General features: G+C 45.9%; 105 protein-coding genes and 1 riboswitch (1 of these 106 only partly in view). Of the genes, 11 read left to right on the top strand and 94 right to left on the bottom strand.

Features of this window, described 5'->3' with window-relative positions; all coding sequences use genetic code 11:
- The 27 genes from ACFSVM_RS18760 to ACFSVM_RS18630 all read right to left on the bottom strand — a co-directional run.
- On the bottom strand, nucleotides 1–1364 hold a 1364-nt coding region (locus ACFSVM_RS18760), incomplete at its 3' end, for a collagen-like repeat preface domain-containing protein (RefSeq protein ID WP_379263834.1).
- Between the two features lie 197 nt (nucleotides 1365–1561).
- Entirely contained in the window at nucleotides 1562–3019 is a 1458-nt protein-coding gene (locus tag ACFSVM_RS18755) for an ATP-binding protein (RefSeq protein WP_090723951.1), read from the bottom strand.
- The gene (locus ACFSVM_RS18750; protein ID WP_076312917.1) at nucleotides 3020–3736 is read right to left on the bottom strand and encodes a response regulator transcription factor; all 717 of its coding nucleotides are present in this window, start codon (nucleotides 3734–3736) and stop codon (nucleotides 3020–3022) included.
- A gap of 86 nt (nucleotides 3737–3822) precedes the next feature.
- The gene (gene ccsA, locus ACFSVM_RS18745) at nucleotides 3823–5091 is read right to left on the bottom strand and encodes a cytochrome c biogenesis protein CcsA (RefSeq protein WP_076312918.1); all 1269 of its coding nucleotides are present in this window, start codon (nucleotides 5089–5091) and stop codon (nucleotides 3823–3825) included.
- Nucleotides 5088–6764, bottom strand: a complete 1677-nt coding sequence (resB, locus tag ACFSVM_RS18740) for a cytochrome c biogenesis protein ResB (RefSeq protein ID WP_076312919.1) — start codon at nucleotides 6762–6764, stop codon at nucleotides 5088–5090. Before resB ends, ccsA begins: the two co-directional genes overlap by 4 nt.
- 24 nt (nucleotides 6765–6788) lie before the next feature.
- A complete protein-coding gene (locus ACFSVM_RS18735) occupies nucleotides 6789–7316 on the bottom strand; it encodes a redoxin domain-containing protein (RefSeq protein WP_047911104.1) in 528 nt (175 codons plus the stop codon).
- A 210-nt stretch (nucleotides 7317–7526) separates the two neighbouring features.
- On the bottom strand, nucleotides 7527–8276 hold the full coding sequence (locus tag ACFSVM_RS18730; protein WP_076312920.1) for a pseudouridine synthase: 750 nt from the start codon (nucleotides 8274–8276) through the stop codon (nucleotides 7527–7529).
- A gap of 134 nt (nucleotides 8277–8410) precedes the next feature.
- Nucleotides 8411–8944, bottom strand: coding sequence for a spore maturation protein (locus ACFSVM_RS18725; protein ID WP_076312921.1), 534 nt, complete (start codon nucleotides 8942–8944; stop codon nucleotides 8411–8413).
- 6 nt (nucleotides 8945–8950) lie between these two features.
- A complete protein-coding gene (locus ACFSVM_RS18720; RefSeq protein ID WP_076312922.1) occupies nucleotides 8951–9598 on the bottom strand; it encodes a nucleoside recognition domain-containing protein in 648 nt (215 codons plus the stop codon).
- A 34-nt stretch (nucleotides 9599–9632) separates the two neighbouring features.
- The gene (locus tag ACFSVM_RS18715; RefSeq protein ID WP_083655869.1) at nucleotides 9633–10826 is read right to left on the bottom strand and encodes a D-alanyl-D-alanine carboxypeptidase family protein; all 1194 of its coding nucleotides are present in this window, start codon (nucleotides 10824–10826) and stop codon (nucleotides 9633–9635) included.
- A gap of 118 nt (nucleotides 10827–10944) precedes the next feature.
- On the bottom strand, nucleotides 10945–11403 hold the full coding sequence (ytfJ, locus tag ACFSVM_RS18710) for a GerW family sporulation protein (protein ID WP_379263828.1): 459 nt from the start codon (nucleotides 11401–11403) through the stop codon (nucleotides 10945–10947).
- 103 nt (nucleotides 11404–11506) lie between these two features.
- The gene (locus tag ACFSVM_RS18705) at nucleotides 11507–12205 is read right to left on the bottom strand and encodes a DUF2953 domain-containing protein (RefSeq protein WP_090723942.1); all 699 of its coding nucleotides are present in this window, start codon (nucleotides 12203–12205) and stop codon (nucleotides 11507–11509) included.
- A gap of 123 nt (nucleotides 12206–12328) precedes the next feature.
- Nucleotides 12329–12964 carry an SMC-Scp complex subunit ScpB gene (gene scpB, locus ACFSVM_RS18700; RefSeq protein WP_090723940.1) on the bottom strand — a complete coding sequence of 212 codons (636 nt, stop codon included), beginning with the start codon at nucleotides 12962–12964 and terminating at the stop codon, nucleotides 12329–12331.
- Nucleotides 12933–13739, bottom strand: coding sequence for a segregation and condensation protein A (locus tag ACFSVM_RS18695; protein ID WP_090723939.1), 807 nt, complete (start codon nucleotides 13737–13739; stop codon nucleotides 12933–12935). The genes scpB and ACFSVM_RS18695 overlap by 32 nt, the downstream gene beginning before the upstream one ends.
- Nucleotides 13740–13821: 82 nt before the next feature.
- Nucleotides 13822–14289 (bottom strand): 6,7-dimethyl-8-ribityllumazine synthase, encoded by a 468-nt coding sequence (gene ribH / locus ACFSVM_RS18690; RefSeq protein WP_047911095.1) that lies wholly within the window; start codon nucleotides 14287–14289, stop codon nucleotides 13822–13824.
- A gap of 40 nt (nucleotides 14290–14329) precedes the next feature.
- The gene (locus ACFSVM_RS18685) at nucleotides 14330–15574 is read right to left on the bottom strand and encodes a bifunctional 3,4-dihydroxy-2-butanone-4-phosphate synthase/GTP cyclohydrolase II (protein WP_090723937.1); all 1245 of its coding nucleotides are present in this window, start codon (nucleotides 15572–15574) and stop codon (nucleotides 14330–14332) included.
- A 32-nt stretch (nucleotides 15575–15606) separates the two neighbouring features.
- Nucleotides 15607–16278 (bottom strand): riboflavin synthase, encoded by a 672-nt coding sequence (gene ribE, locus ACFSVM_RS18680; RefSeq protein WP_090723935.1) that lies wholly within the window; start codon nucleotides 16276–16278, stop codon nucleotides 15607–15609.
- A 21-nt stretch (nucleotides 16279–16299) separates the two neighbouring features.
- The gene (ribD, locus tag ACFSVM_RS18675; RefSeq protein ID WP_076313061.1) at nucleotides 16300–17400 is read right to left on the bottom strand and encodes a bifunctional diaminohydroxyphosphoribosylaminopyrimidine deaminase/5-amino-6-(5-phosphoribosylamino)uracil reductase RibD; all 1101 of its coding nucleotides are present in this window, start codon (nucleotides 17398–17400) and stop codon (nucleotides 16300–16302) included.
- 238 nt (nucleotides 17401–17638) lie between these two features.
- Nucleotides 17639–17784: riboswitch (FMN riboswitch) on the bottom strand.
- A 233-nt stretch (nucleotides 17785–18017) separates the two neighbouring features.
- Nucleotides 18018–18452, bottom strand: coding sequence for a peptidylprolyl isomerase (locus ACFSVM_RS18670; protein WP_076313062.1), 435 nt, complete (start codon nucleotides 18450–18452; stop codon nucleotides 18018–18020).
- A 218-nt stretch (nucleotides 18453–18670) separates the two neighbouring features.
- Entirely contained in the window at nucleotides 18671–20002 is a 1332-nt protein-coding gene (gene lysA, locus ACFSVM_RS18665; RefSeq protein WP_090723933.1) for a diaminopimelate decarboxylase, read from the bottom strand.
- Between the two features lie 150 nt (nucleotides 20003–20152).
- Nucleotides 20153–21712 carry a spore germination protein gene (locus tag ACFSVM_RS18660; RefSeq protein WP_256209646.1) on the bottom strand — a complete coding sequence of 520 codons (1560 nt, stop codon included), beginning with the start codon at nucleotides 21710–21712 and terminating at the stop codon, nucleotides 20153–20155.
- Nucleotides 21713–21752: 40 nt separating this feature from the next.
- Nucleotides 21753–22175 (bottom strand): stage V sporulation protein AB, encoded by a 423-nt coding sequence (locus tag ACFSVM_RS18655; protein WP_076313065.1) that lies wholly within the window; start codon nucleotides 22173–22175, stop codon nucleotides 21753–21755.
- 2 nt (nucleotides 22176–22177) lie between these two features.
- Nucleotides 22178–22822: a stage V sporulation protein AA gene (locus ACFSVM_RS18650; RefSeq protein WP_090723930.1), complete on the bottom strand. Its 645-nt coding sequence runs from the start codon at nucleotides 22820–22822 to the stop codon at nucleotides 22178–22180.
- Between the two features lie 166 nt (nucleotides 22823–22988).
- On the bottom strand, nucleotides 22989–23744 hold the full coding sequence (sigF, locus tag ACFSVM_RS18645; protein ID WP_047911088.1) for an RNA polymerase sporulation sigma factor SigF: 756 nt from the start codon (nucleotides 23742–23744) through the stop codon (nucleotides 22989–22991).
- Between the two features lie 11 nt (nucleotides 23745–23755).
- Nucleotides 23756–24211 (bottom strand): anti-sigma F factor, encoded by a 456-nt coding sequence (spoIIAB, locus tag ACFSVM_RS18640; protein ID WP_379263821.1) that lies wholly within the window; start codon nucleotides 24209–24211, stop codon nucleotides 23756–23758.
- The gene (gene spoIIAA / locus ACFSVM_RS18635) at nucleotides 24208–24561 is read right to left on the bottom strand and encodes an anti-sigma F factor antagonist (RefSeq protein WP_047911086.1); all 354 of its coding nucleotides are present in this window, start codon (nucleotides 24559–24561) and stop codon (nucleotides 24208–24210) included. Before spoIIAA ends, spoIIAB begins: the two co-directional genes overlap by 4 nt.
- Before the next feature lie 113 nt (nucleotides 24562–24674).
- Nucleotides 24675–25862, bottom strand: a complete 1188-nt coding sequence (locus ACFSVM_RS18630) for a D-alanyl-D-alanine carboxypeptidase family protein (protein WP_379263818.1) — start codon at nucleotides 25860–25862, stop codon at nucleotides 24675–24677.
- A 387-nt stretch (nucleotides 25863–26249) separates the two neighbouring features.
- On the opposite strand from ACFSVM_RS18630, the gene ACFSVM_RS18625 reads away from it, so the two are divergent.
- Entirely contained in the window at nucleotides 26250–27263 is a 1014-nt protein-coding gene (locus tag ACFSVM_RS18625; protein ID WP_379263816.1) for a cation diffusion facilitator family transporter, read from the top strand.
- Between the two features lie 118 nt (nucleotides 27264–27381).
- On the opposite strand, the gene ACFSVM_RS18620 is transcribed toward ACFSVM_RS18625, so the two are convergent.
- From ACFSVM_RS18620 to ACFSVM_RS18575, 10 genes are all read right to left on the bottom strand, one after another.
- Nucleotides 27382–28716, bottom strand: coding sequence for a pyrimidine-nucleoside phosphorylase (locus ACFSVM_RS18620; RefSeq protein ID WP_090723929.1), 1335 nt, complete (start codon nucleotides 28714–28716; stop codon nucleotides 27382–27384).
- 49 nt (nucleotides 28717–28765) lie between these two features.
- Complete coding sequence (locus ACFSVM_RS18615; RefSeq protein ID WP_256209644.1) at nucleotides 28766–29623, bottom strand: purine-nucleoside phosphorylase; 858 nt, start codon at nucleotides 29621–29623, stop codon at nucleotides 28766–28768.
- Nucleotides 29624–29647: 24 nt separating this feature from the next.
- Entirely contained in the window at nucleotides 29648–30475 is an 828-nt protein-coding gene (locus ACFSVM_RS18610) for a purine-nucleoside phosphorylase (protein ID WP_379263813.1), read from the bottom strand.
- A 39-nt stretch (nucleotides 30476–30514) separates the two neighbouring features.
- The gene (gene deoB / locus ACFSVM_RS18605) at nucleotides 30515–31708 is read right to left on the bottom strand and encodes a phosphopentomutase (RefSeq protein ID WP_090723927.1); all 1194 of its coding nucleotides are present in this window, start codon (nucleotides 31706–31708) and stop codon (nucleotides 30515–30517) included.
- 55 nt (nucleotides 31709–31763) lie between these two features.
- Nucleotides 31764–32657, bottom strand: coding sequence for a site-specific tyrosine recombinase XerD (xerD, locus tag ACFSVM_RS18600; protein WP_076313072.1), 894 nt, complete (start codon nucleotides 32655–32657; stop codon nucleotides 31764–31766).
- Between the two features lie 54 nt (nucleotides 32658–32711).
- Nucleotides 32712–32954: a DUF4227 family protein gene (locus tag ACFSVM_RS18595; RefSeq protein ID WP_076313073.1), complete on the bottom strand. Its 243-nt coding sequence runs from the start codon at nucleotides 32952–32954 to the stop codon at nucleotides 32712–32714.
- A 288-nt stretch (nucleotides 32955–33242) separates the two neighbouring features.
- Complete coding sequence (gene fur, locus ACFSVM_RS18590; protein ID WP_047911079.1) at nucleotides 33243–33704, bottom strand: ferric iron uptake transcriptional regulator; 462 nt, start codon at nucleotides 33702–33704, stop codon at nucleotides 33243–33245.
- Nucleotides 33705–33830: 126 nt separating this feature from the next.
- Nucleotides 33831–34448, bottom strand: coding sequence for a stage II sporulation protein M (gene spoIIM / locus ACFSVM_RS18585; protein WP_076313074.1), 618 nt, complete (start codon nucleotides 34446–34448; stop codon nucleotides 33831–33833).
- A 78-nt stretch (nucleotides 34449–34526) separates the two neighbouring features.
- Nucleotides 34527–35732 (bottom strand): endonuclease Q family protein, encoded by a 1206-nt coding sequence (locus tag ACFSVM_RS18580; protein WP_090723925.1) that lies wholly within the window; start codon nucleotides 35730–35732, stop codon nucleotides 34527–34529.
- A gap of 3 nt (nucleotides 35733–35735) precedes the next feature.
- Entirely contained in the window at nucleotides 35736–36317 is a 582-nt protein-coding gene (locus ACFSVM_RS18575; protein ID WP_177178668.1) for an NUDIX domain-containing protein, read from the bottom strand.
- A 97-nt stretch (nucleotides 36318–36414) separates the two neighbouring features.
- Between ACFSVM_RS18575 and ACFSVM_RS18570 the strand changes: the two genes are divergently transcribed.
- On the top strand, nucleotides 36415–36582 hold the full coding sequence (locus tag ACFSVM_RS18570; RefSeq protein ID WP_143042077.1) for a Z-ring formation inhibitor MciZ: 168 nt from the start codon (nucleotides 36415–36417) through the stop codon (nucleotides 36580–36582).
- A 96-nt stretch (nucleotides 36583–36678) separates the two neighbouring features.
- On the opposite strand, the gene ACFSVM_RS18565 is transcribed toward ACFSVM_RS18570, so the two are convergent.
- Nucleotides 36679–37806 carry a M20/M25/M40 family metallo-hydrolase gene (locus ACFSVM_RS18565; RefSeq protein WP_090723923.1) on the bottom strand — a complete coding sequence of 376 codons (1128 nt, stop codon included), beginning with the start codon at nucleotides 37804–37806 and terminating at the stop codon, nucleotides 36679–36681.
- Nucleotides 37807–37945: 139 nt separating this feature from the next.
- Between ACFSVM_RS18565 and prli42 the strand changes: the two genes are divergently transcribed.
- The gene (gene prli42 / locus ACFSVM_RS18560; RefSeq protein WP_090723921.1) at nucleotides 37946–38047 is read left to right on the top strand and encodes a stressosome-associated protein Prli42; all 102 of its coding nucleotides are present in this window, start codon (nucleotides 37946–37948) and stop codon (nucleotides 38045–38047) included.
- A gap of 114 nt (nucleotides 38048–38161) precedes the next feature.
- Here prli42 and lipB read toward each other — a convergent pair whose 3' ends face one another.
- The 5 genes from lipB to lpdA all read right to left on the bottom strand — a co-directional run bounded on the left by lipB (nucleotide 38162) and on the right by lpdA (nucleotide 43978).
- Nucleotides 38162–38860 (bottom strand): lipoyl(octanoyl) transferase LipB, encoded by a 699-nt coding sequence (gene lipB / locus ACFSVM_RS18555; protein WP_090723920.1) that lies wholly within the window; start codon nucleotides 38858–38860, stop codon nucleotides 38162–38164.
- Between the two features lie 68 nt (nucleotides 38861–38928).
- Nucleotides 38929–40299: a dihydrolipoamide acetyltransferase family protein gene (locus ACFSVM_RS18550; protein WP_090723918.1), complete on the bottom strand. Its 1371-nt coding sequence runs from the start codon at nucleotides 40297–40299 to the stop codon at nucleotides 38929–38931.
- A gap of 74 nt (nucleotides 40300–40373) precedes the next feature.
- Nucleotides 40374–41360: an alpha-ketoacid dehydrogenase subunit beta gene (locus ACFSVM_RS18545; RefSeq protein ID WP_047911072.1), complete on the bottom strand. Its 987-nt coding sequence runs from the start codon at nucleotides 41358–41360 to the stop codon at nucleotides 40374–40376.
- Between the two features lies 1 nt (nucleotide 41361).
- Nucleotides 41362–42390, bottom strand: a complete 1029-nt coding sequence (locus tag ACFSVM_RS18540; RefSeq protein ID WP_076313081.1) for a thiamine pyrophosphate-dependent dehydrogenase E1 component subunit alpha — start codon at nucleotides 42388–42390, stop codon at nucleotides 41362–41364.
- A gap of 166 nt (nucleotides 42391–42556) precedes the next feature.
- On the bottom strand, nucleotides 42557–43978 hold the full coding sequence (gene lpdA, locus ACFSVM_RS18535) for a dihydrolipoyl dehydrogenase (RefSeq protein ID WP_090723917.1): 1422 nt from the start codon (nucleotides 43976–43978) through the stop codon (nucleotides 42557–42559).
- Between the two features lie 155 nt (nucleotides 43979–44133).
- Here lpdA and ACFSVM_RS18530 point away from each other — a divergent pair, with 155 nt between their 5' ends.
- Nucleotides 44134–44424 carry a DUF2627 domain-containing protein gene (locus tag ACFSVM_RS18530; protein ID WP_090723915.1) on the top strand — a complete coding sequence of 97 codons (291 nt, stop codon included), beginning with the start codon at nucleotides 44134–44136 and terminating at the stop codon, nucleotides 44422–44424.
- An 81-nt stretch (nucleotides 44425–44505) separates the two neighbouring features.
- Nucleotides 44506–44880 (top strand): potassium channel family protein, encoded by a 375-nt coding sequence (locus tag ACFSVM_RS18525; protein WP_090723914.1) that lies wholly within the window; start codon nucleotides 44506–44508, stop codon nucleotides 44878–44880.
- 50 nt (nucleotides 44881–44930) lie between these two features.
- Here the strand turns inward: ACFSVM_RS18525 and ACFSVM_RS18520 are convergent, their stop codons facing one another.
- A complete protein-coding gene (locus ACFSVM_RS18520) occupies nucleotides 44931–45149 on the bottom strand; it encodes a hypothetical protein (RefSeq protein WP_379263805.1) in 219 nt (72 codons plus the stop codon).
- Nucleotides 45150–45353: 204 nt separating this feature from the next.
- Here ACFSVM_RS18520 and ACFSVM_RS18515 point away from each other — a divergent pair, with 204 nt between their 5' ends.
- Nucleotides 45354–45947: a thymidine kinase gene (locus tag ACFSVM_RS18515; RefSeq protein ID WP_090723910.1), complete on the top strand. Its 594-nt coding sequence runs from the start codon at nucleotides 45354–45356 to the stop codon at nucleotides 45945–45947.
- Nucleotides 45948–46108: 161 nt separating this feature from the next.
- Here ACFSVM_RS18515 and ACFSVM_RS18510 read toward each other — a convergent pair whose 3' ends face one another.
- The 26 genes from ACFSVM_RS18510 to spoIIIAA all read right to left on the bottom strand — a co-directional run bounded on the left by ACFSVM_RS18510 (nucleotide 46109) and on the right by spoIIIAA (nucleotide 68586).
- Nucleotides 46109–46582: a hypothetical protein gene (locus tag ACFSVM_RS18510; protein ID WP_047911066.1), complete on the bottom strand. Its 474-nt coding sequence runs from the start codon at nucleotides 46580–46582 to the stop codon at nucleotides 46109–46111.
- 523 nt (nucleotides 46583–47105) lie between these two features.
- Complete coding sequence (spo0A, locus tag ACFSVM_RS18505) at nucleotides 47106–47915, bottom strand: sporulation transcription factor Spo0A (RefSeq protein WP_047911064.1); 810 nt, start codon at nucleotides 47913–47915, stop codon at nucleotides 47106–47108.
- A gap of 190 nt (nucleotides 47916–48105) precedes the next feature.
- On the bottom strand, nucleotides 48106–49446 hold the full coding sequence (gene spoIVB, locus ACFSVM_RS18500; RefSeq protein WP_047911063.1) for a SpoIVB peptidase: 1341 nt from the start codon (nucleotides 49444–49446) through the stop codon (nucleotides 48106–48108).
- Nucleotides 49447–49565: 119 nt separating this feature from the next.
- Nucleotides 49566–51287: a DNA repair protein RecN gene (gene recN / locus ACFSVM_RS18495; RefSeq protein WP_047911062.1), complete on the bottom strand. Its 1722-nt coding sequence runs from the start codon at nucleotides 51285–51287 to the stop codon at nucleotides 49566–49568.
- A gap of 141 nt (nucleotides 51288–51428) precedes the next feature.
- The gene (gene ahrC / locus ACFSVM_RS18490; protein WP_047911061.1) at nucleotides 51429–51878 is read right to left on the bottom strand and encodes a transcriptional regulator AhrC/ArgR; all 450 of its coding nucleotides are present in this window, start codon (nucleotides 51876–51878) and stop codon (nucleotides 51429–51431) included.
- Between the two features lie 28 nt (nucleotides 51879–51906).
- Nucleotides 51907–52392 (bottom strand): hypothetical protein, encoded by a 486-nt coding sequence (locus ACFSVM_RS18485; protein ID WP_047911060.1) that lies wholly within the window; start codon nucleotides 52390–52392, stop codon nucleotides 51907–51909.
- 118 nt (nucleotides 52393–52510) lie between these two features.
- Entirely contained in the window at nucleotides 52511–53335 is an 825-nt protein-coding gene (locus ACFSVM_RS18480) for a TlyA family RNA methyltransferase (RefSeq protein ID WP_090723905.1), read from the bottom strand.
- Between the two features lie 135 nt (nucleotides 53336–53470).
- Nucleotides 53471–55378 carry a 1-deoxy-D-xylulose-5-phosphate synthase gene (gene dxs, locus ACFSVM_RS18475; RefSeq protein WP_379263801.1) on the bottom strand — a complete coding sequence of 636 codons (1908 nt, stop codon included), beginning with the start codon at nucleotides 55376–55378 and terminating at the stop codon, nucleotides 53471–53473.
- A 133-nt stretch (nucleotides 55379–55511) separates the two neighbouring features.
- Nucleotides 55512–56414, bottom strand: a complete 903-nt coding sequence (locus ACFSVM_RS18470) for a polyprenyl synthetase family protein (protein ID WP_379263799.1) — start codon at nucleotides 56412–56414, stop codon at nucleotides 55512–55514.
- The gene (xseB, locus tag ACFSVM_RS18465) at nucleotides 56411–56665 is read right to left on the bottom strand and encodes an exodeoxyribonuclease VII small subunit (RefSeq protein ID WP_047911056.1); all 255 of its coding nucleotides are present in this window, start codon (nucleotides 56663–56665) and stop codon (nucleotides 56411–56413) included. Before xseB ends, ACFSVM_RS18470 begins: the two co-directional genes overlap by 4 nt.
- Nucleotides 56655–58016, bottom strand: a complete 1362-nt coding sequence (xseA, locus tag ACFSVM_RS18460) for an exodeoxyribonuclease VII large subunit (RefSeq protein WP_379263849.1) — start codon at nucleotides 58014–58016, stop codon at nucleotides 56655–56657. Before xseA ends, xseB begins: the two co-directional genes overlap by 11 nt.
- Before the next feature lie 15 nt (nucleotides 58017–58031).
- On the bottom strand, nucleotides 58032–58889 hold the full coding sequence (gene folD / locus ACFSVM_RS18455) for a bifunctional methylenetetrahydrofolate dehydrogenase/methenyltetrahydrofolate cyclohydrolase FolD (protein WP_076313089.1): 858 nt from the start codon (nucleotides 58887–58889) through the stop codon (nucleotides 58032–58034).
- Nucleotides 58890–58955: 66 nt separating this feature from the next.
- Nucleotides 58956–59408 carry a transcription antitermination factor NusB gene (gene nusB / locus ACFSVM_RS18450; protein WP_076313090.1) on the bottom strand — a complete coding sequence of 151 codons (453 nt, stop codon included), beginning with the start codon at nucleotides 59406–59408 and terminating at the stop codon, nucleotides 58956–58958.
- Between the two features lie 146 nt (nucleotides 59409–59554).
- The gene (locus ACFSVM_RS18445) at nucleotides 59555–59788 is read right to left on the bottom strand and encodes a DUF2273 domain-containing protein (RefSeq protein ID WP_047911053.1); all 234 of its coding nucleotides are present in this window, start codon (nucleotides 59786–59788) and stop codon (nucleotides 59555–59557) included.
- Nucleotides 59789–59801: 13 nt separating this feature from the next.
- The gene (gene amaP / locus ACFSVM_RS18440) at nucleotides 59802–60344 is read right to left on the bottom strand and encodes an alkaline shock response membrane anchor protein AmaP (RefSeq protein ID WP_047911052.1); all 543 of its coding nucleotides are present in this window, start codon (nucleotides 60342–60344) and stop codon (nucleotides 59802–59804) included.
- 96 nt (nucleotides 60345–60440) lie between these two features.
- Nucleotides 60441–60854 (bottom strand): Asp23/Gls24 family envelope stress response protein, encoded by a 414-nt coding sequence (locus tag ACFSVM_RS18435; protein WP_047911245.1) that lies wholly within the window; start codon nucleotides 60852–60854, stop codon nucleotides 60441–60443.
- Between the two features lie 113 nt (nucleotides 60855–60967).
- The gene (gene accC / locus ACFSVM_RS18430) at nucleotides 60968–62311 is read right to left on the bottom strand and encodes an acetyl-CoA carboxylase biotin carboxylase subunit (RefSeq protein WP_047911051.1); all 1344 of its coding nucleotides are present in this window, start codon (nucleotides 62309–62311) and stop codon (nucleotides 60968–60970) included.
- Nucleotides 62312–62383: 72 nt separating this feature from the next.
- On the bottom strand, nucleotides 62384–62866 hold the full coding sequence (accB, locus tag ACFSVM_RS18425; protein ID WP_076313091.1) for an acetyl-CoA carboxylase biotin carboxyl carrier protein: 483 nt from the start codon (nucleotides 62864–62866) through the stop codon (nucleotides 62384–62386).
- Between the two features lie 140 nt (nucleotides 62867–63006).
- A complete protein-coding gene (locus ACFSVM_RS18420) occupies nucleotides 63007–63753 on the bottom strand; it encodes a SpoIIIAH-like family protein (RefSeq protein WP_379263794.1) in 747 nt (248 codons plus the stop codon).
- A gap of 55 nt (nucleotides 63754–63808) precedes the next feature.
- The gene (gene spoIIIAG / locus ACFSVM_RS18415) at nucleotides 63809–64450 is read right to left on the bottom strand and encodes a stage III sporulation protein AG (protein WP_090723898.1); all 642 of its coding nucleotides are present in this window, start codon (nucleotides 64448–64450) and stop codon (nucleotides 63809–63811) included.
- Nucleotides 64451–64482: 32 nt separating this feature from the next.
- A complete protein-coding gene (spoIIIAF, locus tag ACFSVM_RS18410) occupies nucleotides 64483–65223 on the bottom strand; it encodes a stage III sporulation protein AF (protein WP_076313094.1) in 741 nt (246 codons plus the stop codon).
- A gap of 4 nt (nucleotides 65224–65227) precedes the next feature.
- Nucleotides 65228–66349 (bottom strand): stage III sporulation protein AE, encoded by a 1122-nt coding sequence (gene spoIIIAE / locus ACFSVM_RS18405; RefSeq protein ID WP_238546327.1) that lies wholly within the window; start codon nucleotides 66347–66349, stop codon nucleotides 65228–65230.
- A 94-nt stretch (nucleotides 66350–66443) separates the two neighbouring features.
- Nucleotides 66444–66833 (bottom strand): stage III sporulation protein AD, encoded by a 390-nt coding sequence (gene spoIIIAD, locus ACFSVM_RS18400; RefSeq protein ID WP_047911046.1) that lies wholly within the window; start codon nucleotides 66831–66833, stop codon nucleotides 66444–66446.
- A gap of 34 nt (nucleotides 66834–66867) precedes the next feature.
- Nucleotides 66868–67071, bottom strand: a complete 204-nt coding sequence (spoIIIAC, locus tag ACFSVM_RS18395) for a stage III sporulation protein AC (protein ID WP_047911045.1) — start codon at nucleotides 67069–67071, stop codon at nucleotides 66868–66870.
- A 17-nt stretch (nucleotides 67072–67088) separates the two neighbouring features.
- Complete coding sequence (gene spoIIIAB, locus ACFSVM_RS18390; RefSeq protein ID WP_047911044.1) at nucleotides 67089–67607, bottom strand: stage III sporulation protein SpoIIIAB; 519 nt, start codon at nucleotides 67605–67607, stop codon at nucleotides 67089–67091.
- The gene (spoIIIAA, locus tag ACFSVM_RS18385) at nucleotides 67600–68586 is read right to left on the bottom strand and encodes a stage III sporulation protein AA (protein WP_076313095.1); all 987 of its coding nucleotides are present in this window, start codon (nucleotides 68584–68586) and stop codon (nucleotides 67600–67602) included. The genes spoIIIAB and spoIIIAA overlap by 8 nt, the downstream gene beginning before the upstream one ends.
- Nucleotides 68587–68864: 278 nt before the next feature.
- On the opposite strand from spoIIIAA, the gene ACFSVM_RS18380 reads away from it, so the two are divergent.
- Nucleotides 68865–69602, top strand: coding sequence for a 2-phosphosulfolactate phosphatase (locus tag ACFSVM_RS18380; protein WP_379263790.1), 738 nt, complete (start codon nucleotides 68865–68867; stop codon nucleotides 69600–69602).
- Nucleotides 69603–69688: 86 nt separating this feature from the next.
- On the opposite strand, the gene ACFSVM_RS18375 is transcribed toward ACFSVM_RS18380, so the two are convergent.
- The 5 genes from ACFSVM_RS18375 to ACFSVM_RS18355 all read right to left on the bottom strand — a co-directional run bounded on the left by ACFSVM_RS18375 (nucleotide 69689) and on the right by ACFSVM_RS18355 (nucleotide 73973).
- Entirely contained in the window at nucleotides 69689–70942 is a 1254-nt protein-coding gene (locus tag ACFSVM_RS18375) for an aspartate kinase (protein WP_047911041.1), read from the bottom strand.
- A 270-nt stretch (nucleotides 70943–71212) separates the two neighbouring features.
- Complete coding sequence (gene efp / locus ACFSVM_RS18370) at nucleotides 71213–71770, bottom strand: elongation factor P (protein WP_047911040.1); 558 nt, start codon at nucleotides 71768–71770, stop codon at nucleotides 71213–71215.
- A 23-nt stretch (nucleotides 71771–71793) separates the two neighbouring features.
- Nucleotides 71794–72864 carry a M24 family metallopeptidase gene (locus tag ACFSVM_RS18365; protein WP_090723893.1) on the bottom strand — a complete coding sequence of 357 codons (1071 nt, stop codon included), beginning with the start codon at nucleotides 72862–72864 and terminating at the stop codon, nucleotides 71794–71796.
- Between the two features lie 31 nt (nucleotides 72865–72895).
- Nucleotides 72896–73351 carry a type II 3-dehydroquinate dehydratase gene (gene aroQ / locus ACFSVM_RS18360; RefSeq protein WP_047911038.1) on the bottom strand — a complete coding sequence of 152 codons (456 nt, stop codon included), beginning with the start codon at nucleotides 73349–73351 and terminating at the stop codon, nucleotides 72896–72898.
- A 133-nt stretch (nucleotides 73352–73484) separates the two neighbouring features.
- A complete protein-coding gene (locus tag ACFSVM_RS18355) occupies nucleotides 73485–73973 on the bottom strand; it encodes a YqhR family membrane protein (protein WP_379263786.1) in 489 nt (162 codons plus the stop codon).
- 287 nt (nucleotides 73974–74260) lie between these two features.
- Between ACFSVM_RS18355 and ACFSVM_RS18350 the strand changes: the two genes are divergently transcribed.
- Both ACFSVM_RS18350 and ACFSVM_RS18345 read left to right on the top strand, forming a co-directional pair.
- Nucleotides 74261–75265: a DUF1385 domain-containing protein gene (locus tag ACFSVM_RS18350; RefSeq protein WP_047911036.1), complete on the top strand. Its 1005-nt coding sequence runs from the start codon at nucleotides 74261–74263 to the stop codon at nucleotides 75263–75265.
- 9 nt (nucleotides 75266–75274) lie between these two features.
- Nucleotides 75275–75604, top strand: coding sequence for a hypothetical protein (locus tag ACFSVM_RS18345; protein WP_076313099.1), 330 nt, complete (start codon nucleotides 75275–75277; stop codon nucleotides 75602–75604).
- Nucleotides 75605–75702: 98 nt separating this feature from the next.
- On the opposite strand, the gene ACFSVM_RS18340 is transcribed toward ACFSVM_RS18345, so the two are convergent.
- Nucleotides 75703–77289, bottom strand: coding sequence for a family 10 glycosylhydrolase (locus ACFSVM_RS18340; RefSeq protein ID WP_379263783.1), 1587 nt, complete (start codon nucleotides 77287–77289; stop codon nucleotides 75703–75705).
- Between the two features lie 136 nt (nucleotides 77290–77425).
- Nucleotides 77426–77851 carry a transcriptional regulator MntR gene (mntR, locus tag ACFSVM_RS18335; RefSeq protein ID WP_047911033.1) on the bottom strand — a complete coding sequence of 142 codons (426 nt, stop codon included), beginning with the start codon at nucleotides 77849–77851 and terminating at the stop codon, nucleotides 77426–77428.
- A gap of 204 nt (nucleotides 77852–78055) precedes the next feature.
- On the opposite strand from mntR, the gene splB reads away from it, so the two are divergent.
- Nucleotides 78056–79126 carry a spore photoproduct lyase gene (gene splB / locus ACFSVM_RS18330; protein WP_047911032.1) on the top strand — a complete coding sequence of 357 codons (1071 nt, stop codon included), beginning with the start codon at nucleotides 78056–78058 and terminating at the stop codon, nucleotides 79124–79126.
- 93 nt (nucleotides 79127–79219) lie between these two features.
- Here the strand turns inward: splB and ACFSVM_RS18325 are convergent, their stop codons facing one another.
- The 16 genes from ACFSVM_RS18325 to adhE form a co-directional block, all read right to left on the bottom strand.
- Nucleotides 79220–79933 carry a cytochrome c biogenesis CcdA family protein gene (locus ACFSVM_RS18325; RefSeq protein WP_379263780.1) on the bottom strand — a complete coding sequence of 238 codons (714 nt, stop codon included), beginning with the start codon at nucleotides 79931–79933 and terminating at the stop codon, nucleotides 79220–79222.
- 53 nt (nucleotides 79934–79986) lie between these two features.
- Nucleotides 79987–80790 carry a metal ABC transporter permease gene (locus ACFSVM_RS18320; RefSeq protein WP_379263778.1) on the bottom strand — a complete coding sequence of 268 codons (804 nt, stop codon included), beginning with the start codon at nucleotides 80788–80790 and terminating at the stop codon, nucleotides 79987–79989.
- A gap of 21 nt (nucleotides 80791–80811) precedes the next feature.
- The gene (locus tag ACFSVM_RS18315) at nucleotides 80812–81561 is read right to left on the bottom strand and encodes a metal ABC transporter ATP-binding protein (protein WP_076313103.1); all 750 of its coding nucleotides are present in this window, start codon (nucleotides 81559–81561) and stop codon (nucleotides 80812–80814) included.
- Between the two features lie 57 nt (nucleotides 81562–81618).
- Nucleotides 81619–82755: a metal ABC transporter substrate-binding protein gene (locus ACFSVM_RS18310; protein ID WP_083655878.1), complete on the bottom strand. Its 1137-nt coding sequence runs from the start codon at nucleotides 82753–82755 to the stop codon at nucleotides 81619–81621.
- A 201-nt stretch (nucleotides 82756–82956) separates the two neighbouring features.
- A complete protein-coding gene (gene metG, locus ACFSVM_RS18305; RefSeq protein ID WP_379263775.1) occupies nucleotides 82957–84954 on the bottom strand; it encodes a methionine--tRNA ligase in 1998 nt (665 codons plus the stop codon).
- Between the two features lie 442 nt (nucleotides 84955–85396).
- Complete coding sequence (yidD, locus tag ACFSVM_RS18300; RefSeq protein WP_076313105.1) at nucleotides 85397–85648, bottom strand: membrane protein insertion efficiency factor YidD; 252 nt, start codon at nucleotides 85646–85648, stop codon at nucleotides 85397–85399.
- Between the two features lie 2 nt (nucleotides 85649–85650).
- A complete protein-coding gene (locus ACFSVM_RS18295; RefSeq protein WP_090723883.1) occupies nucleotides 85651–86112 on the bottom strand; it encodes a Fur family transcriptional regulator in 462 nt (153 codons plus the stop codon).
- Between the two features lie 163 nt (nucleotides 86113–86275).
- Nucleotides 86276–88576 carry a copper amine oxidase N-terminal domain-containing protein gene (locus tag ACFSVM_RS18290; RefSeq protein ID WP_379263772.1) on the bottom strand — a complete coding sequence of 767 codons (2301 nt, stop codon included), beginning with the start codon at nucleotides 88574–88576 and terminating at the stop codon, nucleotides 86276–86278.
- 168 nt (nucleotides 88577–88744) lie between these two features.
- Nucleotides 88745–90337: a response regulator transcription factor gene (locus tag ACFSVM_RS18285; protein WP_379263770.1), complete on the bottom strand. Its 1593-nt coding sequence runs from the start codon at nucleotides 90335–90337 to the stop codon at nucleotides 88745–88747.
- Nucleotides 90328–92148, bottom strand: coding sequence for a cache domain-containing sensor histidine kinase (locus ACFSVM_RS18280; RefSeq protein WP_047911024.1), 1821 nt, complete (start codon nucleotides 92146–92148; stop codon nucleotides 90328–90330). The genes ACFSVM_RS18285 and ACFSVM_RS18280 overlap by 10 nt, the downstream gene beginning before the upstream one ends.
- Before the next feature lie 43 nt (nucleotides 92149–92191).
- The gene (locus tag ACFSVM_RS18275; RefSeq protein ID WP_090724509.1) at nucleotides 92192–93019 is read right to left on the bottom strand and encodes a carbohydrate ABC transporter permease; all 828 of its coding nucleotides are present in this window, start codon (nucleotides 93017–93019) and stop codon (nucleotides 92192–92194) included.
- A 2-nt stretch (nucleotides 93020–93021) separates the two neighbouring features.
- A complete protein-coding gene (locus ACFSVM_RS18270) occupies nucleotides 93022–93906 on the bottom strand; it encodes a carbohydrate ABC transporter permease (protein ID WP_379263768.1) in 885 nt (294 codons plus the stop codon).
- Nucleotides 93907–94062: 156 nt separating this feature from the next.
- Complete coding sequence (locus tag ACFSVM_RS18265) at nucleotides 94063–95445, bottom strand: ABC transporter substrate-binding protein (RefSeq protein WP_090723876.1); 1383 nt, start codon at nucleotides 95443–95445, stop codon at nucleotides 94063–94065.
- 186 nt (nucleotides 95446–95631) lie between these two features.
- Complete coding sequence (pflA, locus tag ACFSVM_RS18260; RefSeq protein WP_090723875.1) at nucleotides 95632–96375, bottom strand: pyruvate formate-lyase-activating protein; 744 nt, start codon at nucleotides 96373–96375, stop codon at nucleotides 95632–95634.
- Nucleotides 96376–96448: 73 nt separating this feature from the next.
- Entirely contained in the window at nucleotides 96449–98710 is a 2262-nt protein-coding gene (gene pflB / locus ACFSVM_RS18255) for a formate C-acetyltransferase (protein WP_047911020.1), read from the bottom strand.
- A 425-nt stretch (nucleotides 98711–99135) separates the two neighbouring features.
- Nucleotides 99136–101748, bottom strand: coding sequence for a bifunctional acetaldehyde-CoA/alcohol dehydrogenase (adhE, locus tag ACFSVM_RS18250; RefSeq protein ID WP_047911019.1), 2613 nt, complete (start codon nucleotides 101746–101748; stop codon nucleotides 99136–99138).
- 236 nt (nucleotides 101749–101984) lie between these two features.
- Here adhE and ACFSVM_RS18245 point away from each other — a divergent pair, with 236 nt between their 5' ends.
- Entirely contained in the window at nucleotides 101985–102701 is a 717-nt protein-coding gene (locus ACFSVM_RS18245) for a Crp/Fnr family transcriptional regulator (protein ID WP_047911018.1), read from the top strand.
- A gap of 79 nt (nucleotides 102702–102780) precedes the next feature.
- Here the strand turns inward: ACFSVM_RS18245 and ACFSVM_RS18240 are convergent, their stop codons facing one another.
- Nucleotides 102781–103126: the 3' portion of a nitrite reductase (NAD(P)H) small subunit gene (locus ACFSVM_RS18240; protein ID WP_052511820.1), read on the bottom strand. 38 nt of this gene lie beyond the right edge of the window; 346 of the gene's 384 nt are visible here — the last part of the coding sequence; its start codon lies beyond the right edge, outside the window; the stop codon is at nucleotides 102781–102783.

Genomic DNA, 103126 nt, shown 5'->3' with positions numbered 1-103126 from the left:
GCCACATTCGTTATATACGTACTGCCAAGGTACGTAACCACCTGTCCTGCGGGATAGCCTGGCGCCGCAAGCGGATCAAATGCTACTACTCCACTTAACCCTACTCCTGTGGCTCCCGTGACTCCTGTTGCACCCGTCTCTCCCGTCACACCTGCTCCGGTCGCACCAGTACTGCCCGTTACCCCAGCTCCTGCAAGCAGCGTATAGTCTGGGGACGTGCCTGGCGTGCCGCTTGGTGCTGCCACATTCGTTATATACGTACTGCCAAGGTACGTAACCACCTGTCCTGCGGGATAGCCTGGCGCCGCCAGCGGATCAAATGCTACTACTCCACTTAACCCTACTCCTGTGGCTCCCGTGACTCCTGGCGAACCTGTCGCTCCCGTCACACCTGCTCCGGTCGCACCAGTACTGCCCGTTACCCCAGCTCCTGCAAGCAGCGTGTAATCTGGGGACGTGCCTGGCGTGCCGCTTGGTGCTGCCACATTCGTTATATACGTACTGCCAAGGTACGTAACCACCTGTCCTGCGGGATAGCCTGGCGCAGCAAGCGGATCAAATGCTACTACTCCACTTAACCCTACTCCTGTGGCTCCCGTGACTCCTGTGGCTCCTGTAGCTCCAGTTGCACCGGTTTGACCAACACTTACGAGAAGCGTAAAATCAGGTGAAATTCCTGGTATACCTGCTGGATTCGCTGTTTTTACTATATATGAGCTTCCTTCAAAAGTAACAATTTGACCCGGCCCATAAGAACCTGAATTTACTGGATTGTAATCAACCGTCTGAGTTAACCCTGGAGGCCCTGCAGGACCGGCAGGGCCCGGAATACCTTGTGAACCTGCTGGTCCTGGTGGTCCTGGTGGTCCAGCAGGGCCTTGCCCACCGCTTCCTAATCCTTCAGAAGCTATGGTTAATGCTACACTTGTAGCTCTTATAATACCGACCAAACGGTCCTTCTCTTCAGGTAAGATGAGCAGCAGCAAAGTAACTTCTAATAAGTCATCCAACAAATCTTGTATATTAATGATGGTGTTCAGTTTAACAAAAGGCGTTACTTCTGAACTGGCAATAGTTAGCTCCAGAATGGACTGCAGGTGTGCTTTTACGACTCCAGGGAATGAAGAATGATTAACAAATTGCAGAAGATCCCGCAAGGTTCGCTGAAGCGCAGAAATATTCAATATAATCGACTGTGATATGGCAGCCGGAGCGGTTTTTTGTAAAACGGTCAAGAGCTGATTGAATCGTTCCAATTCATCCAGCATTATCGAAATTCCGACAAACCGGTCATTTGAGGAGTTACCGTCAGAACCTCTTCCCAGAAGCGACCGAATACTGACTCGTTTGCGTTTCTTTGACATTATTCACACCCTCCTTACATCAATTCTATGACGTATTCAACCCATACTTACCTACACATACTGCTCTGAATATATTCGGCAAAAGATAAAATGTTCCACGATGAACAAGATTTATCTCTATGGTTCAACAAAAAAAGCACCCCTTAAGGGTGCTTTTTACGATGCTTATACCATATTTCAATGAATATTACGATGATCTAAGTATTATGATGCAGGGCTGCCATGACAGGAAGAAGAAGACGGAACTCTGTACCTTCCCCAGGGATACTGTCGACCTCGATCGTCCCTTGGTGTGCATCAACAATATGTTTAACAATTGCAAGTCCCAGGCCCGTACCTCTGCCTACGTCCCGGACTCTTGCCTTATCTGCTTTATAGAAGCGTTCAAAGATAAAGGGAAGATCATCACGTGGAATGCCTTTACCTTCATCCTTGATTCGGATTTCAATAAAGCTTGCGTTAATCTGTTTCGCAATAATTTGAATTCTTTTATCGGAAGGTGTGTGTCTGAATGCATTATCAAGCAGATTTGTAAATACTTGCTCCAACTTGTCTTCATCTGCCGCTTCCAGGACAAGGCTCTCATCCTGATGAGTATAATCTAAGATTAGTCCTTGTTCCTTGGCCGCTACGCTGAACTTCCGATACACTCTTTCCAGCATTTGATTCAGATCAATTTTTTGCAAATTAATATCCGTATGTCCAGCTTCCATACGAGCCAGATCCAGCAAATCCTTAACCAACCTGCCCATCCGCAGTGATTCATCTTGTATAACCTGTAACAGCTCTTCACTTTCTTTGGGGGAGGCTGCCATACCATCGAGCAGAGCCTCGCTGTAACCCTGAATCATGGAGAGAGGTGTTCGGATCTCATGCGAAATGTTTGCAATAAAATCACTACGCATTTTTTCCAAATGCGCTTCTTCTGTCACATCTCGAAGCACCGCGACTGCTCCTCTGCTTCCTTGCTCGCCGTGCAAAGGCGCCATTTGGATCGACCATACGCTCTGCTTCACATGAAGCTCAGCACTCTGGTCCTGACCTTCAGTAACCACCGAATAAAATAAAGGTCTGAGCGGTGGGGGAACATCCTGAATGTTCGAAAAAGAATGTGCTTGTGAACCATGCTTCTCATCAGCGTCAGTCCAGTCAATGCCTTGCCATATCGACATTACTTTTGCTCCAGGAGGGTTGGTCGAGATCAGCCTTCCTTCTCCATCGAAGGATACGACGGCATCTGTCATGCTCCGAAGGACACTTGCTACACGCTCCTTCTCATGATTCAGATTCCGAATCGTATCCTCCAGCTCATCAGCCATATGATTAAAGGTATTAGCAAGCTCACCTATTTCGTCACTCGTTACAAGGGAGAGCCTTGTTCCATAGTTCCCTTTGCGGATTTCATTGGTGGCTTTGATGAGCTTCTGCATAGGCTGAGTAATTTTGGTAAACAAAAACAGCGCAAAAAACGTCGTCAAGCTAAAACCAACAATACACACGAGAACAAACATTCTTTTGATCTCACCAGATTCATCTGCTGAAAAATTATTGTCGATGTAGGGAAGTAAGAACACCCCTAGTGTCATAAGAACACAGGCTACGAGCAAAATGATCGTATACCACAGTTTTCCAACGAGTGATTTCCAAAAGTTCACTTATTTCGGAACCTCCAATTTATAGCCCACGCCCCACACCGTTGTGATCATGGAAGCCGCTTCAGGAGAGACGCGATTTAATTTTTCGCGCAGACGTTTAACATGAGTATCTACGGTACGAAGATCTCCGAAAAATTCATAATTCCAAACATCCTTCAAGAGGTCCTCACGTGAGAATACCTTGTCCGGAGAAATGGCCAAATAGTGAAGCAGCTCATATTCTTTGGGTGTTAAGCTAATCTCTTCACCGTTCGCTGTAACCCGATGGGCATCATGCTCAATCAGCAAGTGTGGAAACACGATGTTATTGCTCGAGTTGTTCTCCTTGGATAGATAAGCAGTTTCAGATGAACGGCGAAGAATAGCCTTGACTCTGTAGATCACTTCCCGGGGACTGAAGGGCTTGACCACATAATCGTCTGCTCCGACTTCAAATCCTTGGACTCGGTTAATTTCTTCACCCTTTGCTGTCAGCATAAGTACCGGAGTTGACTTGGCTTGCCGCAGCCGAGTACAAACTTCAATTCCGTCAATACCAGGCAGCATGACATCAAGCAGAATCAAACCATAATCTTCAGATGTCGCCTTATGTAGCGCCGTTTCTCCATCCTCAGCTTCGTCGATCTCATAGCCTTCCTTTTCCAAGTACATTTTCAACAATCTTCTAATTCTTTCTTCATCATCGACAACCAATATTCGGTTCTCATGTTCTGCCATTAGCAAGATTCGCCCCACTTTCCCAAAATCCAGTCTCCGTAGTATGCGCTAGTTGAATGTACAATATATAAAAGGACCGTGATTGTTTATTCTGTTCCTGCATAGGAGTGGAGACCTGAGATAATTAAATTCACGCCAACTAATGTAAACATTACAATTAAAAATCCGATCACTGCAAGCCACGCTGAATTTCTTCCCTGCCAGCCCTTGGACAGACGCAGATGCAGATAAGCACTATAATACAGCCATGTAATTAAAGCCCAGACTTCTTTAGGGTCCCATCCCCAGAAACGTCCCCATGCAATCTCTGCCCAGATCATAGCAAATATGAGTGCTCCGAGCGTAAAGATCGGGAAGCCAATCGCTATAGCACGGTAACTAATCTCATCCAGATCATCCGGATCAATATCTTTTAAATGTGGACTGATTGCTCGTCCTAGAGGTTTGCGAACAACGAGTCGCAGCAATCCATATAGAACAAGACCAGAAACAACTGACCATATCACTGTATTGAGCTTGCGGCCTGCATTTACACCATTCATCCAAGAAGGAGCTTCGAATAATGGTTCCTTCATACCAAGGAATGCAGTGTAGCTTTCGGTTTCACTATTGTAGGGTGCCACAATCGGCGGCATATGATAAATTACTTTTTCTATTGTACTATTATCGGTCCCCCCAGTGTCAACGTCAGCTGCTGCCTGCTGCGTGAAGACCGCTTCGTATCCACTAGCTCGAAATGCAAACACGGTACCGATAAAGCCTATTACAATAATAATAACAATCAGCGTGAATTCAACCCATCCTTGCTGTTTCTTATCAGATTTCGCAGAACTGTCAAATTTAACGGTCCGCAATAAATACATAAGACCTGCCGCAAATCCAACGGCAAAGAAGGACTCTCCGAGCGCAGCAAGAGTAACGTGTATATTGAGCCAAATCGACTGCAAAGAAGGAACTAGCGGCTGAACCTCCTGTGGAAATACGGCTGCATAGGCCATCAGAATAATGGTAATCGGAAGTGCAAATAGACCCAGAAGCGGTGTTTTGTATATCGCATATAAGACAATAAAAGCGATGATGACCATCATTGACAAGAAGGACATAAACTCATACATATTACTCACCGGAATATGCCCCGCGCCAATCCAACGTGTAAAGAAGTAGATTAGTTGAGCCACGAGTGCAGTTGAGGTTATAATCAGTCCGATTTTACCCCATTTCTTCACATGGACGATTGGATCCCGGTTGCTGAATTTACGGCCCATAATGGCAATTGCATATACAATAAACGCAGCACAATATAAGAAAAATGCGATCAGAAACGCATTGCTGCTAAGATCGAGTAAGTTGTTCACGCTTTGTTTCCTCCGTTATCCAAGAGTTTTTCGTCAACGATGATATCCAGCTGCTGAAGCACATCCGCTACCTCACGCCTTAAACCAAACCAGTTCTTGTTCGTATGTGCACCAAGCACGAGAGTTCCGTTATCTATTCGAATCCATACTCTCCGATGCTGCCAGTAGAATCCGAGAACTAGACCAAGCATCACAATGGAAGCTCCGACCCATACAAACGGCATCGCTTTATCAATTCGTATATTCAAATATGAGGTCGATTCAATAATATCCACATTTTCCATCCCATCCACATTCAGCTCAAGGGGCATACTGCCACCGTTTAGACGTTCATTAATCACATTTTGCTGGAAGCGTTCCTTATCAATTTCGAGTGGAAAATATAAATACTGTATCCCTTCTTCCGGAAGATCAGGACCAGTAATGGCGAATAAAAAGGCCGGCGCGTTCGGATTCGGTGACTTAGAGACCGGTACCCCTTCATCATTTAGTCCAAAATCCATATACTTCTCTTTCAGTGTTAGTGAATACGGGCCTGCCTCATAATGCTGCTCCGGATTCTGCATATCCAATTGAATCTTGCCGTAAGAGGTACCAGATGCAACATCAATGACCTCAGGAGATACGGAGCGAAGGATCGGCGTAAGGTCAAAGTCATATTGGTAAGCCTTCAAGCCCTCATAATCCAGCGGGTCGTTAACTCTTATAAAATGATGCTTAACCTCTTCAAGCTGAGGCGTCTTGGACGGATCTGTACAATCCGCAGTACATTCGTACAATTTAGCTTCCGTCTCAAACAGCTTAGGAACAATCCTGCCAAGATTCCTGAACTCCTCCGGTGTTTCTTCCTCCGAATAATACTCCACTCTAAAATCAATGTTCTCAAGATATAGTGTGGTATCAGGAATATTCTTGATCTCCCCTTGCGGAAATGAAATATGCTCGTCCATATGCAATCCAGGCAGTCCTCTGGCAAGAACGGCCAGCAGGAAGATGATCAGACCAATATGAATGACATAAGGTCCCCAGCGGCTAAATCGATATTTCTCAGCAAGCAATGCAGAGCCGTCTGTTTTTACTCGATAACCTTTCTTTTTGAGCGGCGCAACCGCTTTCTTAATCCATTCTTCTGCTTCCTCATCTGGAAACGCAGTTTGGTATGTAACCCGCTGCCTGGTTAAGAATTGAATATGCTTCGGAATACGTTGTTTGCTTAATGCCTTGTATAGCGGCAGTACCCGGTCTAAGCTGCATATAACCAGTGAAGCACCGATCATGACCAGCAGCAGGATAAACCACCAGGATTCGTATGTATGAGACAAGCCAAGTAAATAATAAATATGCCCGATTGTTCCGTATGTCTCTTTGTAATAAACAGATGGGTCCATATTGATAAAAGCATTTTCCTGCGGATAAATGGTGCCCAGCATCGCTCCGAGCAAAGTGATTACAATGAGATATATGGCTACTTTGACGGAGGAGAAGAAATTCCAGACGAGATCAATGATGTTCGGATCGCTCTTCTGTGAACGTCTGGCTATCCCGTCGTATCGCATTTCCAGCGGTTCGGTTGATTCAAGATCCTCCAGATGCTGAGGCTTGCCGCATGCTTCACAGAGCACTGTTCCTACTGGATTTTGATGGCCGCATTCACATTTTGTATTTTGAATCATGATGTCTCACATCCCCCTGTTTGCTCAGTTTGAATTCACCAGTTGCTGGATATGATACTCGAGTGTGTCTAAATTCAGCTGACCTTCAAATATTTCAGAGATCTTCCCATCCTTGGAAACAAAGAAAGTGGAGGGCATCGGTCCTACAGCAAAACGGCTTGTCGCGATCTTTTTCTCATCGTACATAATTGGAAAATCAACTCCAACTTGGCGCACAAAATTGTTAACCGTCATCTTGTCTTCACCAACATTGATCCCGATAAAGGCAACTCCCTGCTCTTTCCATTTCTCCCACTGCTCCTGCAGTGCCGGCATCTCATCAACACAAGGCTCACACCAGGTTCCCCAGAAATTAATGACCATCGGCTGACCTTCGAATTGATCCAGCTTGTGAACTGCCTCATCTATGCCTAACAGCTCGAAATCTGGAACTGAATCCCCCACAACAGGTTTGCCATCCGATTTGGCCGTTGAAGAGAATATTGCATAAGCACCTAGAATGACAATGAATATCAAAATAACAACCTGAACGGTTCTCTTTGATCTCCCCATCGTAAATACTCTCCTTTTATGACAATCTTGTCCAATTCAACTTCTAGCCTAATTATAACGAAAATTGTCACAAATCTGCGTCTGTTTTTTGAAAATTATGTGTCTTGCAACGGTTACGATGAAATGAATACAAAAAAAGAACTAAAGCATCAAGGTTATCTGCACTTTAGTTCTTTCTCATCGTTGTCTTTTTGGCCGGCTATTTTGTTGTTATCTGCGCGATTTCTTCTTAGAAGGATCGGATTTTGCCGACTGAAGAAGATTGTTGATCTCTTCAGCAGTCAGATGACGATATAAGCCCCGCTTCAAATTCTGCAGCAGCAGTCCACCGAAGGAGATCCGCTTCAATCGAGTCACGGGATGATTGATCGCTTCAAACATCCGTCTGACCTGACGGTTTCTTCCTTCATGAATTGTAATTTGGATAACAGCTTCGTTCTTCTCCGTATCTACATCCTTATACTCCACTTCTGCCGGAGACGTCATCCCGTCTTCGAGCATAATTCCATCACGAAGCTTGTCCAGTGATGTACCGTGCGGTACTCCTTTAACCGTCGCCAGATAGGTCTTCGGCACATGGTGCTTCGGATGTGTCAGCAAATGAGCAAACTCACCATCATTTGTAAGCAATAGAAGCCCTTCTGTATCGTAATCAAGTCGGCCTACAGGATAAACGCGTTCCTTAATTCCCTTAAGATAATCCGAAACAATCTTTCTCCCTTCGGGATCTGAAGCACTTGTGATGACACCTTTGGGTTTATTCATGATCAGGTATATCTTCTTCTCACTTCGAATCGGTTTACCATTCACCGTAATGATATCTTCATCGGGATTTGCCTTCGTGCCAAGCTCAGTCACGACTTCTCCATTCACTTCTACTTTGCCGGACAGTATGAGCTCTTCGCTCTTGCGTCTGGAAGCAATTCCCGCCTGTGCGATAATTTTCTGTAATCTCTCCATTTTAAATAAGTCACCTCAGGGATTAATGATACCCATCAGACAGAGAAATAACAAGGTCATGAACAGGAAAATAGCCCCTGAATCTCTCATCCATTGCATGAGATGTATTCAGAAGGCCATTTACTGAGCTGAATTTATCCAAATACGAGCAGACAAATCATGATGGCTGCCACAAATCCAACGATATCGGAGAACAATCCAACCTTAAGCGCATACCTGCCATTTCGAATTCCGACTGCCCCAAAATATACGGTTAATACATAAAGTGTCGTGTCGGTACTTCCTTGGATGGTGGAAGCGATTCGGCCAATCATAGAGTCAGGTCCATGCGTTTGGATAAGGTCTGTCGTAAAAGCAAGGGAGCCGGTCCCTGTTAAGGGTCTAAGAATACCCAATGGAAGCACTTCAGGAGGAACGCCCATCCACTGAAACAGAGGTGCTACAAGCCCTATAAAAAAGTCCAGAGCGCCTGATGCCCGAAATACACTGATGGCTACCATCATAGCGACCAAGCTAGGAATGATAGATATCGCCGTGCCGAAGCCTTCCTTTGCCCCATCGACAAATGATTCGTATACTGGCACTTTTCTAAAATAGGCATATACAGGGATAAAGGCAATAATGACAGGTATTGCCCATGTCGAAATGAGATTGATAAAGGACAGCATGTAAGCTCACCCTTTCGAGGATGATTCAATGATCGGCTTATTGAGGCGGTTTTTTGGAGGTGATGGTGCCTTAGGTGTCGGTGTTCTGCTTCGGAAATATCGATCGGCTGCGATAGCCGCAAATGTAGCAATTGCTGTCGCCATCAGTGTAGTGCCTACAATTTCAGCAGGATTTGCTGAATGGTAATTCAGCCGAATCGCAATCAGCGTGGTTGGTATAATGGTGATGCTCGCTGTATTCAGAGCCAGCAATGTACACATGGCTGGACTGGCTGTCGTTTTGTCCGGATTTAGCTCCTGAAGCTGCTGCATCGCTTTAATTCCCATCGGTGTCGCTGCGTTTCCGAGTCCAAACAAATTGGCGCTCATATTGGATAAAATATATCCCATTGCCGGATGCTGCTTAGGAACATCCGGGAATAGATAGGATACAATGGGACCTAGAAGCTTCGCTACTTTATTCAGCAGACCGGAATCCTCCGCAATCTTCATCATCCCCATCCAAAAGACAAGAACGCTGATCAATCCAAAGCATACGGTAACTCCCGTCGCTGCCCCATCAAAAGCCGCCTGGGTGACAAGCTCAATATTTCCCTTCGCTGCAGCAAATACAAATCCGATAACAATCATGGCAAGCCAAATCAGGTTAATCATCCGCGATCCCTCCCACTTCGATCACTTGCTCCTTCTAATTAAAGAGCTGGTCAAACACTCTCTTTAGAGAGCCGAACAGGGAATTCCCTTTTAACTGATCATAAGGAAGAGCAATGGTTTCTGCTGCTTTGTCCTTTGGAATGAAGCTGCCTTTTTCATAGACGGGTACCTCACCGATCTTCGCACCATTGAGAAGAAATTCAATCCTCCCCTTCAGCCCGAAACTGGCATCTGCCGCTTCACTCCGAGCTCCTGATTCTGACTGTTGATTGTAGAGCACCAGCTTGGTTCGAACCTCCCCGGCCTCTCCCGTTAGCAGTGGATATTTGAACGCATTCCCTGTAATATATTCATATTGCTGAATGGACTGCCCCTTCGCTGCCAGCTCGTTCAGCGGATAATGCTCAAAGCCGTAATCGAGCATATTCGCATGATCGTTCCAATCATTCCCATCATTTAAAGTTACGGCAACCAGTTGCTGACCATTACGCGTCGCCGAGCTTACAAGACAACGTAAAGCTTTTTTGGTATAGCCGGTTTTCACTCCATCTGCACCCTCATATAAACGGAGCATTTTATTTTTGTTGTGCCAATCATAGTCCCAGGATTCTTCGGGGTTGGGAGCCTTGTGTTCCTGTGTAGCAACGATGCGTTTAAAGTCGGCGTTATGCAGTGCATAAGCGGTCAGCTTGGCCATATCCTCAGCCGTTGAATAATGCCCTTCTGCATCCAGCCCATGCGGATTTCTAAACTGGCTATGTACAAGTCCGATCTCGTCAGCCTTCTTATTCATCAGATATACAAAGCCTTCCTCCGAACCTCCGATATGCTCTGCAATAGCCGTTGCGGCATCATTGCCTGAACGAAGCATCAAGCCAAAGAGCATGTTCTCAAGCGTCATCTTTTCTCCTAGTTTCAAGTACAGCGACGAGCCTTCTTTGCCAACTGCATTTTTACTAACTGTAACCGTGCTCTTCAAATCCCCCTGCTCGATCGCTACAATTGCGGTCATGATCTTGGTCAGGCTGGCAATTCGCATTTCCTTCTCCCCGTCTTTGCTGTAAAGAATCCGGCCTGAGGTCACATCAATGAGAGCGGCTGTCTGCGCATGGGTACTGAGCATAGGGGCTTCTACATGACCAGGTTTATGGTCAGCATGCGCTGGAATGGGTAAGGTAAATAACGACAATACCAAAGGCAATATAGTTATTTTCTTAAAGAGATTCATTTGCTTCCCTCCGGGTCCTTCGATTCAACTTGTACTAGTCTATGTATGGACAGGCGGAAGTATGTCCAACAAAAAGTCCCCTCCTGTAAGCATATGCCTCGGAAGGGACTTAAGTTTATTACACTTCGTAAGTTGGGGCTGTGGACGTTGCCATCCCCGAACCCATATTGTTCTTCTGGAAGATGCTCTGAATTTGATCAATGACCTGAGGTGCAGAATCAATGATCTTCTCAAACAGATGAGTTTGATTATCAAGAGGCACAATGTGTACGCCCTGCTTGCCTACAACAAGAAATGCGATAGGCCGGATCGATACGCCTCCGCCGCTACCGCCTCCGAACGGGTTAGCCTTGGAAGCGGAATTCCCACTGCTATTGCTGCTCTTAGACTCCGCTTCAGTATCGAGATGAAAATCACTTCCCCCTGCTGCAAAGCCAAATCCAACACGGCTGATTGGCAGTATTACTGTGCCATCCGGCGTTTCCACTGCATCACCTACTATGGTGTTGACATCGACCATCGCTTTGATGTTTTCCATGGCCGTTTTCATTAATCCTTGAATTGGATGATCCGACATAATAAATTGCCTCCTTCTAACAATGGTTTGACATTGATAGGTTTCCCAAGGTACAGGATCAGTATGTGCAAAAAGCGGACTGGAAAAAAATTAATTTCTATGACTAAGCATCCTCCTCCAAATCTCTGCGCCAGGCCATAATGCCTCCATGGGCTTCAGCTAATCGCTTGGTAAGCATATTGCTGAGCCGCATCGCTTTGACAAAGCGAATACAGGCTCTTATTTCAAAATCCGTCTTTAGATCCCACTGTTCAGTCCAATTCGGTGTGACATCAAGCTGTGGCATCTCCAGAAGCCTCACCTTATGGGACAACCAGCCAAGAATCGAGTTCTTAATTCCCCACAAAATGCCTGTGGCTATAGAAGTAAATACAACATCCTCTGTCCCTATACGAGAATTCCATCTGAGATCCAAAATCCGAATCGAAGCAAAAGGAGCTGTATCCCATATTTTCAGTGCATATGCACTCTTGACCAAAGCATAGGACTGATGCAATATCCCTTTCTTCCCATGCTTCTCATCAGGCATTACCGAATCTTTTTGCCTATCTTCTCCATTCAGCTGATCTGACATAGCAACCTCAAGCTTCTTAAGCAGCTTGGCTTTGAGCTCTTGAATCTTCTGTTCGGGGACTTCCTTGGTGATTCGGAGAATTCCGTACAGCATTTTGAGCTGAACATGAACTTCCTGCTTATTATTTGCAGACTTCACAACCAGATGGATATGTATTCTTGATACAAGTACGAGCACAATAAGTAGAATGATAACAAACAGTATGCCTGCGCCAATCCAGATCCACACGAGTCTTCCCCCTGGTATATGTAAAATTAAAACTCCCCTTTAGTATGTTCTTAATTATGGAAACCATGCGAAACTTTTGGGCATAAAAAAATCGATGCCCTCTAAAGGACATCGATTCTACGATTACTCCGCTTTATTAATCTCATTGTCAACCAGAGCTTCACCCGAAGACTCTTCTTCAAACATATTCTGACCCAGCTTGCTGAACAAGAGCTGCGTCTCTTCTTCGAGCGGGTCAGCATCTTCGAATACAGACGGCTCAGGCAAATCTTTAATTGTGCCAAGACCAAAATAATCAAGGAAGGCCTTTGTTGTCCCATATAATATAGGGCGGCCGATGGCATCTGCTCGTCCAACCTCTTCAATCAGATCCTTGCTTGTTAAAGTATGAAGCGCCCGTTCTGCCTTAACTCCGCGGATCTCTTCAATCTCCACTCTCGTTATCGGCTGCCGGTAAGCAATAATGGATAACGTTTCAAGTGCGGCTTGAGAGAGTGAGGATCTGGAAGGGGAATAAGCAAGCTTCTCAAAATAAACAGCATGCTCAGGCAAGGTTCCCATTTGGTAGTTTCCTGCAATTTTTAATATCTGCAGTCCTCTTCCCTGCTTGGTATATTCCCTTTTCAGTTCCTCAAGCGCATCAGTTACGACTTCTGGACGCTGATCGACAATTTCGGAGAGCTGCTTGACACCTAGTCCTTCTTCACCCGATAAGAATAACAAGCCCTCAATAATCGACTTCAATGCCGGAAAGTCCATCGCTTTCTTCTTCTCCTCTCCACTCCATCACGATATCTTCAAACAATCGTTCCTGGTAACATACAATTTGTTTCATTTTCATTAATTCCAGAATAGCCAAAAAAGTAACAACAATCTCTTGGCGATACATGTCCTCATTCAGCAGCTTGGAGAACAGCATTTTACTGCCATACCCTTTACGTCCAAGCGTCCCCGCTACATCCCGGATCCGATCCTTTACCGATATTTCATCACGATGAATCCTAGCCACCGTCGTATTTCTTGCAGCCCGGCTGAGTGCCTTCTGAAAGGCTGTAATCAAATCCGCTGTATGCAGCCCTTCAACCGGATTCGACGGTTCATGATGAACATAAGGCGTTAGATCCTCCGGCTCTTTAGAGAAAATAAGACTGCGAACCGATTCCCGTTCATGCAGATGACGCGCGATGCTCTTGAATTTTCGGTATTCAATAAGCTTCTGAACCAATTCGGCACGAGGGTCTTCATCCTCTTCCTCCATGAAATGATCGTCTTCAAATTCAAGAAACACAGGAGGCTTGGGCAGCAATATTTTACTCTTGATCGCAAGAAGAGTAGCTGCCATCACCAAAAACTCGCTTGTAATATCAAGCTCCAGCTCCTGCATGGAGTGAATATAATCCATATATTGGTCCGTTATTCGGCTGATCGGTATATCCTGGATGTCAATCTCATGTTTGTCAATCAAATGTAATAGAAGGTCCAGCGGGCCTTCAAACGATTCAAGCTTATAAGTCACAACCGTCAATGGGCGCATCCTCCCGCTAATGTTACAAAATACGTAAAGCCCTGCCCCGGCTAAGAGAAGCCTGAGTACAGGGCTTTATATTAACTAAGCACTATTTTAGCTGTTTCGTCAAGTTTGCCATCTCAATTGCTGCAACGGCAGCGTCCCAGCCTTTATTTCCTGCTTTCGTTCCAGAGCGTTCAATCGCCTGTTCAATATTTTCTGTAGAAACCAGTCCAAATATGGTCGGCACGCCTGTCTTCAGGTTAATTGCAGCGACCCCCTTGGCCATTTCATTACAAACATAATCATAATGCGTTGTAGAGCCGCGGATGACAGTGGCGAGTGTAATCACTGCATCATATTTGCCGCTCTCGGCCATTTTTTGAGCAATCAAAGGAATCTCAAAGGCTCCAGGAACCCAAGCCACATCAACCTCATCATCCTGCACACCATGACGTTTGAACGCATCCAGGGATGCTGACAGCAGCTTGCTCGTTAAAAATTCATTGAAACGTCCAACCACAACGCCATATCTTAATCCCTCAGAGACTAAATTACCTTCAAAATAGTTAGCCATTATTATTCATCTGCCCTTCTTATAATGAGTAGTATTTAACTTAAGATTTGATTTCCTGCTCGTTCTGCTCAATATCATCAAATTTCAGCATATGCCCCAGCTTGGACTGCTTGGTATGCAGGTAGGAAGAATTATCTTTATTTTCTGCAATTTGAATCGGTACTCTAGAAACAACTTCGAGACCATATCCCTCTAACCCTTTGATCTTTCGCGGATTGTTCGTCAGCAGGTTAATCTTGCGGATTCCCAAGTCTTTGAGAATTTGCGCGCCGATGCCGTAATCGCGAAGATCAGCCGGGAAGCCCAGCTTCAGATTCGCATCCACCGTATCAAGTCCCTGCTCCTGCAGCTTGTAGGCCTTAAGCTTATTAATGAGCCCGATCCCCCGGCCCTCCTGACGCATATAGAGCAGCACGCCGCTGCCATTCTCATGAATCTGACGCAGGGCGGCTTCAAACTGCGGTCCGCAGTCACAACGATGAGAATGGAACACATCTCCGGTTAAACACTCGGAATGTACACGCACGAGGACCGGCTCATCCGTATTAAGTGTGCCTTTGACAAGAGCTACATGCTCTTTGTTATCCACTTCATTTGTATAGGCTATCGCCTGAAACTCGCCAAAATCAGTCGGCATTCTCACCGAAACCTCGCGAGTAACCAGCTTCTCCTTGGCGTTACGATAGGCAATCATGTCCTTGATGCTGATAAGCTTCAGATCGTGCTGCTTCGCAATTTCCTTCAGATCAGGCAGTCTGGCCATAGATCCGTCTTCCTTAATGATCTCACAGATCACTCCTGCAGGATAGGAACCGCTCATTCTGGCAAGATCCACAGCAGCCTCTGTATGCCCTGCTCGCCTGAGCACTCCGCCTTTCTTGGCGATTAGTGGAAACATATGACCAGGCTTTCTGAAATCCAATCCGGTTGCTTCGGAATCAATCAGCGCTTTGACTGTAATGGAACGTTCATGTGCGGATATCCCTGTCGTCGTAAGCTTATGATCAACGGATACCGTGAAGGCTGTACCATGAAAATCCGTATTTTGCTGAACCATAGGTTTAAGGTCAAGCTCTTCTGCGCGTTCCTGCGTAATCGGCACACAGACGAGTCCTCTTCCCTCGGTAATCATAAAATTAATGACTTCCGGAGTGGCTTTATCCGCCAGAGCTACAAAATCACCCTCATTCTCGCGGTCTTCATCATCAACGACAATGACCACTTTACCTTGCTGCAGATCCTGAAGCGCTGCTTCTACTGTATGAAAAATGGATTCCTCATCCATGTCGTACCCTCCTTGTTACTGCTTCATTTATATCAGTTAAAACCGTGGGAGCTTAGAAATTCAAAGCTTAATTTCGACTTCTCACCCGTTCCGTCCGCTGGGCTTGCTCCTTGTCCATAATGCAGCAGATGATTCACATACTTGCCGAGAATGTCACACTCAAGATTGACGATATCCCCTGTGTTACGATGAGCGAGCACGGTCTCCCCTAATGTATGCGGTATAATGGATACGGTAAAAGAGGAGGCTGTCGTGTCGACAACAGTCAGGCTGATGCCTTCAATCGTGATGGAGCCTTTCGGAATAATAAACCGGAATACGTCACTGTTAACCGGCGTGATTTCGAACACGACCGCATTCTGATCTCGGGTTATCGCTGTAATCTTCCCTGTTCCATCCACATGGCCTTGTACAATATGTCCTCCAAAACGGCCTTTGGCTGACATGGCCCGTTCAAGATTAACAGGACTGCCGCTTCCCAAATGACGAAGGGTCGTATGTCGGAACGTTTCGGGCATCACATCTGCCAGGAAGCCTCCGGTTTCTATCGAGGTAGCGGTTAAGCATACCCCGTTGACAGCTACGCTGTCTCCGATCTTCAGATCATCCATTATTCGCTTCGCACTAATTCCAAGGACCATGGCTTCCCCTTTACGGCCAACACTGCGAATTCGTCCAACTTCTTCAATCAGCCCAGTAAACATGGCATTCACTCCTTATCAGCCTTACGGCCACACAGGTAAACCTGTCACACAAATATTATCTCCAATGGTCTCGACTTCGAGTTTATTTAATTGAATCGCATCATTCATTCGGTCCACGCCTTCAAATCGGAAGCTTCCTGGTGTCTCATATCCTCCGACGATTTTCGGTGCAATAAACATGAGCAAGCGATCGATCAGCTTGGCCTCCAGCATTGCGCCGTTCAAAGTTCCGCCGCCTTCAAGCAATATAGAACCGATCTCCATTTCTCCTAACAAGCTCATTGCTGTTAGTAGATCAACCCTCGGTCCCGGACCGCAGCGGATCACTTGTACACCATAACTTTCCAGAACCTGCTCACGTTCAGCTTCTGCTTCATCTGTCGTCAGGATCAAGGTTTTGGCATTTCCATCCCGAACCAGCTTCGTATCTATAGGGATTCTCAGCTTCGAATCGACGACGATTCGAATAGGACTAATCCCATCTATAGATAACCGGGTCGTTAACTCGGGATTGTCAGCGATGACGGTTTCTACCCCGACCATAATACCTTGGTGACGATGTCTGAGCATATGAATATGTTCTCTCGCTTGCTCGTTAGAAATCCATTTGCTGTCTCCGCTCTTGGTTGCGATCTTTCCGTCTAACGTTGAAGCCGTCTTGAGCGTTACAAAGGGCAGGCCCGTTGTAATATACTTGATAAATTTCTCATTGAGCCGTCTGGCCCGATCTCTAAGCACACCGACTTTGACTTCAATACCGTGCCTGCGAAGCATATCAAATCCCTTGCCTGCCACCTGCGGGTTAGGATCCTCGCAAGCGACAACCACCCTTTTGACCTTCTCGCTGATCAGCCTCTCGCTGCATGGCGGTGTCTTTCCATAGTGGCTGCAGGGCTCCAGGGTTACATAGACGGTGCTTCCCTCCGCCTCACTGCCTGCCATGTTCAAGGCATGAACCTCGGCATGGCCTGTGCCCCTTTTCAAATGGGCTCCAAGACCAACCATTCGTCCATCCTTCACGACGACACAGCCTACAACGGGATTAATGCCGGTCTGTCCCTGCGCTCTTTCCGCCATATCCAGAGCAAGCGACATGTAGAATTCATCATTCATCATTTCCATTATGCTTACCTCTTTTCAGCAAAGACATTTAAGAAACATTTCACCAAAAAAAGCCCCTATCCGGCTAAACTGCCAGACTAGGGGCTTGAGAGTTCAATAGAAAATACAGCAGAACACTACCGTTACCTTAATTTAAACCTAACAAAGGTAAGGCAAATAAACCATGAGCATCATCACGGACGCACAGGCAAAAGTCCCGCTGGGTACGCCAACCAATAGAGTTGTCTGTTATGTACCTATTCTCCTTCTCTCATCCAGACTATACTGTCGGTTCTGGAGTTGCACCAGATCCACCGCTAGCTTCCAGCTAACGGGTCACGGACTAAGACTTGAAGACAAGTCATCACCGCCGGTAGGGAATTTCACCCTGCCCCGAAGGATTACAGCTTATGAAACATTAGTAATAGAAAAATAGTAGCACTCCTATACTGAAAAATCAACAGCTGAGCTCTCACCCAATAATAAGAATACGCTTACTTGATTAAAAAACTTGCTCTCCCTGTGTGGAATGCAGTTACATAACTTCTCGTCGAGATACTTGGCATAAAAAAACATCCCGCATATAGAATGCGGGATGTGTTAATCTGCTCTTGCTATGTCGTTAGAGAGGCTTCAGCTTAAGCGTCAAATACAGATACGCTCTTCATTTTGTCGCCTTGCTTCACGCCATCAATGTATTCCATACCTTTGATTACTTTACCAAATACAGTATGAACTCCATCCAAATGCGGCTGCGGCTCATACACGATAAAGAATTGGCTTCCGCCTGTGTTTTTGCCGGCATGTGCCATGGAGAGAACACCTTTTTCATGCTTCGTTGTGTTTGTTGCAGTTTCACAGTCGATGGAGTATCCAGGACCGCCTGTACCGTTGCCAACCGGGCATCCGCCTTGAGCTACGAAGCCAGGGATTACACGGTGAAAGCTAAGGCCGTTGTAAAAACCGCTGTTAGCCAGTTTTTCAAAGTTTGCTACTGTATTTGGTGCTTCTTCCGGCAGGAATTGGATTTCTACGGTTCCGCCATTTTCAAGTTCGATAATACCTTTTTTCATGTGCGTCACTTCCTTCAACTATTTTCTAAGGCAGGCCATGATCCATACATAAGCCTTGTCCTTATTTCATGCATCACTATCTGATTGTATCTACTTTGATCTCAATTTGCAATGATTCGAGGTCTGCTGTACAGGAACCGGATCAACTCGAACTAAAAAACACTCCCGTGCTTGCTGTTGATCTAAATTACAGCTTGCCGGGAGTGGATATATACATATTAGCTGTTAATGGTCTGTTTGCTCATTCTTGCCGGGATAATATCGTTACGCACGATATCTTCATGACTTTCACGGCGGACAACGAGATCACTTTCACCGTTCTGCACGAAGACAACGGCTGGGCGACGTATCCGGTTGTAATTGCTGGCCATGGAGTAGTTATATGCACCTGTGCAGGATACAGCCAGGAGATCACCTGTAGCCACCTGAGGAAGGTCCAAATCCCATATCAGCATATCTCCGCTCTCGCAGGCCTTACCCGCAATAGAGACGGTCTCTTCTGTTGCTTCATTAGCACGGTTAGCCAGCATCGCTTCGTACTTGGAATCGTAAAGCGCTGGACGCGGGTTATCTGTCATACCTCCATCCACGGATACATACTTGCGCACACCAGGGATGTTCTTTATTGCACCCACCGTATACAACGTTGTACCGGCTTCCCCTACCATGCTGCGGCCAGGCTCAACCCATATTTCCGGAAGCTCTTCTGCAATTCCTGCAAAATGAAGCTTCACTCCATCTGTGATCGCCTTGACATACTGGGATACCTGAAGTGGTGTATCTCCTTCGAAATAACGGATACCAAAACCACCGCCCAGATTCACAACCGGGAATACCACATTCAGTTTACTCTTCACTTCTTTGGCAAAAGCAGCAACTCGCTCTACTGCCATCTGGAAGCCTTCCACTTCGAAGATCTGGGAGCCAATGTGGGAGTGAAGCCCAAGGAGCTTCAGATTCGGCTGCTTCACAGCCAGTTCAATTGCTTCAAAGGCTGCTCCGTTTCCGATATCAAAGCCAAATTTTGAGTCGGTTTGACCAGTGGAAATATACTCATGCGTATGAGCTTCAACGCCCGGCGTTACCCGCAGCAAAATATTGACCTCTTGATTCTTCTCACCAGCCATGGCTTGGAGCATCTGCAGCTCGATCAGATTGTCCACGACGAAGCAGCCAATTCGGGCATCCAGCGCCATTTCGATTTCATTCGGTGTTTTGTTGTTCCCATGAAAGTGAATACGTTCTGTCGGGAAGCCAGCCTGCAGTGCTGTGTAGAGCTCTCCATCCGAGACGACGTCCAGAGACAGGCCTTCCTGCTCTGCAAGGGTGCACATGGCCGTAACGCTGAACGCCTTGCTAGCATATGCTACCTGAAATTTCAGGCCTGAAGCTCTGAATGCGTCCATATATTCTCTAGCCCGCTTGCGGACAAGTGTTTCATCAACGATATATAGTGGAGTCCCATATTCTTCTTTGAGCTGAACTGTATCGCATCCACCAATTTCGAGATGTCCTGCTTCATTAATTTTGCTAGTACCGTGTAAATACATATTCGCTAGTCCTCCACTTTTCCTGGAATGAAAAAAGATTCCATCGAACTTTTACATCAGTATAGCAGACTCTTGTTTTTGTTAGAAATGGATTATTCGGCAGATCATTTGTATTATATTCATTGTCACAAGCCGGATAGCTGAACAGCATTAAGGCATCCTGGTATTATCCCTAGGCTTGTTAAATGAAGGTCTCTTCTTGCCTGTAAGCACTGGGGAACGAACAAACGTTGCCAACATACCCTTTGCATTAAAAGGTATAAGTGGCCACAGATAGGACGAATTATACGATCGATGCAGCGCGAGTCCAATAATGATCGCAGTGGTTCCAACCACCAGCCCAGGCACTTTAAAGATAGCCACAAGTACTAGAAGAATCAGTCTGACCATACGATTTGCTAATCCCAGCTCATAGCTTGGGGTTGCGAACATTCCGACCGCCGCTACCGCCATGTACAGCAGGACTTCGTTAACGAACAAGCCGGTCTTCACCGCTACATCCCCAATTAAGATCGCTGCAATAAGCCCCATTGCTGAGGCAAGCGGTGTGGGAGTATGAACTGCGGCCATCCGCATCAAATCGATCCCGAACTCCACAATAAGAAATTGCAGAATGATCGGAAGCTTTACATTTTCCTGAGGACCAATAAAGTCCAGGCCCTCCGGTTTCAATCCTGGATCAATAACGAACAGCATCCATAGAGGAAGCAGAAACAACGAGGCTAATATCCCGATGATTCTTATAATTCGCAGATAGGAGCCCATGAACGGGGTCTGTCTGTTCTCCTCAGCATGCTGACACAGATCAAAAAAGGTCGTGGGCATAATCATAACACTAGGAGAAGTATCCACGAACAGGACAACCCTGCCCTCAAGCAAGTGGGAAGCAACCGAATCGGGACGCTCGGAATAACGAACCAGCGGATACGGATGCCAGCCTCGATTAATGATGATTTCCTCCAGCTGCTTATCGGCAAGCGGAATACCATCAATATCAATGCTCTCGATTTTTTTGCGGATCGTCTCAACCTGGACCTTGTCCACAATATCGTCGATATAAGCAAGACACACATCGGTTTTGGTTCTTTCCCCTACACGGAACAGCTCCAGCTTGAATCCAGGATCATGAAGACGTCTGCGGACTAGGGACACATTGGTCAGCATCGTTTCTGTAAATCCGTCTCTAGCTCCCCTGACAACGCGTTCTAACGACGGTTCTTCAGGACCGCGCGAAGGATAGCTACGGGTATCAATGATCAGCGCTGTTGTTTCGCCTTCCACAAAAAAGACGCTCATACCGCTCATTGCCTGGATAAAGGCTTCGCTCAGCTTTGTTACTTTGGATACTTGAATATGGGGGATGTAGAATTCAAAGTATTTTTCCAAGGCGTCGGAAGACAACTCATCCTCAGGTACGTAGGACAGTCTTTTTAAAATTTCAGTCAAAATCGTATCTTTGGTAAGTCCTGTGATGAACAGAAGCCCGGTATGACGTCCACCGAAGGTCATCTCGCGGAAATTGACATCAAAAGTTTCTCCAAACCCCATCACATACTTGAGCGTCTTTCGCAGTACGTCAAAATCAGGATCGATGACATCCTCATTCTGCCAGTACTTAATCGACTCCTCAATGGAATCTGACATTTCTTGTTCCTTTTTTTCCTGGAGCTGCTTCTCTTCCTCGGTCATTTGCTGCGATTCATCTGACATATGTTTGATGTCTCCTCCTTCTGTTGTATGCATGCAGTTGTTATCTGGTGTACACAAACCAATCAAATAATGAACCGGCAACCTTGCCGAACACCATGGCCATTAATAATCCAAATAAATAAGATTTCATACCCAGTCTCTTGGCTAGTATGGGCAGGACGTTCAATACCTCAGTTAAAGCTGCTGCGAGCAAGCCGATAAATATACCGCACAGCAGGCCTACGAATATCGAAATAATCGGAAGACCGTAAACCTTCAAATTCCATAAGTCAGCGACTGTTCCAACGAATGAACCGGCGATCATTGCTCCTTCATAGGCATATGCCTTGTCATATGAGCGTGTAAGCTGGGCTAAGCGCGGGATCATGTCCAGAACGATGAAGAGCGCAATGACTCCGCTCCCCACAGCAATGCCTGATGCTATGCCCAGAACGATGAGTATGCAGCCGTCCAGTACCGTCATCATTATTTCTGTCCCGAATGAGCATGCTCTTTTTTGATTCGTTCGTACTCTTCATTCACTGCATATTGATCCACATTTTGCTGGTAGAGGTACATCTCTACCTCGAGCGGAGTAGGCTCATCATTCCATTTTTTCTTAAACAAATGATTAAAAAATACAGCCATGCCAAAACCGATACCAATCGAGTATGCTGTCTGGAACAAGTAAGGATTCTCATCCCGATATCCCGTCAGCATCTCTACAATTCGTATATGCACTTCCTTCATGTTTACATCCGCGTGAAAGTTCATAATGGTCAGCGCCGAGCCAAAGAACAGCAAGAGCCACACAAGGACAAACAGCGATTTGGACGGCGGCCGATCATGAGGGATCAGCTCGACAAGTGTGTGGCTGCTGCCCAGTGTTTCAATCGTTGCTCCCGGCACAATCTTCTGTATCCGACCAATAATCTGAAGCACATCAACAAGCAGCAGGCTCCCATCCTTTTTCTCTGTCTGCATCAGCTCCGCTTCCAGCACCTTGTCTTCCAAGCCAGGCGGATCTGTAAGCACATGTGCCACATGCCTGATCTTAAGTGTAACGCCAAGCTTCATCTTGATCCGGCTGTGCAGCCTTACATAAATGATAGGAGTGGATGGTGCGGTCATCCTAACCTCACCCCTTTATACTGTGAAATTATTCATAGTATGGAGACTCCTCCGCTTTTCTATTCCTTGGGATTCATATCGAGCTCATCCACAAAAAAAAGAGTCTTTTCTCTGACGAGAAAAAACTCTTACTGCATGATAAATCGTTGTTATATGCACTTTATATTTACTGAGCAATTTGCTCTCGGATAATCTGCAGTATTTTCTTCTCCAGTCTGGACACTTGAACCTGCGATATGCCCAGTCTGGCAGCAACTTCAGATTGCGTCTGATCCTTGTAATACCTGAGGTATACGATCAGCCGCTCCCGCTCAGACAGATTTCCGATCGCTTCATTAAGCGCCATCTTGTCGAACCAACGCTCTTGAGATTCATCGGCAATCTGATCCATCAGCGTAATCGGATCCCCGTCATTCTCAAATACCGTCTCGTGAATGGAAGTTGGAGGCTTATTCGCTTCCTGGGCGAACACAACCTCCTCCGGGGTAATCCCCAGCTCGTCTGCAACCTCCTTGATGGTGGGCAGCCTGTCCAAGTATTTAGAGAGCTCATCCTTCTTCTTGCGAACCTTGTTGGCGGTCTCTTTCAGGGAACGGCTGACCTTCAGCGTCCCATCATCACGCAGGAAACGCTGAATTTCGCCGATAATCATGGGAACCGCATAAGTCGAAAATTTGACATCATAGCTGAGATCAAATTTATCTACTGATTTGAGGAGCCCGATGCAGCCGATCTGAAACAGATCCTCCGGCTCATATCCCCGGTTCATAAACCGCTGAACGACAGACCATACGAGACGTATATTACAATTGACAAGCGTGTCACGCGCCACCTGGTCTCCGCTTTGGGATAGAGCGATAAGACGCTTGACTTCCGCATCCTCCAGATACGTATGTGAAGATTGTTTCGCTTCTGCTTCCATAGGTCCAACCCCTAATTATACAGTGCTTTCTTGGATTCTATCCGTTTCTTCATCATGATCGAAGTACCTCGCCCAGGCTCGCTTACTACTTCACATTCATCCATGAAATTTTCCATTATTGTGAATCCCATACCTGAACGCTCAAGTTCAGGCTTAGAGGTATACAGCGGCTGCTTCGCCAGCTCCAAGTCCTCAATTCCCTGACCTTGGTCTTCAATGACAAGCGTAATCATATCTCCGATAATTTCTGCCTTAATGGTTACGACCCCGGCAGAGTCATTGTTGTAGCCATGAATAATACTATTCGTCACGGCCTCGGATACGACTGTTTTCAAATCGCTCAGCTCGTCCATTGTCGGATCAAGCTGAGAAATAAAGGCTGCCACCGCGACTCTCGCGAATGATTCATTCTCCGACTTGGCTGAAAACTGCAAATTCATAAAATTTGATAGCTGCTCACTGCTCATGAGACCACCTCCAGATCCGAGAGGGCGCTTCCCTCGTTTTCGAACACCGGCATAATTTTGAACAAGCCTGACATTTCAAGCAAACGGTATACAGCAGGATTAGCTCCGGATATGACCATTTTTCCACCTTTATGATGTATCAACTTATAGCGTCCAAGAATGACACCTAGTCCTGAACTGTCCATAAAGTCAAGGTCTTTCAAGCTAAGAATCAGATGCTTGCTGTTCTGTCTTGCAATCGCCTCATCCATCTGTAATCGAACCAGATCTGCTGTGTGGTGATCGAGCTCTCCAGATAATCGTACAATAAGCACTCCGTGTGCATACTCCATACTGACCTGTAAATTCATGCTTGCTCACTCTCCTCCCTGTCATGACCAACCATTTCTACGCCGATTTGCAGCTTTCCTGCACTCCGACAAAACTAGAAGAAAAGTCTCATGAATCAACAAAGCTGCTTATTTTAGCGGAAAAGATCAGAGGTTGTCCGTTTAAAGAGCTTCCAGAAGCTTGCTTTTTCAACGTCCACCGCTGCTGTAATATCAAACTCCTTGAGCACCTTGTTATCCTGAGATACTACAAGCTTGCCCAGCACCTGACCTTTTTTGATCGGGGCCTTGATTTCGGTAGGGACGGTCAGCTGCTGCGTCGTCTCCCCGGCGCTGCCTTTTCTCATCAGCACTCTGTAAGGTACATCAGCCACCAGCTCCAGCTCTTTGATGTTTCCTTTCTCAATATTCACTTTACCGATAACGTCCCCTTGTTTATAAATAGGCTTCATCGTATATTGTGAAAAGGCGTAATCGAACATATTCGACACTTCGCTGTTTCTCGTCTTCGTATTCGGCTCACCCAGCACGACGGCGACGACACGCATACCATCCTTCATTGCTGTGGCGGATAAGCAAAATTTCGCTTCCGAGGTATAGCCTGTCTTTAGGCCATCAGCACCGGTATAGAAACGTACAAGCTTGTTCGTATTCACGAGCCAGAACGGCTTGGCACTGTCTTTTCGCAGGTAGTCCTGATAAGCGCCGGTATATTTGGTAATATCTTTATGTTTAAGCAGCTCTCTGCTCATAATAGCAATATCATGTGCTGAAGAATAATGATTCTCTACCGGGAGACCATTGCAATTGGCAAAATGGGTATCATTCATGCCGAGCTCTTTTGCCCGATCGTTCATCATCTGCACGAATGCTTCTTCAGAGCCGGCAATTTTCTCGGCCATTGCTACGGAAGCATCGTTGCCGGATGCCATGGCAATGCCTTTTAGCATCTCATCCACGGTCATCTCTTCGCCCGGCTCCAGAAAGATCTGAGATCCACCCATGGAAGATGCATATTCACTCGCTCGAACCTTGTCAGTCCACTTCAGCTTACCGGAATCAATGGCTTCCATTGTTAACAGCATGGTCATAATCTTTGTGATACTGGCAGGTGGCAGTTTCTCATGGCCGTTCTTCTCATAAATAATCGTTCCCGTATCCGCATCCAGCATGACCGCTGATTTTGCGTTTTGCGCAAGATCCACTGCCGGGGTTGTCTTCTCCGTTTGCGGCCCTACAGGCTCTTCTGCATATATGCTGCTTGGAACGATCAGTGCGGCCGACAGTATTAAAGCGGTGAGCAGCCTAACTCCTTGATTCATGGCAATATTATCCTCCTCATGTGAATGCTACATTGTAGCTTGATAGCTTGATTCGTTATACTGCTAATCATTGTCGTCAGGAATCCTCCAAATTATTCCTTGTTTGAATCAATTTCATAAATCATTAAAAAGGTAGAATTGAAACTATATATACTCTTGATTGAAGCAGATAAAGGTATTATGAAATTGATTCGTCTGTCTATGAAAAATAGCAGTTCCTTCAATTACAAGATATCGAACGTCACATAGGGGGTAAGTAAGTTTAGATGAACAGCTTCTCTATAGGTACTTTTGCTCTTACATAGAATTACAGGTCATGGGTAAGGTAATTAGATTAACTATCATCTGCAGCACTTATCATAGAAATTTTCACTCGGAGGAATGACGATGAAGCATACACATCAAGATGACCATGATGAGCATCCTGCTCACGAACAGCGTCATCATCATGAACACGATCACAACCATGATCACATCCACAGTCATAATCATAGCCATAATCACAGCCATGGGCCTGGTCATTCTCATATTCATACGAATAATAAAAAGGCTCTTTTGATCTCCTTTTTACTTATCACCGGCTTTATGCTGATTGAAGTGGTTGGAGGACTCATTACACATAGCTTGGCCTTGCTTGCTGACGCAGGACACATGCTAAGCGACGGGATTGCACTGGCACTCGCTCTCTTTGCATTTAAATTTGGTGAGAAATCAGCGAGCAGCTCAAAAACCTATGGCTATAAGCGGTTCGAGATCATCGCGGCCTTTCTGAACGGGATAACCCTGCTTGTCATTTCGGTTTCTATCATTTGGGAAGCGATCCAGCGCTTTGCTGCCCCACCTGAAGTGGCGAGTACGGGGATGCTGACCATTGCCGTGATTGGCCTGATCATTAATGTCATCGTAGCCGTTGTATTAATGACAGGTGGTGATGTCAAAGGAAATTTGAACTTGAGGGGTGCATTTCTCCACGTCCTGGGAGATTTAATAGGGTCAATCGGAGCTATTGCAGCTGGTCTTCTGATGATGTTCTTCGGATGGTCTATTGCCGACCCCATCGCCAGTCTGCTCGTAGCCGTCCTTATACTTGTCAGTGGATATCGAATTACCAAAGATTCCATGCATGTACTGATGGAGGGCAAGCCAGAATCCGTAGATCTAAGTGATATCCGCAGCAAGCTTCTTGGTCTGCCTTGTGTAGTTGAACTTCACGACCTCCACAGCTGGTCAATAACCTCTGATTATACAGCGCTGACTGTTCATCTGGTTGTGTCGAATTCGGCGGATCGAGATCTGCTATTAAGACAAGCTAAAGACATGCTGCGACAGGAATTTCATATCCAGCATTCCACCGTTCAAATCGAAGGGGATCAGAAAATTTGCGACGAAAGATGCAACTGAGTGCTAGATATGAGGAATAGAAATATATCAAAAGAAATGAATGATCAACAGAATTAAAAAGAAGCTGAAGGACAATGATATTGCCCTTCAGCTTCTTTTTATTCGTTATACTTATAAATCATACAAAGCGCTGAACTCCATCCTTCGTCACCAAGGCATAGATCAACGGTTGTTCGGGCACTGGAGCTTCTGAGATCTTGTATGCCTGCTGAAGCTTCTGCTCTGCTTCCTGAAGCTTGCTGTCGCTTCCTTCATTCGCATGAAGCATCGCGATCACCTCTCCAGCCTTGACTGGATCGCCGACTTTTTTGACAAGGGTCACTCCAACCGCATGATCAATGACAGAATCGGTCGTTTCACGGCCAGCGCCGAGCAGCATGGCACTGATTCCAATGGCTTCAGCCTCAATCCCAGCCACATACCCATCCGTTGGAGCCTTCACTTCAATTGTGCGCTTAGCGGTCGGCAGAAGAGATAGATCCTCAATTTGACTTACATCTCCCTGTTGCGCTTTGACCATCTGCTTAAGCTTATCAAGCGCAAGCCCTTGAGATAGAATATCCCGCAATTTCTCGCGAGCTTCCTCAACAGTTTCTGCTTTGCCACCAAGAACCAGCATATGGGATGCCAGGAACAGGCTTACCTCTTCCAGATCCTCAGGTCCATTCCCTTGCAGCGTTTCTACTGCTTCTTTAATCTCCAAGGCATTACCGATGCCATGACCGAGCGGCTGATCCATATCACTGATAACAGCCACCGTTTCACGGCCCACATGGGTTCCGATATCCACCATCGCTTCAGCCAGCTTGATTGAATCATCAAGCGTCTTCATGAACGCACCGCTGCCAGTCTTGACGTCGAGTACAATCGCGTCTGCACCTGCTGCAATCTTCTTACTCATCACTGAACTGGCAATCAGCGGAATTGCATTAACCGTTGCCGTCACATCTCTTAATGCGTACAGCTTCTTGTCTGCTGGAGCCATGTTGCCGCTTTGTCCGATGACCGCGGCCCCCACCTCATTAACCTGCTTGAAGAACTGCTCTTGATCCAGTTCAATCTGAAATCCGGTTATCGATTCCAGCTTATCCAAAGTGCCGCCTGTATGACCTAGTCCACGTCCGGACATTTTAGCAACCGGAACACCAGCTGCAGCCACGAGAGGAGCAAGAACGATGGTCGTCTTGTCACCCACGCCACCCGTTGAATGCTTGTCTACCTTTATACCTGCAATCGGAGACAGGTCCACCTGATCACCGGATTTTGCCATGGCCATCGTTAAATCCCCGGTTTCCTTGGCAGTCATGCCCTGAAAAAAGACAGCCATTGCCCAAGCTGACATCTGATAGTCCGGAATGTCTCCACGGCTGTATCCTTGAATCAGATAGGAAATCTCCTCTGATGACAGTTCCTGTCCATCTCGCTTCTTCTGAATGATATCAACGGCTCTCATACGTCAGATCACACCTTTAGCTGCATTTATTTTTAACAATATCAGTGACTTACACGCGGCTCACAAATGCACGAATTAGTCCAATAAATTTCGGTTTGGTCCGGTTCGCTACAGCGACAACCTGCTCATGCGTCAGCGGCTCAAGCTCTTCACCAATCGCCATATCGGTAATGCAGGAGATACCCAGCACACGCAGTCCCGCATGACTTGCCGCGATGACTTCGCCTACAGTAGACATCCCGATCGCATCCCCGCCAAGCAGAGCAAACATCGTAGATTCTTTAGGCGTTGAGTACGTAGGTCCGCTAATTCCACAATAGACGCCTTCCTGAAGCTCAAGTACGGATCCATCTTCACCCTGTATATCTTTAGCCAGCTCCTTCGCCAGTATGCGATATTCAGGATCGTATGCTGCTGACATATCTGGAAAACGCACTCCCAATTTCGGGTCATTTGGTCCGATGAGCGGGTTAGCACCCGTCATATTGATATGATCAGAGATGAGCATGAGATCTCCTGCCTTGAAGGCACGGTTCATGCCGCCGGCTGCATTCGTTAATACGAGAGTCTGAATACCAAGTCTCTTCATGACATAAACGGGCATAACAACGGTACGCATGTCATATCCCTCATAGTAATGAAAACGCCCTTGCATGATAATAACATCCTTGCCTTCGAGCTGACCGATCACAAAGCGTCCTGCATGTCCTTCCACGGTAGATTTAGGAAAATGCGGTACTTCATCGTAAGGAATATATACGGCATCTTCGATTTGATCGCCCAAATCTCCAAGCCCTGAGCCCAGCACCAAACCGATTTTGGGAGAATATTTGCCCAGCTTGCTTGTTATGTATGCAGCGGCTTCCTCGATATTTCCAGCGTACATCGTCGTATTCACTTGGTTCATTGTCTATTTCCCCTCTTCGTAAATTTACATGTATGGGATCAGTGCCATCACTAATCCAAGGAACTTCCCTTTAACTTGTTCTGCTGTTTCCATAACCTCATCGTGCGAGAGAGGCTGATCCAGAATTCCAGCCGCCATGTTCGTAATACAGGAGATACCCAGCACTTCAATACCAGTATGACGGGCTACAATGACTTCTGCGACGGTTGACATCCCGACAGCATCAGCCCCAAGCTTTCGCAGCATCACAATTTCGGCTGGAGTTTCATAGTTGGGGCCGAGAAGACCTGCGTATACCCCTTCCTGAATGTTAAAGCCCTGTGCTTCAGCTGTCGTTTTAGCCAGGTTACGTAGTCTACCACTATAAGCTTCAGACATATCCGGGAAACGAACACCAAAAGCAGGCTCATTCGGTCCAACCAGCGGATTGCGGCCGGTCAAATTCAGATGATCAGAGATGATCATGAGATCCCCCGCATGATAATTGGTATTCACACCGCCTGCTGCATTCGTCACCAGCATTTTTTCAACGCCGATCTCCTTCATAACTCGAACCGGGAAGGCAGTCACCTCTGGACCGTAGCCTTCATACATGTGGAATCTTCCCTTCATCATGACGACGGGACGGCCCTGTATATTACCAATCAGCAGTTCTCCAACATGCCCTTCAACCGTAGAAACCGGAAAATGAGGTATATCTTCATACGCAATCGCTACCGCATCCTCAATAAGCTCTGCTAAAATACCAAGTCCGGAACCGAGGATCAGCCCGATTTCGGGCATCACACTTGTTTTTTCTTTAATATAAGCTGCTGCTTCTTGTACCATACTTTGGGTTAGAATTTTTACCATTTTGCTAAATAGCCCCTTTTGCTTGATTTTCCATTCTTCTTACTTCAATTGATTCAGGAAGCTCTCCCCATGAAGTGGGGCGGAAGCCCCGAAATTATCGGAGATCGTAGCACCCAGATCCGAATACGTCTCCCGTACTCCAATCGAATCCCCCGGCTGCTTAAGAGCAGGGCTGTAAATAAGAACGGGTACATACTCACGTGTATGATCTGTTCCCCGATGAATAGGGTCGTTTCCATGATCAGCCGAGATGATCAGTAGATCTTCTTCACTGATTCGCTCCATAATCTTAGGGAGCTCCTGATCGAACACTTCCAGTGCACCCGCATATCCTTCCGGATCTCGGCGATGTCCATATAATGAATCAAAATCGACTAAATTCGTGAACAAAAGACCATTGAAATCCCGTTCCAGCTGCTGAATCGTGACTTCAATGCCATGCTCATTGCTTTTCGTCGGATAGGCTTCGGTTACACCTTCACCATCAAAAATATCATTAATTTTGCCAACGGCAATGACATCATACCCTGCACTATGCAGCGCATTCATGACGGTAGGCTCTGGCGGCTTGACTGCATAATCATGTCTGTTAGAGGTACGTTTAAACGCGCCCGGAGCTCCGACATACGGACGTGCAATGACACGCCCCACCGAATGCTCAGGAGCCAGTGTCAGCTTGCGGGCAATCTTGCACGCTTTGTACAGTTCCTCAAGAGGGATGATATCTTCATGAGCGGCAATCTGGAACACACTATCCGCCGAAGTATATACGATCCAGGCCCCGGTTTTCATCTGCTCTTCTCCATATTCATCGAGCACTTCAGTTCCCGAAGCGGGCTTGTTGCAGATGACCTTCCGGCCAGTCTGCTTCTCAAACTCGGTAATCAAATCTTGAGGAAATCCATCAGGATATGTATTAAAAGGCGTGTCAATCTTAAGACCCATCAGCTCCCAATGGCCTGTCATCGTGTCTTTACCTGCCGATACCTCTTTCATCTTGCCATAATAAGCCTGAGGCTCGTCCACTGGACTAAGCGGAGGAATCTCGGCAATATTACCAAGCCCCAATTTCTGCATGTTGGGCAGCTTCACATGGGGAACCTTTTCCAATATATGTCCTAGTGTGTGCGCTCCTTCGTCCCCGAATTCGGGTGCATCCGGCAATGCTCCAATACCAACACTGTCAAGTACGATAAAGCATATGCGTTTGAATCTAGGTTTATCGTTTGTCATGATGTACGTAATACCCCTTTCTCTACTATCAATTCAATCTAATGCCCTGCATCGATTATGCTCTCGGGTGATAATGATCATATACGTCCTTCATATTTCGTTTCACCACATGGCTGTACATTTGGGTCGTTGAAATATCTGCATGCCCCATCATTTCCTGTACCGATCTTAGATCGGCCCCATTCTCCAGTAGATGAGCTGCGAAGGAATGTCTTAACGTATGCGGTGTAATTCTTCCTTCCGCAAGTCCAGCACCTTCAGCGTACTTCTTAATCATCTTCCAGATTCCCTGCCTGGTCAGTCTTGCTCCGTTCGTATTCACGAATAGTGCCTCTTCTTCTCCATTCGCCTTCAACAGCGCACTCCGGGCATGATTTACGTATTCCGCTGTCGCTTGGGCGGCGATCCCTGTTATAGGGATTACCCGCTCCTTGGCACTGTTGCTGCCAGTTCTCAAAAACTTCAGCTGTGGATTTAAATCCTTCACATTAAGCTGTACTAATTCAGAGACTTTAATCCCTGTGGCATACAGCAGTTCTAGCATGGCTTTGTCTCTTGCCCCAGGCGGCGTTGAAGAGTCAGGCAGCGACAGCAGTCTGTCCACTTCTGCAATGGAAAGAATCTTGGGAGGAGACTTCTCTAATTTGGGTGAGTCCAAATGATAGGTCGGATCTTTTTGAACAACGCCCTGATACATTAAATAATGGAAAAAAGATCGGATCGACACCACATTACGAGCAATTGTTGAAGCTGCCTTCTTCTGCTTCTTCAAATATCCCATGTATAGGACAATTTGGTTGCGGGTAACATCCTGAGCCTGTGTAATCTGTTCCTTATCCATATACCCAATAAATTGCTCTATATCACGTCTGTAGGATTCCAGTGTACTTAAGGAAGACCCCTTGTCCTCCTGTAAATAATTCATGTAAGGCTGCACATAATTCCTCATCGGCTTTATTACGCTCCCTTACTACAAATTTTCATTATGACTTAGATCATCACCTTATTCACCATACCAATAGAAGAAGCGCAGACGTTCAAGCATACTTGTCTTCTCCATAACAAGGCCTGTGCCTTCCTCATGATGAAACACTTTAAGTGCATTTCCCTCTGGAATTTTGTAGTGATCCACAGGTGTAATCCATCCAGAAAATAAATTGAACACATTATAGAACATGTATACAAGTGCAGCAAATACAATAAGAAATCGAACGAGTCGAAACATTCTGCGGAGTGAAAAAATCATGAATTATCCCGCCTTTCATTCACGTCTTGTCCTTTACTCACACGGATAGTCTTCCCAGCCTACACTCATGCTATGTCTAGGCTATGACCGATTCGCATGCTTTATGACGGCCGTGAAATTTCAAGGCAAACCAGGCTTGATATCACTCTATCTCCATCTTACCTAACGGCAAACTAAATGTATATCTTTAGAATAGAAGCTTCCCACATATTTATGAATAAGAACGCTAAAAAGCTCCCCCGAACAAAAGCCGGTGAGAGCTTGTCTGATTATCTGCTAGTCTTTATGTTATTGATTAGGCTTCTGGTCGTTCTTGTCTTTACAGCGGAAACATATCCCCTGAAAATCAAGCCTATGGTCGAGAACTGTAAAATTAAACTCACGTTCCAGGCGTTCTTCAAGCGGTCCCAGCCAATCTTCGCGTATCTCATCCATGCTGCCGCATTGAACGCATATCAAATGGTGATGATGATGCTTGTTCGTATCACCGCGCAAATCATAGCGTGCTACTCCGTCACCAAAGTTAATCTTCTCAACGACATGCAGCTCATTTAGCAGCTCAAGGGTTCGATATACGGTAGCAAGACCGATTTCGGGAGCTTTTTCCTTGACGAGCATAAACACGTCTTCTGCGCTCAAGTGATCTTCTTCATTTTCTAGCAAGACTCTTACCGTGGCTTCCCGCTGGGGCGTTAATTTATAGCCTTGGGATTGTAACTGCTGCTTTATTTTCTCGATTCGTGCTTCCATCTTCTCCCTCCCCCTAGGAAATCACTGCATCATGATCGAAAACTCACTTGTATTATTATAGGGTCTCATCTTTAATAAAGTCAACTATATCAAGCGATGAGAGAGAGGGCTGTTCAACTTGTCACATTATACGAACAGAGGTGCAACCCACTGCATAAGGAGAGGCGTTACCCAAGTCTCAAAAGATGAAATAGCAAGCATTAATCCGGCCATGGCAATCGTTAGCCCGATATAGCTGGTCAGCGGTCGCTTGACACCGCGGCTTCTGTTCATGAAGAAACGGCTCTTGATCATATGAAGCGAGAAGGTGATCGCTGCCACACTGCAAATAAGAATGACAGGTATGATGAACAGATTATGCGGTGCTACAGAGACCATGGCGAGAAGAAGGCCTTTCCAGGAATACTGACCCACCATGTAGCCGACAGTAAATCCGATAAGAACCCCTTTTAGAAAATCCAATATTAGTATACCCGGTAGTCCGATAACGGACAGACCCAGCACCCAGATCAGACCAACCCACTTTAAATGAAGCATCGCAATATCCATATATGTGCTGCCTGAACTATTTCCTTGATTCATCATCACAAAAAAGTTGTCCAGATACCCTGCCAGGTCTTGCTGCTGATCAAGGGTTAGCGCACCCACCATTAATGCACCAAAAATGACCCCGACTAAAAACAGAACGGCGACAAATACATAGAGCGGAGTTTGATCCCGGAAAGTATGCTTGAGAAATAACATGGTTAAGGTCGTCCCCTTTCTCATTACATACCTTACACTATGAAATTGTCCGTTACTCTATGACTCTAATAATCAAATCTACAGAGAGACTCTTCCATAGGTTCCTCCGCCGCCAGCGGATAGACCAAGCTCACCATTCCTTGCCCGAACGATAAGTCCGGCTAATTCGTTACCCACGATGCTTGCCAGATCCAGCTCGGATACACGGTGCAATATGGCCATCTCAGAACCAAAGGCCTCAATCAGCATTCGGAGCTTCACCTTTCCAAGACCAGGTATGAACTCCAGAGGCACCTGATAGTGATAGGGTGGTCTATGTTCAGACACTAGAGGGATTTCACGATCCGAGATCGACAGGACACGATCCAACACCCCGTGTATCAACTTCATGCTTCCGCAATAGGGGCATCGGTCTTCTGAGATTTGCTCTTCATCTAATATGCTGCTGCAGAGCGCACAGTAAGTTCTGTGATATTTGCCAAGGCGCGGATTAAGTCCGTAGTTTGCTTTAATTCTGCGTCCCGCTTGTGACTGAAGTGCCAGCTTGAATTCATCGAATGATGCTTCGGCCATAGCCAGTTCATTGTACTCTCTGCCAATCTTGGCAAGGGAGTGCGCATCCGAATTCGTCAGGAAAGGATATCGGTCCAGTTCACTAATATAACCAGCCATTTCAGTATCGCTGCTAAGTCCCAGCTCCACGGCAGAGATCAGGCTTAAATCAAGCACCTCTTCCATCCGAGGGGCCGTACTCCCGTAGATTCCTTTGTGTGGAGTGAAAATATGTGCAGGGACAAATAGGCCGCCGCGGGATATGATCTCTCGCTGTAATTCCAGTGCCGGTACGTACACACGCTGAGAGCTGAGATTCACATTTTTCATATAGCGGGAAAGATAGTCTGTGAAGGATTCCATATCCTTCAAGGTTCTGAAATAGGCGAGAAGATGGAACTCTTTCCGCCCCGGCTCTCTCACCTCCAGCTCAGTTCCCAGCAGGATAACTGTACCCTTATAACCAATTCCTCCGCCATTCATCTCTGTCATTTCACCTGAATCCAGCGCCTCTCTAATATCCCGCTGAACGACAGGAGAATGGGCATCAATAATACCAATTAAGTCGATCCCCTTGCGCTCAGCTGCCTCTTTGGCAATGCCCACAAAGGTCAGATCACGGCTTCCACTAATTTTCACTGCATCACCATAACGGGTTCTTCCGATATGAATATGAAGATCAGCGTAGAATGTAGACAGCGCAGGATCCGTCTTTATTACGTTCTGATTCATGAGTTATATCTTCCCTGTCAGCTGATATAAGTGCCATGCATATACCGCAATAATCGTCTTGGCATCACTGATGCGGCCTTCCCGGATCAGCTCATAGGCTTCATCCAATGTCACCTCGATCACTTCCAGGAATTCATCCTCATCCAGCTGCATACGGCCTGCCTCAAGATGATCTGCCATAAATAAATAGATGACCTCATCTGCAAAGCCTGGTGAAGTATAAAACGCCGGCAGCGGTTTGAGCTCCTGAGCATGATACCCTGTCTCTTCCCTCAGCTCTCTTCCAGCTGCTTCCATCGGGTCTTCTCCAGGATCAAGCTTGCCTGCCGGAATTTCAACCTGCGTCCTGCCAAGCGCTTGCCGGTACTGATCTACAACAAGCATCTTATCCCCCTTGAGCGCAAGTACAGCGACAGCCCCAGGATGCTTAATAATCTCACGTGTTCCGGTCTGTCCATTTGGCAGCTTTACGGTGTCTACCTGGAGTGAAATGATCTTGCCGTCAAAAATTTCTTTGCTTGAAATGGTTTCTTCTACCAGTGCGGGATTCGATGTCGGGTGTTTCAAGTACGGATTTGATTTCAAAATAAAGACCTCCTCTGGCGTTAAATCATGTGTATAGTTTAAAGGCGGTGGGCATACGGTGTAATAATAACCCTAATTTGAAGGAGTGGCCCACCTTATGAAGAGCTATAAAACAAATAATGGCTTGTTTATGATTGGACAAGCAGATCAAATAAAAAAGACACTTAATCATTGGATTATAGATTACGGACCTGAAACCCATCTCAAAGAGCTCATGAAGGGCAGACAAGACGTTCCCCCGCTTATACAAACGATTAAGAAGTGATCGGAGCTATCCCGAGAACCTGAGTTTTCTCGAATACTTTCAAAAAGGCCTGGAAGGAAATATTCCTATCCAGACCTGCATGAACAAAAAAATGGATTAACGTTTAGCTGCTTCCTGCACGATGGATACAACAACCTTCGCTGCATCAACAAGGCTGCTTACCTTAATTCGTTCGTTTGTCGTATGGATATCCTCATAGCCCAAAGCAAGATTGACGGTTGGAATTCCAAATCCATTGAAGATATTGGCATCGCTGCCGCCGCCGGATGGGAAGGTTTCCGGCTTCAACCCAGTGCTCTCGATTGCAGCAGCAGCGAGCTGTACTACCTCATCTTGTTCCGTCAGCTTAAATGCAGGATAAGCAATTTCGCTCTCAAATACGCCTGTTGCACCATACTCACGGCAGGTATTAAGCAAAGATTCGCGCATGTGCTCCACCTGCTGCTCTACTTTACTCTGCACAATGCTTCTCGCTTCGGCAGCAATCTCCGCATAATCGCACACAACGTTCAGCGGGCCGCCCCCCGAGAAGCTGCCAATATTAGCGGTTGTTTCATGATCGATACGCCCCAGCTTCATGGCCGCTATGGATTTAGCAGCGACTTGAATGGCGCTGATTCCATCCTCCGGATTAACGCCGGCGTGCGCGGATTTGCCCGTGATCTTCATTTTGATCTGAGCCCTAGCCGGTGCAGATACACATATACCGCCTACTTCTCCAGTGGAGTCCAGAGCAAAGCCCAGCTCCGCGTCAATTGCATCTCGCTCCATGCCTCTTGCTCCAATAAGACCCGATTCTTCTCCAACTGTAATGACGAATTGAATCTGTCCGTGAGGAATTTCATTTTCCTGAATGACGCGAATCGCTTCAAACAAGGCAGCAATTCCGGCCTTATCATCAGCGCCGAGAATGGTCGTTCCATCGCTGCGAATATAACCATCTTCGGATACGACAGGTTTAATGCCTACACCAGGAGCTACCGTGTCCATGTGACAGGTAAAAAATATGTTCGGTGCTGACTGCACGCCTTGTGCCTTCCATGTCACAATCAGATTACCGGCTCCATGTCCTGTACGCTCTTTAGATTGATCCTCTGCGACTTCAAGTCCCAGCTTACTAAATTTGTCTGTCAACACTTTGGCTATGTTTTGTTCATGTGTAGTAACACTGTCCACCTGGACAAGCTCAATAAATTCTTCCACAATCCGTTCCTGTTTAATCATGGTTAACTTCCCTTCTTCAATGACTTCCACAACAAGTGCAGATACGTTACAATAGACTTTATTATACGAATCAATTTCATAATAACAAAATATATGAAAACAGATTCACAACATTCAATTTATAAAGGAGCTTTAATGAATGCAGCAGAAAAAATGGTTCAAAATCATTGTCTATCTCATGCTCATTGCTATGATTGCATCTACTCTATTGATTGTTATTGAGCCTCTATTATATGGATAATCAATACCGAGTTGCTCATTAGAAAGCTTTCTTCTCGTACTCAGGGGAAGAGAGCTTTTTTATGCGAATTCATAAAGTACAGCGTACAGACCCGTCTTGCCTTCCATTATTCCATCATTTTGAAGCCATCACCGGCATCCAAGCCGGCTTGAATGAAAACAAGCTTGCAAAGATGGACACCAGCTCATTCGCTACATTCTCGACGGAGAACATCCGGCCTGTGCAATCCTCGAGCGAAGTGACACCGTACTCTTCAATTCCGCAAGGAATAATACCCGAGAATCCCTCATGCTGAATCCCTGACTTGATATTAAATGCAAAACCATGACTTGTAATAAAGCCTCTGGTCCGTCTACTGCGATTGAATTTAACGCCGATTGCACATATTTTCTGGTTGTCCACCCATACTCCTGTATACTGCTCCTTACGTTCTGCTTCAATTCCAAATCGGCTTAAATACTGAATGATGACTTCTTCAAGCAGCCGCAGATAACCATGCAAGTCAACAGCCTCTTCTCGACCGAGTCGAAGTATGGGGTAACCTACCAGTTGTCCGGGTCCATGATATGTAATATCGCCGCCGCGATCGATTTGAAAAAGAGTAATGCCTCTGTCTGCAAGCTCCTCCGGGCTGTATAACAAGTGCTCTGGGTGACGCTGTGTTCCGATCGTATAAGTCGGTGGATGCTGCAAGAGCAGCAGATGTTCCTGCTGCTCCTCTTCATCCAGCTCTTTAACGAGCTTTTTCTGCAAATTCCAAGCCTCTTCGTAATCCATCAATTCTGTGTAGCTCACAACAAGCGGTCTGCTCATGCGCATATACACCCTTTCGAGAAAAATTACGTTCCGGGATTGCTGCTGCAAAAGTCTATAATTACAAATTAATAAAGCTTTGTTTCGAGCGAATAGCCCTCTAAATTTTCTTTGACCCGCTGCAGGAAACGACCGGATATGACTCCGTCCAGAATTCGATGATCCAGCGATAAACAGAGATTGGCCATCGAACGTACCGCAATCATGTCATTAATGACCACAGGCCGCTTCACAATGGATTCGAAGGTCAGAATGGCTGCCTGCGGATAATTGATAATCGGATAGGACAGAATCGATCCGAAGGATCCTGTATTATTGACCGTAAAGGTTCCTCCCTGCATATCATCCAGCTTCAATGTACCTTCTCTCGTTCTTCTCGCCAAATCGTCAATTTCGTGAGCGAGTCCTGCAATATTTTTCGTATCTGCACGCTGAATGACCGGTGTCATGACGGAATCTTCCGTTCCTACCGCCAGAGCTATATTGATGTCTCGCTTCACAATAATCTTATCCACTGCCCATACCGAGTTCATAATCGGATAATCCTTGATTGCGTTAACGACTGCTTTGAGCAAAAATGACAGGTATGTCAGGTTAATGCCTTCACTGCGCTTGAACTCGTCCTTCAGTTTGTTGCGAAGAGTTACCAGGTTGGTCACATCCACCTCAATCATCGTCCAGGCATGCGGAATCTCAGAGACGCTCTGACGCATATTCCGGGCGATCGCGTTGCGTACAGGTGTAACATCAATATACTGCTCAGCTCTGCCTTGAGGGAAGCCTTCCATCTCGATTTTCGGAATCTTAGGTGTCTCGGACAAATGGATCCCTGAATGACGAACAGGCATAGCCTGCTCAGCCGCATACCCGGTTGCATCGGCAGCTGAACGCATATCCTCTTGCTGGGTGGACCCTCGATCCACATGATTTGAGATCACCGCCTGCTGATTCCGATGCGCACCTTCTTGAATATAGCGCAATACATCCTTGCGAGTAATTCTGCCATTCATTCCTGTTCCAGGCACATCCTTCAGATCCAGACCGTGCTCTGCTGCAAGGCTCTGTACTGCAGGGGAGTATCGGCCGCGCATCGAACCGTCTGCATCTTGAGGTTCGGATTCCGATGCTGCAGTACTGCTGCTCTCATGGGTTGAGGAATCTGCGACGATTCCTGTTCCTGCCGCCGCGTGAACCTCCATACGGCAGATCAGCTCACCCACAGCCACCGTTCTTCCTTCCTCAGCTGCAATTTCGCCCATAATTCCTTCGACGGTTGAAGGAATTTCTGCATTAACCTTATCTGTAATGACTTCGCAGATCGGTTCATATTGCTCCACAGGATCGCCTGGCTTCTTCAGCCATTTTGCAATGGTCGCTGACACTAATGATTCAGCCAGCTGAGGCATTACGATTTCAATCCATTTTTTTTGTCCTGCCATATTGTTTCACTCCAATCAAGTCACTTTACCTTAAATGGCCTCCTCATCGAAACACCGAGAGTAGGCCATTTATTTTAATACATCGCCAGTTTAAGCATTGCATCCTTCACTTTGTCTTTACTGAGCATATAAAATTTTTCCATCGGAGGGCTGATCGGCATGGCCGGAACATCCGGACCGCATAGACGTGCTATCGGTGCATCCAGATCAAACAAGCACTCCTCATTAATTATAGCAGAAACTTCAGCGCCTACTCCGCCGGTTTTGTTATCTTCGTGAATAATAAGTACTTTTCCTGTGTGCTTCGCGGCCGCAATTATCGCTTCCTTATCGAGGGGCTGCAGTGTACGAAGGTCCAGAACATGGGCTGTAATCCCCTGCTCCTTCTCCAGCTCCTCCGCTGCCTGCATTACAAAGTGCAGAGGCTGGGAATACCCGATCACGGTAATGTCTTCCCCTTCACGCAGCAGATTGGCAACTCCGATCGGTACGATGTAATCGTCCTCGGGGACCTCCTCTTTGGTTAAGCGATACATTTTCTTATTCTCAAAGTATAGAACTGGATCCGGATCGCGTACTGCTGCTTTGAGCAATCCCTTGGCATCATAGGCCGTAAAAGGCGCAACAATCTTGAGTCCAGGGGTACCAAAGAAGATCGATTCCGGACATTGGGAATGATACAGTCCTCCAAATATCCCTCCGCCAATTGGCGCACGAATCACAACGGGACAGCTCCAATCATTATTTGAGCGATATCTGATCTTCGCAGCTTCACTGATGATTTGATTCGTTGCAGGAAGCATGAAATCCGAGTACTGCATCTCGGCGATCGGCTTCATTCCGTACATCGCCGCACCGATGGCAACACCGGCTATCGCTGATTCGGATAACGGAGTATCCATGACCCGCATTTCACCGAATTGATCCTGCAGACCCTTGGTCGTGGTAAACACGCCCCCTTTAACGCCTACATCTTCTCCGAGCACAAATACGGATTCATCCCGCTCCATTTCCTCTTTCATAGCCAGTCTTATTGCATCTATATACTCCATAACTGCCATCTTATTGTCCCCCTCCCAAATGGTCGTCAGCATACACATGAAGCAGTGTATCTTCCGGTTTAGGATAAGGGGCCGCGTCTGCGGATTCCGTCGCTTCTTTTAGTTCCAGTGCAAGCTGTGCCGCCAGATCAGCATCACGCTCTTCATCCCATATACCACAATCAATAAGGTATTGCTTCATTTTGACGAGTCCGTCTTTCTTCCAATTTTCCTCAACTTCCTCTTTGGTCCGGTATGCCAGGTCATTATCTGAAGTGGAATGAGGAGAAAGTCTGTACATCATCGCTTCAATTAAGGTCGGGCCTTCGCCCGCAACTGCACGTGCTCTGGCTTCCTTAACGGCTGCGTAAACTTCCAGGGCATCATTGCCATCGACTCTGAAGCCAGGGAATCCATAACCTAAAGCACGGTCACTTACTTTACCGCTCAGCTGCTTGTGGACAGGTACAGAGATAGCATACTGATTGTTCTCCACCATTATAATGACTGGCAGCTTGTGTACGCCGGCGAAGTTGCTTCCTTCATGAAAATCCCCCTGGTTGCTGGAGCCTTCACCGAAGGTGACAAAAGAAACGAAGTCTTTCTTCTGCATCTTTGCAGCCAGAGCAACGCCCACCGCGTGTGGAACCTGCGTAGTCACCGGACTTGAGCCTGTTACAATTCGCAGCTTCTTGCTTCCAAAATGGCCAGGCATCTGCCGTCCTCCACTGTTCGGATCCTCAGCCTTGGCAAACGCCGACAGCATCAGATCGCGAGGCGTCATCCCGACGGCCAGAACAAACCCATAATCACGATAGTAGGGAAGGAAATAATCCTTCTCACGATCCAGAGCAAAGGCCGCTGCCACCTGTGCAGTCTCCTGACCGATCCCCGATACGTGGAAATTGATCTTTCCTGCTCGTTGCAGCAGCAAGCAGCGTTCATCGAACTTCCGTGCAAGCAGCATATATTTGTACATATCAATGACTTGACCGTCTGAGAGTCCAAGTTTCGTATGTTTGTGTTGTTTAGATGTCGTGTCTGAATTCAAACTTCAAACCTCCTTTTGAGAGCAGCTCAAGATTAAGTACTGTCTTGTCTTAAAACCTGGTACTAAGACTTGGCTTAGATTTATTATACTCGTTTTCTTTCCAAAAAGAAAAGACGTTTTGAAGTTTGTTGATATTTCAATGGATACAAATACGGTAATGTTACGTTTACATGCCGATTGCATTCCCATCTACATCCAGCATGGCTTCGCCAATAATTTCAGACAAGGATGGATGTGGATGGATCAGTTGTCCGACTTCCCATGGGGTAGCATCCAGCAGCATGGCCAGCGCAGCTTCGCTGATCATATCCGTCACATGCGTACCGATAAGATGGACCCCTAGAATATCATTTGTCGCCTCATCTGCGATAACCTTCGCAAATCCGTCCCGATTGCCATAAACAAGCGATTTTCCAATGGCTTGAAACGGAAATTTCCCTGTCTTGACCGAGAAGCCGAGCTCCCTTGCCTGCTGTTCTGTGTAGCCTACACTTGCTGCCTCTGGTCTTGAATAGATGGCACGCGGAATGAGGTGGTCAGGTGACACATGCATGGCAGCATCTGCGATGTGATTGACAGCACGAATGCCTTCATGGCTTGCTGCATGAGCAAGCTGAAGTCCACCTATGCAATCACCGATTGCATAAATATGCGGCTCCCCTGTCTGCAAATTGCCATTCACTTGAATGAAGCCGTTCTTCGTCTTGATATCAGTATTCTCTATACCGATTCCTTCCACATTTGCCGTACGTCCAACCGATACGAGAATTTGAGAAGCCGTAAGCGTTTCTGTTCCTTTTTTTGTCTTCATCTCGATCGTAGCTTGTCCATCCTGGATTCCATATGTCGATGGTTCAATAGCTGCGCCGGTAACAACCCTCACTCCACGCTTCGTCAGCTGGCGCTGCATCTCAGCAGCGATGTCCCCATCCTCCTGCGGCAGGATTTGATCTGCAGCCTCCACCACAGTTACCTTCACATCAAAATCATTCAGCATAGAAGCCCATTCAATCCCTATAACGCCTCCGCCTACAATGACGATCGATTCCGGAAGCTCCTCCAGATTCAGCGCCTCGTCGCTGCTAAGGATATACCGGCCATCCGGCTCGAGTCCCGGCAATATTCTTGGACGTGAGCCTGTCGCAATAATAAGATGGCTGGGAACTACATTCTCCATCTCTCCATTGTCCAGCTCTACAGCCACAGCACCGCTCTTCGGCGAGAAGATGGATGGTCCAATGACTCTGCCTTTCCCTTGCAGCACGGTAATTTTATTTTTGCGCATCAAATACTGGACCCCTTGGTGAAGCTGTTCTACCACTTCATTTTTGCGTTCCTGCACTTTAGGGAAGACAAGTGTGGCCTCTGCGGTCTCAATCCCATAGCTGGCACTATCTTTAATCTCTGCATACACTTCAGCACTCCGCAGCAAAGATTTACTCGGAATGCAGCCCTTATGAAGGCATGTTCCACCTAATTTGTCCTTCTCGATGAGGACAACCTCTTTACCGAGCTGTGCAGCGCGAATCGCGGCTACGTATCCGCCCGTTCCCCCGCCTAATATAGCGACATCGCAATGAATTGCCATGATTATAAAATCCTCCAATCTATCGTAACTAACCAATATAGCATTATTGTACTCTTCTGCTTATGGAATAACAAAAATCCTGCTTCCAATAGACAGTTACTAGAAGACAAGGTATCATATAGAAAATACGTGCGAATGAAAAGGGGTATCTCCTTATGCGGCTAATGCTTTCCCGATTTATCGCCATAATCATTCTTGTCATTCCTGGCCTTGGAGCCATGAGGGGCTTCCTTATGATGAAAGACTCCTTGTTTCACTATTATGCCGAGCATGGCAATGACGAGGTAGCCAGACCTGCCTTTGAGTGGCTTTCTTTTTCACTCGGGCTTGTACTATTCGGCTGCTGTATGACGTTTCTTGGCGGCTGGATATTATTCCGTGACCGTAAACGTAATTATGTAGGCCCGCGCTTCAAAGGAAAACAGAACACCGATACTGCCTCATAGTATATTCATGACTTAACCTTCTCCCCGTATTCCGGTATAATGTTCTATTAACATCTTATACGGATAGGAGACGCTTCTTACATGATATCCTTCATACTGACCCTCAAAAGATTGCTGCAAGGCATCTATCACGGCTTCAAGGACAAAAAGTTTCTAGCTCTGTTCGTTGTCATGCTTGCGACGCTGCTCTCTGGCACTATTTTTTATTCTAGTGTAGAAGGTTGGAATTGGATTGACGCCTTGTACTTCTCTGCTGTGACATTAACGACGGTGGGTCATCCAGAGCTATCACCGCAAACGACCTTTGCCAAAATCTTTACCGTAATTTATATGTTTGCAGGCATCGGTATCACATTTGGCATGATCGCGCGAATCACCCTTGGCATCATCGTGCCTGATCGGCTGTCTGCGAAGCCCAAAGAAACCGTGCCTGTGGAATCTCCTGATGATAAATAGAGCTCCATCTTCGTCTCTTCTACAAGGAAGAGATTTTTTATTTACACTCTTTACTCCATCAGAGCATCCCGCAATTTCGAGTTCATTCTATGGCTGCTTCCGGATTGCTTGAGAATCACTTTCCGCAGTCGTTCATTCTGACCTGCCGTGTGCTCCAGCTCGCCCAGTATTTCTTCAAACAGCTTGACAGCCGGCTCTGTCAGCTCAGCATGATCACGTAGCTGCTCATACTTCTCTCGCAGCCTCTGTACTTTCTTATCATTATTCATTGTTATTTCACCTCAACTTTAAAACAATACCATGGGGTATGCTTCACTTCCAAGTATTACTTCCTAAATGATGATAAAAAAGTGGCTTCAATGCATTTGAATGTGTTAATCTAGAGTGGCACTTTTTTTGATACCTATACTTAACTGAATTCAAATTAATCATATTTATAGCGGAATAGTAACAGAGAGAGGAAGATTATTACCGTGCCTAAAGGTCGCATTACTGTCATTACAGGTCCCATGTTCAGCGAGAAATCAGGTGAGCTTATTCGACGCTGTCAAAAATTAATTAAATATGGCCGACGCAAAGTTGTCGCTTATAAGCCCGCAGAAGATGATCGTTTTGAAGTTAATGAAATCGTAAGCCGAATTGGTTATAAGCTGCCTGCCATCGCCATTCCTAAACAGCTGACTCCTAAAATTATAAAACAGATCATGACCGAAACCGAGGATGCTGATGTGGTTGCTTTTGATGAAGTACAGTTTTTCAGCCGTGAAATTATGGATATTGTGGAGGAACTGGCCTACTGTGGAAAGCATGTCATCGTCGATGGATTAAATATGGATTATCGTGGAAAGGAGTTCGGCTATATCGGCGGATTACTGGCTATTTCCGATGACATTGAAAAGTTAACTGCCTTTTGTGCGGTATGCGGAAGTCCTGAGGCCGTATTCACTCAAAGAATTGTCAATGGAGAGCCTGTGACACTCGGACCGGTCATCATGATCGGGGATTCAGAAGCCTATGAGCCGAGATGCAGAAAATGCTTCGTACCTCCCCATAAGGTAAAGTGCTAGATATCCATTAGGGGAAATAGGCAAATACTCGCTTTGCATCAAACTTCGATTAGAATGAGAAGCAGCACCTAATAAAAAGGAGTGTCCGTATGAAATGTCGGTCACTCCTTTTTATATTTCGGCTGTCGGACAAGCCTCATCACCATATTGGACTCGCATGGCTATTCTCTTGTCACGAAATATTTATTGGTCATGTAATATGCATCTCCTCGTGACGTTTCCACCATGCCCTTCTTCATATCGAGGAATACAATTTCCTTACATTTAGTGCAGTACCACTTCGTTCGCTTATAAGGAGATTCCGTTACATAAGCGGTTCCGCATTTGCAATCAATTTTCATCAGAATTTCGTTCGCGCGATATGCGGTAGATAAACGATCCATATTGTCCTGTTGTACCGGCATGATCACATTCTGATAATCTGAAAATTGATTATGAACTTTAAAATCCGATACGAGTGTTGGATTCAATCCAAAGAACTCTTTACCAATCTCAGCAATGAATTTCGTATCGCTTTTATAGCATTGGAGCCAATCCTGAATTTGCTTGCTAGACAAAGGAACGGTCCCCTTAATTCCGCTGCTTAGTGTGTATGTCATGATGTATAACGTATCGTCTTGTCTACTTGAGTACATTAGAATCCTCCTTATTCTCTGCTAATGTACTACAATTGTAAAACGAAAGCAAAGCAAAATGTAATGTAATAACCACCAATAATACCATAACGCTCCTTATGTGGTTAATTGTCATAGCGGAAGCATTTTTTGAGTGTTTGAATTCCCCTTACACTCTTTACACATACCGGTAACATTTCCACTTGGGTCTGAGTAAAATCGAAGCTCACCTTTTTTATTACATTTGGAGCACTTTTGTAATGTACGCTGTTTCCGAACATTCTTCAAGTAAATGACATTGCTCCTTAACTTGGCTCGCTGCCTCTTCTTCCATCTCAGGACAGTAATGATTATAATAACGACCGCAACGCTAATCATCATATACATCATCAGCGTACCCTCGCTCCCCTGTGTCTTTTCCCTAGAAAAAGCGCCTACCTCCAATTTCGGCAAGCGCATGTATATTTATTCATTTACGTCTATCTCAGGACAAGGAAAACCATAACAGATCATATGCACTACTTATTTATCTATCTTTATCCTTTCAAGACACTTTATGTTCGATTCTCAGCTTATCCGCCACCATCGCAATGAATTCGCTGTTCGTTGGCTTGGATTTGCTGATGTTGATGGTGTAACCAAATAAATGACTTATGGAATCAATATTTCCTCTTGTCCAAGCGACTTCAATCGCATGACGTATAGCTCGCTCGACTCGGGATGGTGTTGTTTTGAATTTCTCAGCGATCGCAGGATACAATGTTTTGGTAATTGCGCCCAAGATCTCGATGTTGTTGTAAACCATCGTAATCGCTTCACGCAAATACTGATAGCCTTTGATGTGAGCAGGCACACCAATTTCATGAATAATCGATGTAATGCTTGCATCCAGATTTTTTGTTTTTCCGATTGGAACGACATTTGACTTGTTGGAGGAGGAGATTACTTGTGAGCTGCTGCTTGTAATGGTTTGAGTACCAATGAGCTGACGAACACGATTTGCCAACACTTCCATATCAAATGGTTTCAAAATGTAATACGAAGCTCCTAATTGAACAGCTCTTTGCGTTATGTTCTCCTGACCAAATGCAGTTAACATAATCACTTTAGGCTGCGGTGACAAATCCATCTCGCGCAAACGCTCCAGAACACCAAGGCCATCCAAATGCGGCATAATAATATCAAGTATCAAAACGTCAGGAACGGTTCTTCCGTCACTAAGCAGCTGAAGAACTTCCTCGCCATTATAAGCGATTCCCGTTACCTCCATATCCTCTTGCTCCGATATATATTCAGCCAGCAGATTCGTGAACTCTCTGTTATCATCAGCCAATAATACTTCGATTTTTTGCAAGTGTATTTCCTCCCTTAGACAATTATTGATTTGTCATTCCCTTACCTCTTTAGATTTTCGACATAGGGGAGGAAAATCCTTCTGTCGAAAATTATTTTTCTTTATTTTTTATATGCGTTGATTTATAATATTTTATTTTATTTCAATTTATGATGAAGTTCTTATTATTTCGACAAAAAATCTTAAGGCTCTAACTGGCCTTAAGATTCGTTGTTTGTTTTTTCTGAGGAATGACCACACCAGCATCCTGCAGCATCCATTCAATAAAACACCCATATCCTGACGTTGGGTCGTTCACGAACACGTGAGTAACCGCGCCAATCAATTTCCCATTCTGCACAATCGGGCTTCCACTCATGCCTTGAACAATTCCACCTGTTTTGTTAATGAGACGTTTATCTGTAATTCGAATAACCATCCCTTTGGTTGCCGGCTGCGACTGATCTGATACATGAACGATATCGACTGTAAAGCGTTCAACCTTCTGCCCGTCGACAACAGTAAGAATTTCTGCTGGACCTTCTTTCACTTCATGAGCAAAGGCAACAGGAATCGGTTTACCATATAGGCTGTGCTCTGGATTATCTGACATTTTGCCAAAAATACCAAAATGAGTATTGCGCTCAATGTTACCGAGAATCTTGCTCTCTTTATAGAAATGAGCTCTCTTCTCTCCAGGATCTCCAGATTCACTCTTGGATATCGAGGTAACATTGGATTGGACAATCTCTCCACTACCCACAACAATCGGAGTTTGTGTGTTCATGTCCGTAATTACGTGACCTAATGCTCCATACACACCTTGATCGGGAGCATAGAAGGTTAAAGTCCCTACACCAGCTGCTGAATCTCTAATGTAGAGTCCAAGCCGCCATACCTGATCTTCTTCGTCAAATGCTGGTGTAAGCTTGGTCTTCAACACTTTTCCTTGACGAGTTAGCGTAATCTCAATAGGCTTCTTAGACTTCCCAGCTTCAAGAACTGCATCTGCCACTCCATTGACCCCAGTTAACGATTTTCCATTCATATGGGTAATCAAATCACCGAGCTTAATACCCGCGGTTTCTCCAGGAGATATCGGTGTCTTATTAGCGGAATGAACCAAATGATGACCCACCACTAATATCCCTGCTGATTTTACTTTGACACCAATAGTTTGGCCGCCTGGCACAACCTTGAGATCAGGAACGACCGTGACATCCGTTGTTTTGAACGGAATTTTGCCAAATAGCTTCCAAGTAAGCTTGGTCGCACCTTCACGCTGCGGATACAGATGAACAGAGTGGGACTTGGATTCATCCTTAAGACCGCCGCCATTCTTACTGAGATTGACTTGCAGAACTTCAGGATGTTCAGACACACTTGCATCGACTGGAGCTGCTACTTTAAGATCCGTTTCGCGTCCGGCAAACAGATGAAGCTCATCCGGCAAAGATGCGTAACTAAATACGGGCAATAGGGTCTGTCCAATAAGACAGATAGAGAAGACAACAATAAGACCGATTAGTTTCTTTCCAAGGCTAGGCTTCAAGTGGCTGTCACGCTCCCTTTGCTTCGTTCGCTTGACGAAAGGTGGTCGCCAATTGCGTAACTATAACATAACCTTGGCCAGGTCCTTTTATTACTGTCAATCATTGTTCCGTACAGCAGTTATGCCCCTTTTTTGGCTTCAGCAAGTTTCAGCATTTCTTGAGCATGATGCAATGTCTTTTCTGTAATTTCAACACCGCCCAGCATACGGGCAAGCTCTGTCACTCTGCCCTGTTCTGATAAGGACTCGACCTGCGTCATTGTCCGTTCATCGTGGACATTCTTCTCAATGAGATATTGATGATCTGCCATACATGCAACTTGAGGTAAATGTGTTATTGAGAACACTTGGCATGTTGAGGACAAAATAAACAATTTCTCAGCAATCGACTGAGCTGCCCTGCCGCTGACACCTGTATCAACTTCATCAAATATGAGAACCGGTATTTGATCGTGGCGTGCAAATATGCTTTTTAGAGCCAGCATAATACGCGACATTTCACCTCCGGATGCAATTTTGCCTAATGGTCTTAGGGGCTCTCCAGGATTAGCTGAAATGAGAAACTCTACATTGTCTATTCCATGCTTGGTTATTCGAATGCGCTTCCCTTTCCATTCCACACCCTTGGGATCTTCCATAATGGAAATCTGGGCACGCATTGTAGTTCGCTCCATTTGCAGATCCTTGAGCTCACGCTCCACCTGATTGGACAGCTCTTCAGCACAAATTTTGCGTGCCTCACTCATCTCTTCTGCAGTTTCCAATAATCCCTCTAATAATTGATTACGCTCTGCAAGCAGTTTCTCTAAGCGTTCATCTTTATTTTCCAAATGATCGGTTTCCCGTTCAATCTGAACATAATACTGAAGTATGGATTCTACACTTTCACCATATTTACGCTTCAATCCGGTAATCATATTAAGGCGCTCTTCGACCTCCGATAACCGAACAGGATTAAATTCGATCCCATCCCGGTAGCTCCGCAGCTGAAATGCCGCATCCTCCAGTTGATAAAATGCAGATTGAAGCTGTTCCAGTATGGGATGAATACCTTTGTGATCATATTCATTAATATCTTCGAGCTTCGAGATCGCGTAGCTCACGGCTTCGAGTCCCTGTGAACCATGAAGCAGCTCATACGCACCTGATACCGAATCCATCATCTTTTCGCTATGAGATAGTTTGACCCTTTCTTCGGCGAGGGATTCATCTTCACCGGGAACAAGGCTCGCAGCTGCAATTTCTTCCAGCTGAAATCGATACATATCAAGCATTTGATATGCTTTTTGACTGGATTCCTGAAGCTGTCTAAGCTCCTTCTCTACTTTGACAAAAGCTCTGTATTGCTCACTATACTTTATCTTGATGGGTCGAATGATCGTTTCTCCGTATGTATCGAGCAGACCTAAATGCTTCTCTGCTCTAAGTAAACTCTGGTGCTCATGCTGTCCATGGATATTAATTAATTGTTCTCCGATTTCGCGAAGCATTGTCAGATTCACGAGCTGACCATTGATCCGGGATACGCTCTTACCGGAAACTGTAAGCTCACGGCGAATAACCAGATGTTCATCCGGCTCCGCCTGTATTCCGAGCTCGGTAAGCGTGTTCCATACGGGGTGATGAGCAGAAAGCTCAAATAAGGCCTCCATCTCGGCCTTGTCACAGCCATAGCGGATTAAATCTGCGGAGCCTCGTCCTCCTGCAATCAGTCCCAAAGCATCTATAATAATTGATTTACCTGCGCCCGTCTCCCCGGTCAACACGTGAAATCCTGAATGAAAATGTACATCAACTGCTTCAATAACGGCTAAATTTCGGATTGATAATGTGGAAAGCATGTTCCAACACCTCCAATGATAACTGTGGCAGCCCTTCTACAGGGAAGGGAACACCTGTTGCTATTTTCATCTTCGATGTATACTTTACACTATTTCTCACCAAAAAGAAACATACGTTCGTCTGTTTTTTTGAAATTTTGATTAAGAAATGTAACTCATGATTTGATTGATAACCGTTTTGCTGTTCTCTTCATTTCTGCATATTACCAGGATGGTATCATCACCGCTGATCGTACCCATAATTTCCGGCCACTCAATGCTGTCAAGAAGTGCGGCCACCGAATTGGCCGTGCCTGGCAAAAACTTCATGACCACCAGATTTGTTGTATAATCGACGCTGAGAAAATTATCAACCAGGGCCCGTTTCAATTTTTGTCCTGGGTTATATCTCTGGTCCGTAGGGAGTGAATATTTATACCTTCCATCGTCGGTCGGAATTTTTATGAGCAGCAATTCCTTAATATCACGAGATACAGTTGCCTGAGTTACCTGATAACCTGCCTGCCGTAATGCCTCGACAAGGTCATCCTGAGTCTCAATGTCATTTTGACTAATTATTTCTCTGATTTTGATGTGTCGTTGTCCCTTCATACTTGCCTCCATCCAATTATGCTATAAATTAATATTCGTCTTCATGCTCCCAAATATAATCATCTTCATCTATAAGCGTGATTAGCTTCAAGTTATTATCGTCCGTATCTACATACAGTAAACCGTTACAGTTCGGGTACAGCAGCAAATAGGGCAGCAGGCGGTCTCTAAGTCCAGAGCCTGTCCATTCCTGCGGCATCCGGCTTCTCGAGGTCTTCACAATGAACACCTCATCTTCTTTCTCTGCCACGTAATCAATGAACAGCCGACTGTACAGAGTCTGTTTATCTACCTGGAAGGTCAGCGGGACTTTAAGTCTTCCCCCAATGACCTCATAACCTTCTCTTTCCAAAATTTCGAGTGCGGGATGCTCTTGAATTTCTTCATTGAGTACAAGCTCTGGCAGCTGTTCAGGAACCGGCTCCTGTAGCCATCTGCGAATGCCATACAACACCCAGAATACAATAATGATCCCGAGAAAAGCGATAACAAATTTATCATATTGGCCTTCCATCCATCTCACCTCTCACAAGGAGATATTCGTTAACCAGAAAAAATATCCTCTTGTGAATTTAGGAAATGCGCTGGTTTTATGAATCCAGCAAAAGAAACCCATCTAAAAAAGATGAGTTTCAATGAAAGGTATGGCTCGCTTCGTTAACCACGGCCTCAATCAGATGATCAATATCAGGTCCCGCAGATTCCACATCTTCTCCACCAAGACGCCAATGGGCCAAAAACTCAATATTTCCTTCTCCACCTGTAATCGGCGAGAATGTCAAATCAGACAATGCCAGGCCAAGCTCACTTCCGTATTCGAGAATAGAACGCAGAACCTCTGCATGGACCTTGGGATCTTTGACAACCCCTGTCTTCGGAACTTTTTCTCTTCCCGCCTCAAACTGCGGCTTGATCAAGGCTACAATATCAGCCGGCTGCTTAAGCAGCTGAATAAGAGGTGGAAGTATAATCTTTAAAGAGATGAAGGATACATCAATGCTCGCGGTATCCGGTACAGGACCTGTCAAATGCTCAGGTGTCACATACCTAAAATTGGTTCTTTCCATAACCGTGACCTGTGGATGGTTGCGAAGCGACCAATCCAATTGATTGTAACCTACATCGATCGCATACACATGTGATGCACCATGCTGCAGTGCACAATCTGTAAACCCGCCTGTTGAAGAACCAATATCAAGCATCGTTCGCCCTTTCATCTCAATATGGAATTGACGAATTGCTTTTTCCAGCTTAAGTCCTCCGCGCCCCACATAAGGATGTACTGCGCCTTTCACTCGAATGACAGCCTCACGGGGAATTTTCATTCCTGGTTTCTCAATGCGTTCTTCATTGGCATAGACCAGACCTGCCATAATTGCTGCCTTGGCCTTCTCGCGGCTTTCGTAATATCCCTGCTCTACCAGCAGGACATCCATTCTTTCTTTGGGAACTGACATAATTTCTCCTGTCGTGTAGATTAAACCACATAGCTATAGAGCCCAATATGAGCATAACTGCCCTTATTGGACTCTATAATTCTCGGGCTTGGTTTATATCATTTCATCTTCTAAATTTTTGCGGAAACACATTCATCATGAAGGTGTGCTGGTCTTTGGAAGATCATAGGCGAACTCAAGCTTCAGCTTCCGCATCTCTTCAATAACCGCCTGTACCGTAAGCCCCACTTCCTCACGCTGCTCCTTGACACTTCCGTGCTCGATGAACTCATCCGGGATTCCCATGATGTGAATCTTGGTGTCGTACAGCCCTGCTTCTGAATAGAATTCAAGAATACTGCTTCCGAGGCTCCCCGCTGCAGATGCTTCTTCCAGCACGATCATTTTCGTGTCGTTCGCATGTAAGGATACCAGCATCTCTTGATCCAGTGGTTTAAAGAATCTGGCATTAATGACACTTACCTGCATTCCCTCACGTTTCAGCAGCTCTGCCGCTTCTTCCGCAATTGGAATCATAGGTCCAGCTGCAATGATCGCGTAATTCTCCCCTTGCCGCAGAGTCTCCCACGAACCAATCGGAATGGACTTCAGCTCTGGATCAAGCGGTACACCCAATCCATTCAGTCTTGGATAACGATAAGCAATTGGACCCTCATTATAATCCAGCGCTGTCTTCATCATATGTCTCAGCTCATTCTCATCCTTCGGCATCATCACCACGATATTTGGAATATGACGTAAGAACGCCACATCATAAACACCTTGGTGCGTTTCGCCATCCGAGCCGACAAAGCCAGCCCGATCAATTGCAAACATCACATTCGCATTATGTCGGCAAATATCATGGACGATCTGATCATATGCACGCTGCATGAAGGTCGAGTAAACTGCAAATACCGGCTTTAATCCTTCCATTGCCAGCGCTGCACACATCGTTGCTGCATGCTGTTCCGCGATCCCAACATCAACCATCCGTTCAGGGAATTCCTTGCTGAATGGAATGAGTCCTGAACCTCCCGGCATGGCCGGAGTAACAGCGACGATCCGCTTATCTTCTCTAGCGAGCTCAATGAGTGTTTCTCCAAATACGTCGGTATACATGGGATTGCCTACGGATTTAAGCACTTGTCCTGATTCGATCTTATACGGCGAAATACCGTGCCATTTGAAGGAATCGGCCTCAGCCGGTTTATATCCCTTGCCTTTGGTGGTCAGAACGTGAACGAATACCGGGCCATTGACATTGTCCGCCTGTCTGAAGGTCTCGATCAGCTTAGACATATCATGCCCGTCTACCGGTCCTAGATAAGTAAAGCCTAGTTCTTCAAATAACACACCGGGAACCATCATATATTTCAAGCTGTCTTTGAGCCGGCCTGCAGACTTCGCAAGTGTACCGCCGATTGCCGGAATCTTACGCAATACAAGTTCAACTTCATCCTTGGCTTTCAAATAATGTCTGTCCGATCGGATCTTGCTCAAATAGTTATGCATAGCTCCAACGTTAGGAGCAATAGACATCTCATTATCGTTCAGAATGACCATTAGCTTCTTCTGTTCATGTCCGATATGGTTCAACGCTTCAAAAGCCATACCGCCAGTCAGGGCTCCGTCCCCAATAATTGCGATAACCTTGTTGTCCTCGCCTTTGAGATCCCTTGCATAAGCCATTCCCATGGCAGCTGACAAGGAAGTACTGCTGTGTCCAGCTTCCCAGACATCATGTTCACTTTCATTACGCTTAACAAAACCTGACAGACCCTTATACTTCTTGAGCGTGTCAAATTTGTCCATACGTCCAGTCAATATTTTATGAACGTAAGCCTGGTGGCCTACATCAAATATCATTTTATCCTTAGGGCTATTATAAGCGTAGTGCAGGGCGATCGTAAGCTCTACCACTCCCAAATTGGATGCCAGGTGCCCTCCTGTACGAGAAATTGTTTCTATCAGGAACTGACGAATCTCCCCCGATAATGAAACAAGTTCATCCACAGATAATGTTTTCAGATCGTTTGGTCCCTTAATTTGTGGAAGGAGCACGTGAACCCCCCGCTTTCCTTCATAATTTTTTGTAAATTAGTTATTGTCATAGCCTACATTATACCACAATCCACTTTAAATCATAAATTTCGCCAGTTAGAGGTGAATTGATGTCTATGCTTTCGCTTGACGACTAATGATCTCTCTTCATCAAATAATCCGCCAATTCCAGCAGTCGAGATGGATCAGGAATCTGTCCCGTAATCAGCGCTTCTTTTGCAGAAGACGTTAACCGCTCCACCTCAGCCAAGGACTGATCCATACCTATAAAGAACGGATAAGTTACTTTTTGCTGGTTCACATCACTCTGTGTCTTCTTGCCCAGCTTCTGCTCATCTCCGATTAGATCGAGAATATCATCCTGAATCTGGAAGGCAAGACCAAGGTCTCTGCCGAACGAACGAAGCGCCTCCAGCTGTACATCATCTGCCCCTCCAATTCTGCCTCCAGCCATGAGGGAGAAGATGATGAGGTCGCCCGTCTTATGAAGATGAATGTATTCAAGCTGTGATAAGGAAGTCATCCCCTGTTCGCCCTCCATATCAGCCACCTGTCCTCCGACCATACCTCGTGCACCTGCATGAATAGAGAGCTCCTCCACAATAGTGAGTACGCGATCTGATGGAATATTGAACTTGCGAGCTGCCTGAATCACGCTGTAAAAAGCATGGGTGAGGAGTGCATCACCTGCAAGAATAGCCATCGCTTCCCCGTATACCTTATGATTGGTCAAACGTCCCCTGCGATAATCGTCATTATCCATGGTGGGCAAATCATCGTGAATCAAAGAGTACGTATGTATCATCTCTACGGCAGCAGCAACCGGCAGAGCGGCTTCCCGCTCCACGCCAAATGCTTCACATGCTGCGATTACAAGCGCTGGGCGAAGTCTCTTTCCTCCGGCCATCAGCGAATACTGCATCGATTCTTTTAAATGCTCAGGAATATCCCAAGCTTCAGGAAAAACGGTTCTCAGCTCTCGCGCCATCAAGTCGGCGACATCCTGAATATACAATTCTATGGATGGTCTAGTCACAAAGAGACACCGCCTTCATCTTCATTACCTCCAAAAGGCTGCTTTCGAAACTCTCCATCCTCTTCTACGATCATTTCAATCTTACGTTCCACTTGTTCGAGCTTCTGGTTGCACATTTGAGACAGTTTCATCCCTCTTTGGAACAGCTCGATCGCCTGCTCAAGGGGAACGTCTCCCCGTTCGAGCTGGTTCACAACTTCTTCAAGCTCGGCCATCGCAGCTTCAAAATTCAGCTCCTGCTCATTTGCCATCTTCATTTGCCTCCTTTATCTCCCAGACCTGGCAGGCAAGCTGCCCATCGACCAGTTTAATTTTGACCAAGTCACCCGGAGCGACCTCTTTGGTTGATTTCACTAACTTTTTATCCTGCTCATCATATACAAGGCTGTAGCCTCTTGACATAACTTTCAGCGGACTCAGTGCATCGAGATGCCTCATATTTCCGTGCAGCTGCTGCCTACTCACCTTCACAAGAGATGTCATCGCCGTCTCTAGCTGCTTCCTGTACGCCAATATTTCCTTCTTCGCGGAAGACACCTGTGCAGAGGGGTTAAAACGAACGAGTGAGATCCGCATCCGTTCCTGCTTCTCTCTTGCAAACCTTTTGCGAGAATCCATCGCCCTTGTTAACCTCATATGGAGCTGATCCAGCCTTTCCGTATGCTGCACCAGACTTCTACGCGGATTCATGAGAACCGGAGACTTGGATAAACGTTCAAGCTTATCTCGATTGTGCTTGGCTCTTGTTATCAAGCTCTGATTCAGCCTACGCTGATAACCAGCGAGTTGTTCCTTCAGCTCCATCTGATGGGGCACGGCTAGCTCTGCGGCAGCTGTCGGTGTGGCTGCTCTCACATCTGCGGTAAAATCTGCAATCGTAAAATCCGTCTCATGACCGACTGCAGAAATAACCGGAATTTCGGATCTTGCAATCGCTCTTGCTACCATTTCTTCGTTAAAGGCCCACAGCTCCTCTAATGAGCCGCCGCCACGCCCGACAATGATGACGTCAACTTCTGCCATCTCATTGACTAGATCAAGTGCACGTACGATTGAAGGTGCGGCCGTCTTGCCTTGGACAAGCACAGGATATAAATAAACCTCAGCCAGTGGAAAACGGCGAGTGATAGTCGTAATAATATCTCTCACTGCCGCTCCAGTCGGTGAGGTAATCACGCCTATGGATTTAGGATAGCGGGGCAGAGGCCGCTTGCGTCCAGCCGCAAACAAACCTTCCTCGTCCAGCTTCTGTTTTAACTGCTCATATGCCATATACAGGCTGCCAATCCCGTCAGGCTGCATATGTGTTGCATAGAATTGATATTGTCCATCCCGTTCATATACGGACACATTGCCCCGTGCAATGACACGGGCGCCTTCCTTTGGAATGAAGGGCAGCCTGCGATTGTGCGTCGCAAACATGATAGACTTAATCCGGCTGCCTTCATCCTTCAGTGTAAAGTACATATGCCCGCTGGAATGATGTGTGAAATTGGAGATTTCACCACGAATCCATACATCTGTCAGGACAGAATCAGATTCCAGCTTCATTCGTATATATCGATTCAAATCTTTAATTGAATAAATGCGCTCTTCAGCCAGAGGAATCACTCCTTTTTAGACAAGACCATGAGCACGCTTAGCGGACAGCAGCGTATTCTGCATCAGCATCGTTATTGTCATAGGGCCAACTCCGCCTGGAACAGGGGTAATGGGTCCAGACACCTCACTAGCACTCGCAAAATCCACATCGCCTGCAAGCTTTCCGTTCTCAAGCCGATTCATTCCTACATCTATAACAACGGCACCTTCCTTGATGTAGCTTGCATCGATGAAATTAGCCCGTCCAATAGCGACAACAAGAATATCAGCCTGACGTGCAATTTCTTTCATATTTGAGGTACGAGAATGACACATCGACACCGTAGCGTTCTCACGCTGAAGGAGTAGTGATACCGGTTTGCCGACAATGTTACTGCGTCCGATCACAACAGCGTGCTTGCCTGCAATCTCAATTCCTGTACGTTTGATCATCTCAATAACGCCCGCAGGTGTACATGGCAGAAGACTATCGTCCCCAATTACCAGATTACCCACATTGACAGGATGGAACCCATCCACATCTTTTTCAACCGCTATGGCATTGATCACTTTCTTTTCATCAATATGACCCGGAAGAGGCAATTGAACCAGAATACCGTTAATGCTCATTTGACGATTCAGTTTGTCAACAAGAGCAAGAAGATCCTCTTCACTTGTATCACTTGGAAGACGGTGAACCTCTGAATAGAAGCCCAAATCATGGCATGCTTTTTCCTTATTGCGAACATACACTTGTGATGCAGGATCTTCGCCGACCAGGACCACGGCCAGACCTGGCACAATATTTTTTGCCTTCAGCTGCTGAACTTCTTCTGTAATCGAATTTCGAATATCTTCTGAAATTTGCTTTCCGCTAATAATTGTTGCCGTCATGTCTCTTCTCTCCCTTGGATCCAAACTATATAAACAATCGTTATGCATTAGAATCATCGTACACTATTATTTAACACGAGCCTTCAGAGCTTCAACATCCTGAATCATTTTTCCTAATACCCCATTTACAAATTTCCCAGACTCATCTGTTCCAAAATGTTTAGAGAGCTCAATCCCTTCATTTACCGCTACCTTGGCAGGGACGTCCTCACGATACAACATCTCGTAAGCAGCCAGTCTCAGAATTTGGCGGTCTACGCGGGACAAACGGCTGACCTGCCAGCCCTTCAGATAATCAGCCAGCAGACTGTCGAGTGCTTCTTTGTTCTCCCAGATGCCGCGTACATGCTCTAGCACATAGGCATGCATTACCGCCTCATTCTTGATAACCACTTCACCTTCATTTTCTTCTGCAGCTTCCTCAAACAGCATATCCACTGCAGCTTTCGCCTCGACCTCATTCATTTCCATCTGATACAGACTTTGAACCACGATTTCCCTTGCCAAACGTCTTTTCATTTCCTGCCTCCTGCTTTCATATCTAATCTATCCGTGATTTACAATGTATTCTTCACACAAAAAAACCTGTGCTTATGCTATTCTTCCCAAAAACGGGCATGAAGACTGCAGCTCTTTTTTGGAGTAAGAAAAGCATATCACAGGGTTCATTTGAACGGACGCCAAACATTAAGCAGATAGTCTAGCCAGCTCCGCCATGGAATGACGTTGCTAAACTTCTGATCGCTTCTTCTGCCAAGCGTATATCCGATAAACACCACGAGTGCAAAGAACAACATATCCCAAAAACCAACCATCAAATAAATAATACCTAAAAAAATCCCACCGGCAATGCCTAAAATCCGGCCTTTATAACTGTCCCAGATTTCCTTCCACGGCATCCATCAACCACCTCTATTCCACTCGGCTCTTATAGTTCGGTGATTGCACAAGATTGGCGATGTATACCGATACGACTGCTACCGGAATCCCAGTAATGTCTTGTACATGATCATGTACTGCCTTTTGAAGCTCGCTTGTCAGCTCCGGAATGGAACTTTCACCGTCAACTACAGCACGGATTGTAATTTCAAGACCAGACTGGGCGACCTGGATACGCGATTTCACCTCACGCACGCCACGGAATTTGGATGAAGCTTTCAGACACAGATTTTCAATCGTCTCCATGGATATTTGAATATCCCCATATTCCGTCTTCTGATCAACCGAAGGATAAGTGTTATGGTCCCTACGTACAGAAATATAGAAGAATCGGATACTAAGCAGAAACAAGATGATCGCCACAGTCAGAATGACTGCCATGAGCATCTGTTCATTCTGAATATACATATCCAAATCAGGCACAAGTCCGCTAAACAGGAGGATGATAATTACAGATACTACACCAACAACTAAACTGTATAAAAATAACAGAAGCCTGTCCAGTATTTTAGCCACGAACGTATTCAACCTCCCAACATCAACAACTAGTATAAAAAAGATGGACTAAACCCCTGGCGCATGACGCCGGGGGTTTATAAGTTTCAGATCATTTTATTTCACGCGCTGAGGGCTGATCTCAGGTTGATCGTCAAGCTTCTCTTGATTCTTGAATTGAACATCGTGAATCTGAACGTTTACTTCGACGACCGTAAGTCCTGTCATATTCTCAATCGAGCGCTTAACATTCTGCTGAATTGCGGAAGCGACTTCCGGAATACGATGTCCATATTCAATAATTACAGAAACATCAACAGCAGCCTCGCGCTGGCCTACTTCAACTTTGACGCCTTTTGAGAGGTTCTTACGTCCTAGCAATTCAGCAAATCCACCTGCAAAACCACCGCTCATGCCAGCCACGCCGCCAACCTCAAGGGTTGCAAGTCCAGCAATGACTTCAATGACTTCCGGCGCAATTTGGATCTCGCCAATGTCCGTTCTCTCAAATTCAGTCGGCACTGTGCTCATCTCATTTAACACACCTTTCAATAGTAAGTTTCCTCGTCCACAAGAAAGACATGCGTACTTATTATTCATACTATAGCATTCGAGGGACTTTATGACAAACAAGCTTGCCAAATTTAAATTTCATTTTCCTCTAAGAATTTGATATCAAAGTCACCTTTGGAGAAGGCCGGATGATCAAGCAGTCTTTGATGGAAAGGAATCGTCGTAGGGATGCCCTCTACAGCAAATTCGGACAAGGCGCGCTTCATCTTCGCGATCGCTTCATCACGAGTCGGTGCCCACACGATCAGCTTGGCAATCATGGAATCATAGAAAGGCGGAATGCTGTAGCCTTGATATGCTGCGCTGTCTACCCGTACACCAGGTCCACCCGGTGCAAGATAGAAATCAATCTTACCCGGTGCAGGCATGAAGTTACGGCTCGGATCCTCTGCATTGACTCTGCATTCAATGGACCACCCGTCAATGACGACATCCTCCTGTGCAAAGGAGAGCGGGCTTCCTTCAATGACTGAAATCATTTCCTTAATCAGGTCAATCCCTGTGACCATCTCGGTGACCGGATGCTCAACCTGAATACGTGTATTCATCTCCATGAAGTAGAACTCACCGTTCGGGCTGAGGAGAAATTCCAGTGTACCCGCTCCACAGTAATCGACAGCAAGTGCTGCACGTACGGCGGCATCACCCATCTTCGTACGTGTTTCTGGGTCCAATACGGGACAAGGCGCTTCTTCAATAAGCTTCTGTCTTCGGCGCTGGATTGAGCAATCTCTCTCCCCTAAATGAACCGCATGTCCATGCTTGTCAGCAATGATCTGAATCTCAACATGCTTCATTCCCGTCAAAAACTTCTCCAGATAGACACCAGCGTTGCCAAAAGCCTTCTGAGCTTCCTGCTGTGCTGCCACGATCTGCTTCACAAGATCTTCCTCGTCTTCAGCAATCCGGATTCCTTTACCTCCGCCGCCTGCAGTCGCCTTAATAATTACAGGATAACCGATATCTCTTGCGATCATAACTGCTTCTTCGACACTCTCCACGAGACCGTCAGAGCCCGGAATAACAGGAACACCTGCATCCTTCATCGTTTGTTTGGCTACCGCTTTGTCCCCCATCTTCGTGATGGCATCAGCGGAAGGGCCGATAAAGGCAACATTGCAGGATTCACAAATCTCCGCAAAATCTGCATTCTCAGCCAAAAAACCGTAGCCAGGGTGAATTGCGTCACATTCAGTTAATGTGGCTACGCTCATAATATTAGTTATGTTAAGGTAGCTGTCCTTGGATAAAGTCGGTCCGATGCAATAAGCTTCATCTGCAAGTCTGACATGGAGTGCGTCACGATCCGGTTCTGAGTAAACAGCTACCGTTGCAATACCCATTTCCCTGCAAGCTCTAATAATCCGAACGGCGATTTCTCCGCGGTTTGCTACCAATATTTTTTGAAATTTCATGATTACCATATCCTCCTTTGGAGCATTGACCTATTAAAAGCTGCTATCTATAGTCATTTCACCAACAGGAGCTTACTCCGGTTTGACCAAGAACAAAGGCTGACCATACTCAACGAGCTGTCCATTCTGTACAAGAATTTCTACAATCTCGCCTTTCACGTCAGCTTCAATTTCATTCATCAGCTTCATCGCTTCCACAATACAAACGGTTGTTTTCTCTGTTACTTTGCTGCCAACATTAACATAAACGCCCGCCTCAGGCGAAGGTGCAGAGTAGAACGTACCGACCATCGGAGACACAATTTTATGTAAATTGCTGTTTGCAGTCGCTTGTTCCTGTACAGGCGCAGCAGCCGGTGCTTCAATTGCTTGTGGTACAGTCTGAACCTGGTTTGCTACTGGATAAGCACTGACCGCAGCCGCTGCTTGGACAATTTCAGTCTTGCCTGGTTTACGAATGGTCAGTCTGGACCCTTCATTCTCAATTTCAAGCTCCTGTACGGAAGACTCGTCAATAACCTTAATTAATTCTTTGATTTCATTTAATTTAAACATTTGTTATTTTCACTCCTTCGGCATACTGCCATATTCACTCGGACAGTCATAACTTTATGTATTATATCACAAACACTAAAAATGGAAAGAGCCCAAGAATTAAGGGATTCTGGGCGCTTCCCAACTTGCTTGCAGCTTATTTATTCTTTGACATATTGAACCCGGACTTTGTCCTGCGTTACATCCAGCTCGCTGATGACCAGATCAACAATGTTTACAGCGTCGATCGCCTCCAGCTTCTCGCTGATCACAACCACTTTGTACTCATCCTCTTCCTCTTGAACAATAGCGTTTGCATACTGCTGGGAGAGCTGTTCCTCGATACCTAGTATTTTCTCATTTTTTTCCTCTAATATACGCAATTGTTCCAAGGCCTTTGCATTTTCTTCCGGTGTTTTTGTCGCATCGGATGCCGCAGCCGTCAGTTCATTCTCAAGCTTGCTATTCTCTGAAGATCGTTCCCATTGATAATTCTCGAAGACCGTGATTGCCGAATTAGGGTCATCCTGAGTCTCCAGCTGGTTCAGTACATCTTCATCTGTCTTTGCTTCTTCCGTTGCTGCCTCTGTCTCCGTACCTGTTCCTTCAGTACTTGGTGCTGCCGCCTCCGTTTCTTCCCCGGTTGCTGCTGGTTCTTCCGAAGTGTTAACCGGTGCTCCTGTTTCGTCCGTTTGCTCACCTGTTGCTGGTTCCTCAGTTACAACTTCGTTCAAGACAAGTCCTTCCAGTGTGTTTTGAGCAGAAGCTTCTTCGGCATTACTCATCTGTCCGGACTCTGCAGTCTGATTGGACGATCCTGAATCATCCGTGAATAGATAATAAGCGGATAGAACAACCATCAGACTCAGCATCGATACGAGCCATATCGTTTGTCTTTTGTTTTTCATTTTTGAATTCCTCCCACATTGGATCAAGATTAAGATTTGGCACTAATTTAGTGCATTACTGCTGTTTTCTGGGCACGACTGAAATTCTGTACGACGGAACGTTTAGACCCTTCTCTACCGCTTCAACGATAAGGTCCTTAACCACTTTGTTCTCTGCACCCTTGGCAACAACGAGTACCCCTCGCACCTGAGGCTTGATCTTCTTCGTGATGATCGGCACCTCATCGCCGGATTCATTGTAAGTCACAATCTCACCGTTACGTGTATATTGGGTAATGTTTCGTTCACCGCCGTTTGCGTCGGTCTCCTCCGTGTTTTGCTGGGAGTCCTGCATGTTACGCTGAACGATAATCTCTTCGGTAGAGTCAATAGTCACCATAATATCCACCGTTCCAACACCAACGATTTGCTCAAGAATTCCTTTCATTTTATCCTCAAACGATCTTTCGATCGTATCAAAAGGGGTGGCCTCATTAACGGAAGACTCAAAGGCTGACTGTACACTGGTCTCCTGCGGCGGTTCTCGCCCAACGTTCTCTGGTTCAATCTCTTTGACATTAACAAAGGAGCTAAGGATCACGATGGCAACCCCAATCAGCCCGACAATGATTAACCAGCGGAACGTTTGTCCTCGCTTAGCAGCTCCATCCTCGCCTGATCCAAGCCATTTATTTAACTGATCTCTTAATTTCCCCATGTTATATTCACCTCGCTTATATCATTCTGAGTTCAAAAATGGTTATCTGTAGAAGGAATAAGAATCCGAACCCGCTCAGGATTCACTTCCCATTCCTGTTTAAGCAGCTCTTCAATCAGACTGATCTCTGTCATTGTCATGGCTGAAACGGCTTCGTCATCTGTGGTGGTTCCTTGGTCATCCTCCGCATTCATCGTCTCAGATGCATCCACTTGAATATCACTTGGTTCCACCGGCTGAATATAGATCGGTCCAAGCTCATCATCCGTCTCTTCAGGAGGACGCTGCTCTTCCTGTTGCGCTGAATAGGTGTCAGCAATAGCGACCTCCACACTTGTAATCCCGGTCTCCCCTGATTTCTTTCCCGACCTCTCAAGAGCTCCGAGCTGCACAGTAACCGACTTTACGGGCAGCTGTGATTCCTGCTCAATCTGTGCCTTCATCTGATCCGCAACCTCATTGGCTGCCCAGTCCATGGCACTCATTTCATGCTGCTGTGTGAGCTCTCTGCTTTTGTCCATAATTTCAGATAGTGTCATGTCCTGCTCCTCTGTAGAGCCTCCGCCCCAATCCGTTAAGGCGGCACTTAATCTTTCATTCGAATCCTGGTTAATTAAATTGATGATCGGTGAAATCAGAGTAAGCAGAATAAGCAGACTCAGCACTAATTTGACATATCGTTCCATGGATTTGTTCGGTAGAAGCATATCCACGAATGTGGCGAGAAGCACCACCAGTATTAATTCCCTGAGCCAGCCGCTGAGCCATTCCATCCTCTCACCTCAACATCACCGTCATATTTCCTGCAGTCAGCATAATCGTGATGGCTAGAAAGAACATGAGACTCACTGCCGCAAGGGCAGCGAATACATAGATTAAGCTTTTTCCTATCGCTTGGAGGCATCCAACAATAGGTGTATTGCCAAGTGGCTGCATGATCGCTGCTGCGACGTTATAGATCAGTGCCAGTGTCAGTATCTTCAATGCAGGAAATGCGCAGATGAACAAGATGATGATCACTCCCGCGAGTCCAATCGAGTTCTTCACGAGCAGCGAAGCGGAAATGACCGTATCTGTTGCATCGGCGAGCACCTTCCCCACAACAGGAACGAAATTACCGGATACATATTTAGCAGCTCTGATGGTCACGCCATCTGCTACGGAGCTGGTAGCCCCCTGCACGGATATGACACCGAGGAAGATCGTCAGGACCACACCGAGCAGCCCCACGCCGATTATTCGCAGCAGATTCGCAAGCTGAGTAAGCTTAAATTTGTCAGTTAATGAGCTGACCAGGTGCAATACTGCCGAGAAGAACAGCAGCGGGAATACAATCTTATAGATCACCATACTGATGGTGTGAATCATAAACACGATCAGTGGATGCGTCACCGATACGGTAATGATATTTCCCATGGATGCGAGAAGCGCAAACAGCAGCGGAATCATCGCAAGCATGAAGTCAATCATCTGGTCGATGGCACCCTTTGCATAGCCGATAGCGACGTTGAAGCTGTTGATCGAAATGACGACGATAACCATGTAACAGATGGAATAGGCGACCTTGCTGATCGTGCTCTTCTCAAAAGCCGTCTGGAGCGTTTCTAGAATCATGCTCATAATGTTCAGCATAATGATGGTGACCAGCAGCTTTCCGTTAAACAGGATCTCATGGAGCAGGAATCTGCCGATCGCGCTGAATATATTTTTCAGGCTGAGTCCTTCTCCTCCAGGAAGGAGCATGTCCATGAAGGAGGGCAGCTGTCCTTCAGGAAAAAAACCGCCATAATCATTAATGAGTGACTGCCAATATTTCTCTACCTGCTCTGTGGGCAGCTGCTCCAGTTGTTCTCCTGCCCAGTCTGTAACGGGCGAGCTGGCGAATACATTCGTACCCAAGGCGAAGAAAAAACAGATGACAAATACGATAACGATTCGTTTATCCTGACAGTGATAGCTCTTATTTATCACATCCTTTATCCTCCGCCTCCACTCATACCGGCAGCAGCTTCAGTACCGTTTCGATAATAATGCTGATGATCGGTACGGCCAGTACCAGAATCAACACTTTGCCGGCAAGCTCGATTTTTGAAGCAATACTTTCTTGACCTGCATCTCTTACAATTTGTGCTCCAAACTCTGCGATATAGGCAATGCCAATGATCTTGAGAATGGTCTTAAGATGTACTTCATCCATTCCTGAGGACTCTGCCATTCGTTCCAGAACGCCAATAACACTGCCAATCTTGCCAATGACGAACAGAAAGATGAGAATCCCGGCTGTGGTTGCAATTAGAAACGCAAACATGGGCTTTTGCTCTTTCACAATCAAGATCAGGATGGTTGCGATTAGTCCAAGTCCTACGATTTGTATAATTTCCATGTTATGATCACCTTTTGTTCACCTTAAGCCTGCTTTAATGGAACAAGAATATAGACTTGATCTCCTGAAGCAAATTGTCGAGCATGCGAACGACCATGAAGAGCACAACAACAAATCCGATTACGGTAACCCAGTGTGCCATATCTTCTTTGCCCATTTGCTTGAGCACCGTATGGATCATCGCTATGATAATTCCGATGCCTGCGATCTGAAATATTGCATTTACTTCTAAATTCATTTGAGAATGGCACCTCGCTATAAGATCAGGATGACGATCAGCGCCCCGACCAGAAGTCCAAGACTGCGGCTCATCTTCTCATACTTTATTTGATCGTTCCGGGCCGAAGCTTCCTCATGATTCAGCTGCTGAATGGCAAGGGTGATATGCTTGTTCTGCTCTTCCCGGTCACTCGTTCCCAGGCTGAAGCTGAGCTGGCGAATCGCTTCTTTTTCCGGCTGCTTCATCGCCGTTTGGCTCCAATAGCGATTTATCGCATGCTGGAAGCTCTCTTGGGCCGACAGGCCTTGTGAGGAATTCATATGGTCCGCAGCCGAGATAAACAAACGCCCAAGCGGTTCACTTGCCTGTTTACCAATTTGACTCAAGGCTTCGGCAAGAGGTCTGTAGCTGTAATTGATCTCTGTCAAAAGTCGCTGCAGCATCAATGTAAGCTCCCTGATCTGCTTCGGTCGTGAGGCAAATTGATTCGCTTGATAAAAACCAGCAAGCGTCCCTGACAATAAAATAAGGACGGAACCAATCAGCTTAAGCATAAGTGCCTCCTGTGGTCATTCCTTGCTGATGCATGCCTTGAGGATGCAGACTCTTGTGCCTCATATCGGAGATTTTGTACTGAAACCTTTTTCCTGTGCGATCCAGAATAACGATTAATTGAAAATAATCTTCACTCATCAGCTGATGCAGCGCGGGTCTGCGTTTAAGCTCGGCTATATCTCTTCCATGGGCTGAAGCGATGACGGATATCCCTGCACCCAGCGCTTCCTTAATCGCCTCTGCGTCTTCCTCCCGTCCGATCTCATCTACAATAAGTACTTCCGGTGACATGGAGCGAATCAGCATCATCATTCCTTCGGCCTTCGGACAAGCATCCATGACATCGGTTCTTGGACCCACATCAAATGTCGGAACCCCTTTATAGCTGCCTGCTATCTCCGAGCGCTCATCCACAATGCCGACCTTAAAGCTCTTTCGTTCATTGCTGCCCATACTGATCTGCCTTGACATATCCCGGAGAAGCGTTGTCTTCCCCTGCTGCGGAGGAGATAGGATGAGGGTATGCTTGATTCGTGAGGTCTGTGGGTCCAGAAGGTGTGGCATCAGCCTGTCCGCTGCTCCTCTGACTTCTTTTGCAATTCGAATGTTGTACCCGCTGATATCCCTCAGGTGCTCAACCTTTCCGCCCTTTAGAACGGTTCTGCCAGCTAGTCCAATCCGGTGTCCTCCTGGAACTGTAATGAAGCCTTTTCTCAATTCTTCTTCCAATGTATAAAGGGAATGATTGCTGATTAGATCCAGGAAACGATAGGTGTCATCTCTTGAAGGCTTGTACGCTTCACTTGGCTTCTTAGACGGGCTACCTTGTTTTGTAACGAAATAATGTTCGCCATGGGTATTGATCTCCATCGGTCTGCCTTCCCGAATTCTTATTTCTTCAAGCGTTTCTAGCAGCTGCAGGGGAATATATTCCAATATTGTTTTTAATGGAGTCGGGAACAGGTCCAGCCATTTCATATAAGCACCCCCTTAACTCGTGCACTTTTTCTGAGAGCTACTTCCGGGTCGTTTTTGTTGGTCTTAACCCATATGTATGCCTGTACCTGTTTTTTATGACGGGAATCTATCAATTTTTTCATTAATTAAGAGGAAATATAGCAATCGTCTATATCACCTCTATTAAGAGAATTTCTACTCTCTATAGGCACCAGCCCTGTTCATTGTGCATATGGTAAGCTAACAGACTCCCATTTCATTGATTGAGGTGGAAGAAGCAAGTTAGGGAGGTGATTTCTTTGCGTATAGATGTCGTTGCGAGTGTCAGTGAGGTAAGATCTGAAGATCTGGTACACCGAAGTGCTGTCGTTATTGATGTATTTCGAACTTCCAGCACCATCGTTACGGCGCTCGCCCACGGGGCAGCCTGTGTCATTCCGGTTGAAACCGTACCTCAGGCCAAACAGCTTCAATATGAGGATATGATTCTTGGAGGAGAACGATTCTGCAAAAAAATAACGGGCTTTGATGCGGGTAACTCACCTTTGGAATATACGAAAGAACTGATTCACGGAAAAAATGTGATCTTAACGACCACAAGTGGAACAAGAGCGCTCATAAAGGCTTCTAAGGCCTTAACCGTCTTCTCTGCATCCTTTCTCAATGCGAGGGCATGCGCAGAGACTTTGGTACAACTTGATCGCGATGTAGTCCTCTTATGTGCGGGTAGTCAGGATCGATTTGCTCTTGAGGATGGATTATGTGCCGGAATGCTTATCGATGATCTGAAGCAAATGACCCAGCAGCAGGTACGTTCAAACGATCTTGGTATAACGGTTCATCAGGCGTACCTTCACAACAAGGATCAGCTGAAGAAAATAGTGTATGAAGGAAACGAGGCCAAACGTCTTATCAAGCAAGGCCACGCCCTGGATGTGGACTACTGTTTAGAGATGAATAGCAGCTCCATTGTGCCTGTACTAGAGAGTAACCAAGTGATCCGGCCTTGGACAACAAAAAAAGATCTGCACAATTAATGTGCAGATCTCCAGGCCGTCGATAAGTTCACGGCAGCTATGAGTATAACTTCTAATTAGTAAAATACTTGTGATAACACACTTCGTTATCTGCGGTCCTGCGGACCACCGACAAAAGCTTTGACATCGGTGTCCAGGTTATAAGCTGTATGCAGCGCTTGAATAACTTCATTCAGCTTGTTGCCTTCGATGACACAAGAGACTTTAATCTCAGAGGTGCTCACCATCTTAATGTTGACCCCTTGTTTAGAAATAACATCAAACATTTGAGCGGCTACGCCAGGATGGCTGACCATTCCTGCACCCACGATAGATACTTTAACCAGGTTCTCTTCAAAAGTAACTTCACGATAAGGAAGCACCTGCTTCATGCTATTGATAACCTCAATTGCACGCTCGCGATCATCCAAGGCTACAGTGAAGGAGAAGTCCGCTTTACCGTCACTAATACCGCTCTGTACGATGATATCTACGTCTAGCTGTGCTTGAGCCAGTGCACCGAACATACCGGCCAGCACTCCTGGAATATCCTCTACTCCCAGAATACTAATTCGTGCTACGTTTTTATCATAAGCGATGCCGCTTACCACTACTCCCTGTTCCAATGCCGCTTCCTCCTTCACAACCGTTCCTTCATTATAGTTAAAGCTTGAGCGTACAACCAAAGGCACCTTCGAATGCTTCGCATATTCTACTGCACGCGGATGCAGAACCGCGGTACCCAGGTGAGCCAATTCAAGCATTTCATCATACGAAATTTCTTTGAGCTTACGAGCTACTTTGACGATTCGGGGATCTGTCGAATATACACCGTCTACATCGGTGTAGATCTCGCAAGCATCCGCCTTGATTGCAGCAGCCAAAGCTACAGCTGTTGTATCCGAGCCGCCCCGGCCAAGTGTCGTAATTTCTCCATCCGCCGTAATACCCTGGAAACCTGCAACAATGACGATCTTTCCTTCATCAAGTGAACGCAGCACCTTCTCCGGGTTAATATCCGTAATTCTTGCTTTGCCATGTACCGGCTCTGTCACAAATCCTGCCTGCCAGCCTGTATATGAAACTGCTTCTCGGCCGAGCTGCTGAATAGCCATGGACAGCATCGCGATCGATATTTGCTCACCTGTCGTCATCAGCATATCGAGCTCCCGCGCCGGAAGCTTACTATTTAACAATTTCGCTTGGTCAATCAAATCGTCAGTTGTATCTCCCATTGCGGAAACGACAACTACACATTTATGCCCTTCATCCTGTTTCTCGGCAACACGTTTGGCTACCCGTTGCATCCGTTCTGTATCTCCAACAGAACTGCCTCCGAATTTCATTACGAACAAAGACAAACCGAACTCACTCCCTACAGTATGTAACGTAAGATTGTAAACCATGGTAAGCATAAGCTCACCTTGCTTCTAAACAGTATAATACGAATAGCGCTTTGTTGTAACCCTTTTTTACTGTAAATCAGTAAAGATGTTAATGTGAAAATATGGAACTCGCGATAAATGGATTCTCTTTCTCTTAATAAAACAATATCCTCTGCTGAATAATGCTTAAGCAGAGGATAGTACAGCATGATATTACATATTTATTATCTTACAAATGTCTATTTATTACGCGCGGGAGTTGTATTTACCTTCGCGAGTATCGATGATCAGAACATCGCCTTCGTTAATGAAAAGAGGAACCTGAACATTCAGACCCGTTTCCACTTTTGCATTTTTGGTAGCACCTGTTGCTGTATTGCCTTTGATTCCAGGCTCGGTTTCAACAACCTTCAGCTCTACAGAGTTAGGCAGGTTGATACCCAGGATCTCTCCTTGGTAGCTGATGATGTTCACGTTCATGTTCTCTTTGAGGAAGTTCAGTTCCCACTCGAGCTGATCGCTGGTCAATGTAAATTGATCGTAAGTTTCGTTATCCATGAAGGTATGCTCATCACCGCTTGCATAGAGGTAAGATACACCGCGGTTATCGATTTGAGCGCGTCCAATCGTTTCACCCGCGCGGAAAGTTCTCTCTACCGTGTTGCCATTACGCAGGTTTTTGAGTTTAGAGCGAACAAATGCCGCGCCTTTACCTGGTTTAACGTGTTGGAAATCAAGAACCGTAAAGATATCTCCGTCAACCTCTACTGTCAAGCCTGTTTTAAAATCGTTTACTGAAATCACTAAAAAACCCCTCCTAATAATAGTTACAGCTTCAAAAGTTCTTTGTTGGAATGCGTGAGCAGACGAATCCCTGATTCTGTAATCACGACATCATCCTCAATTCGTACACCGCCGATTCCAGGCAGGTAAATGCCCGGTTCCACGGTAACGACCATACCAGGCTCAAGAATATCATCGCTCAGCTTGGACAGTCTGGGAGATTCATGAACCTCCATGCCCAGACCATGTCCGGTACTGTGGCCAAACTGGTCTCCATAGCCGTATTTCGTAATCACATCTCTTGCGAGAGCGTCTGCTTCTCTTCCTGTCATACCCGGCTTTATATGTTCCAAAGTATGTAATTGGGCTTCCAATACAATATCATAAATCTCCAGCAGCTTAGCTGCAGGATTGCCGATTGCAATGGTCCGCGTCAAATCTGAACAATATCCGTCAAACAGCGCTCCAAAATCAAACGTAACAAAGTCTGACGTTTCAATCACTTTGTTACTGGCAACCCCATGCGGCATTGCTGAACGTTCGCCAGAAGCTACGATCGTATCGAACGAAGATGATGCTGCACCATTTTTGCGCATGAAGAATTCCATTTCCAGATCTACTTCACGCTCTGTCATTCCCGGCTTGATCACATTCAGGATATGCGAAAAAGTTGAGTCAGCCAAGTCTGCAGCACGCTGCATGATGGCAATCTCGTTCTCATCCTTGTAAATCCGCAGCTTCTCCACCAGGCCGCTGACAGGCACGAGAGACACGGGCTTCAATTGCTCTGAATAGACCCCATACGTAGAGAAAGTGACGAGATCCTGCTCAAATCCAAGAGACTTGATACCCTCTTTATCCAGGAGCTCTTTAACCGTACTCATCGGCTTGGCTGCATGTTCCACTACCGTGTAACCTGCTGCCTGCTGAGAAGCTTGTGTCATGTAACGGAAATCCGTAAGCAAATAGGCTTGTTCAAGCGTAATCAATACATATCCGGCTGAACCCGTAAATCCGGTCATATATCGTCTATTAATAGGACTGGTGACCAAGAACGCTTCCAGCTGAGACTCCTGCATCGCTTTACGCAATTTCAACACTCGGTTGTTCCCCATGATTATACCTTCTTTCTTCGCTCTCGTTCATTCAATCCATCGAAGCGTCTTGTGTCTCCAAATAGCGATACATCGCGTTTAGAGCATGTTCATAGCTGTAAGCTCCGAAGCCAGAAATTTGACCAATCGTTACCGCTGCAATGACCGACGTATGCCGGAAAGACTCCCGCGCATGAATATTAGACAGATGAAGTTCGATGGTAGGAATTTTAACTGTGCTCAAAGCGTCACGAATAGCATAGCTGTAGTGAGTAAAGGCACCTGCATTAAGCAATATTCCGTCAACTTCCCCCAAGGAAGCATGAATTCGGTCGATAAGTTCGCCTTCATGATTCGATTGATAAAAAGTAATGGATACGGAAAGCTTCTCCGCCTGAGCACGAAGCATTTCTTCAATGGATTGAAGACTTTGCTTGCCATAAATACCAGGCTCACGCACACCAAGCATATTCAGGTTCGGGCCGTTCATGACCAGAATCCGTTTCATATCCTCGCGCACCACCTTTCCTGCAAATAACCATCTGCTATTTTACCATACCGGATATTGGATTGAGAAGCTTTTTTGCATCAAGACAGAAGTGGTGAGCGATCGGTGTAGTTACATATTAGCTAGCAATTTATTATGAGCCCATCTGGGTGTCTCTTTTACGTTCATCCGTAAACTCCATTGCGATACTGTAACCGATAAACAATCCCCACAGCAGGAACAAGCAGACTTCGCTAACGATGGAATCCCAGGTCAGCTGGTTTAGAGGCTTCATCATCCCTGTCCAGGGACCAATCCATACAAAGAGAATGACCCACCAGACTATCCCATAGATCAGGCCAGGTATAGGCCCCTTCAGCTTGCGGAACAGATAAGTATATATAATGGAGGCAAGCAGTGAGAAGACAATGAAAAACAGCCACCCGATAAAATGTCCCTGTATTTTATAAATATAAGCATGCTTGAAAAAAGGCTCTGCCAGAAAACCTATCGGTATGACAGTAAAGTTAAAGTAGTAAAATATCCACTGAATACCTCCCCAGATCAACCCTGCAAAAAAACCGATTTCCAACGCAAATACAAATTTATTAGTAATCTCTCTGCGCTGTTCTAAGTGACTCATGATTCATCCTCCTGCAGCTTATGTATTTATTTATCTTCTCGGAAGTAAGAGATCCGCAACTTTTTGGGCTGCAGCTCGTACATAAACACGATCACACTTTTGCATCTGATAACCAAAAGCAATGAATGGCCCTAGCTGCAGCAAATGTCACTATGCATACTCTCATGTAAAACCTTGTTATAACTTGTAGTATGTTCAAATTACTGAAGACTAGTCAGAACTAGAAATTGCTGGCGGAATTCGATACAATGTAGACAATCGAAGTTAAGAATAGGAAGGTGAGTTCTTTGCCTCAAGAATCAAAAAGAGTGGCTTATGGCGGTCAAGCCGTAATTGAAGGGGTCATGTTCGGCGGGAAGCATGTGAATGTCACTGCAGTACGTCGCAAAAACCAAGAAATCACTTTTCTTGAAGTGCCTAAGCAGGACAAATCCTGGGTTACCAAATTGCGTAAGGTCCCTTTTCTGCGCGGGATTGTCAGTCTGATTGACTCCAGCGCCAAGGGAACGAAGCATTTAAATTACTCGGCAGATGCATATGCTGACGACGAGCTGACACCGGAAGAACGTGCGAAGAATCAAGAGGATGAAGATTCTGGCTGGAGTCTGTCGATGATTATCGGCGTTGCTGCCGTAGGTATCCTATCCTTTGTATTTGGTAAAGTGGTGTTGACGGCGGTTCCGGTATTCATAGAGGAATTTCTATTCGGCAGCCTGTCGATCAGCCAGTTCGGTCATACTTTCATTGAAGGAATTATTAAGATCCTGCTTGTCTTTGCTTACCTGTACTTCTTATCCATGACACCAACCATCAAGCGATTGTTTCAATATCATGGTGCAGAGCATAAGGTAATAAGTGCTTATGAAGCTGGAGCTGAGCTCACTCCGGAGAGTGTACAGAAATTCAGCCGTCTCCATTACAGATGCGGAAGCAGCTTCCTGGTGCTCAGTGTCATTGTCGGGGTGCTTGTCTATTCTGTATTCTCGATCCCGTTTCCTTACGATAATGTATGGGAGCGTGTAGGACAGCGGCTCATGCTCTTGCCGATCGTACTCGGTGTTTCATTTGAAGTATTAAAGTTTACAAACGCAGTAAGAGACATACCGGTTCTTCGCTTCCTTGGTTATCCGGGCCTGTGGCTTCAGCTTCTTACAACCAAAGAACCAACGAACGAGCAGGTTGAGGTATCGATTGCCTCCTTTAACCGTATGCGTGAGCTTGATGCGGAATTTGAAAAATCACCCGCAACGTTCAGTGTAACTAGCGGTAATCTTGATCCTGTGAAAGGATGAGGATCTGACATGGTTAAGCATGCAGTAGCTTTTTGGATCATCATGATATTGGCGGTCTTCGGTTTATATGTAAATATTCGACTTGGTCGATGGGATGCCCTAATCTTCCCCCTGATCCTGGGAGGACTCATCTTCTGGTTCTATAAGCGTCCCCCTCGGGCATTGACCGGCAGACACCCTAAAGTGAAGCCTTCCAAAGCAACGATGGCGAAGCTCGAACGGAGTAAGTCAGGACATAAACCCGGACAGACAATGAATAAGCGCAAGAGCTACCCTTTTCATGTCATTGAAGGACAGAAGAAAAGCAAAAATGACGATGAGCTTCCTAAATATCATTAGCAAAAGCAAAAGTCCTTTGACCTGCTAAAGGTCAAAGGACTTTTTATGTTGTAGATCAGCAGTTTATGAAGCCAATAAATTTAATATTTCAGACAAATTCATTTTCCGTAATAGTTTTGCAGTAAGCCGATCAAGCCAAGAGGATTCTTGGTCAGGTATTGTGCACTAAAGTAGATGTCGCCATCAACTTCTTCATACTGCTCATTATATTTGAGCTGATTAATGATTTCATTTGCGGTGTGCCAGCCCGCTTCGGATGTTCCCAGCTTGTAAGGTGAGTGACCTATATACAGATCCACATCGGTCCCTGACACCTCATCGACCCACCAGTCAACCAGAATATCGTATCTTGCCGCTTGGAGTGACATGCTCCAATAAATCTGCGGTGCAACATAATCAATCCACTCTTTCTGAATCCAAGTACGCACATCCGCATGCATATCATCATAGGCGGTCACGCCTGCCTTCGTATTCGAGCCTGTCGGATCATCTGCGATGTTTCTCCACACGCCAAATGGACTAATTCCATACTCGACTCCAGGCTTCACAGCTTGTATCTGTTCCCCAAGTGACTGAACGAACCTGTTAATGTTATCTACACGCCAGTCATTAATATCTGTATAGTTGTTGTAATTGTATGCTTCGAAGGCAGCTGCATCATTAAAAGTGACATTAGATGGATAGAAGTAATCGTCCAAATGAACGCCATCGATGTCATAACGATTCACCACTTCCATGATGGCATCAATAATATGCTGTCTTGCATCTGGGATACCCGGATTAATGTACATCTGATTCTTAGCGGTTACGATCCAATCCGGATGTACATTCACTACATGATTGGCTGCATTCTTGCTAATGTCTGCCGTCGTATTCGCGCGGAAAGGATTAAACCAGGCATGGAATTCCATCCCCCGTTTATGTACTTCCTCGATCATGAAGCTGACAGGATCATACCCTGGATCCACCCCTTGGTTGCCAGTCAATACTTTGTTCCATGGAACCAGTGTGGAAGGATAGATCGCGTCAGCAGCACCTCTCAGCTGAACAAATACCGCATTGATTCCCATAGACTCCAGCTTATCAAGCTCCTGGATGAAATCACTCTTCTGCTTCTCCACATTATTCATAGAGCCTGATTTCGGCCAGTCTCCATTAATGGTGGAGATCCATGCGCCTCTCATATCGCTGTCCTCTGGTTCTCCAGGTACAACCGGGATTTCCGGATCCGTCGGCCACAAATTCGTAGAGGTGAGATGAATCGTTTTGGCGGATTGATTCCATTTCACAATCAGGCCCAGATGCTCGCTGACAAAACGAATCGGCACCATCACACGGTTTTTGGTGTTGGTCACATTCGCGGACAGCTGTACCGTTTTTCCGTTCACAATCGCCGTGCTCTTCCCTTGGGTCAAAGACAGGTCGTTGCCAAATCCTTGAATCCGAACGGTTTTGGACGCCTGATTCCACTTAACCGAAGCGCCAATGCCTTCACTGATTACACGAAGCGGCACCATCGTGACATTGACTTTGGGTACGATATAAGGCGCAACGTCAGACTCCAGCTCCTCACCATCCAAATAAATCGTAATTCCTGCCGTACTGGCTGCGAATGTCACAGAGCCCCCTTGAAATGCCAGCAAACAGACTAGCAATAATGCGATGCATTGTTTCCATTTCCTCATACAACCCTTGTCCTCCATAGCTTTGGTATTAGAAAAATAAACCATTTCCTATGAATATAGACGCGGATTCTATTCTGATAGTTGCGTATAAAAAGAAAAAACACCTGTCCCGCAAATAAATCAGGACGGTGCTCTTCTATGATTCGTTGGTCAGTTCTTTATGAACATTCTGTAAATCCTCTAGTCGGGTGTTGTCTCTGCGAAAATATTCGACAAGGGTTTCGATGCAAGTAATGGAATCCCAGCTCAAATGATGCTCAATTCCTTCAACATCGGTATAGATATTCTCATTCTTAACGCCAATCATCGTTAAAAATTCCTCAAGCAGCTCATGACGGTCCATTAGACGCTTGCCAATCTTTTTGCCTTTTGGCGTCAGCACGAGTCCGCGGTATTTTTCATAGATTAAATATTCATCTTTATCCAGCTTCTGGATCATCTTGGTTACAGAGGAAGGATGGACTTCCAGTCCCTCAGCTATATCGGATACACGCGCATAGCCCTTCTCGTCAATTAACTTGTAAATTCGCTCCAAATAATCTTCCATACTGGGCGTTGGCATTTGCCTTACCTCTTTTCATTTATGAACTAGCGTCTGATCGATCGCACAACTTTGCTCTTGTAATGATACATGTTATCACTTGCGATTTGCAAGTCTTAAAGCCTGACAAGCACTTCTTACATGACTGAACTTACCACGCTTAATGGGTGCAAACTGATGGCACAATAACTAAGAATTGAATACAGGGAGAGGAGCCAACTGCCCATGACAATACTCGTTCCGGAAAAGCCTAAACGCAAGCTTAAGCCAACAGCTCCCTTTGTTCCTGATTTAGTTTATTTTGAACCACAGGCATTGGAATATGAAAAAGGCAAACGCATTATGGAATGGGTTAAAGCGAATAATATTGAATATCGTATGACCACTTCGCACAACCGAATTACGAACTTGCCGGGAGAGACAGATCAGGAGAAATACCGTATAGCCAAAAGAACGCTCGTGGTGGGCCTTCGCAAAACGCTTAAATTCGATCAGTCCAAGCCCTCTGCTGAATATGCGATTCCGATATCTACAGGATGTATGGGACACTGTCACTACTGCTATCTGCAGACCACGCTTGGCAGCAAACCTTATATTCGTGTCTATGTAAACACGGAGGACATTCTGCATGCAGCGAAGGATTACATTGAAGAGCGCAAGCCGGAGATCACCCGGTTTGAGGCTGCTTGTACTTCTGACCCTGTCGGGCTCGAACATATTACTGGGAGCCTCGGTGATCTCATTCGCTTTATGGCGGATGAAGAGTTTGGACGACTTCGGTTCGTTACCAAGTATCATCATGTAGATCCTCTGCTGAACATCAAGCATAACGGCCATACGCGCATTCGATTTAGTGTAAATGCTGAATATGTAATTAAAAATTTTGAGCCTGCCACCTCCCGCTTCGAGGAACGTATAGAAGCCGCAGGAAAAATCGCTCACGCCGGATATCCCCTCGGTTTTATTATCGCTCCGATCATTTGGTACGACGGGTGGGAAGAGGGCTATAGCGAGCTGCTGGAAAGGCTCAAAGAAAATCTTCCACAGGAAGCAACCAAAGATTTGACGTTTGAGATGATTCAGCACCGCTTTACCAAGACGGCCAAAAATGTGATTGAACAGCGCTATCCCAAATCCAAGCTGGAAATGGATATAGCCAAACGTGAGACCAAATGGGGAAAATGGGGACAATATAAATATGTATACCCTAAAGATCAGCAGCAGGCACTCCGTGAATTTATTACGGAACGTATCTTCGATGCTTTTCCACAAGCTAAAATTGAATATTTCACCTAAGTTTGCTTTCGACAAAAGCCACTGCCAATCATCTGCATAATGTGAAAAAACCATCAGTCAGCGACTGATGGGCTTACATATCTATACTATTTTTTAGAATATCATCCATTCCGGTGTAATTCGTTGCAGCCATATCGTAATTTGTGTCATTCGGTCTGTAAAGAGCAATATGCCCATCAGAACCATAACACTACCCCCGACCTTCATTAGTACACCTGAATATTTACTGATAAATCTCGTCGTTCCAACAAAGAATGCCAGCAAGAAAAAGGGAAGTGCGAATCCTATAGTATAGCCTGTAATAAGCGTAACCCAGGTTCCCGGCTCGGTTGCTGCAATCGCGATGATTGCGGTAAGAATAGGTCCGATGCAAGGAGACCAGCCAGCAGAAAAGCCAATGCCAAAAATAAAAGAGCCAAGGTAGCCAGCCGGCTTCCATTTGACATCAAGCTTTCTTTCCTTCATCAATAGCTGCGGCTGAAAGAGCCCAATGAGAAATAAGCCCATGACCATAATAAGTATTGCTGACAGCATTCGAACGAGGTCCTTGTATTCGTGAAAAAATTCTCCAAAGATGCCTGCGCCAAGTCCGAGTGTGTAGAATACGACGGAAAAGCCCAGGATAAAAGCTAGAGTATGGCTTAACGTGCGCATACGGACCTCGCGCTTATTCTGCTCGTGCTTAAGCTGCTGCACGGATAAACCGGTTATGTAGGACAGATAGGACGGATACAGCGGCAGACTGCAGGGTGATAAGAAGGAAGCAACCCCTGCCAAGAAGGCTAATAATACGTTCACATCAGGCATGACTATAACGCCTCCCTAAGAACGAATGAAAGAATTCGGGTAAGATAAATATCTTAAGCCCGAATTCCTTTTTTACCAAGCATAATGACAATAAGCATCGCAATAAGCAAGAGAACAATCGTTGCTCCAGGAGCGAGATTCCATACCCCTGCAATGATAAGTCCTGCAATAACGGCAATTTCCGAAATAATGACAGATAATATAATGGAAGATCTGAAGCTTCTCGCAATCAAGAGACTGACGGCAACCGGTATGGTCAGCAGTGCCGAGACAAGCAGCGCTCCGACGATCTTAATAGCTGTACTGATTACCAGTGCTGTCATCACGGTAAGCAGCATGTTCAACAATTTTGTAGGAAGTCCGGTAACGGCAGCGGCATCCTCCTCAAAGCTTAGAAGGAAGAACTCCTTATGAAAAATAAACACTACAGCAATAACAATAACCGTTACGATTCCAACAACCGTCAAATCCGTCATATCCAATGTATATATACTACCAAACAAATAACTCATTACGTCCCCATTATAGCCTTTACCAAGAGTAAAGAATAAAGAAGCCAGCGCTACTCCCCCGGACATAATAATGGCGATCGATAATTCAGCATAACTCTTGTAGGCTTTACGCAGCTTCTCTATGGCAAATGAGGCTAAGACCGCAAAGACAAGTCCAACCGCAATCGGATATACCCCCAGCAAAAAGCCAAGGGCCACCCCCGCAATGGTTACATGCGACAAGGTGTCCCCGATCATCGATAATCTGCGAAGCACAAGAAACAAACCAATCAGCGGGGCTGTGATACCGATCAGTATCCCGCCAGCCAGCGCCCGCTGAAAAAATTCACTCGTTAATATTTCCAATTTCCACGACTCCTTCGGCCCTTATAACAATGTATGCTGTAAATCGGTCTGAGCACAGTTCTCCAGATCATGTGAATGGCGAACATAGAACTTGATCTTGCCGTTCTGCTGCTCAGGCTCACTTCCGAGATAACCTTCAATCATATCGATATCATGCGATACCATTAAGAAGGTCATATGATGATGCTGATGCATATGCGTGATCAGCTCGAAGAAGCTTGCCTGCGTCTCCGCATCAATACCTACTGTAGGTTCATCAAGAATGAGCAAATCTGGACGGTTAATGAGCGCCCGGGCCAAAAAAGTACGCTGCTGTTGACCGCCAGACAATTGGCCAATTCTCTTATCAGCCAAATCCTGAATCCGCATGACTTCAAGCGCATCATCGCATTGCTGCTTATGCTTCTGACTCAATCTGCGGAATATATTTTTGTTGTTGTACAGCCCAGACTGTACGACTTCTCTTACTGTAGCCGGAAACAGTGGATTAAAGGCATTTTTTTGCGGTACATATCCAATTCGTTCCCAGTCCTTAAATTTGGCGATCGGTGTACCAAACATCCGAATATCACCGGATCCTTGGGGCAGCAGTCCAACAAGCATCCGCATCAGCGTCGTTTTTCCCGCTCCATTCGAACCAATCACTCCTACGAAATCTCGTTCTTTCACGGTAAGATTCAGATCCTTAATTACCTGTTGTTCACCGTAAGAAAAACATAGATTGTTAAGCTCAAGGACTGGATCATGGCATAGTGCTGTAGCTGGTTGCATCGACGTTCCATCCTTTATTTCAAGTTCAATCTATTATCATCCTAGCATTATCTTCACTTATTTTAAAGCGGTGATTAAATTTTGTAAATTTTTCTCCATTTGAGTAAAATAAGTTTCTCCGTTCTGCAGCTGCTCTTCAGTCAATCCTTCAACCGGATTGAGTACCATCGTTTGTACACCCGCTTCTGAAGCAAGTGTCTTGGCCAGCTTATCCGATACCAGCTCTTCAAAAAAGATATATTTAATTCCTTCTTCTTCAACGAGATTAGCTAGCTTCACAATGTCCTGTCCCGTTGGCTCTGCATCAGGAGATAACCCCATGATCGAATGCTGAGTCAGTCCGTAATCTCGTGCAAGATAACCAAATGCTTGATGAGATACTACAATCTCTTTATTGGGTACTTTTGCGAGCTCCTCTGTAAATTTGGCATCCAGATCCTCTAGCTCCTGTTTAAGACCCTCATAGCGTTCTTCATAACCTGCTTGGTGCTCAGGATCTGCTTCAACTAGGCTGTCCTTAATATTTTCTGCCATGATCAGAGCTGATTTGGGGCTTATCCAAGTATGAGGATCGGTGGAACCATGATTATGACCATCATCTGAAGCTGGAGCTTCTTCTTCATGAGCGTGCTCCTCTTCATGCGATTCTTCACCTTCATGTGCATGCTCTCCTTCATGCGATTCTTCACCTTCATGTGCATGCTCTTCTTCATGAGCGTGCTCCTCGCCTTCATGGGCATGCTCATCAGCAGCTTCCTCTGCTGCATGATCATGGGTATGACCTTCTGAATCGATCAGCTCGATCCCTTCGCTTACTTCTACAGATTTCACATTAGAATCGCTGTCGAGTCCCTTCAAGAAGTTGGGTACCCATCCTTCAAGTCCTGCACCATTGTACAGAAACAGTCCTGCATTGGATGTATTGACGATATCCTGACTGCGTGGAGTCCAGCTATGAGGATCTACTCCTGCAGGCTGCAAATTGATTACATTCGCATCTTCCCCGCCTATCGTCTTAGCAAATTCATATATTGGATAAAAACTCGTAACGACGTTGAACTTATCTTCCTCAATCTGCCCTTGAGAGCTGCCGTTTGAATCATTGCCACAAGCGGCTGTAAATAACATGATAGCACTAAGTAATACTCCCCCGGCCATATTCCGCACTTTTTTTCCAGTCAAACTATATTTCATAATGACCTCCGCATCTATTAAATCGTAATCGTAATGATTACTAGCAAATAGTAGTATAGCATCCCTCCCAAGATTGTCAATACTATTTACTGAAAAAAAGAGCGTTCCCCAAAAGGAACGCTCTTCATTGTATAAGCTTAAAATCCTCTTTTTAAGATTATGTGCAGGATGCATCCATTTCATAACTCATTAAAAAGGGGTTTACTTCACGATTGCCCCGTTCGGCATATTTTCAGGCACCGTAGCCAGAGTCAATTGATCTCCATGAGAGGCAGCGAGAATCATCCCTTGAGACAATTCGCCGCGCAGCTTTACCGGCTTCAGATTCGTCACACAAATGACTTTCTTGCCTACCATTTCTTCCGGCGTATAGAACTTCGCAATACCCGATACTACTTGACGCTGCTCATAACCGAGATCAAGCTGCAGCTTCAGCAGCTTATCTGCTTTTTTCACCGGCTCGCACGCGGTAACCTGAGCAACACGCAGCTCTACTTTGGCAAAGTCCTCAATTCCGATCTCCGGCAGTCCTTCCGTTGCTTCTGCTGCGGCTTCTACCGCTTTGGCTGGCTCTGCTTTGGTTCCGCCTGACATAGCACCCGCAATATAGGCAACCTCCTGCTCTACATCAAGTCTCGGGAAGATCGGCTCACCCTTGCGAAGCTCATTTCCTGCTGGAACCAATCCTGCCTGCTTGGTGCTGTCCCAGCTTGTAAGCTCTCCCTCCTGAATGTTAAGCTGCTCCCAAATTTTGCGCGGAGCCTGAGTTAAGAACGGCTGCAGCAAGATGGATGCTACACGTAAGCTCTCCACCAGATGGGCCATAACGGAAGCAAGCTCCTCGCGTTTCGCCTCATCCTTAGCAAGCACCCATGGCTGAGTTTCATCAATATATTTGTTGCACCGGCTGATGAATTGACCAATCAGTGTCAGTGCTACAGAGAATTCCAGATTCTCCATCGCCTCTTCCACTTTCTCCACAGTACTCAGCGCAAGCTCCTCAATCGTGCTGTCAAATTCAGTTACTCTGGATTGGTATGCAGGCGTTTTGCCGTCAAAATACTTGTGCACCATCGCCACAGTACGGTTAAGCAGATTGCCAAGGTCATTCGCAAGATCCGAGTTGACACGCTCTACGAAGCTCTCCGGAGTGAATGTACCATCCGATCCGAACGGCACCTCACGCAGTAGATAGTAACGCAGGGAGTCCAGTCCGTAGCGGTCAATCAGTGTCACGGGATCAACGACATTCCCTTTGGATTTGGACATTTTGCCGTCCTTCATCAGCAGCCATCCGTGGGCAAATACCTTCTTCGGCAGCGGAAGACCCAGTGCCATCAGCATGATCGGCCAATATATCGTGTGGAAGCGGACGATTTCTTTACTCATCAGATGAACATCTGCCGGCCAGAATTTATCGTACAAGGAAGCATCCTCACTGCCATATCCCAGAGCGGTAATGTAGTTCAGCAGTGCATCAATCCATACGTAGACCACATGCTTAGGATCACTGGATACTTTAACTCCCCATTCATAGCTTGTACGGGATACAGCCAGATCCTCAAGACCCGGCTTGATGAAATTGTTGATCATTTCGTTCTTGCGGGATTTAGGCTGGATGAAATCCGGATTTTCCTCATAATATTGAAGCAGCCGGTCTGCATATTTGCTCATTTTGAAGAAATAGCTTTCCTCTTTGACGAGCTCGACGGGATGACCGCTGTCCGGGCTTTTTCCGCCAATAATTTTGCCATTCGCATCCTTTTCGGTATCCACCAGCTGTGTTTCCGTGTAATAGGTTTCATCAGGTATGCTGTACCAGCCTTCGTATTCCCCTTTATAAATGTCGCCCTGCTGCACCAGTCGCTCAAACACGTCCTGAACGACGGATGTATGCCGCGGCTCTGTCGTCCGAATGAAATCATCGTTTGTGATATCAAGCTTTTTCCACAAATCCTGAATTCCTGCGACAATATGGTCAACAAATTCCTGCGGTGTTTTGCCCGCTGCCTTCGCTTTTTGCTCGATTTTTTGACCATGCTCATCTGTACCTGTCAGGTAACGTACCTCATAGCCTCTTAGGCGCTTATATCTTGAGATCGCATCTCCCGCTACTGTAGTGTAAGCATGACCGATGTGCAGCTTGTCGCTTGGATAGTAAATCGGTGTTGTAATGTAGAATGTTTTTTTGTCTGTCACTTTTGTATGCCTCCTAATGATTAATATGTAATCAAGGGATTGCGGTACCATGTAAAAACAACACAAAAAGACCCTCATCCCATATGGGACGAGAGTCTGTTACACTCACGTGGTACCACCCAAATTCCCTGATCACTTCACACTCAAGTAAGAAATCAGGCTCATACCAGTCAAGCTCATTGCTTAACTGTGCCCGCTAACGCTGGCATGCGCCGCTCCCTTACCTTCCATCTACTAGGACGGATATGGCTCGAAAGCAGTTCCTCCAGGACCATTTTCCGAACTCTGCTTCAGACCGGCTTGCAGCTCCCCCGGCTCTCTGTACTAAAGCATGCATGATCGTACTTATCCCTTCATAGGAAAAATATGCGTACATCTATAATATTGAGCTTATTCAGAAAAATCATACAAAACGGCAGCATCAATGTCAAGGTTCCGCAGCCTATGAAGGCGTATTTCCTTCACTGCCCTTCTTGGGAGGGACGAGGTCCACTCCCCCCGGATGTAGAGGATGACACTTCGCTATCCGTTTCGCCGCAAGGAGTGATCCCTTCACTGCACCGTGCACCTCGATGGCTTCAAGTGCATAAGCAGAACAGGTCGGATAAAAACGACAGCTGGGCGGCTTCAGCGGTGAGATGAATTTGCGATAGAATTGAACCGGAGCCTTCGCAATGAATCTAGCAGGCTTCATTATTAATGACCTTTGGAAGCAGACTTCTTCGTATTCTTATAGCCTTTGCCTTCAGTCTGACATTCCCTGCAATATCCAAAAATTTCAAACTTGTGTTCAACAACTTGAAATTGATCCGGTGTATCTGTAAGATTCATCGGGCAAAACTCGATCGGCAGTGTCTTCTGACAGTTCAGGCATATCAAATGATGATGGTGATGACCGCTGCTGCATGAAGCTTTGAATTTAACCCCGTCTTCAAAAATAACCTGCTCCAGTACGCCGAGCTCCTGCATGACTCTCAAGTTGCGATAGACTGTATCAAAGCTTAATCCGCTGTATGATTTGCCCATATATTCATAAACGTCTTTTGGTGACAAATAACCTTCTGATTCGGCAAAAAGCCTTGCCAGCGTCTTGCGCTGATCCGTAATTCGAAGTCCTTGACCGGACATAGCTTCAATAATTTGATCCGTGGACAGCATGACTCTTAACCCTCCTGTCATACCTATTTGTGTCATACCCTTATAATGCCTGAAATCAAGAGTCACGTCAACGAACACGTATAGTACGTTGATTCGTATTCGACACAAACGTAACAAAAAAAGAACTCTGATATAGAGCTCTTTTTTTGATATGAATGAATTCTTACTCCTCTACTTGCGGCAATGCCGTAAACAACAGATTGATTGGAAGACTGCTTGCCGGCGCAGCAGTGAACCAGATTTCGACCTTTTGCTCATAGCTGCCTGTTCGGTATAATACAACCTGCTCATTCGGAGCACTTACTCCTCCACTCTTCGCCAGGGGTATGAGCATTCCATTCACCATCGCATAGCCCGAATAGGTTCCTCCGCGAGGATTAAAGGAGATCAGTGTATTAGGAGCTACGGAGTCCAGTGTGATCTTGTACAGGACACCGAAGTTACCCGAGTTGGAGGCTGTTACCCCTACCATCGGATCCACGCCGGCCACGTTCGGGTCATCCTTGTTATCCCCAATCACAAGCCGCTGTGACTTCTCGCCAATCATCTCACTGTATTTGATGATGCGAGTTGGATTATCATAAGTTCCGCGGTTATGAACACCATCCCGGTCAAGAACCGGCAGCTTCTTCACTGCAGACAGCGGATCCAGCTTCTCATCAATCATAATGACTTTGTAGTCAATTGGATAATTGCTGTAAACATCAGAATACAGTGAAATAATTTGACTCTGGCCAAGACTCGACATGCTCAGATCGGTAAGGATCAGCTTGCTCTCTCCCGGCTTCAGCTGAGTAGTCGACCATTTTGAACCATCCTGCATCGTTTCAAAATATCTTTGTACCGCTTTTTTGCCTGCAGCCTGTGCAATATTGGTCGGACCTGCGAAGCCTAGATTCTCTGTACGAAGTGTAGCTGTAGCCGAGTTGTTGTTCGTTGCGACCACGTACATCTTCACTTTTTTGCCGGTGTTATTGAGATGGTGAAGCAAAAATCTCGTGTTGCCGACGGCACGATCCTGATATAGAATCCCTTCACGGGTTACCGTTTCAGGACTATTGCTTCGTATCAGTGTGCCTGGTTGATCCGTGTACGTATAACTCACTTTATCCCAGGTCGGGACAATCGAACCGTCAAAGGCAAATTCCTCCCCAACCGGTGTAAAGAGACGATTAAACTCATTGAGCGTGTACAACGTTTCGTTTGTGATAATAATCGTTTTTTCGTAAGTCCGGCTTGCCCCTTTATTATCAGTAACCGTTAATCGAATCGTCTTGGGTCCAGGTGTGAAAAACGCTGCTGCATTATTGTCCCACTGTGTATCTACTATATACTCGTCATCTGTACTCTCGTCCTTGTACGTAATCAGCTCGCCCATCTTGTATTCTTCTTTATCTGTTGTAAACATCGGAATCGGCGGCTGATTCGGCCGTTCTACATTAATGGTAACGGTATAGGCATCACTCCATGTACCGCTTGAATCCTGAACATAATAGCTGACCGTATAGTTCCCTTCTGATTCAAATACATCCTGTCTGCCTTCCCAGCGTTCATTAATGATCGCAAGACCTTTCGGAGAATAAGGAGCTGTTACATAAGTTACCTGATCTCCTGCGTACACCTTGCTCGGCTGAATGCTGAATTTAGCAACCGGCTTACTCGACAGGTTCAGAATAATCCGTTTATTGATGTTATCCACACTGTAGGTTATGCCAAGTGCTTGGGTAATGGATGTCAGCGGCACCATAAATGTATTGTTCGTCTGATAGGAAGCGCCCTTCATGCTCTTCGAAACGCCGTTAACCGTATAGCTGCTGCTGTTCGTTTTGAAGCGAAGTTCGTTGCTGCCCTGGATGATCAACGTTTCCTTGGTGCTGTAATTGTATGATACCTTGTATCCGACTCGATCAACCAATGCGCGAATAGGCACATAGGAAACACCGCTCTTCACAACCATCGGCTGTGGAGCGTAGTAAGTAACACCGTCCTGAATCATCTTGCTGCTATTATAAAATAAGATCAGCTGGCTCGCGCTGACAGCTGTATTCGCTGCTGTATTTGCCTTGACCGAGCTTGTCTCCTGGACAGTTTGCTGTGAAACCGGCTGCTGCTCTACAGCATCCGACTCTATAGAATCCTCTTCGGGAAGTGAAGCCTGGTCTTTCTCAGAGGATTCATCACTTTGAGAATCATCTGGAAGCTCTGCTTCATCTGATATGTCCTGAGCTCCGCTTACGGATCTTTCTGCGGCTTCTGTGTCCTGCTTCACTTCGTTATTGGTGTGAGAAGTACTCTCGTCATTCTTAACATCTTGGGACAGGGTTTCTTGCACACTTGCTGCTTGTTGATCAAGTGCTTGTCCCTGCTGAACTTCTGCTGTGTCTGATTGTGCACTCACTGGAAAAGCCATCAGTACCTGTGAAACGGCAAAGACGGTGAGAATAGATAATTTCTTGAAATTCATTCCTCGACTCCTTCTAATCACTTAGTTGTATCACGATGCATGTCTCATTATTAGACGCAGTTATACTGAAAAAGTTGCTCTACACATTCTAAAAAATGACAAAAAGCAACATCCCCTAAGTCGGAAACGCTGCTCTTATGTCGCCATTTACTTATGATTTGGAAGAGTTCAGTTTCTCTTGGCTGCCATCTCACGAAATTCAGAAGGCTTCATTCCATAATACTTATGAAATACTTTTGAGAAATATCTCCGTTCCCGATACCCCACGGCAGCTCCAATCGAAGCGATGCTCCGATCTGTTCCGGTGAGCATGGCTTTCGCAGACTCCATCCTTTCTCTCGTTACATATTCAACAAAAGTGACACCAAAATGGCTCTTGAATAGCTGGCAGAAGTAGCTTGAACAGATCCCAAGCTGGTCTGCCATCTCTTCAATACCCAGATCTTTATCCAGCCTTGCCGCGATATAATCCCTTGCGGTGGCCACCAGTTCTCCTGCCGTGCGCCTCGGCAGCTCGCTTGCGCAAGCTTCTGCCAAGGTAAGTGACAGCTCATAATATTCCCGGAGTGTAAGCGTTTGTAACATCACATTCCAGATCCGTTCTTCGGCTTCTGTCTTCAGCAGCTTCATTTCGTGCATATCACGGAGCATGAGAACAACAATGTAATGGAAATACTTGATGGCCTTGCCGTTGTTACTCCCTTTGTCGGTGCACATCAAGCTGTAAATTTGCTTCAGCACCGATGTAACCTCATTTTTATTTTTTTGCCTCACCGCCAGGGTCAACCGATCCGACCATACACGAGACATCCATTCAAGCTCTTCGCCTGACTCCTGCTCATCAATATTTGCAATCCTTGTGCCTGAATGCTCAGACATCATCAGCGCCCGCTGGGCATCTCTATATTCTTCGGCCAGCATGTAATCAAAGACCTTCTTGCCGGAAGCATACAATTCTGCAGCCATGCCAGATGCATCTGTAAACCTACGTTCCAGCTCTTCGAGTAAGTCAGGATCAGGGACACGGGAAGCAGAATCAGACAAGGAGGAATCATGTTCAATAACAATACACCATTCTCCATCCCGCGTCTGGATTACTTCTCCTGCTGGCGTTGAAGCCGCCAAATGATCGTCGATTACTGCACCAACCAACTCATGCCAATGCTTACGCTCTTCTTCTGACCATAACAAGGAATTGAGGAAATAATCCTGTGCAACGAGCAAGATGAGTGTATAACGACTTCCACCTGCGGTTGACTTCACATCTTCACATGGATTGGGACTATGGGATTCACCAAGCAATACTTCCTGCAGCCATTTTCGACGAATCCACTTGCTCATATACAGCTCTCGCACCGTGCCCTGCTGCTCCTGCTGCTTCTTATTGCGGATACGGCCTGCAAGTGCGCCAATGGTTGACTCCAGCTCAAAATAATCGATCGGCTTGCATATGTATTCACGAACGCCTTGCTGCAATGCAAGTCTCGCATATTCAAACTCCTGGTAGCCGGTAAGCAGCAGAATCTCTGCTTTCCCGCCTCTTATCCGATACTGTTCAATGAATGTTAGTCCGTCCATGACAGGCATTCGAATATCACATAATATGAGATCAGGCTGAACATGGGTACTCAGCTCTAACGCTTCATTTCCGGTACGGGCAGCTCCAGCCACCTTGATTCCGAGCGATTCCCAATCAATAAACTCCTTCAAGTTATCAAGTATAGGCTGTTCATCATCAATTAGCAGCGCACTCAATTCCAAGACGAATCCCCCCAATCGTTTTTGGGCAGCACACACCGGATTGTCGTTCCTGCCCCACTCGCAGAACAGATAAATATACCGTAATGTTCTCCATATTGAATGCGAATTCGGTCGGCTACACTCCGCACTCCAAGACCACGACGTTCAGACATGGCCGGTGATATCGGTTCATCCTCCATTTCCGTCGTCTTCGCCATGTATTCGAACCGTTCAAGGACGGTGTTAGCCATCCCGATTCCATTATCCTGCACTTCAAGCACAACTCTTCCCATATCTTCCCATGCTGTTACCCGGATGAATCCAACGTAATCAATTCCTTCAAACCCATGCTGAATGCTATTCTCGACAAGGGGCTGCAGGGTAAGCTTAAGAATAGGAAAGGATTCGAGCTTCTCAGGAATGTCAATCTCATATTCAAACAGCTCAGCAAACCTGTATTGTTGAATCGCCAAGTAGTTCTCGAGATGCTTCACTTCCTCCTTGATCGGAATTTCTTCCACATCTTGAATGCTGATACGTAAAATACTGGCCAGCCTGTTTACCATCTCACTGACCTTCCTTCTTTCCCCGCGAAGTGCAAGTCCATTAATGGACTCTAGTGTATTGAACAAGAAGTGCGGCTTGATCTGGGCCTGCAGCACCCGGAGCTCGGCTCTTGTCTTCTGCATCTGCTCGGCCTTGACTCTGCGGAACAAGCTGCTGATTTTGTCCATAAGATCATTGATGCCTTGTGCCAGCAGCTGGAGCTCGTCGTAGCCTTTGCCCTCAATCCTTGCACTCAAATCCCCATCTTCAACTCTGCGCATAAAGCGTACAAGGACTGCAATCGTTCCGGTAATCCGATTCATAAAAAAGACATTGAACATAAGGGCGGCAAACAGACAGCATATAATAATAATCACATACCAGCTGACCAGCTGATTCGTTTCTTTGGCCAAGGAGTTCCATTCAGTTACAGAGACAAGCTGCCATGGATATCCCTTCATCTGGTATTGAGACAGGATGCTCTCTGTTCCATCGAAATTCAGCCTGCTGCTGCGATATCCGTCCCCGCCTGCAAAGGTCTCGCTCATCAGCTCCGACATGTATCGTCCAATATAAAAACCGGAAGGGTCATATACAACGAGCCCGTCTTGGTTCACCATCATAAATTCCGTATCCTGATTCCCGCTCATGCTGAGATTACGGAAGATCCGGTCAATTTCCCAATTCTTGATCTGCACGACCAGAACACCAATGTTCTGGAAAAAACTCAGCTCTTTTACAAGCCTGATTTGAGTAAATACAGGCTCATAGCCCGTGAATTCCGGATGCTCCAGCGGAGCAATCCACAGAGGCACACCATTTAACTCTTTCACTTGATTGTAGAGCGGATGGTTGGTAAACTCCCCGAAAGGCAGTGCCTTGAAGTCTTCCTTCGTAAAAATAGAGACAATCCGCTCTCTGGCGGAATACTCCAAATTATAGAGAAATGCATAGCTGATTGCGGGATAATTATAGAGCATGCTGCGAAAATTCCGCTGACTCGCATTCAGATAGAGCTGATCGCTCTCCCCAAGGTTCACGGGCTTCTCGGATTCAAGCGCCATCTGAAACACAGACGTAGCAATTCCATTGTCTGTTACATTGTTCATTTCCTGAAACACGCTTTCGATGCTGTAGCTGATCGACTTCAGCGCATACTCAGCCTGCTCGCTGTATTTTTTCTCAATTGTACTCGATGTTACGAGAAAGGTTCCGAAGCCCATGACACACATCGGGATGATGATCAATGCCAGAAACGCCACGACAAGTTTGCTACGCAAGTTCAAGAACGCATTTCTCCCCGGTCGAAGAGCATAAGCGTAAGTCTCGTCACCCTTTGACGCTACCTGCGGTTACACCTTCAATGATCTGCTCTTGCAAAATGGAATAAATAATGATAACCGGCACGACACTGTAGACAATTCCCGCTGACATCTGGGCGTAGTTCATCTGGTACTGATCTCTGAACTGCACCATTCCTACAGGCAGGGTACGAAGTGTGTCCGTGGATAAAAAGTAGTTGGCTAGAAGAAATTCATTCCAGTTGCCAAGAAAGTTAACGATAAATACCGTAACGATCGCTGGAATGGTTAGAGGTAACACTATTCTAGCAAATATCCCCTGTGCCCTCAACCCGTCCATAACGGCAGCTTCCTCGATTTCACTTGGGAGCGAACGCATAAAAGCAGCCAGTATAATAATCGTAAACGGAAGCGCATTTGCAATATAAGGAATGATGAGCGCGAGATGCGTATCCAGGATACCCAGCTTGCGGACAAGCAGATAGATGGGCAGCATCAGGGAGTTGTTCGGAATGAGCATGCCGACCAGGATCAGGCTGAAGAAGGCTGTGTTCCATTTTCCATGCTTCATTCTTGTTACCGCAAAGGCAAACATCGCACCAAGCAAGATGGATACCACCGAGGCTAGGATTGAAATATATAAGCTGTTAAAGAAGTACGTTCCGATCTTGGCATTAACCCAGGCTTCTACATAATTTTCAAATGCAAACTCTTGCGGGATACCAAACGGATTAAGCGCAATCGCATTGTTATCCTTCTTGACGGATGAGAAAATGACAAATAGAAATGGAAACAAAATGACTAGCAAGTAGCTGAGCAGAAATACATGGGGGATTGATTTACTCAAGGTTCGCATCATTAGTATTCAATCCTTTCACTTCGGCGGGCGATCATGACTTGATAGAGAGCCGTCAGAATGAGTGTAAATACAAAGATAAGGACAGCGATGGTGTTTCCGTAGCCGTATTTAAAATTCGTGATCGCATATTTGATCATGTAGGTTGCTAGCACGTCTGTGGACCCGGCTGGACCGCCTTTTGTCATGACAATGACGATATCTGCTGCCTTCATTGCACCTGCAATCGACAGCATAATGACAACAGAAATGATAGGCTTGATGAGCGGCAGTGTTATGGATAATGCTCTTTGCAGCCGGTTTGCTCCATCAATCTCAGCTGCTTCATCCAGATCACGCGGAATGGCGAGAATTGCTGCGAGTACCATGATGATGTAGAAGCCAGTCCATTGCCAGGCATTTGTGAGCAGGATGGAGAACATCGCGTATTTCTCATCTGACAGCCAGTAGATCGGCTCGATGCCAAGCAGCCCCAATATCTGATTTAACAAGCCGATATTCGGTTCATAGATGAAGCCCCACAAGATCCCAATAACCGCTGTAGACATAATGGAGGGAAGGAACACCGCCGTTTTGTATAGGCCTTTAAGCCGCTTCACATTCGCAATGAGAAGAGAGAAGAGCACAATCAGCGGAACCTGAATACCGCACGAAAAAAGAATAAACCATCCGTTATTCAAGGCCGACTCCCAGAATCTCTCATCTCCAAATGCTTTTATATAATTTTCGAACCCAATAAATTTCGGATTCTCAGATACGCCATTCCAGCTGGTAAAGCTGTAGTATATCGAATTCAAGATCGGATAAATAAAAAACAATATAAACAATATCAAGGCAGGTAATATAAACATGGAGTATACCCAAGGATTCTTGAGTGATTTGTTCATGTGCCAACAGCCTCCCATGGAAGAGCCAATAATGTACAGTCTCATACCATATTAGTGTGTAAAAAAACCCCGGACGCTGATCCGGGGTAAGCAGTCCTGTTATTTTATCGTTTTATGCTGATCACGATTATGAATGGTAACGGTGCTTAAGCCTCTTTATTCCACTGCTGCGTTTGCTTCTTCTTGAACTTTCTGCAGATCCTCTGCCATTTGCTCAGGGGTCGTTTGGCCGCCAATCAGCTTCTGAATCTGAATATTACTGATCTCAGTCGTTACATCCGCTTGAACAAGCGAGTCAAATGCAGGGAAAGAAGTAGCGGAAGCATTAAGGACAGCAACGATCTCCTTCATCAAATCATCGGTAATACTTTCGGTTAGTACAGCTTCATCGAATTTCATAGCCGGCAGTACACCGTCTTCAACTAGACCTCTAATTTGCATTTCTTCATTAAACATATTCTTAATGAAGGATTTCACTGCTGCGAGCTTCTGTGGATCGTCCGCAACCGAAGCTGCAAAGCCGTATCCGTTATTCACATCGCGCATGAGAGAGGTTTGGTCTCCTACTCCTCCATCAACAGGAGGCAAGTTGAAGAATCCGACTTTACCGATCAAGCCTTCACCGGATTGCCCTTCCTTGAATACAGAGGATTTCCATGTGCCGTCATACATCAGAATCGCTTCACCGCTCGTAAATTGAGTCGTATACTCTGCATACTCAAATCCAAGCTCGCCCTTCTTGAAATACTCTTTGTCAACCCATTCTTGATGCTTAGCAAAAGCTTTGACAACTCCCGGATCGGTCCAAGCCGCTTCACCGGTAACAAACTTGTTTGTAATATCAGAGCCTGCGTATCGCGACCAGAGATGGTTCGTCAGCATAAGAGGTACCCAGCCTGCCTTCGAAGCTCCAGCCAGCGGCACTTTGCCATCTGCCTTAATATCAGCCAGCTGCTGCTCAAATTCGGCAAAGGTAGCCGGCGGCTGCCATCCCTTCGACTCATAATATTCCTTGTTGTAGAAAAACCCTTCGCCAGATCCTCCGACCGGCAGACCATATACATTGCCTTCATAAGTGAACGGCTCAAGTGAGGAGAATTTATCCTGAATTCCGAGCTCTTCAAGGATCGGTGTCAGATTGAGAAGCATGCCTTCTTTGGCGTATACCTTCGCATCTGGGCTGCCGAACAGGTCGAAGATATCCGGCGGATTACCTGCAGCCATTTCGCCCCGCAGCTTTTCTTTGCGGTTAACGTCAGAATCAACTCCATCCAGGGTAAAAGATGCGCCTTCGACTTCCCCCTCCACCTTCTTAACCACGTCCTGCAGGATCGCAAGCCGGCGTTCCTTGTCCGCACCGACCTGCGTATGCCGAAGTGTCATTTCAAACGGCTCAGCCGAAGCTGCCGGCGGTGTTTCGCCGGACGTTCCAGGCTCCGCAGCAGGTGTTTCCGTATTAGAGCTGCCTCCACAGCCTGCCAGTGTCAGTGACACTGCCAGCATTAACGACATCATAGAACCAAACTTTTTCTTCAACATTCGTTTGCCCCCGCTTTCTATGAGCTTGTATTGTATGTAACTTACTTGCTTTACAATTTTCATTATAAAAACATTGCTGTGTGTCCGATAGGACTACAATTTAAAGATCGAGGGATAAAATCCTCGAAAAATACGTAAAAACTCCCTTCTCATGTTAGAAGGGAGTTCGTTATCACGACACGTTTATCAAAGTTCGATCCTGCTTGCTTCCTTGCGTCCCGTCTCAATGAGACGGTAAGCACGGTCTATTTCCGCTTGTTCAGGAGAGGGGACACCCTCAAGCGGATATTCTTTGCCTAGCAGCTTCCATTTATAAATTCCCATTTGATGATAGGGAAGAATCTCAAATTTTTCTACTCCATCAAGTGTTCCTATAAACCTGCCCAGATTAAGCAGATCCTTCTCATCATGATGAATGCCGGGAACATACACATGGCGGATCCACATCTGTTTGCCATGTTCCGATAACCAGCGTGCCGTCTCCAGCATTCTTACATTCGATTTGCCCGTCATGCGCTCATGCTTCTCATTATCGATATGCTTCAGATCGAGCAGCACAAGATCCGTTACCTTAAGGAGCTCATCTATACGGTCCATATCATTAAAACCGTTCGTATCCAGCGTCGTATGCAGATTCCAGCGATCTTTGACCTCACGGAACAGCTGAGTAACAAAGGCCGCTTGAAGCGTAGGTTCACCGCCAGAGACAGTCAAGCCTCCACCAGAGCTCTTATAATAATGAATATAAGGCTCAATCTCAGCGAGCACCTCTTCCAGTGACATTGCGTTCCCGCCATCCAGTGCCCAGGTGTCAGGGTTATGACAGTACTGGCATTTCAGCAGACATCCCTGCATGAACAGCACGAAGCGGATGCCGGGACCATCAACCGTACCAAATGTTTCTAGTGAATGTACATGACCTTTGACCATTTATACCATCCCTTTTCCTATCGCATCCGCTTTGTGCGTCTGTGCAGATTGTTGAGTAGCTAGCAGTTAGCTGTTACATATTGCCGTGGAATGTCCGGTTAATAACATCAAGCTGCTGCTCACGTGTCAGTTTGATAAAGTTAACCGCATAACCCGATACACGTACGGTCAGCTGTGGATAATTCTCAGGGTGCTCCATTGCATCAATCAGCTGCTCTCGATTAAAGACATTGACATTCAAGTGATGGGCTCCACTTCCAAAATATCCGTCCATCATTGCTGTCAGGTTGGTCTTACGGGCCTCTTCCTCTTTGCCAAGTGCCTTCGGAATGATCGAGAAGGTGTTGGAAATACCATCCAGGCTGTGTTCGTAAGGCAGTTTGGCAACGGAGCTGAGGGAAGCCAGTGCGCCTTTTTTATCGCGTCCGTGCATTGGATTCGCTCCTGGGGCAAAAGGCTCTCCTGCTTTACGTCCGTCCGGGGTCGTACCCGTCTTCTTACCATACACAACATTCGATGTAATCGTCAGTACCGATTGTGTCGGCATCGCATTCCGATAGGCTTTGTGCTTGCGAATCATCGTCATGAAGGACTCGACGAGCTCCACTGCGATTTGGTCAACCTTGTCGTCGTTATTACCGTAGCAAGGATACTCGCCTTCTATAACGAAATCCACGGCAATTCCATTCTCGTTGCGGATGGGGCGAACCGTTGCATACTTGATGGCACTAAGCGAGTCGGCTGCTACAGACAGTCCAGCGATACCGCAGGCCATCGTCCGCAGAATATCACGATCATGCAGCGCCATTTCAATCCGTTCGTAGCTGTATTTATCATGCATATAGTGAATCACGTTCAGCGTGTTCATATACAGCTTCGCGAGCCACTCCATCATCGGCTTGAAGCGTTTCATAACCTCGTCATAGTTCAGTACTTCAGATGTAATTGGCGGATACTCCGGACCCACCTGGGCTCCTGATTTCTCGTCCTTACCGCCGTTAATTGCATACAGCAGCGCCTTAGCAAGGTTCGCACGTGCACCGAAGAATTGCATCTGCTTCCCGATCCGCATTGCAGATACGCAGCAGGCAATACCGTAATCGTCTCCATAGATCGGACGCATCAGATCGTCATTCTCATATTGAATGGAGCTGGTTTCGATAGATACCTTGGCGCAGTACTTCTTAAACCCTTCTGGCAGCTGCTCTGACCATAGCACCGTCAAGTTTGGCTCTGGTGCGGGTCCGAGATTGTACAGCGTATGCAGGAAGCGGAAGCTGTTCTTCGTGACGCGTGTCTTGCCATCCATCCCCATGCCGCCAATGGATTCCGTGACCCATGTTGGATCTCCACTGAACAGCTCGTTATAATCCGGCGTACGCAGGAATTTTACAATTCTCAGCTTCATGACAAAATGATCCACCAGCTCTTGTGCTTCCTCTTCAGTCAGTGTTCCTTCTATAAGGTCTCTCTGGATATAGATATCCAGGAAGGAAGAGACACGTCCAAGTGACATCGCTGCACCATTTTGCTCTTTAATTGCTGCCAGATAAGCGAAGTAAACCCATTGGAAGGCTTCTTTGGCATTTCGTGCAGGACCGGAAATATCGAATCCGTGCATTTCACCAAGCTGCTTCAGCTCTTTCAGCGCTCGAATCTGTTCAGACAATTCCTCACGAAGCCGGATCACATCTTCATCGATCACATCAACTTCCAGCTCAGCCTGCTCTCTCATCTTGTCCTTGATTAAAAAGTCAATTCCATACAGCGCTGCTCTTCGGTAGTCACCGATAATACGTCCGCGGCCGTAGGCATCTGGCAGGCCTGTGATGATGCCGGCTCGCCGCGCATTTCTCATTTCACTCGTATAGGCATCAAATACCCCTTGGTTATGTGTTTTTCTGATCGTGGTGAACATTTCAATAATCGGCTCAGGAAGCTTAAAGCCATAGGCTTCACAAGCATCAATCATCATCTTGATACCGCCGAACGGCTGAATGGAACGCTTAAACGGGGCATCCGTCTGAACGCCGACAATCTGCTCCTTCTCTTTATCCAAGTATCCAGGCTGATGGGATACAATTGTTGAAGGGGTGTTGACATCCACATCCAGTACTCCGCCGTTATCTCTCTCTTTCTTGGTTAGATCCATAACGATCTCCCACAGCGCTTTTGTATTGTCTGTCGCACCTGTCAAAAAGCTCTCGTCACCCTCATACGGAATGAGGTTTTTCTCTAAAAAGTTATTAACATTAACCTCTTTTGTCCATTTTCCGGACTTGAAGCTTCTCCAGCCGGATTGTACGTTTTGCATTTCTTTTTCGGTTACCGCCATGGTAATCCCTCCAATAGATTCGTGGTTACACTAGACAGATCATGAAGGCAGGTACGAAATTCCATCCCTGCTGTTACTCTTTCTCCCTCGGCTCTGTTATTGTGGTAAGGTTATTTGTGATTATTTTCACTAATCTACCTGCTCACTCCCCTTCTCTCCACTCTTTATAGGGAAGTGAAATTGCCTTTTGGGTTCTATGAAATGGATTTCTTCTCTCTTACATTTCAAATTATATTATACAGATCACATTAATTATGTGATGAATATCACAAAGTTAAGCCTGTTACTCCATTTTATTTTTACTGTTGTAGTCATGCTTCCCATTCCTATATTGTGCGGAACAAGCATACGAAAAAAAAGCCGTGCTGAACGAAGGAAATTCCTTCTGCTCAGCACAGCTTCACCATTTACGATGAAGAACACGGTTATTTATCAAATCTTCCATAGAAAGCATTCCGGTACACATCAGCCAGCTCACTGACAAGTGGCAGCTTCGGATTCGCAGTAGTACACTGATCTTCAAATGCCCGGTCTGCCAAATAATCGACTCTTGCTTCAAAATCCTTCGGATCAAAGCCAAGCTCCTGGAACGAAGCCGGGATACCGAGCTTCTTATTCAAATCACGTATTGCCTGAATCAGGCTGTTAACCCCTTCTTCTGTCGTATTCGCAGGTAATCCCAGGATACGTGCAATTTCGGCATAACGAAGATCTGCTGTGAAATGATCATATTTCGGGAAGGATGCGAATTTCGTCGGCTTCTTCGCGTTGTATCTTATGACATGCGGCATCAGAATGGCATTGGTTCGTCCATGTGCCGTGTGATACTGTCCGCCCCATTTGTGAGCAAGACTGTGATTGATACCAAGGAATGCATTGGCAAAGGCCATTCCGGCAATCGTAGACGCGTTATGCATTTTCTCTCTCGCCAGCTTATCTCCCGTAAGAGCAGATGCTTCAAGATATTCGAATACGAGCTGAATCGCTTTGATCGCGAGGCCATCTGTATAATCATTTGCCATGACAGATACGTAGGCTTCGATCGCGTGAGTCAGTACATCCATACCCGTATCTGCGACAGCTACCCGTGGCAGGCTGTATACGAAATCGGGATCTACAATGGCTACATCCGGTGTCAGCTCGTAATCGGCCAGCGGATATTTGGTATTCCCTTTATTCTTATCTGTAATAACTGCAAATGAGGTTACTTCTGAGCCTGTTCCCGAGGTTGTTGGGATCGCCACAAATTTTGCCTTTTGTCCCAGCTTAGGATATTTGTAAATCCGTTTACGGATATCCATAAATTTTTGTTTCATATGATCAAACTCGGCATCAGGATGCTCGTAGAACAGCCACATCGCCTTGGCCGCATCCATTGGGGATCCGCCGCCGAGCGCAATAATACAATCCGGTTCAAAGCTGTTCATCAGCTTCGTGCCATTCTCTACGGTTGTTGTTGAAGGGTCGGGCTCCACATCGGAGAACACTTCAATGAACACAGGCTTGCGGCGCTGGCGCAGGTAATGCTCCACTTTATCAACGTAGCCCAGTTTCACCATCATGGAATCTGTAACAATGAGTACGCGAGAAATGTCAGGCATTTTCGCAAGATACTGGGTAGCCCCCTTCTCAAAATAAACCTTGCTTGGAACCTTAAACCATTGCATATTCACTGTTCGTCTCGCCACTCTCTTCACGTTGATTAGATTTACTGCGGTTACATTCGAAGAGGTTGAATTCCGTCCGTATGAACCACAGCCCAGCGTCAATGATGGTAAGTTGGTATTGTAGATGTCCCCAATTGCACCGTGAGTTGAAGGAGAGTTTACAAGAATCCGGCAGGTCTTGAGATGATCTGCAAAACGGCTGATCACTTCATCATCATTTGAATGAATAACCGAAGAGTGTCCCATTCCTCCAAAAGAAACGATTTCTGCGGCACGTTCTATCCCCTGCTCTACCGTCTTAACCTTGTAGCAGGCCAGAATCGGACTCAGCTTCTCAGCGGACAATGGGAATTTTTCTCCAACACCGTCCAGCTCAGCAACCAGAATCTTGGTATTCTCCGGAACGACGATTCCGCTCATCTTCGCAATATCGACAGCCGACTGGCCGACGATCTTCGGATTAACAGCACATTTGTCAGCGGAGATAGCATAAGTCGTTAATTTCGCCGCTTCATCTTTGGTTACGAAGTAGCAGCCATCCGCCACCATTCTCTTCTTCACTTCATCGTAGACGGGTTCTTCTACAATGACCGCTTGCTCTGATGCACAGATCATTCCGTTATCGAAGGATTTGGATAAGATCAAATCTGTCACTGCTTGATTAAGATTCGCCGTCTTCTCTATAAAGCAAGGAACATTTCCTGGTCCAACGCCAAGTGCCGGTTTACCGCAGCTGTAAGCTGCCTTAACCATCGCTCCACCACCGGTAGCCAAAATGAGTGCAACATCCGGATGATTCATCAGCTCGTTTGTCTTCTCCATCGACGGGGCGTCAATCCACTGAATACAATCAGCTGGTGCGCCTTCTTTGATCGCTGCATCTCTTAGAATGCGTGCTGCTTCCCGGCTTGAGTTTTGTGCCGATGGATGGAAACCGAATATGATAGGGTTTCGTGTCTTTATGGCAATCAGTGCCTTAAACATCGTTGTAGAGGTAGGATTGGTTACAGGGGTAATCCCCATAATTACGCCTACCGGCTCCGCTATTTTTTGATAGTTCTCAAACTCATTATCTTCGATGACGCCGACCGTTTTGTCATATTTAATATTGTTGTAGACATATTCTGTAGCAAAAATATTCTTGATAATCTTGTCTTCATAAATTCCGCGGCCTGTTTCCGTCACAGCCAGCTTGGCTAGATTCATGTGCTTATCAAGACCAGCCAGTGCCATCGCCTGAACAATACGGTCAACCGCCTCTTGATCTAATTGCATAAATGCTTCCAGCGCCTTCTTGCCCTTGGTTACCAGCTCATTAATATATTCCGCCGCAGTAACTTCTTTGGATACAGCCTCGTTCTTAACAGCCATCTCCTATCATCCTCCTACCCAAATTCTGAGTTTTTTGTCTCTCTATTGGATTACGAAGTCATCATATCATGCATGATTCTCTTTGTTTGTGAATTTATTCACAATGTATAAAAACTTCGAATTCGATAGTGAAATGAATCACAATGTTGGAATTTTGCCATACTTTGCTTCTCCCGCCCTCTTAACGAAGGTATATACTGAACTTGTAAATCGAACAGTGCAAGGGGGAATCGCATATGACTCACTTAGCATTACTTGAACAAAAAGAAGGCAATATCCGCTGCTTCACATCAGAGAACAAACAGCTCTTACTCAACTTATTGAAGTATCGATCATTACCAAAAGGCTCTCATCTGTTCTGGGAGGGGGATCCTGCCGACAAGCTGTTTTTTATTAAGCACGGGCGCATCAAGATTACGAAATTCACAGATGAAGGAAAAGAATTAATCATGTATATTCATCAGGACGGGGATTTGATCGGTCATGCCGACCCCTTCTTCTCTTCTAGGCACAGCTATTCTGCTGAAGTATTGGAAGAGAGCGAGATTGGATATGCAGAAACCTCAGAGCTTCAGCTGCTCATTGAGATCAACGGCGGATTTGCACTTGATTTTATGAAATGGATGGGTATATACCATCGAATTACACAGACGAAATTCCGCGATCTTATGATGTACGGCAAGCAGGGAGCTCTGTGCTCAACACTAATCCGGCTCGGAAATACTTATGGAGAAGTGGATGGTAAGGATATTCGGATTAACAAAAAGATGACACATACGGATCTGTCGAATATGATTGGTGCAACCCGGGAAAGTGTCAATCGAATGCTCGCTGAGCTGCGCAAGAAAGGCGCTTTGGCATATGATGATGGCTGCATCGTGATCAAGGAATTAAGCGTTCTTCAACAGATTTGCCGCTGCGAGCAATGCCCGGTAGAAATCTGCAGGATTTAACAAGACAAAAAGCCGACCTTCTGATTTAGAGAAAGATCGGCTTCTTTTTTTATATGAAGATGGAAATAGACCACCCATTTTAAGCAAGCACAATATACAATTTGCTCTTCATGATATGCACCCTATAAGCTGGCACCTTGGTTATATTACTAGCTTCCCTTGTGACATCTCCCGTTTCCAGATCAACCTTCCAATCGTCGGAAGGATCATACACCGTATGTCCAGACACAATGCCCTCCGTGAGCCTGATTCCCTCTGGATTTATTCTTACATTATCGAGAGCAAACAGACCACCGTCACTTGTCCTGAACACACCAATTTCGCGATTCTGTAGAGTAACCATACGTCCGATCAATGAATAGAAATCCCGCTCGTCTCCTACTGGATAAGCCTTGGCCTTTATAACTTCTGATACATTAACAGGC

It is taken from the genome of Paenibacillus shunpengii (assembly GCF_042684905.1).
Classification (GTDB): Bacteria; Bacillota; Bacilli; order Paenibacillales; family Paenibacillaceae; genus Paenibacillus; species Paenibacillus shunpengii.
The sequence above is the reverse complement of the archived record's forward strand: the minus strand, read 5'-3'. Positions and strand labels throughout refer to the sequence as shown.

Coding starts and splice junctions, on each gene's coding strand:
- ACFSVM_RS18655 (WP_076313065.1), bottom strand. CDS start 22,175: ATGACGGTACTGGACGGCTGCATACTCATCGTTCTGGGCATAGCATCA.
- ACFSVM_RS18725 (WP_076312921.1), bottom strand. CDS start 8,944: ATGCTGTCCTTTATCAATCTCATTTCGACATGGGCAATACCTGTCATT.
- spoIIM (WP_076313074.1), bottom strand. CDS start 34,448: ATGTTATTTCTCAAGCATACTTTCCGGGATCAAACTCCGCTCTATGTA.
- ACFSVM_RS18660 (WP_256209646.1), bottom strand. CDS start 21,712: ATGTCAGATGAATCGCAGCAAATGACCGAGGAAGAGAAGCAGCTCCAG.
- ACFSVM_RS18550 (WP_090723918.1), bottom strand. CDS start 40,299: ATGGCAGGACAAAAAAAATGGATTGAAATCGTAATGCCTCAGCTGGCT.
- ACFSVM_RS18435 (WP_047911245.1), bottom strand. CDS start 60,854: ATGAGCACAGTGCCGACTGAATTTGAGAGAACGGACATTGGCGAGATC.
- spoIIIAD (WP_047911046.1), bottom strand. CDS start 66,833: ATGGAAATTATACAAATCGTAGGACTTGGACTAATCGCAACCATCCTG.
- ACFSVM_RS18265 (WP_090723876.1), bottom strand. CDS start 95,445: ATGTTGAAGAAAAAGTTTGGTTCTATGATGTCGTTAATGCTGGCAGTG.
- ACFSVM_RS18345 (WP_076313099.1), top strand. CDS start 75,275: ATGGTTAAGCATGCAGTAGCTTTTTGGATCATCATGATATTGGCGGTC.
- ACFSVM_RS18650 (WP_090723930.1), bottom strand. CDS start 22,822: ATGACCGCACCATCCACTCCTATCATTTATGTAAGGCTGCACAGCCGG.
- ACFSVM_RS18325 (WP_379263780.1), bottom strand. CDS start 79,933: ATGCCTGATGTGAACGTATTATTAGCCTTCTTGGCAGGGGTTGCTTCC.
- ACFSVM_RS18315 (WP_076313103.1), bottom strand. CDS start 81,561: ATGCAACCAGCTACAGCACTATGCCATGATCCAGTCCTTGAGCTTAAC.
- ACFSVM_RS18420 (WP_379263794.1), bottom strand. CDS start 63,753: ATGAAAAACAAAAGACAAACGATATGGCTCGTATCGATGCTGAGTCTG.
- nusB (WP_076313090.1), bottom strand. CDS start 59,408: ATGAAAAGACGTTTGGCAAGGGAAATCGTGGTTCAAAGTCTGTATCAG.
- ACFSVM_RS18625 (WP_379263816.1), top strand. CDS start 26,250: ATGAAGCATACACATCAAGATGACCATGATGAGCATCCTGCTCACGAA.
- xerD (WP_076313072.1), bottom strand. CDS start 32,657: ATGAGGAATTATGTGCAGCCTTACATGAATTATTTACAGGAGGACAAG.
- spoIIIAG (WP_090723898.1), bottom strand. CDS start 64,450: ATGGGGAAATTAAGAGATCAGTTAAATAAATGGCTTGGATCAGGCGAG.
- mntR (WP_047911033.1), bottom strand. CDS start 77,851: ATGCCAACGCCCAGTATGGAAGATTATTTGGAGCGAATTTACAAGTTA.
- ACFSVM_RS18245 (WP_047911018.1), top strand. CDS start 101,985: ATGACTCACTTAGCATTACTTGAACAAAAAGAAGGCAATATCCGCTGC.
- recN (WP_047911062.1), bottom strand. CDS start 51,287: ATGCTTTCCACATTATCAATCCGAAATTTAGCCGTTATTGAAGCAGTT.
- ACFSVM_RS18695 (WP_090723939.1), bottom strand. CDS start 13,739: ATGCGCCCATTGACGGTTGTGACTTATAAGCTTGAATCGTTTGAAGGC.
- ACFSVM_RS18355 (WP_379263786.1), bottom strand. CDS start 73,973: ATGAGTCACTTAGAACAGCGCAGAGAGATTACTAATAAATTTGTATTT.
- ACFSVM_RS18270 (WP_379263768.1), bottom strand. CDS start 93,906: ATGAACAAATCACTCAAGAATCCTTGGGTATACTCCATGTTTATATTA.
- spoIIIAA (WP_076313095.1), bottom strand. CDS start 68,586: ATGAAATGGCTGGACCTGTTCCCGACTCCATTAAAAACAATATTGGAA.
- pflA (WP_090723875.1), bottom strand. CDS start 96,375: ATGGTCAAAGGTCATGTACATTCACTAGAAACATTTGGTACGGTTGAT.
- ACFSVM_RS18365 (WP_090723893.1), bottom strand. CDS start 72,864: ATGGGGAACAACCGAGTGTTGAAATTGCGTAAAGCGATGCAGGAGTCT.
- ACFSVM_RS18685 (WP_090723937.1), bottom strand. CDS start 15,574: ATGGATGAGGAATCCATTTTTCATACAGTAGAAGCAGCGCTTCAGGAT.
- spoIIIAC (WP_047911045.1), bottom strand. CDS start 67,071: ATGAATTTAGAAGTAAATGCAATATTTCAGATCGCAGGCATCGGAATT.
- ACFSVM_RS18510 (WP_047911066.1), bottom strand. CDS start 46,582: ATGTACTCAAGTAGACAAGACGATACGTTATACATCATGACATACACA.
- ACFSVM_RS18275 (WP_090724509.1), bottom strand. CDS start 93,019: ATGCGAACCTTGAGTAAATCAATCCCCCATGTATTTCTGCTCAGCTAC.
- ACFSVM_RS18720 (WP_076312922.1), bottom strand. CDS start 9,598: ATGATTAACCTGATTTGGCTTGCCATGATTGTTATCGGATTTGTATTT.
- ACFSVM_RS18485 (WP_047911060.1), bottom strand. CDS start 52,392: ATGGAAGGCCAATATGATAAATTTGTTATCGCTTTTCTCGGGATCATT.
- ACFSVM_RS18545 (WP_047911072.1), bottom strand. CDS start 41,360: ATGGCAGTTATGGAGTATATAGATGCAATAAGACTGGCTATGAAAGAG.
- xseB (WP_047911056.1), bottom strand. CDS start 56,665: ATGGCAAATGAGCAGGAGCTGAATTTTGAAGCTGCGATGGCCGAGCTT.
- ACFSVM_RS18610 (WP_379263813.1), bottom strand. CDS start 30,475: ATGGTAAAAATTCTAACCCAAAGTATGGTACAAGAAGCAGCAGCTTAT.
- ACFSVM_RS18295 (WP_090723883.1), bottom strand. CDS start 86,112: ATGCTGTCCACGGATCAAATTATTGAAGCTATGTCCGGTCAAGGACTT.
- ACFSVM_RS18615 (WP_256209644.1), bottom strand. CDS start 29,623: ATGAACCAAGTGAATACGACGATGTACGCTGGAAATATCGAGGAAGCC.
- ACFSVM_RS18340 (WP_379263783.1), bottom strand. CDS start 77,289: ATGAGGAAATGGAAACAATGCATCGCATTATTGCTAGTCTGTTTGCTG.
- sigF (WP_047911088.1), bottom strand. CDS start 23,744: ATGGAAGCAGAAGCGAAACAATCTTCACATACGTATCTGGAGGATGCG.
- ACFSVM_RS18735 (WP_047911104.1), bottom strand. CDS start 7,316: ATGGGGAGATCAAAGAGAACCGTTCAGGTTGTTATTTTGATATTCATT.
- pflB (WP_047911020.1), bottom strand. CDS start 98,710: ATGGCGGTAACCGAAAAAGAAATGCAAAACGTACAATCCGGCTGGAGA.
- adhE (WP_047911019.1), bottom strand. CDS start 101,748: ATGGCTGTTAAGAACGAGGCTGTATCCAAAGAAGTTACTGCGGCGGAA.
- ACFSVM_RS18525 (WP_090723914.1), top strand. CDS start 44,506: ATGATATCCTTCATACTGACCCTCAAAAGATTGCTGCAAGGCATCTAT.
- spoIIAB (WP_379263821.1), bottom strand. CDS start 24,211: ATGAGCAGTGAGCAGCTATCAAATTTTATGAATTTGCAGTTTTCAGCC.
- ACFSVM_RS18530 (WP_090723915.1), top strand. CDS start 44,134: ATGCGGCTAATGCTTTCCCGATTTATCGCCATAATCATTCTTGTCATT.
- ACFSVM_RS18595 (WP_076313073.1), bottom strand. CDS start 32,954: ATGATTTTTTCACTCCGCAGAATGTTTCGACTCGTTCGATTTCTTATT.
- spoIIIAF (WP_076313094.1), bottom strand. CDS start 65,223: ATGGAATGGCTCAGCGGCTGGCTCAGGGAATTAATACTGGTGGTGCTT.
- splB (WP_047911032.1), top strand. CDS start 78,056: ATGACAATACTCGTTCCGGAAAAGCCTAAACGCAAGCTTAAGCCAACA.
- ACFSVM_RS18570 (WP_143042077.1), top strand. CDS start 36,415: ATGAAGAGCTATAAAACAAATAATGGCTTGTTTATGATTGGACAAGCA.
- ribH (WP_047911095.1), bottom strand. CDS start 14,289: ATGGCTAACTATTTTGAAGGTAATTTAGTCTCTGAGGGATTAAGATAT.
- folD (WP_076313089.1), bottom strand. CDS start 58,889: ATGACGGCAACAATTATTAGCGGAAAGCAAATTTCAGAAGATATTCGA.
- ACFSVM_RS18310 (WP_083655878.1), bottom strand. CDS start 82,755: ATGAAATATAGTTTGACTGGAAAAAAAGTGCGGAATATGGCCGGGGGA.
- accB (WP_076313091.1), bottom strand. CDS start 62,866: ATGTTTAAATTAAATGAAATCAAAGAATTAATTAAGGTTATTGACGAG.
- ahrC (WP_047911061.1), bottom strand. CDS start 51,878: ATGAAGGGACAACGACACATCAAAATCAGAGAAATAATTAGTCAAAAT.
- fur (WP_047911079.1), bottom strand. CDS start 33,704: ATGGAAGCACGAATCGAGAAAATAAAGCAGCAGTTACAATCCCAAGGC.
- ACFSVM_RS18715 (WP_083655869.1), bottom strand. CDS start 10,826: ATGAATCTCTTTAAGAAAATAACTATATTGCCTTTGGTATTGTCGTTA.
- ACFSVM_RS18445 (WP_047911053.1), bottom strand. CDS start 59,788: ATGCCGTGGAAGGAAATCTGGGACAGTTATAAAGGCCGGATTTTAGGC.
- ytfJ (WP_379263828.1), bottom strand. CDS start 11,403: ATGTCGGATCATCCAATTCAAGGATTAATGAAAACGGCCATGGAAAAC.
- ACFSVM_RS18520 (WP_379263805.1), bottom strand. CDS start 45,149: ATGAATAATGATAAGAAAGTACAGAGGCTGCGAGAGAAGTATGAGCAG.
- ACFSVM_RS18730 (WP_076312920.1), bottom strand. CDS start 8,276: ATGGAGAGATTACAGAAAATTATCGCACAGGCGGGAATTGCTTCCAGA.
- lpdA (WP_090723917.1), bottom strand. CDS start 43,978: ATGGCAATTCATTGCGATGTCGCTATATTAGGCGGGGGAACGGGCGGA.
- ACFSVM_RS18670 (WP_076313062.1), bottom strand. CDS start 18,452: ATGAAAAAAGGTATTATCGAACTTGAAAATGGCGGAACCGTAGAAATC.
- resB (WP_076312919.1), bottom strand. CDS start 6,764: ATGATTCAAAATACAAAATGTGAATGCGGCCATCAAAATCCAGTAGGA.
- ACFSVM_RS18630 (WP_379263818.1), bottom strand. CDS start 25,862: ATGAATCAAGGAGTTAGGCTGCTCACCGCTTTAATACTGTCGGCCGCA.
- yidD (WP_076313105.1), bottom strand. CDS start 85,648: ATGAAGCCTGCTAGATTCATTGCGAAGGCTCCGGTTCAATTCTATCGC.
- prli42 (WP_090723921.1), top strand. CDS start 37,946: ATGCAGCAGAAAAAATGGTTCAAAATCATTGTCTATCTCATGCTCATT.
- lipB (WP_090723920.1), bottom strand. CDS start 38,860: ATGAGCAGACCGCTTGTTGTGAGCTACACAGAATTGATGGATTACGAA.
- spoIIAA (WP_047911086.1), bottom strand. CDS start 24,561: ATGAATTTACAGGTCAGTATGGAGTATGCACACGGAGTGCTTATTGTA.
- scpB (WP_090723940.1), bottom strand. CDS start 12,964: ATGGACTTTCCGGCATTGAAGTCGATTATTGAGGGCTTGTTATTCTTA.
- lysA (WP_090723933.1), bottom strand. CDS start 20,002: ATGTATTTACACGGTACTAGCAAAATTAATGAAGCAGGACATCTCGAA.
- ACFSVM_RS18620 (WP_090723929.1), bottom strand. CDS start 28,716: ATGAGAGCCGTTGATATCATTCAGAAGAAGCGAGATGGACAGGAACTG.
- ACFSVM_RS18290 (WP_379263772.1), bottom strand. CDS start 88,576: ATGAATTTCAAGAAATTATCTATTCTCACCGTCTTTGCCGTTTCACAG.
- ACFSVM_RS18750 (WP_076312917.1), bottom strand. CDS start 3,736: ATGGCAGAACATGAGAACCGAATATTGGTTGTCGATGATGAAGAAAGA.
- spoIIIAB (WP_047911044.1), bottom strand. CDS start 67,607: ATGCTTAAGCTGATTGGTTCCGTCCTTATTTTATTGTCAGGGACGCTT.
- deoB (WP_090723927.1), bottom strand. CDS start 31,708: ATGACAAACGATAAACCTAGATTCAAACGCATATGCTTTATCGTACTT.
- ACFSVM_RS18580 (WP_090723925.1), bottom strand. CDS start 35,732: ATGAATCAGAACGTAATAAAGACGGATCCTGCGCTGTCTACATTCTAC.
- accC (WP_047911051.1), bottom strand. CDS start 62,311: ATGAAATTTCAAAAAATATTGGTAGCAAACCGCGGAGAAATCGCCGTT.
- aroQ (WP_047911038.1), bottom strand. CDS start 73,351: ATGAAACGGATTCTGGTCATGAACGGCCCGAACCTGAATATGCTTGGT.
- ribE (WP_090723935.1), bottom strand. CDS start 16,278: ATGTTTACTGGGCTGATTGAAGAAGTTGGACGAATTCGCAGTGTTGGC.
- ribD (WP_076313061.1), bottom strand. CDS start 17,400: ATGGAAATGATGAATGATGAATTCTACATGTCGCTTGCTCTGGATATG.
- ACFSVM_RS18480 (WP_090723905.1), bottom strand. CDS start 53,335: ATGTCAGTTCCCAAAGAAAGAATGGATGTCCTGCTGGTAGAGCAGGGA.
- ACFSVM_RS18565 (WP_090723923.1), bottom strand. CDS start 37,806: ATGATTAAACAGGAACGGATTGTGGAAGAATTTATTGAGCTTGTCCAG.